Source organism: Marinobacter sediminum, from assembly GCF_023657445.1.
GTDB lineage: Bacteria > Pseudomonadota > Gammaproteobacteria > Pseudomonadales > Oleiphilaceae > Marinobacter > Marinobacter sediminum_A.
Genome location: NZ_JAGTWY010000001.1, coordinates 1,666,514 through 1,779,366, shown reverse-complemented (window position 1 = coordinate 1,779,366; position 112,853 = coordinate 1,666,514). Strand labels below are relative to the sequence as shown.

The window sequence follows — 112,853 nt, the reverse complement described above, 5'->3', positions numbered from 1 at the left end:
ATGCGGGTGAGTTCGGTGATGGACGTTGGCACCGCGCGACAGCAGTTCAGCCGTGGGCTGAAGCTGTCGCTGCGGGAGGATCAGCTTCAGAACGGACTTCTGGAAAAACTGGACACTACCCTGCGGCCGTTCCGGTGCGAGGGCAGTCCCGTCTGGATTGAGTACAGCAGCCCGGAGGCTCAGACCCGGATAGAGCTGGGAGAGTCCTGGCGTGTTCAGCCTGACGACAATCTTCTAATGGAACTAAGGTATCTCGTAGGAGACCAGTCTGTGGAACTGGTCTATGATTAAGTGAGTCCGGCAAGGTTCTGGGCGCAGGTATGTCTGACATCTTGAAAAATTACAGTTTTGTCAGAAAGCGGACTCATACCAATGTCCGCTTTAGCCATTTTACCGGCGCTGCTATCTTTGTCCCAAATTCTGGTTTGGCGGAGCGTTTCCCCGCCTGGCAATCAAATGATGGAACATCATGAACCCTAATTATCTGGATTTTGAACAGCCCATTGCCGACCTCGAAGCCAAGATCGAAGAGCTTCGCATGGTGGGTAACGACACCGACATCAACATCACCGATGAAATCACACGCCTGAAAAAAAAGAGCGTTAGCCTGACCGAGAGCATTTTCTCGGATCTCAAGCCGTGGGATGTTGCCCGTTTGGCAAGGCATCCGCGCAGACCCTATACCCTCGATTATATTGAAACGATCTTCGAGGACTTTGATGAGCTGCACGGCGATCGTCGTTACGCTGATGATCAGGCAATCGTGGGTGGCACTGCGCGCCTGGACGACAAACCGGTGATGGTGATTGGCCACCAAAAGGGCCGGGAAGTGCGCGACAAGGTCAAGCGCAATTTCGGTATGCCCCGCCCTGAAGGTTATCGCAAGGCGCTGCGCCTGATGGAAATGGCGGAGCGTTTCCGAATGCCCATTCTTACCTTTATCGATACGCCGGGCGCCTACCCCGGGATCGGAGCCGAGGAGCGTGGACAGAGTGAGGCCATTGCGTTCAACCTCGCCGTGATGTCCAGGTTAAAAACCCCGATTATCTCCACAGTGATTGGTGAAGGCGGGTCTGGTGGCGCGCTGGCGATCGGTGTCTGCGATCAGCTGAATATGCTTCAGTATTCCACCTATGCGGTTATTTCGCCCGAGGGCTGTGCTTCAATCCTCTGGAAAAGCGCGGAATTCGCGGCCCAGGCCGCCGAGGCCATGGGTGTTACCGCAGACCGACTGAAAGATCTCGGGCTGGCGGACAATGTGATCAATGAGCCTCTTGGCGGTGCCCATCGCAACCCGGAGGAAATGTCCGTTTCCCTGAAGGAAATCCTGGCCAAGGGTGTGGCTGAACTGAGCCGCCTGCCGGAAGATGAGCTGGTATCCCGCCGCTATGAGCGGCTGACCCGCTATGACACCGGGCGCTAAGCCCGATTCCGGATTTGCCTGGCCGGACACACTCTGTGAGCCGGTCAGGTCGCTTCCCGATCATTCCCGCCTCTGGGTTGCCCTCAGTGGCGGTCTTGATTCCGTACTCCTCCTCCATCTTGCTGCTTACTGTCATCGCTCCCGCGTGCCGTTAGGCGCTATCCACGTGAATCATCAGCTCCAGCCTAATGCCGGTGAAGCCGAGGCCTTCTGTCGGGAGCAATGCGATGCGCTGGACATTCCCCTTGTCACTCGCAGGGTAACTGTCACTGCCGGACCAAAGGTTTCAGGCCCCGGCGGCATTGAGGAAGCTGCCCGTGAGGCCCGTTACACCGTCTTTGAGCAGATACTGGAGCCTGGCGACCTGCTGCTCATGGCCCATCATGCCGACGATCAGACAGAAACCGTCCTGTTTCGGTTGCTCCGGGGTAGCGGGGTAGCTGGTTTGGCCGGCATGCCGCGCTACCGTCAGCTGGGTGCCGGTCACTTGTCCCGCCCATTGCTCGACCTTGGGCGTGATGACCTTGTCTGGTGGGCAAGACAGGCTGGTCTGTCGTGGGTAGAGGACCCCAGTAATGCCGATCAGGGTTATGATCGCAACTATCTGCGTCACGCTATTCTGCCGAGGCTAAGGGCACGCTGGCCGGGCCTTGCCCGAAGAGTGCGGCACAGCGCCAGGGCCTGTGCTGACAGTGAGTTTCTGAGTGCGCGCCTGGCTGAAATCCAGTGGAAAGAGTGTTCAGATCACGCGGGCCGCCTGTCGGTTAATGGCCTGCAGCAACTGGCGCTGGCGGAACAGAAGAATTTGCTGCGCTGGTGGATCAGGGAGCGCGGTTTCCACCCTCCCGGGATTTCTGACTGGCGTCAGGTTGTGCATGACCTGCTCAAGGCGGGTGAAGATCGTGAGCCAGAGTTACTGGGCGAGGGGTACAGTCTGCGCCGCTTTCAAGGTTGGCTTTACCTGGTGCCGGATCCGGATGACATGCCTGGAGGCTCAGTTACCCTCGTGCCCGGAGAAAGATGCCAGTGGGGGTGTTGGTTGCTATGCCTGGAGCAGGGGGGTAACCCGGAACAGACACTTCCGCCAATAAGGGTATCTACGAGGCAGGGCGGAGAGCGCCTGCGTTTTTTACCCCAGGGGCCCTCGAAATCCCTGAAAAAATGGCTCCAGGAAAAGTCGGTTCCACCATGGGAAAGAGCCCGTCTCCCTTTGGTTTTTGCGGGTTCCGGCGATGCTGAAGAGTTGATTGCAATTGGCGATTTGTGGTGTTCTGAACAATACTCGGGACGCGCTCCCGCCGCCGGCTGGCGGCTGATTGTGGAGAGGGATTGTGATTGAGTAGGTAGGGGCTTTCTGGTAGTCTGGCGTCCCATCTTGAGATGACAATCTCCCTCCTTCACCGAACCAGACAATCATGGAATCTGCATGACGCGTTATATTTTCGTCACCGGCGGTGTCGTGTCCTCCTTGGGGAAAGGTATCGCATCAGCCTCCCTGGCTGCGATCCTCGAGGCGCGCGGCCTGAAGGTCACTATTCTCAAGCTGGACCCGTACATCAACGTGGACCCCGGCACCATGAGCCCGTTTCAGCACGGTGAGGTTTTTGTCACCGAAGACGGCGCGGAAACCGATCTCGACCTGGGCCATTATGAGCGGTTCATCCGTACGCCGATGAGCCGTCGTAACAACTTCACCACCGGTCGTGTATATGAAGAAGTGATCCGCAAGGAGCGCCGTGGTGATTATCTGGGGGGCACCGTACAGGTGATCCCCCACATTACCGATGAGATCAAGCGTCGAGTGGTAGAAGGTGCAGCGGGCGCGGACGTCGCGCTTATTGAAATTGGCGGCACCGTGGGCGATATCGAATCCCTGCCTTTCCTTGAAGCCTGTCGTCAGCTTAAGGTTGAAGTCGGTCCCCAGCGTGCCCTGTTCATGCACCTGACCCTGGTTCCGTACATCGCCACGGCAGGTGAGATCAAGACCAAGCCGACCCAGCACTCCGTTAAGGAAATGCGCTCCATCGGCCTTCAGCCTGACATCCTGCTGTGTCGCTCCGAGCACGAAGTGGATGCCAGTTCCCGACGCAAGATTTCCCTGTTTACCAACGTGGAAGAGCGGGCGGTTATCCCCTTGCAGGATGCCAAGTCCATTTATGCCATTCCCCGCATGCTCTACGAGCATGGTCTGGACCAGTTGGTCATTGAACGCTTCAATCTGGACGCCCGCCCGGCGGATCTCAGCGAGTGGGACAACGTGGTTGAATCCCAGATGAATCCCGAAGGTGAAATCACCATTGCCATGGTCGGCAAATACATGGAGCTGCTCGACGCCTACAAGTCGCTGATTGAGTCCCTTCTCCATGCCGGTATCAAGACCCGCACCAAGATCAATATCAATTATATTGACTCCGAAGATATCGAGCGCGATGGCACCGTTGCCCTGGAGAAAGCGGACGCAATTCTGGTCCCCGGTGGTTTCGGTGAGCGTGGCGTGGAGGGCAAGATTCGTACCGTTCAGTACGCCCGCGAGAACAAGGTGCCTTACCTTGGTATCTGCCTCGGTATGCAAGTAGCGGTTATCGAATATGCTCGCAACATGGCTGGCCTGAAAGACGCCCACAGTACCGAATTCCGTGAACACACGCCGGAGCCGGTGGTGGGTCTGATAACGGAGTGGCTGGATTCCACCGGCGAGCGTGAAGAGCGCACCGAGGAATCGGATCTGGGCGGCACCATGCGCCTCGGGGCTCAGGATTGTGTTTTGACGGAAGGTTCAACCATTGCCAATTGCTACGGCAGGAAAACCATCCGCGAGCGTCATCGTCACCGCTATGAGGTGAACAACCACTTCCTGCCAAGGCTGGAAGAGGCCGGCCTCAAGATCTCCGGTCGCTCCTCGGATGGTCGACTTGTGGAAGTTGTGGAAGCCGGGGGCCACCCCTGGTTCGTGGCGTGTCAGTTTCACCCGGAATTTACCTCCACGCCGCGCGACGGTCACCCGCTGTTCAAGGGGTTTGTGGAAGCGGCCCTGGCACGTAAAAAGGAATCCTGATCATGGCACGGAGCACCGTTAGCGTTTCGGATATCGAGGTCGCCAACGACAAGCCATTTGTGCTGTTCGGCGGGATGAATGTGCTGGAATCCCGTGAGCTGGCATTCGAGGTTGCAGAAGCCTACGTCGAAGTATGTCAGAAACTGGGCATTCCCTATGTCTTCAAGGCGTCCTTCGACAAGGCCAACCGCTCATCCGTACATTCCTTCCGGGGACCGGGGCTGGATGAAGGCCTGCAGATCCTTGCCGATATCAAAAGTAAATTCGGTGTGCCGATTATTTCCGATGTTCACGAACCGGCGCAGGCCGCTCCGGCCGCAGAAGTCTGCGACATTATTCAGCTTCCGGCCTTCCTGAGCCGCCAAACCGATCTGGTAGTGGCAATGGCCGAAACCGGTGCGGTTATCAACATCAAGAAGGCTCAGTTCCTGGCACCGCAGGAGATGAAGCACATTATCAAGAAGTTTGAAGAGGCCGGAAACGACAAGGTGATCCTGTGTGAGCGGGGCAGCAGCTTCGGTTACAACAACCTGGTCGTCGATATGCTGGGCTTTGGCATCATGAAGTCCATGAATGTGCCGGTCATGTTCGATGTGACGCATTCTCTGCAGATGCCGGGCGGTCGCGCGGACTCTGCAGGCGGTCGTCGGGCCCAGGTCACCGATCTGGCGTTAGCCGGCATGTCCCAGGGTCTGGCAGGTCTGTTCCTCGAGGCGCATCCCGATCCCGATAAGGCCAAGTGCGATGGTCCCTGTGCTCTTCGCCTGAGCCAGCTGGAGCCTTTCCTCGAGCGAGTCAAGGCCGTGGATGATCTGGTAAAGAGTTTTAAACCTATCGACACCGCCTGATTGGCGGTGTTTGTTTTATCTGGGAGTACGGGCAGGTAGGGGATGGCTTTCCGAAACACGCTCCTTGCGGCACATCCCTGTGACGCTTGGGCTCCGCCATCCCTGGCTCCGCACAGTTTCGGAAAGCCATCCCCTACCTGCTCTCTAGACCCGACAACAAATGACAACCGTTTAGACATAGAAAATCTGGAGAATCATTAGAATGACCAAGATTGCCAACATCAAAGGCCGCGAAGTTCTGGATTCCCGCGGTAACCCCACCGTGGAAGCAGACGTTATTCTCGAAGATGGCACCATGGGCAGTGCCTGTGCACCTTCTGGCGCCTCAACCGGATCTCGGGAAGCCCTGGAGCTGCGTGACGGAGACGCCTCCCGTTACCTTGGCAAAGGTGTTCTCAAGGCCGTTGAAGCGGTGAACACCAAGATCCGTGACGCGCTGATTGGAACAGATTCGGCGGACCAGCGTGGTCTGGATGACATCATGCTGAAGCTGGATGGTACCGAGAACAAGGCCAACCTGGGCGCCAACGCGATTCTGGCAGTTTCCCTGGCGGCGGCGAAGGCGGCTGCGCATTCTCTGGGCAAGCCGCTTTATGCCCACATTGCCGACATCAATGGGACCTCTGGCAAGTTCTCCATGCCAGTTCCGATGATGAACATTCTGAACGGCGGCGAGCACGCGGATAACAACGTCGATATCCAGGAGTTCATGGTTCAGCCGGTAGCGGCGAAGAGCTTTGCAGAAGCGCTGCGCATTGGTGCCGAGATTTTCCACAGTCTCAAGAAGGTTCTCAGCGCTCAGGGTCTGAGTACAGCGGTTGGCGATGAAGGTGGGTTCGCACCGAATCTGCCGTCCAATGAGGCGGCGTTGGCGGTCATCAAGGAAGCCGTAGAGAAAGCGGGTTACAAGCTGGGTACCGACGTGACCCTGGCTCTGGACTGCGCTTCTTCCGAGTTTTACAAGGATGGCCAGTACCAGCTCTCCGGTGAAGGCAAGAGCTTCGATTCTGAAGGCTTTGCCGACTATCTGGCCGGGTTGTCTGAGCGTTTCCCCATTGTCTCCATCGAAGACGGCATGGACGAGAGCGACTGGGACGGCTGGAAAGTGTTGACCGATAAGCTGGGCAGCAAAATTCAGCTGGTAGGTGACGATCTGTTTGTTACCAACACCAAAATTCTGCAACAGGGTATCGATAAGGGTGTTGCTAACTCGATCCTGATCAAGTTCAATCAGATCGGCAGCCTGAGTGAAACCCTGGACGCGATCAAGATGGCCCAGGACGCCGGTTATACCGCGGTTATTTCACACCGCTCCGGTGAAACGGAAGATACCACCATCGCTGATCTTTCCGTTGCCACTTGTGCCGGCCAGATCAAGACCGGTTCCCTGTGTCGTTCCGATCGTGTCGCCAAGTACAATCAGTTGCTGCGTATTGAGGAAGCTCTGGACGGCAAAGCACCTTACCGTGGCCTGAGCGAAATCAAGGGTCAGGGCTGAGTCTGGACCCGTATTTTGAAACACGGTCGCTAGATCGTGGCTGAAAAATATTAAGGCCATCGTGTTCTGGATGAATATTCAGTCACGATGGCCTTTTTACACAAGCGGTTAGAAGAAGTTGTTGCTAATCTACTCTAAGGTCTATACTCAGCATCCAACGTTGAATTTTTAATCGGTGAACACTTAACGGAAGCGGCAATGAAATTGCTTTGGGCCATCATGGTAGTGCTGATACTCCTGCTACAGGTTCGCCTGTGGGTCGGGGAGGGCAGCTTTGCACAAGTCTGGGCCCTGGATAAGTCTATCGCCGAGCAACGGGAAGAAAACGCCGAGCTGTCTGCCCGCAATGAACGCCTTTATGCGGAGGTTCGGAATCTGCGCAATGAGCAGGGCGCGGTGGAGGAAAGGGCCAGAATGAATCTTGGATTGATTCGAGAGGATGAAACTTTCTTTCTCGTTGTAGAGAACTGATCTTCTGGTCTGGAGTTCGCCACTCTCCAGACGTTATGCGGAAACCCTATGACCAAACCCAAACTCTGGTTAATCGTTCCTGCGGCCGGTCTTGGCCAACGCATGCGGGCGGAACGCCCGAAGCAGTACCTCCGTATCAACAACCGCTTTATCCTGGATCTCACGCTCTCTCGGCTGCTGGATTCAGCGCCCTTCACCGGTTGCATGGTTCCTCTCAATGATGCCGACCACTGGTGGCCCGATACCCATGCCAGCAAGGATAGCCGTATTCAAACCTGCACCGGCGGCGCCGCACGGGCTGATTCGGTTCTTTCTGCATTACATGCCCTTGCAGAACAGGTTGAGGATAATGACTGGGTGTTGGTTCACGATGCCGCTCGCCCCTGTATCCATGCCGATGACCTGGCCAATCTCGTGCAAACGGTTTTGGATCACCCGGTTGGCGGGCTCCTGGCTACGCCTGTTGCGGATACCATAAAAAAGGCGCGGGCAGGGGTGCCCAATGAGGTGATCGAAACCGTTGACAGAAGCCAGCTTTGGCGGGCGCTGACACCCCAGATGTTCCGCTATTCCATGCTCGTTGGTGCACTGGAGCAGGCCCTGAATAATGGACAGTCGGTGACCGATGAGTCCTCCGCCGTGGAGTTTTCCGGTAATATGCCGGTTCTGGTGGAAGGTCGGCCGGATAATATCAAGGTCACCGTCCCGGCTGACCTGGACCTTGCGGGATTTATTCTCAGTCGATTCTGAATTTTCTGGCTTTCCGGAGTAGGACGTTATGCGAATTGGTCAGGGCTTCGATGTCCACGCCTTCGGTGAAGGCGATGTTGTAATCCTTGGCGGTGTTTCAATACCTCACACCCGGGGTCTGAAAGCCCACTCTGATGGTGATGTATTGCTGCACGCTCTGGCGGATGCGCTTTTGGGGGCAGTGGCCCTTGGCGATATCGGGCATTTTTTTCCGGATACCAGTGATGAGTGGGCCGGTGCCGACAGCCGCGACCTGCTGCGTAGGGTCATGGCTCGGGTGCGGGATGAGGGCTACAGCGTGGTCAATGTCGACAGCACCATTATTGCCCAGGCGCCGAAAATGGCCCCGCATATCGAATCCATGCGGCTGAACATTGCCGAAGACCTGGGAGTTCCGGCGAGCCGTGTCAGTATCAAGGCAACGACCACCGAAAAGCTTGGATTTACCGGGCGCGGTGAGGGCATTGCCTGTCAGGCTATTTGTCTTATGGAGCCCATTGCCTCGTGAGTGACACGACTTCACCTTCAGGCCGATGGCGACTGGACTGGCCTACATCGCGGGGTGGAAGGGTTGCCCGTGCCCGGTTGAAATCCAAACCGGAAGACTTCCGGGTGGATGAAGACCTGGGTCTGGAAGGCTTTTCCGGAGAATCGGACTTGACCGCAATTTCCGGTGACGGGGAGCACCTTTGTCTTCGGCTGGAGAAGTCCGGAGACAACACCGAATATGTGGCTCGCGAGCTGGCGGCATTGTCGGGGTGCCGATCCTTTGATGTTGGCTTTTGTGGCCTGAAAGATCGCCATGCGGTGACAAGGCAATGGTTCAGTCTCTACCGACCGGGATTGGCGGAAGAAGATGTTGCCTTTATTGATAAAGTGGCGGAACGCTGGCCGGTTTTGTCGGCGTGTCGACACAATCGAAAACTCCGTCGGGGGGATCATCGGGGTAACCGCTTCGCCATTACCCTCCGGCAGATTAGGGGTGACAAAACCGGTATTGAGACCGCTCTGGCCGGACTGAAAACACAGGGCGCTCCCAATTATTTCGGTCCCCAGCGGTTTGGTATCGCTGGTGCAAACCTTGACCGGGCTGCAGCAATGGGTCCCGATGCCATGAATCAGGGGCGCCGCTCAGGTGGTCGCGGTCGCAAAGGGAAAGGCCGTGCTGGCAGAGATGCCTCTAAAAACGTATTGTACTTTTCGGCGGCACGTTCCTGGTTATTTAACGAAGTTCTTGCCCTCAGGGTGGAAAAGGGAAACTGGTTTACGCCTCTCGACGGTGAGCCGGGTCTTCCAGGCAACGAATCGTTGGTAACAGGCCCACTCTGGGGTGATGGTGGCACCAGTGCGGGCGGCGTTCAGGCAGAACTGGAGTCGGGTGTTGTCGACGGGGCGCCAGAGCTCCTTCAACTGTTTTCGACAACGCGCATGAAGCCGGAACGGCGACCACTGGTAGTCAGGCCCGGCGAACTGGTTTGGGACTGGCATAATGATGGCAGCCTGACATTGGAATTTTTCCTGGCGCCGGGCCAGTACGCCACCACTATTCTGAGTGATATTTTTGAGCTTGAGGACATGAGCCTCGGCCAACATAACAATCGATAAGGTTAGCGGAGAGCATTGTGCGTATTCTGTTGTCCAATGATGACGGTGTCCATTCGCCGGGGTTGATAGCCCTTTACGAAGGACTTGAGGGGTTGGGCGATCTGGAAGTGGTCGCCCCGGATCGTGACCACAGCGGGGCAAGCAATTCCCTGACACTGAATCGTCCCTTAACGGTGGAACGGCATCCTAACGGATTTCGCTCCATAGACGGGACACCGACAGACTGCGTGCATCTTGCCGTCAATGGCCTGTTCGAAGAGCCTTTCGATCGGGTGGTCTCCGGAATCAACACGCACGCTAACCTTGGCGACGACATCATATATTCCGGAACGGTCGCTGCCGCGACTGAGGGCCGTCATCTTGGCCTTCCCGCTATTGCGGTATCTCTCGTCAACGATGGCCATTTCCATTATGAAACCGCGGCCCGCGTCGTTCGAATGCTCCTTGAGAACGAACGGCCGCTGGTACTTGGCCCCCGTTCCATTCTCAATGTGAACGTACCGGATGTTCCCTGGGAAAAGCTGGCAGGTTTTCGTGTCACTCGCCTGGGTCACCGGGAGCGGGCAGAGGGTGCTGTGCCCATGACCTGCCCCCGGGGTAAGGAGCGGTACTGGATCGGTGCGGCCGGTGAGGGCGGCGATGCCGGCCCCGGAACCGACTTTCATGCAGTGCGCGAAGGTTATGTTTCGATAACGCCGGTTCACATCGACATGACCCGTCACGAGGCTCTTGTCCCCCTGCGTGCATGGGCGGATGCCCTGCCGGATAACGGCGAGGCGACTTCATGAGCGCAGAGCTCCAGGGTATCGGTATGACCTCCAGGCGTACCAGAATGCGCCTGGTTCAGCGCCTCAAGGAAGCCGGAATCGAATCCGAACGGGTACTGGAGGTCGTTGGCGAGGTTCCCAGACACATTTTTCTCGACGAGGCGCTTTCCCATCGGGCCTATGAAGATACCTCGTTGCCCATCGGTTACGGTCAGACCTTGTCACAGCCCTATATCGTTGCCCGCATGACGGAGCTCATGCTAGCTCATGGGCCTTCCCGTGTGCTTGAGCTTGGCACCGGGTCCGGTTATCAGACAGCGGTCCTGTCACGCCTTTTTGACCAGATATACAGTGTTGAGCGGATCAGGCCCCTGCAGGATCGGGCCAGGGACCGCCTGCGCCAGCTTAATGCCCGCAATGTCTTGCTGAAACATGCGGATGGCGGAATGGGTTGGCCTGACCGTGGCCCTTTCGATGGAATCATCGTCACTGCGGCGCCTGTTGAAGTGCCCAGGGAACTGCTGGCGCAGTTGCGGGATGGTGGCGTTCTGATTGCTCCGGTCGGAGAAGAAAACCAGACCCTGGTGGAAGTCATTCGCAGAGGGGACCGGTTCGATCACAAAGAGTTGGAACCTGTGCATTTTGTGCCCTTGCTGGGCGGAGTGATCCGTTGATTACTGAGGAGAACCGCTTGCCGGAAGGCCGTGCAGAAGTCAGTCGTCCGCATCATCCTGCGGCAGTTTTTGTCCGTGGCATGGCCATGGGCGCTGCGGATATTGTTCCCGGAGTTTCCGGTGGCACCATAGCCTTTATTACCGGCATCTATTTCCGTTTGCTTGAGGCAATCAATGAGGTTCCTGTCGCTTTCTTCCGTGAACTGGTCCGGGGGCGGGTGAAAGAGTTCTGGCAGGCCACGGATGGTACGTTTCTGGTTTGCCTTCTGGCAGGGGTCCTGACCAGTGTTGCTACGCTGGCATCGGCCATCAGTTATGCGCTGGTGCAACACCCTATCCTTATCTGGAGTTTTTTCTTCGGTCTTATTGTGGCATCTGTCTGGCACGTTGGCCGGCAGGTTAAGCATTACCGTGTTTCTCTGGCGGTTCCACTGATCGCGGGCATTGTATTGGCGTGGTGGATCACAACACTGCCTGCCGGAGAGATTGCGCCCACCAGCGCGACTTTTTTCGGCGCAGGTGCCCTGGCAATCTGCGCCATGATCCTGCCCGGAATTTCGGGCAGTTTTATCCTTGTCATCATTGGCATGTATGCCCCTGTACTCACCGCCATCAAGTCCGTGGACGTGGGCATCCTACTGGTTTTCATGGCAGGGTGCATCGTTGGTCTGCTGTCCATCGCACGATTGATCACCTGGGCGTTTCACCATTTTCATGATCTGGTGCTGGCCGTTCTCACAGGGTTCATGATCGGGGCCCTCAACAAGGTTTGGCCCTGGAAAGAGGTCCTGAGCTGGCGGATAAACAGGTCCGGCGAACAGGTGCCGTTAAACGAAATGAGTATCAGCCCATACACCTTTGCGGATTTAACCGGTCAGGATCCCCGGATCATCGTTGCCATTGTCATGGCGATGGTTGGTTTTGGCGTGGTGTTGCTGGTTGAGTGGATCGGCAGTCGGTATCAGAAAGGTGCGATGAACACCGCTGGCGAATCGTAAGATGTAAAAGTGTTACCTGGCGCACAAAAAAAGTGTTTCTACAGGTAACAGGGGGCGCGAGGAAGTAACTTGGAATACAAAAGAAATTATGCAATATATTAAGAAGTTACTTTTAAAAGCTTAGAAAGTGCTTCGGCATGCACTACGCTTTATACAGATTATTCATAACTGGGTCGTTTTTATTCCTGTGATATTTTTGCGTGGGTCATTCAATGCCGCCCTGGCGGCCTTCCCGCGGTTCCCCTCCGGTGCCCACGCTTCACCTCGTGCGGTGAAAGCCTTGTGCGCCAGGTTTTCCCTGGCTGCAGTACTGTTGGGCACCTTGCTGTTAACAGGTTGCAACACCCCCGCCCTTTATCAGGACGACCTTTACAATCCGCCAGTGTACTGGGGGCGTCACGTTGTTCAGTCCGGGGAAACCCTCTATAGCATCGCCTGGCGTTATGGTCGGGACTATCGCGAACTTGGCAGCGCCAATGGTATTGGTCCTCCCTGGACCCTGAAGGTCGGACAGGTGCTGCGTCTGGATCGTCGTGGCACCGTCACATCCAGCCGTCAGACCCGTGCGTCGGGAGGCAGTGCTTCTGCGCCTACCCGCTCGACCAGGGTCGATCCGCCAGTACCAACCCCGACATCCGCCTCAAGGCCGTCTGTCACCCGGACCCCGAAAAAAGATACGCCACTGGTATCCCAGACCCAGACGGTGGCCCGGGTTAACTGGCGCTGGCCTCACGTTGGCACCGTAATTGCTGGATATTCAACATCCGGAAAAGTCAATAAAGGTGTTGATATTGCCGGAAAAGCCGGGGATGCTGTGAGAGCAGCCGCCAGCGGGAATGTGGTGTACGCCGGCAATGGGTTGTTAGGCTATGGCAACCTGGTTATCGTGAATCATAACGAGCACTATTTGAGTGCTTATGCCCACAACCGGAAGATTCTGGTGCAGGAAGGGGAGGACGTGAAAGCCGGTCAGGTGATTGCAGAGCTCGGTAGCAGTGGCGCTGAACGACCCGTGTTGCATTTTGAGATTCGAAAAAACGGCAACCCGGTTAATCCCGCCCATTACCTGCCACCGCGCTAGCGAAGAAGCAGCCTGGATGCTGTTACCCCTCACAAACCGGCACTGACAGACACACCGCGTTAAAAAAACAAAAACGGTTACGGGAGTAACCGGCCAAACAGCAAATGTCCTGAAGAAAAAAAGTACGAGTACGAAGAATGTCCGAAATAACAAGAAGTAACGGACAAAATCCAGGATTATTGAGAGGCGGGGCAAGACAGATGTCAGCAGAGCAAGAAGAGATCATTATCGATCGTGTCGAGGATGTGGAAGAGTCTGAGACTCAAATACTGGCTGAAGACAAGGTTGAAAAGACTTCAACCGGTGAAGCAGCCGAATCGGAAGAAGGTATTCCTACCCAGGGGCGTTATTTTACAAGCCAGAAACAGCTGGACGCCACACAGCTTTATCTCAACGAAATCGGTTTTTCGCCGCTTCTGACACCGGAAGAAGAGGTTTATTTCGCTCGTCTGGCTCGTAAGGGCGAGGAATCCGGACGCAAGCGCATGATTGAAAGTAATCTGCGTCTGGTGGTCAAGATTGCAAGACGCTATGTCAATCGGGGGCTGACCCTTCTGGACCTGATTGAGGAAGGCAACCTGGGCCTTATTCGTGCAGTTGAGAAGTTTGATCCCGAGCGTGGGTTCCGTTTTTCAACCTACGCGACCTGGTGGATTCGTCAGACCATTGAACGCGCGATCATGAATCAAACGCGGACTATCCGGCTACCGATTCATGTAGTGAAGGAACTGAACCTGTATCTTCGCGCCGCCCGAGAGCTGACCCAGAAGCTGGATCATGAGCCCTCGGCCGAAGAAATCGCGCGTATGGTGGACAAGCCTGTTGCGGATGTAAAACGCATGCTTGGCCTCAATGAACGTGTTGCCTCCATGGATACCCCGATCGGTACCGGTGGTGAGAAATCTCTGCTGGACACGGTGGCGGATGAAGGAGCGTCAGATCCTGCCGATCTGTTGCAGGACAACAACATGTGTTCCTGCCTTGAAAAGTGGATTGACCAACTCAGCGAAAAGCAGCAAGAGGTGTTGTCCCGTCGCTTTGGCCTGAGGGGTTATCCGGTCAGTACGCTGGAAGAGGTAGGCCAGGAAATCGGCCTGACCCGTGAGCGTGTCCGTCAGATCCAGGTAGAGGCCCTGCGTCGCCTGCGGGAAATTCTGGAGAAAGAAGGGCTGTCCGGAAACCTGCTGTTCAAGTAACGCTTTTATTACCTTTCCGATCGAAAAGCCGGCGAAGCAACTTCGCCGGCTTTTCTGTTTCAGTATCTCTGCAAATGAGAACCAGGTTGCGCCGGCCACTCCCTCGTCGTTGTTAGAATGCCTCGACCGGGCGGGGATAAGGGTGTCGAAGCCCGGTGACGAATGAAACACATAAATAATAATGATCGAAAAGGAAAGGACTATGAAGAAGGCTCTCTCAACCTGTTTTGCCTCTCTGGCTATGGCGGCGGCACTGTCTGCGCCGGTCTCTGCGCTGACTGTAGAAGGCGTGAATGTTCCCGAATCCTATTCTGCGATGGACACCGAGCTCAAGCTCAATGGCGCTGGTACTCGGTCAAAATGGTTTATGGATCTGTACGTGGGTGGCCTCTATGTGCCAGAAACGATTGATGACGGGGAGGCAGTAATCAATGCGGATGAACCACAGGCCATTACTCTGCATATCATCTCCGGCATGATCACCAGTGACCGCATGAGCGAAGCCACCCTGGAGGGTTTTGAGGCGTCCACCAACGGTAACATGGCTGCGATTCAGGACGATGTTGATCAGTTCATGAATGTTTTCAAGGCCGAGATCAAGGAAGGCGACGTTTTTGATCTTGTGTATCTGCCAGGCGTAGGTGTGAAGGTGCTGAAGAACGGTGACCTCAAGGACACCGTTGGTGACCTGGCATTCAAGAAGGCTTTGTTCGGCATCTGGCTCTCCGACAAGCCAGCCCAGGAGGACCTGAAAGAGAAGATGCTGGGCCAGAGATAGTTCTCGGGCTCCGCAGCCAGAAAAGCCGGCGTTTTATCGCCGGCTTTTCTGCATTGGAAGTCAGAGAGTGCTGCCCTTTCAGCAACGAAGACTACAGATAATCCCGCTTTTGTTTGAATTCACACAGGTCCTCAATGATGCACGCACCGCATTTCGGTTTGCGGGCGGTGCAGGTATATCGACCGTGGAGGATCAGCCAGTGATGGGCGTCCAGCAGGAATTCTTTGGGTACCAGTCGCATCAGTCGGTCTTCCACTTCCAGAACGTTCTTTCCAGGCGCTATTCCGGTCCTGTTTGAAACACGGAAAATGTGGGTGTCAACGGCCATCGCCATATGGCCAAAAGCAGTGTTCAGGACCACATTTGCTGTTTTCCGCCCGACACCGGGCAGTGCCTCAAGTTCTTCCCGTTTTTCGGGTATCTGGCTGCCATGTTTCTCAATGAGAATACGGCAGGTCTTGATCACGTTCTCTGCCTTGCTGTTAAACAGGCCGATGGTTTTGATGTATTCCTTCAGCCCGTCTACACCGAGTGCCAGAATGGCATCTGGTGTATTGGCCACGGGAAAGAGTTTGTCCGTAGCCTTGTTGACGCCTACGTCCGTGGCCTGGGCGGAAAGTATGACCGCGATGAGCAACTCGAACGCTGTGGAGTAGTTCAGCTCGGTTGTGGGGTTAGGGTTTGCATCCCGCAGCCGGCTGAAGATTTCGATTCGTTTTAGCTTGTTCATTGGCTTTTAAAGCTACCTTGCCTGCGAGTCAGGAAACGTGACCAGTCACGCGCACCCGCTTGTTGCCAGGTGTAACGGGCGACTGTTCGACGGCTTTTTTCCGTTCTGCCAGGTGATTGTCGATACTGTTCTTGAGCGCAATGAGCAAGCCAAGCCCAATAAAGGCGCCGGGTGGCAGAACCATGAACAGCATGTCCGGATAGTTTTCGAAGGGGCTGACAACCCAGTCAGCGGCCATGGGGCCAAGCAGAAGGTTCATGTCCACGAACAGGGTGCCCTGGCCGATGAGCTCACGCATGCCACCCAGCACGATGAGAACCAACAGGAAGCCCAGTCCCATCATGGCACCGTCAAGCAACGCGGGCCCTGGTGCATTTCGTGAGGCAAATGCATCGGCACGTCCGAGGATGGCGCAGTTGGTCACGATGAGCGGGATAAAAATGCCGAGAATCTGGTACAGCTCATAGGTGAAAGCCTGCATCAGTAATTCGGCGCAGGTGACGAACGACGCGATGATCATCACGAAAGCGGGCAGCCGAACGGATTCGCTGACGAAATTCCGGATCAGCGACACGGCAAGATTCGAGCCCATGAGAACCATCAGTGTCGCCAGGCCAAGACCAACAGCGTTAACGACGGTGCTGGTAACTGCGAGGAGAGGGCAAAGCCCGAGTACCTGAACCAGGGCCGGGTTATTGCTCCACAACCCGTCACGTATTATTTCTTTTGAGGTTTTGGTGGCCATGATTATGAATGCTCCGAACTGGTCGATTCACCGGCAATGGATTCCGGAGAAAGTGCCTTGTCTCTAGGTTGTGGGGCTTCGTTGAGACGCTCGCGGATAGCCTGTCGGTTCTTGCGGAAGTAAATCAGGGCCTTGTGCACTGCTTTGACAACCGCCCGGGGCGTGATTGTGGCTCCGGTAAACTGGTCGAACTCCCCTCCGTTTTTCTTGACGTTCCACTCCCGATTCGGAGGATTGCCCAGTGAACGCCCGACAAAGCTCAGGATCCAGTCTGACTTCTTGGTTTCGATGCGATCTCCCAGTCCCGGGGTTTCCTTGTGACTGGTTACCCGTACTCCCAGAATTTTACCCTGCATGTCTACCCCGACGAGTAGCCGGATACTCCCGGAATAGCCGTCGGGAGCAATAACGGGGATGATCATACCGGTCGGCTGGCCACTGCGGCGGGCAACCCAGACGGTCAGCGGCCCCTCGGTTGCAAGTCGGTCGCTGTCAGGAAGCTGAACCGTGTCCTTCAGCAGATCGTTGTCGTGGGCACTTTCGGGAATGATCTCGAACAGAGCCTTGGCCTCGGCCCGGGCTGCCTGTTCCTGGATCCGCTGCTCGGTGAAGGCCTGGGTAACGGCAATGGTACCCCCGGTGATCACGGCAAACAGACCAAGACCAATGGCGCTGCGACGGATTGACTGTGCAAGTGCTGCCATAGTTTACCCTTGATTCCTGCCCGTTATACCCCGGCGTGCCTTGTGATGGCCATAGGTTCTGGGTGGTGTGTAGTGATCAATGAATGGCACTGCAAAGTTCATTAGCAGAACACTGAAAGCGACTGCGTCCGGATAGTTGCCCCAGGTCCGGATCAGATAGATGAGGATTCCGATGCCCGCACCGTAGATCAGTTTGCCCTGGTGACTGGTCGCAGCGGAAACCGGATCGGTGGCAATAAAGAAGGCTCCGAGCATGGTGCCACCGGCCAGGAGGTGAAGCGATACCGGCGCATATTGATCTGCATTGTTACCGAAAGCCAGACTCATGATGGTGAGCCCGGCCAGAAAACCTGCCGGAATGTGCCATGTGATGATCCTGAGGAATAACAGGAGCAGTCCTCCGGCGAGAAATGCCGCACTGACCCATTCCCAACCCCGGGCAATGCCATTGCCGAAGGTGGGATGCCTGAGCACTTCCTCGGCCGTGTGTCTGGCAATTTTGTGCTTATACTCATCCAGTGGAGTGGCCATGGTCCAGGCATCCACCGCGGTTTGCTTGGCGGAAGCAATGGTCGTGAGGGTTTCGCCAAATCCCGGTGCGTTCTTCCAGAGCAGGGCCGGCTCAGCCCAGTTGGTGGTCATGGCAACCGGGAAGGAAATGAGCACCAGGGCATAGCCTACCATCGCCGGATTAAACGGGTTGGAGCCGAGACCGCCGTAGAGTTGCTTGGCAACGACAATGGCAGAAATCACGGCGATGGCGGATACCCATAGAGGCGCGAATTGGGGCAGGGAAAGGCCGAGCAGGAGGCCGGTAACCGCAGCCGTGTTGTCCTTGAGAAAGAACGCCACCGGTTTTTTTCGCAGCCCCAGGATGGCCGCTTCCGAGGCCAGCGCCACCGCAATGCACCAGACCACATTGATCAGGTTGCCCCAGCCGAAGAACAGTGTCTGAGCCAGCAGACCCGGTAATGCGGCAATGACCACCCAGAGCATGACCCGCGAGGTGGGGCGGGCATTGTGGGCATGGGGTGACGACTGTTGAACAAATGCCATGAATGTCGGGCCTGAATTGGGTTATTCGGTTGACTGGGATTCGGTCTGGTTTGCCTGCTGGTTACGGGCATCCGTCAAGGCATCTTCCGCTCGCTTTACTCTGTCATGGTTCTTGGCGACCGCCCGTTCCAGTTTGTCCACATTATCGGCCTGCTGCGTTTTGGCGTCGTCCAGCATCCCTTGCATGGTTTCGAGTTTGGACTGCGCCTGCTGGAGCTGCTTTTCCAGAGTCTCGATGTCGGGTTTTTCGCGGACCGGTTCTGCGGTTTCTGCCTTCGTAGCGTCCACTTTGGACTTTTTGCGGGCAAGGGCCTGCTCAACCAGCGCGGCCTTGCTCGCTCGCTCGTCAGTCGCATCGCCCTCTGTGGCGGCTTTCTCGGCTTCCGCCTTCTTCTTCGACTGGGCCTCAGCCGCGGCTTTAGCCCTGTCCTTGCGGCGCTGTTCTTTTTCTTGCTGCTCCCGTTCAAGGCGAGCCTGGCGGGCTTCAAAGCGTTCCCTGGCCCGGTCAGATTTCAGCTGCTCGGCTTTCTGAACCTGAATTTCACCTTTGGCGTAGCGGTAGTATTGCACCAGTGGAATCGAACTGGGGCAGACGTAAGAACAGGCGCCGCATTCGATGCAATCAAACAGGTTCAGGTGTTCCGCTTTTTCAAACTCCGAGGCTTTGGAATGCCAGAAAAGCTGCTGGGGCAGCAGTTCCATGGGGCAAACCTCAGCGCACTCGCCACAGCGAATGCAGGGCTGCTCAGGTGGTGGTGCGGGCAGCTCGCTGGCCGTGGCAGCGATCAAGCAGTTGCTGGTCTTGATGACAGGAACTGCAGTCGTCTTGAGGGTATAGCCCATCATGGGGCCGCCCAGTACCAGTCGATTTGCCTTGTCAGCCTGAAGCCCGGCCTTCTCCAGCAGGTACTCGATCGGGGTACCGATCAGGACCTCGAAATTCCCGGGCTCCCTAACGGCTTCACCTGTAACTGTGACAATCCGGGAAATCAGCGGCTTGCCCTCAAAGACAGCCTGGGAGACGGCAACGGCCGTCCCGATGTTCTGGCACATCACGCCAATGTCCGCAGGAATACCACCGCTGGGCACTTCCATCCCGGTAAGGATCTGAATGAGCTGTTTTTCACCCCCGGAAGGGTATTTGGTTGGAATAATCGCCAGCTGGATCTGTGTGCCTTCGGTGGCCACGCGCATGGCTTCTGCGGCTTCAGGCTTGTTGTCTTCAATAGCTATTACGCAGCGCTCGGGGCGCAGAATCCAGGCCATTACCTTGAGGCCGGCCACAACTTCCTCTGCCTTCTCCCGCATGGTCATGTCATCGGCAGTGATGTAGGGCTCGCACTCGGCACCATTGAGGATCAGGGTGCTGACCTTGCGATCCCGGGGCGGGCGCAACTTGATGTTGGTTGGAAAGCCGGCGCCGCCCATCCCGGATAAACCCGAATCCCGGATGATGGCCAGCACCTCGTCCCGATCCAGTTTGCGGTAGTCGCTGACGGGGTTGAGTGGTAGCCACTGGTCCTCGCCATCCGGCCTCAGGGTAATACACCGGTCATTCATGCCTGACGGGTGTGGGACCGGTAAGTCGGTAATGTTTTCGATGATGCCGGAGGTGGGGGCGTGGACAGGCACACCCATGCCATTGGTTACGTCGGCTATCTTCTGGCCTTTGAGCACCCGGTCACCGGCGGTGACAATTGCTTCGGCCGGTTCACCGATGTGCTGCTGCAATGGCAGCACCAGATGATCCGGGATGCCGGCAGTGCGAATCGGGCGGGCTGTAGATTGATGCTTGTTCTCGGCCGGATGGACACCGCCGGCAAAATCCCACAATTGACTCATCAGGCGCTGGCTCCCTGACGGTCGGTGGCGATAATGCCGGGTTCTGGTGGCGTCCAGGTCCAGGTACGGATGTCGGGCTCAACCGTTACCATGTCAATGCAGTCGACGGGGCAGGGCTCAACGCAGAGGTCACATCCGGTGCACTCGCTTTCAATAACTGTGTGCATGTGCTTGGCCGCGCCAAGGATTGCGTCAACCGGGCATGCCTGAATACATTTGGTGCAGCCGATGCACTCATCCTCCCGGATCACCGCGACCCGCTTGGCCTGCTCGACGCCATGCTCTGCATCCAGCGGCTGGGGTTCGATATCAAGCAGATCCGCCAGCGCCTTGATAGTGGACTCACCACCCGGTGGGCACTTATTGATAGGGCCGCCCTCGGCGATAGATTCGGCGTAGGGCCGACAGCCGGGAAAACCACACTGGCCGCACTGGGTTTGCGGCAGCAACGCGTCAATCTGGTCCGCCAGCGGGTTGCCTTCGACTTTGAACCGTTCCGACGCAAAGCCCAGCAATCCGCCGAAGACCAGGGCAAGGGCCAGCATGACCAGAACGGCGATAATAATGCCTGTCCACATAAAAGCGCGCCTCCGTTAAACGCTGACCAGGCCGGTAAAGCCCAGAAACGCCAGTGACATCAACCCTGCGGTTACCATACCAATGGCTGCGCCGCGGAAAGAGACCGGGACGTCGGCCACGGCAATGCGTTCGCGCATCGCAGCGAACAGCACCAGTACCAGCGAGAAGCCGGCAGCGGCACCGAAACCGTAGAGTACAGATTCAACGAAGTTATTGTTTTTGTTCAGGTTAAGAAGTGCGACGCCAAGCACAGCGCAGTTCGTTGTGATCAGGGGCAGGAATATTCCCAGCACCCGATAGAGCAGGGGGCTTGTTTTGCGGACCACCATTTCCGTGAACTGGACGACCACGGCAATGACCAGAATGAATGTGATGGTCTTCAGGAATGCCAGATCCAGGGGGGCCAGCAGATAGGTGTAAGCCAGATAACTGCAGACCGAAGACAGCGTCAGCACAAAGGTGGTCGCCAGGGACATGCCCATGGCGGTTTCCAGCTTCCCGGACACGCCCATAAAGGGGCACAGGCCCAGGAACTGAACCAACACGAAGTTGTTGACCAGGATCGTACTGACCAGTATCAGCAAATACTCTGTCATCGGAGCTGCTCTGCCTCGCTCACGGGTTACATGATTCGCATGCCGGGCGTGGCGCCGGAGTCTGGAGACAGGATAAAGATCTCTTTGCCCCCCGGGCCTGCCGCCAGAACCATGCCTTCCGACATACCGAATTTCATCTTCCGGGGTTTCAGGTTGGCGACCATCACGGTGAGGCGACCTTCCAGATCTTCCGGCTTGTAGGCTGACTTGATACCAGCAAACACGTTACGTTCGCCATGCCCTATATCAAGTGTAAGGCGAAGAAGCTTGTCGGCGCCTTCGACATGTTCCGCTTTGATAATTTTAGCGACCCGGAGGTCTGTTTTCGCGAAATCGCTGAATTCTATCTCATCAGCCACCGGTTCCAGGTTGGCCGCCTCTGCCGGCTGGCCAGTCGCTGCGGGTAGCTCCTCCTCTTTGGAGGCGTCCAGCATCTTCTCGATCTGGGCCATGTCTACCCGGCTCATCAGCGGCTTGAACTTGTTGATGCCGTGGTTCTCGAGGCGCTGGGCACGATTGTTCCAGTCCAGGCTGGCATTCAGGAATGCCTCAGATGCCTCAGCGGTCTTTGGCAATACCGGTGTCAGGTAAGTCATCAGCAGGTGGAACATATTGATCGCGTTGGTGCAGATGGCTTGCAGATTCTCGTCCTGATCTTCCTGCTTGGCGATTACCCAGGGCTGCTCGTCATTGACGTACTGGTTGGCGATATCTGCCAGCTCCATGATCCGTCGCATCGCGCGGCCGAATTCGCGGGTCTCGTAGAACTCCTCGATCTCCTTGCCGGCATCAACGAATTCCTTGAGCTTGTCATGTTCAGTGACCTGTCCCAGCTGGCCGTCAAATCGCTTGGTGATAAAGCCCGCACTGCGGCTGGCGATATTGACTACCTTGCCTACCAGATCCGAGTTTACCCGGGCGGCAAAGTCGTCGAGGTTCAGGTCCATGTCGTCCACGCCGCCGGTGAGCTTGGCGGCGAAGTAGTAGCGCAGATATTCTGGGTTCAGGTGGTCCAGGTAGGTGCGGGCCATAATAAAGGTGCCGCGGGACTTGGACATTTTCTTGCCGTTCACGGTCACAAAACCGTGGGCCCAGACTGCAGTAGGCGTCCGGAAGCCGGCATCATGCAGCATGGACGGCCAGAACAGGGCGTGGAAATTGATGATGTCCTTGCCGATGAAATGATACACCTCGGCGGTGGAGTCGGCTTTCCAGAAATGTTCGAAATCGATGCCCTCGCGGTTACAGAGGTTCTTGAAGCTGGCCAGGTAGCCAATGGGTGCGTCCAGCCAGACGTAGAAGTACTTGCCGGGCGCATCCGGAATCTCAAAGCCAAAGTAGGGTGCGTCGCGGCTGATATCCCACTCCTGCAGACCGGCGTCCAGCCACTCGGCCAGCTTGTTGGCAACCTGTGGCTGCAGGGTGCCGCTGCGAGTCCAGTTGGCCAGGAAATCCGCGAAATCGGGCAGCTTGAAGAAGTAATGCTCCGATTCTTTCTCTATCGGTGTGGCGCCCGACACCGCCGAGCGCGGGTTTATCAGTTCCGCCGGGGTGTAAGTCGCACCGCAGGCTTCACAGTTATCACCGTACTGGTCCTCGGTCTTACACTTCGGGCAGGTGCCCTTGATAAAGCGGTCCGCCAGGAACATGTTCTTTTCCGGGTCGAAGGACTGGGTGATCTTGCGCGTGGCAATGTGCCCGTTTTCCTGCAACTGACGGTAGATGTACTCGGAGAACTGACGGTTTTCTTCCGAGTGGGTGGTGTAGTAATTATTGAAGCGGATATGGAAACCGGCAAAATCCTGCTGATGCTCCTCGCGGATACGATCGATAAGCTGTTCGGAAGTGATGCCTTCCCGCTCGGCACGAAGCATAATAGCGGTGCCGTGGGCATCATCGGCGCAAACGTAATAGCAGTTCTGGCCACGCATGTTCTGATAGCGCACCCAGATGTCGGTCTGAATGTATTCCAGCAAATGACCCAGATGGATGGGGCCGTTGGCATAGGGAAGGGCGCTGGTGACCAGAATATCGCGCTGTTGCTTTGAACTCGCTTGCGTCATGGTGTGTCCGAACCTTTCAGTCAATAAGGATTGGCTTGAAACAGAGTAATGGGCGTCCCGATTACAAGTCCTGGCGTATATGCTCCAGACGGAGACCCCATATGGCCAGAAACGGGCACAGATGATACCTTCCGAGCAGATAATTTTCACCCGAATCACCTGTTTTCATGCTTAAAAACAAGTATGAGCTTATTCCGGAGAAGCCGATGACACAGATTTCAGAACAGGCCCTGCAAACAGCGGTTCGTGAATATCGCGATCCTTACCTTCAGAAGGACCTTTATGAGCTGGATGCTGTGAAGTCTCTGAGCGCCGATGATGCGGGTAACGTAACCCTGATGGTCGAGTTGCCATACCCATCCAAAGGCATCGCAGGCGCGCTGAAGCAACTGGTTTCCGTTGCTCTGGAGAATGTCGACGGCGTCGAGAGTGCCCAGGTGCACGTTGGTCAGAAGATTCACTCGTATAAAGTACAGAAAGATCTGCCTTCCGTTCCCGGTGTGAAAAACATCATCGCGGTGGCCTCTGGCAAGGGTGGCGTTGGCAAATCCACTACCGCCGTCAACCTTGCCCTCGCTCTCCAGGCTGAGGGTGCCCGCGTCGGCATTCTCGATGCCGACATCTATGGCCCGAGCATCGGCATGATGCTGGGCGTACCCGAAGGTAAGCGGCCTGACACTCGTGAGAACAAATACTTCGTGCCCATGGATGCCCATGGCCTGCAGGCCAACTCCATGGCCTTCGTGGTCACTGATAAAACTCCCATGGTCTGGCGCGGCCCGATGGTCAGTGGTGCCGTTATGCAGCTGCTCCAGCAGACCCTCTGGAACGAGCTCGACTATCTGATCGTCGACATGCCGCCGGGCACCGGCGATATCCAGCTCACACTGGCCCAGAAAGTCCCCGTCACCGGGGCCGTCATTGTCACCACGCCGCAGGACATCGCGCTTCTGGATGGCAAAAAGGGCATCGAAATGTTCCGTAAGGTTGATATCCCGGTTCTGGGCGTGGTCGAAAACATGAGCGTCCATATCTGCAGCAACTGCGGCCACGAAGAACCGTTGTTTGGCCATGGCGGCGGCGAGCGAATTGCCGAAGAATACGATACGACCCTGCTGGGTCAGCTGCCCCTGCACATGACCATTCGCGAACAGACCGACGGAGGCAAGCCTTCGGTGGTGGCGGAGCCGGATTCGGAAGTGGCGCGTCGTTATCGCGATATTGCCCGCAGGGTGGGGGCTGAACTCTCGACGCGCGAGCGTAACCTGACTGGTTCCATCTCAAGTGTGTCAGTAACTGAGCACTGATTCGTAAGTTTTTGAGGCTGAGTGTTCAGGGGTCTGATCGCGGACGCAGGGACAGTTGCCCGAAAATCTCGGAGGCCAGGGAGGGCCGGAGAGAAGCGCACATGGATGTGCTTGTAGCGGTTTTCGGGCAACTCTCCCTTGTGACCGCAGCCCCCGATATATGGGAGGTCAGGGCCTTCGACAGACCCACGGGGAAAAGGTAAACTACGCCTCAATTTTTCCAGTGGAAACGAGACTTCACCCATGAGCATCAAGTCCGATAAGTGGATTCGCCGGATGGCCGAGCAGCACGGCATGATCGAACCGTTCGAGAGCGGTCAGGTTCGTGAAACCGAAAAGGGTCGTGTCATCTCCTACGGCACCTCAAGCTACGGCTACGACGTGCGCTGCAGCAACGAGTTCAAGATTTTCACCAACGTGCATTCCGCCACGGTGGATCCGAAGAATTTCGACGAAAACAGTTTCGTCAACTACACCGGTGATGTCTGCATTATTCCGCCGAACTCATTTGCTCTGGCCCGTACCGTCGAGTATTTCCGGATCCCCCGCAGTACGCTGACCATCTGTCTCGGCAAATCCACCTACGCTCGTTGTGGCATCATCGTCAACGTGACTCCACTGGAGCCGGAGTGGGAAGGTCAGGTAACGTTGGAATTTTCCAACACCACCAACCTGCCGGCCAAGATCTACGCCAACGAAGGTGTGGCGCAGATGCTGTTCTTCGAGTCCGACGAGGTATGTGAAACCAGCTATAAGGATCGCGGCGGCAAGTATCTCGGCCAGACCGGCGTGACCCTGCCCCGGACATGAACGCCAACCAGTTTCTGAAAGCCGTTTCGCAACTGCAGGGATGGCGCGAATGCGCCTTCCTGCTGGCGCTTGCCGAGCGCTCGTTCCCGAATTACGCACTGTTTGCTGATGCGGTCGGGCTTAAAACCGGTGCCAAAATGCGCCAGATGCTGGATCTGGGCTGGGATATGCTGCAAAAGGATGTCGCCGAATCGACGATTCCACAGTTACTGGCGAAGCTGGAAGCCCTGTCACCGGATGTGAATGCCTATGATGCTTACGGCGTCTATCCGGCCTTTGACTTCTGCGAGCTGCTTGAGCAGGCAATGCTGAACCGTCTTAACCCGACCAAGCACCGGGCAACCGATGCCTCCCAGATGGCCACTGCCACCGTCATGAATTTTATCGAGTTGTCCGAAGGCGAAGACCTTGATGAAGACGGGCTGGTGCGATTGCTGGATCAACATCCGCTAATGAAAGAAGACAAGGCCTTTCAGCGTGACGTCCTGCTGGCACTCAAGCGCCAGCGTACCCCGACAGAGCAGTTTGTTGAAAAACTGCAGGCTGATGCCGCCAATGACGGTTTCAGCAATCTGGGGATCTCGCTGGCGGAGTAACGCCTGCTATCAGGGGCAGGCTACACTGTCCCCAATGCCCCGGCTTTATCGTTTCTAGTACAAGATGGATTTAACACCATGAAGCTCTCTGCCTTTGGTCGCAAATTTACTGCCGATTCCGGTATTACCTCCTTGATGGATGATTTGGGTAATGCCATGGCGTCTGGCGACGATATGATCATGATGGGTGGTGGAAACCCCGGACACATACCGGAAATCCAGCAGCGCGTTCAGGAAATTCTGGCAGAGATGAGTCGCAGTGAAAGCGACGTGCGCCGGCTGGTAGGAATCTATGATCCTCCCCAGGGTGAAAAGCAGTTTATCGGGTCACTGGTTGAGCTTCTGAACCGGGAATATGACTGGAACCTTAAGCCGGAGAACATTGCCCTGACCAATGGCAGTCAGGCAGCATTTTTCATGCTTTTCAACATGTTTGGTGGTGATTACGGGAATGGGCAGCGCAAGCACATCCTGTTGCCACTGGCGCCAGAGTATATCGGATACGCGGATGCAGGTATTGAGCCCGGGCTGTTCCATGCCGTGCAGCCGGATATTTCCTTCACCGATGCCCACGAGTTCAAGTACCGCGTGGACTTCGATGCCGTTGAGGTGACTGGCGAGACCGGTGCCATTTGCGTATCCCGGCCTACCAACCCGACAGGCAATGTGGTCACTGATGAGGAACTGGCCCGCCTTGAGGGGCTGGCCCGAGAGCATGATGTTCCGCTGATTGTGGACGGTGCCTATGGCACGCCCTTTCCCAGCCTGCTGTTCGCCGATGCGACGCCCACCTGGAATGAGCAGATTATTCTTTGTCTGAGTCTGTCCAAGCTGGGCTTGCCGGCGGCCCGAACAGGCATCGTGATTGCGGCGGAGCCCATCATCAAGGCGCTGTCCGGCATCAACGCCATTATGAACCTGGCCACAGGCAGCTTTGGTGCGATGCTGGCGGAACCAATGGTTCGCTCTGGTGAAATTCTTTCCCTGAGCAGGGATGTTGTTTGCCCCTTCTACAAGGCGAAAATGGAGAAGGCCGTAGCGACCTTCCGGAAGGCCATGGGTGAGGACAGCTGTCGGTGGTACATCCACAAGCCGGAAGGTGCCATGTTTCTGTGGCTGTGGTTCCCGGATCTGCCAATTACCAGTCTTGAGCTGTATCAGCGTCTGAAGGCGCGTGGAGTGCTGGTGGTTTCCGGCCATTACTTCTTCCCCGGCCTTCCCGAAGATGGCTGGAAGCACCGGCATGAATGCCTGAGGGTAACCTATTCCCAGGATGACGACCGGGTGGCCGAAGGTTTGCGGATAATCGCTGATGAAGTAAAGGCAGTCTGGGCCGAGTCGGGGCAGGCGGTCTAATCGCCCCGGGCCGCCTGTTTCAGCTTCAGTTCATATTTGCTGCCGTCGGGCTCTACCTGCAGCAGCCGGACCAGCAGGAAGTCCTCATCCGGGGCAAACCACATAAGTGTTTGACGCTTTGCCCCTTCGCCTCGCACTTTTTCTGCCTTTACGGTTGTTGTGGTGCCCCTGGATGTTTTCAGTGGTTCCTCATCAATAACAGCGAAACGATCATTGTCGTAGCTGCCGCGGTCGATAATCTGGTAGGACATATCCCGTTTGCCGGCACTGATGTCGTGGCGTAGCTGCAGCTGGAAGCCGAGCGGGTCCAGGGCGCCTTCCTGCAGTTCCAGCCTGAAGGGCTTGCCACGGTATTTGCCCGTAGCAACTCCGGCGTCCCAGTCAAAATCAATCGACTGCTCACGGTTCTTTACCAGGAAACCCGATAGTCGGTAACGATACCGCAAAGGAACGACTCGGTTGTTTTCCCACTTAAGCTCAAGGGATTCGTCGATATTGGCGATGAACGAACTCACATCTGTCCGGTAAAGCCAGACATCGTTATCCTGGGGTGTGAGTGTGCGCTTCGCGCTGCCGTTCAGGGAGATACCCTTTTCCATCGATGCCGTGTAGCTGGCTTCGAATGGAGTGAGTGTGGTCTCTGTTTCCGCGAAAGTTGTGGCGGGGGCCGCCAGAGCTCCGAGGCACAACAGCAGTGCCACGCCCCGGGCCAGAGTCTTCGCAGTGTGTTGGATCGCTTGCATCGCCGGTAACCCACAAAGCCGTCGTTTAGGGCGACAGTTTAGCGGGTTAACGAAGGCCGGGGGATGACAATCCATTCAGACTGGGGATCAGTTATCAGGAAGCCGCGAGGGATTTGCCAAAGGCTCGCCATCAAACATCACGCAATCATTGCCGAGTTGAATGCGGCCTTCGCAGAACCAGCGAACGACGATAGGGTAGAGAATGTGCTCCTTCTCCTGAACCCTCTCCGCCAGGGTTTCCGGGGTGTCATCCTGCGCAACATTGACCTCGGCCTGGGCAATGACTGGTCCGCCATCCAGTTCTTCTGTGACAAAGTGTATGGACACACCGTGCAGTGTGTCGCCGGCGTCCAGAACCCTCTGGTGGGTATTGAGCCCCGTGTATTTTGGCAGCAGTGATGGATGAACATTGAGCATTTTGCCGCGGAACGCACGAACAAAATCGGTCGTAAGGATGCGCATAAAGCCCGCAAGTACCAGCAGGTCCGGATTTTGCCGGCGAATCTCCGCCATCAGTGCACCCTCAAACTCCTCCCGGGAGCCGTATTTGGTGTGGTCGACGACGAAGGTTTCGATATTGGCCTGTTTTGCCCGTTCCAATGCAAAGGCATTTGGCCGGTTGCAGCCAACCGCAATAATTTCGCCCGGGAAATCCCGCTCCCGGCCGGCATCAATCAGCGCCTGCAGATTGGTGCCACTGCCGGAAGCGAGTACGAGAATACGGGGCAGGGGGGTCTGGTCTGCCTTCATGCCGAGAGCAGTCCCGGCGCGTAGCGCACCACTGGATCATTGTCGGTATTTTCGGCGCTCTCGATAATGCCTACCTGCCAGGCGTTTTCACCCAGGGCGTTCAGGGTATCCAGGGCCAGCTCTTTCTGATTCGCAGGAACACAGACAATCATGCCAATGCCACAGTTGAAGGTTCGGTACATTTCCTCGTTGGCTACGCCGCCAGCCTCCTTCAGCCACTGGAAGACCGGAGGCAATTCCCAGCTTGAGGTGTCGATTGCGGCGACCGAGCCATTTGGCAGGACCCGGGGGATATTCTCCGGCAGACCGCCACCAGTAATATGGGACATGGCTCGCACGTCCACTTCGCGAATCAGCTGCAGCAGGTTCTTGACGTAAATACGGGTCGGAGCCATCAGCGCGTTTGCGAGATTGGTGTTACCCATGGGTTGGTCCAGATCCGCATTGCTGACGTCCAGAATCTTGCGGATCAGCGAATAACCGTTGGAATGTGGGCCCGAGGAGCCCAGCGCCAGCAATACATCACCAGATTGAACACGATTACCGTCAATGATTTCGCTGCGTTCGGCAACGCCGACGCAGAACCCTGCGAGATCATAGTCGTCGCCTTCATACATGCCGGGCATTTCTGCTGTCTCACCGCCAACCAGGGCGCAGCCGGCCTGTTCACAGCCCTCGCCGATACCAGACACAACCTGCGCTGCGATCTCCACGTTCAGCTTGCCGGTGGCGTAGTAGTCAAGGAAGAACAGCGGCTCGGCACCACCAACGATGAGATCGTTCACGCACATGGCGACCAGGTCGATGCCGATGCTGTCATGCTTCTGTAGCTGCATGGCCAGACGTAACTTGGTACCCACGCCATCGGTGCCGGAAACCAGGATGGGCTCGTTGTAACCGGCAGGAATTGAGACCATGGCGCCAAACCCGCCCAGGCCACCGAGAACTTCCGGGCGGCGAGTGCGCGAGGCAGTATTCTTGATGCGGCTTACGAGTTCATTGCCGGCGTCGATATCAACGCCCGCATCGCGGTAGGTCAGGGAGGGCTTCTGTTCGCTCATGGTTTACTTAACCGTTGGCCAGTGGGTCAGGCGGCGGATTTTAACAGGTGCTGTGTGGGGCTCCAACTGTAATTCCCCGTATCGTTTTTACGCCTGGCAACAAAAAAGGCCGGGAGTGGTCAATATTGCTTTTCCGAAACCTGCACCTGCTACTCACACCTTGGGGCATGGTGTATCCTATGCGCCATTCATGCGAACTGCAGGGTGTTTCATGTCAGTATCAGGATCAAAGTCAGCGTTCACGTCAGGATCGGCCGCACGGATTGTTCTGTTAGGGCTGTTTCTGGCGGCCCTGTGCGCCCCAGCCTCTGCCGTAACCGTTTCCGGGCTCTATGCTGTCGAGGTTCCCATTGCGGGGGCTTCTCAGGGGCAGCTGGCGAAAGGTTACGCTGACGGCCTCGCGAAAGTGTTTGTCCGCGTTTCAGGTACCCGCGATGTTTTGGCGCAGGACGGCGTCGAAGCCGTGCTGACGGACGCCGAATCGCTGCTGTTGTCCTACCAGGTTCTGCGCGGCGATTCAGGGGAGAGCCGGTTGCGAATGGCCTTTGGCGCCGTTGGTGTAAACCGTGCTCTGGCCAGCATTGACGCGCCGGTCTGGGGCGCCAATCGTCCTTTGACCCTGGCGTGGGTGGCTGTCGAGGATCGCGGTTCCCGTTCTCTCATTACGGAACGTCAAGGTTCTGGGGCTTCTGGCGGCAACTCCGCAACTGATGCCTGGCAGCGGGCATTTAATCAGGCGGCCGGAGACAGGGGGCTCCCTGTCGCTCTGCCTCCTGCTGGCTTCAGCGGGGATCGGGAATTGCTCTCTGATATCTGGGGACAGTTCATCAACCGGGTTCGCGACGTGTCCGAGGACATTAACCACGATGCTTTGGCGCTGGTTCGGGTCAACCGCAGTGGCGGACAGTGGCGAGCCGGCTGGGTGTTTGATGGCACGGTGATGGATTCGGGTGAGGAATCGGTAACCGCTGCCACCCCGCAAGCACTGGCCCAGGCAGTTGTAAACCGCTGGGCCGAGTTGTACGCGAATCGTTTCGCGGTGGCGGCCGGTGAGGTTGGTGAGTCGCCCCAGGTGGATATCGTGCTTCGTGGTGTCACATCCCTGGCGGATTACGGCAGAATCAACAAGATCCTTGAAGGACTGACCCCTGTTGTCAACGTTGGTGCTTCAAGGGTCAGAGGCGAACAGCTGACACTGAGAGTTGCTTTTTCCGGTGAACTGGACCAGCTCAAGGAGTACATCGCGCTGGACCCGCGTTTCGTCGTCATGGAGTCACAGCAAAGTCCAGGCGTTGCGCTCTCGGCTCCTGACGATACGCCATCCCCGGACGACGCACCCGTGCCGGTGGCATCTGAGGAGGCAACCCCGGAGTCAGGCAGCCCTGAACCGGCTTCGGATTCCGCTACCGATACCGATACGGAAAGCGGTGGCCAGCCCATGTTTTCTTACCAGCCTTTGCCTGTGGATGAACAGGAAGCCGAGCAGGCGTTCGAATCCCTGTATCAGGTTCTGTATTATCGCTGGCAGCCCGCCTCCGTCATCGGGAGTGGTGACGGACAGTAAGCCATTACCGGAGGGAGCCTTGTGAGTTTGGAACGCTGGCGCTGGATTCCCAACGCCCTGACGCTTTTGCGGATCCTGCTGATAGCTCCCTTTGCAACCACTTTGCTTGCTAAAGACTATCGGCTATCACTGCTGATCTTTCTTGTGGCTTCGGTGACTGATGCCTTCGACGGGTTTCTGGCCCGGCATTTCAACTGGCGTTCGAGATTTGGTGCGGTTGCGGACCCTCTGGCAGACAAGGCGTTGCTGGTTACAGCCTATCTGATGTTGACGATCACGGCTGTACTTCCGGTATGGTTGTTCCTGCTGGTCCTCGGCCGGGATCTGCTGATTGTCGGAGGAGCCCTGGCATACCATTACGGCGTCGGGCGGTTTGATATGCAGCCCAGCCTCCCGGGCAAATTCAATACTTTTATCCAGATTTTGGTGGTGCTTGCCATCATCGTTCTGCTGGCCGGCTTACCCATGCAGGCCTGGGTACTTGAGGTGGGTATCCTGCTGGTAGCAACGTCGGCGGTGTTCAGTGGTGGTCACTATATCGTGGTCTGGGGTATACGTGCATGGAGGGCCAAGCGCTCGTGAGTGCTTCGCAACTGGTTCTCGGAGTCAAACTTCGTGACGATGCCCGCTTTGACAACTTCCACGGTGACCGCAACACTGGCGCGGCTTCGCGCCTGAGGGCGATATGTGATCAGCCTGAAGGCATCCCCGTGGTGGTGATTTGCGGCGATTCGGACACAGGCAAAAGTCACTTGCTTCAGGCCGCCTGCCACTATGCCGAGAGCCAGGGCAAGTCGGCGGTCTGTATCAGCATCTCCGAACTGGAGCCTTTTGGCCCCGAGGCCTTGGCAGGGCTGGAGGAACAGGACATTATCTGTCTGGACGATCTTGATCGCGTTGCGGGTCGGGATGCCTGGGAGGAGGCTGTTTTCCATCTGTATAACCGTGTTCAGGATCGCGGCAATTTACTGATGGTGAGCCTTTCCGAGGTGCCTGGCGCACTGCCTTTCCATCTGCCAGACCTGGTGTCGCGGCTCAGTCATGGCCTGACACTGCAATTGGGTATATATCGTGACGACGATCGTTTGATAATCCTTATGGCTCGCGCCGAACAGCGTGGCCTGGTGATGGGTGACGATGTTGCCGGTTTTATCATGCGTCGAGCGCCTAGACGTCTCGGGGATTTGCTGGCAATTCTGGATACACTGGATGAGAATTCGCTCCAGGCTCAGCGAAGGCTGACAATTCCGTTTGTTAAAACCGTAATGGCTTGGTGAGCGGAAGTTCGGCCCCAAAATTATAAAGTGTGCAATGGAGAGACGATATGCGACGGGTTGTATTCAATCAGAAAGGTGGTGTAGGAAAATCCAGTATTACCTGTAACCTGGCGGCGATCAGCGCAGCGAGGGGAAAGCGTACGCTGGTCGTGGATCTGGACCCCCAGGGCAACTCCACCCATTATTTGCTGGGCAAGCCAGCCAGTGAGCTCCGGGATACGGTGGCGGATATGCTGGAGCAGACCGTGGCCTTCACCGTGTTTAACCGTCGTCCCGATGAGTTTGTGCATGCTTCTCCCTTCGATAACCTGTTTGTGATGCCGTCCAGCCCGGAGCTCGACTTTCTTGAGCGCAAACTGGAGGCCAAACACAAGATCTATAAGCTGCGTGAGGCTCTGAAAAAGCTCGGTGAATCTTTCGATGCCATTTACATTGATACCGCGCCGGCGCTGAATTTTTATACCCGTTCCGCTCTGATTGCGGCGCAGCGTTGCCTGATCCCGTTTGATTGTGATGATTTTTCCCGGCAGGCTCTGTACAGCATCCTTAATGAAATTCGCGATCTTCAGGAAGACCACAATGAAGACCTGGTGGTGGAAGGTATTGTCGCCAACCAGTTTCAGCCGCGAGCCAGCTTGCCCAGACAATTGGTGAAAGAGCTGACCGAAGAGGGACTTCCGGTATTGCCAGTGCGGCTTTCAAGTTCCGTGAAGATGAAGGAGTCCCATCAGAGCCGTCAGCCGTTGATTCATATGGCGCCCAAGCACAACCTGACTCGCCAGTACGAGGACCTGTTCAGGGTGCTGCACGGTGAGGCGGTAGAGCTCGAGCCACTGATCGACTAGAGAAAGCGTTTTATGACAGATTCCCGTATGCAGACAGGGCAGGTAGCCGACAGTCTGCTAAGAATTGAAATCGAGCTTCGCCAGCTTGGCGTGTGGGAAACGGAGCCTCCTCCGGAGGAGGCTTTTCAGAGCACCAAACCTTTTTGCATCGATACGCTGGCATTCACTCAGTGGCTCCAGTTTGTCTTCTTGGAGCGTTTGAAGGTGATGATTGAGAATGATCACCCTCTGCCTTCGGTCTCAGGCATTGCCCCGATGGCTGAGGAGCACTTCCGGGGCCGTGAGCAGTCGGTCGGCAGACTGATTCGGGAGTTGCAGGAAATCGACCAGTTGCTGTCCGGGGACTGATTAATCCAGACGCATGGACAGGTCGATCGCTTTAATGTCCTTGGTCAGTGCACCGATGGATATGTAATCAACTCCGGTTTCCGCCACCGGCACCAGGGTATCTGCGTTGATGCCGCCAGAGGCTTCCAGTTTTGCCCTGCCGTTGGTCAGCGTCACTGCGGTACGCATGTCCTCCAGTGAAAATTCGTCCAGCATGATAATGTCTGCGCCGGCGTTCAGGGCCTGATCCAGTTCATCCAGATTTTCCGTCTCCACTTCGATGGGTCTGCCCGGAGCAATCCGGCGCGCCTCTTTGACGGCCTCTGCAATGGAGCCGCAGGCGGAAATGTGATTTTCCTTGATCAGGAACGCGTCCCAGAGGCCAATTCTGTGGTTATAGCAGCCACCACAGGTTACGGCGTATTTAAGCGCAAGGCGCAGCCCGGGCAGGGTCTTTCGGGTGTCCAGCAAACGAACCCCGGTATGGGCAACTTTTCCGGCGTAATCGGCGCAGGTTGTCGCCACGCCCGAAAGTGACTGCAGCCAGTTCAACGCTGCGCGCTCTGAGGTCAGCAAGCTTCGGGCAGACCCTTGCATGCGGAACAGTACCTGGCCCTCTGACACCTTGTCGCCATCCTGGACCTGCCAGTCGAGCTCCGCAGCTGGATCGACCTGACGGAATACCTCGTTGACCCATTCACAGCCGGCGATGGTCGCTCGCTCTCTGGTAATAACCGACCCCGTCGCGGCCTTGTCTGCGGGAATCAATTTTGCCGTTATATCGCCGTCGCCAATGTCTTCGCGCAGGCTCTGGGCAACATTTTCAACTCGGGACTGGCGTAGAAGTTCTGCAGGGATCATGGTGATGGGTCCGGTGGTGTCAGGTTGAAACGTGGATACCGAGAGGATTCTATAGGCCAGGCCCCGATTCGCCAAACACTTAGAGGGAACTGCTAAACTGTGACGGGCGTCTGATCTACACAAAAGGTGACAATTTCTGACACATGGTGACGCAGGTAGCTCGTATCATGTGGAATCAGGAAAGTATCATGCTTTCGCGCGAGTCAGATCCGGAGCAGCTTAATGGCGCACGATAACAACGTTGTCAGTTTTTCGGGCCAACAGGCCTTGAAGCGGTTTTCCCTGCCGCCGGCAATGGTTCGTCTACGTGACGCATCGGGGCACTCCCTGAAAAGTGTGCTGGCCAACTTCTTTGATCGTGCGGACGATGCCCTGTTTGAGCTGGCAGATCGCGCTGGTTCAAATATCGATCAGACCGCCTATTTTGATGCCATGCGGGAGCTGCGCCTTCGTCGAAAGGCAATGGTTGTTTCTGTGCTGCAATATGTCAGCCAGGCATTCAATGACATTGGCAAATTCAAACCCCGCTACTCTTCCGGCGCACTTGATGAGATTGATCAGGACTCCCTGAGTCTTGTTGATCATTCTCAACTGGAACAGCAGGTGGCTATCGATAATCTGATCAATAAGCTCCGCACCCGCTATTCCGACCAGGTTCGCCTCCTGACTATCCGGGTCAGCCATCTTGTTCCGCGGATCGAACTTGTGGACAGTCAGATGCCCCTTAGCCCGGAGGTCATTTGTGGCGGGCTGGCAGAAGCCTGCGCAGACCTCGACATTGATATCCGCGCCAAGCTCGTGGTACTCAAGTTATTTGACCGTTTGTTGGTCGATGTCCTCGGTGATTTTTACCAGGAAGCCAACCAGACGTTGATTGCCGAGGGTGTCATGCCGGACATGAAGCGCCCTCCTGCAGGTAAGAGCCGGTCTGGTCAGGGCTCTGCCAGTAAAGGCGTGCCGCCTTTGAATACCAGCGCTCCAAAAGCTACTGTTGCCGGTGATCAGAGCGGAGTTGGTGGTTCCCATGCGACGTTCTCGGAACTGAGCGCACTGCTCCATCAGGGTGGTGATAGTGGCAGCAGTCCTGTCCCGTCCGGTGGGGCTTACATGGATACGGATCGTCTGATCGCTCGCTTGAGCGAGGTCCAGGCAGCTTCCGGTCAGTGGGGCCCGGAACAGGTAGTCGCGCTCAGTGACCAGCTGAAGCCGGTGATGCAGCCGGAAAGCGGCAAGGCCCTGAATTTGGGTCAGGTAGACAGCGATGTCATCAATCTTGTGGCTATGCTGTTTGACTTTATTCTTGAAGACCGCCAGCTGCATCCGGTTATGAAATCTCTGATTGGTCGGCTGCAAATCCCCGTTCTCAAAGTCGCCCTGAGTGACAAAAACTTTTTCAATCGGGGAGGGCATCCCGTACGAAAACTTCTCAATGAACTGGCGCTCTCAGCCATTGGCTGGGGTGAAAAACGTGCCGGTCAGCGGGATCTGCTGCGCGAAAAAATCGAAGAAGTGGTGGACAGGGTTCTGAATGAGTTCACCGACAATGTTCATTTATTCGAGGAGCTCCTGGACGACTTCCGGCACTTCATGGACCTTGACCGGCGTCGCCGGGAACTGGTTGAGCAGAGGCTGCGGGACGCGGAGGAAGGCCGAGCCAAACAGGAACAGGCGTCCGAGGCGGCTAACCAGCTTGTTCGGGATCAGCTTTCTGACCGGGACGTTCCGGAACCGGTCAGTGAGCTCTTGAACGAGGCCTGGTCCAAGTATCTGCAGTGGGTTGTCTTACGGGAAGGTGAGGGCAGCGAGCGCTGGAGCGAGGCGCGAAGCCTGACAGAGCGCCTGGTTTGGAGCGTAGATCCAAGGCCATTAACCGATTCCACCCGGAGTGACTTGCTTCGCGCGATCCCCTCAATCGTTGATGACTTGCGCAAGGCACTACAGGATATTTCCTGGGATCCGTTTGCCACCGACTCGATTATTCGGGATCTGGAGCTTGTTCACGTTGATGTATTCCAGCGGCTGGTCACCGCACCGTCCCGCTCTGAGTCGTCTGCTGATGAGCCTGCCTCCAGGACCTATAGCCCGGACACCAAACCGAATGGCGGCGAATCGCCGGTCGAGCCCCTGAACGAACCGGCTTACGCCGTTGAAGCCCCAGACGTGGCAGCGTCAGCTGATGCTCCAGCCGCAAGCGCGGAAGCGGTTCCCCCTCAATGGCTTGATCGTGCTGATAGCCTCCGGGTTGGTTCATGGATCGAGTTATCCAAAGAAGGCGGCAAAGTGCGATGCAAACTGGCAGCCTTCATAAAGGCGACTGGTAAGTACATTTTCGTCAACCGGAGCGGCGCCAAAGTTGCGGAATATCATCGCCACGAACTTGGCCTGGCTCTGGCCGAGGGTGACATCAGCATGCTGGATGATGGCCTGATTTTCGACAGGGCGCTGGAATCCATCATTGATAACCTTCGTAGCAGTCGCAAGGACTAAAGGCGTAGTAACTCCGTTCACTTTGTGCTTCAATCAGGGCATGCTCTAACGCCCTGATACCTTTGGATTTACCTTGCCCGATTCAGACGTCGTCCCAGTCCGTCAGGCCGTCTCTGCTGACGACATCAAAACGCTTCGCTCAACCGGCAGAGTGCCCGGCTCGCACTGGTGTCCTTCCCCCAATTTCGGTCCCCGGCCAGAAGGCGCTTCTATCAGTTTGCTGGTGGTTCATAACATCAGCTTGCCGCCGGGGCAGTTTGGTGGCCCCGAGATTGAGGAGTTCTTCTGTAACCGCCTCGACTGCTCTGCCCATCCCTATTTTGAAACCCTCGCAGACATCCAGGTTTCAGCGCACATACTCATAAGGCGTGACGGCTCCCTGATACAGTTTGTCAGTTTGCTGGAGCGTGCCTGGCATGCCGGCCGCTCCTGTTTCCAGGGCGAGGAGGAGTGCAATGACTTCTCAATTGGTATTGAACTGGAAGGAACCGATGAGATTCCCTATACCGACGCCCAATACCGCTCGCTGGCGAAGGTATCGCATCTTGCGATGGCGGCCTGGCCTGAGATTACTCCCGAACGCCTGACCGGACATTGTGATATCGCCCCCGGGCGGAAAACGGATCCCGGGCCTGCTTTTGACTGGAAGCACTTCCAGGCGTTGCTAGCCAATTCATCTCCCACAGAGGAGGGTGCCTGAATGGTTCTGATCGTTTTTTTGCTGGCCTATATGCTGCGGCGAAGGCTCGATACTCTCGACAAGCTCTCCGGCGATAAACTCTGGCGGCATTGGTTTCGCCAGGCCGCGAAAGTAGAGGCAGGTCATGAGACCGGAATGACCGCCGGCCTGGCTCTGGTTACCCTGCCGGCGCTGCTTTTGGGGTTGGCTGTATATATTCTTGATGCCTCGGGTTGGAGGTTGGCCGGGTATCCGCTTGAGTTCCTGGTTCTGACCCTGATGATGGGCGTGCCCGGCTGGCGGCATGCTTTGCGTGTCTACGCAGATTCCTGGCATCGCGGAGATATGCAGGCGGCATGGCACTACATCCAGGACCGCTTGCCGGCGGAAGAAAGAGGGGCAGCTGTGTCTCCCGAGGCCATGCATTTGTCCTTTTCGAAGGCGATGATGCTGGCTGTTTTTCAGCGTTTCTTCCTGGTTGGCTTCTGGTATGTGGTCGGCGGTATCGGGTTTGCAGTTCTGGCTCGCGGGCTGGTCGCGTTGGCCGAACAATGGCCTCATGCGGCGGCCAGACCCCGGTTTGCGCGCCTGGCAGAACTGATGGCGTGGATACCGTCCCGGCTGCTTTCACTGACCTTTGGTGTTGCCGGGGATCTTGCGGGCTGGCTTCGGGAAACCCGCTCAACCTTCACCGGAATAAGGAAAAACGCAGGGGACGTCCTAATGATTTCCGCCAATGGGTCGTTAACCGGTTATGCGCTGGATCCCGCCAAATTTTCGCGGATTCATCCTGAGGAATGGACTGACTTTGGAGGGCGTAGCCTGAGTGCGATAAGGGATTTGCTCAACCGGAGCATGCTGGTATGGATATGTTTGCTCGCGTTGCTTGTGATTTCGGGAATTGTCTGAACTCACAAAGTTAATAGCGATTACATTTCAATAACAAATAATACTTTAGTATTTAGGGCGTTAGGCGACAATAGAAAAAAAGAACAACAATTCAGTTGTTAAGGTTCCAGCGAGAGGGCAAACGTGAAGCGACTCATTAATCCCGCCATAGCTTTGATGAACCGGCTGCCCATGGTCTACAAGTTCAGCCTCATCAGTATACTTTTCCTGTTACCCATTGGCGGATTGTCCTGGCTGGTGATGACCGAGCTCAATCAATCGGTGCGAACCATGACCCGTGGCGTGGAGGGGCTTGAGCAATTGCAGAGTGCAGAGCAGTTGTTGGCGGCATCCATTGACTATCGTGACTATCAGGCACCGGGAGTTCTCAAGAATCAGGACCAATTGCTGGCCGAATCGAGAAAGGCGGCTGAGCGGATCGATGCTGCTTTTGAGACTCTGGCTTCGGAGCCGCGATCTTTCGATACATCGGGGGCATGGGCGGAACAGGTCGCGTCGCTCAGGCAGGACTGGGATGCGCTGAAATCGGATGACAGTTACCAGGGCAGTATCGATCCCCAGTTCAAGTACTATCAGGAATTCGTGCAAAAGGTGCTTGCCCTGTTGCCCGCAACGATCGAAATTTCCGGGTTGAGTCAGGGCGCATCCCGGGAAAACCTTCTCCTTCTGGGGCTGCTTCAGGAATCTCTTCCAGAGACCCGGGCCGTTATAGGGCGTGCCCGTGCCTATGGCATATTCGCGCTTGTTGAAGGGCAGGTTGGTTATGCGCTTAGCGAGACACTTAACGGTATTTACGATCAGCTTACTAACCGGGCTTCTCTGTTGTTGCCGGCACTTTCAGTATCGACGGATGCCTCGCAGCGCCTGGCCGAAGAGGCTTCCGGCACCATCGAACGGGTGAACGACAGTTTGATGGCGGTTCGCGATGCCCTGGACCTGAACGTTATTACCCCGATGCGTCTTGAGATGCCCTGGAAAGAATATGATGCGCTGATTAACACGCAACTGGAGCATTATGATGCGCTTAGCACAGTGATTTTCGATACGGTGAGCGACAACCTGTCTTCGCGGCTGGAGCGGGAGGTGAACCAGCGTCGCTTGATCGTGGTTGCATTGTTAGCGATTCTGCTTGTTGTGGTTTACCTGTATGTCGGCTTCTTCATGTCTGTTCGTACAGCCATTAATCGCTTTACCGAGGCGGCCCGCAACGTGGCAGCAGGCGATATGACCACCCATATTCAATTGCGTAACCGGGATGAGCTGGGAGAGCTGACCAGCGAGTTCAATAACATGACCGACCGTATTGCCGAACTGGTTCGCTCGGTCAGTCGGACGACGTCAGATGTTGATCAGCAGGCAGCCAGGGTAAAGGATACCGCTTCGGCGAACAGCGAAGCGGTTGCCCGCCAGATGGAGGAGAGTGGCCAGATCAATGAGGCCATGAACCAGATGGTAGAGGCAGTTCACGAAGTGACGGAGAGTGCTCACAGAGTGGCCGACAGCGCCGGCACCGCTGAGAGTGACACGGAGACTGGCCGGGAAGTGGTGGCAGATACTGTGGAGACTATTAACCGCCTGGCCACGGAGATTTCCGGGGCGGTCGATGTGATCAACCGGGTCAGTAAGGATAGCGATAACATCAGCCAGGTGCTGATTGAGATCAAAGCCATTGCCGGACAGACCAACCTGCTGGCCCTGAATGCGGCTATCGAAGCAGCGCGCGCCGGTGAGCAGGGGCGGGGATTTGCGGTTGTTGCAGATGAAGTGCGCTCATTGTCTCAGCGTACTCACAAATCCACCGAAGAGATCGAGGGTATGATTTCACGGTTGCAGAGCGGTGTTAAGGACGCTGTATCTGCAATGACCAACAGCCGTGATGTGACTGAAACGACGGTTCAGAAGTCCGGTCAGGTTACCGAGGCGCTTGATCGTATTGCCCGTGGTATCGCCATTATTGTTGATATGAGTCACCAGATTGCCCAGGCGGCGGAAGAGCAATCGGCTGTGGCCAAGGATGTGAACGTCAACGTTGAGAAGATTGGTGAACTGGGCCATAAGACCGCTGCCAACGCAGAGGAAACGCTGGGCTCTTCCCGGGAAATGTCCGAACTGACCGCTTCTCTTCAGCGTCTGGTTGAAGCTTTCAAAGTTTAAGGCGTTGTTTTGAAGAAAAATCCGGCCTTAGAGGCCGGATTTTTTTTGTTCCCACAAGATCTCTTCTCCGCCATCCCGGCGTGCCAGTGCCCTTGCAATCACAAATAACAGATCTGAAAGCCGGTTAAGGTAATGTCTGGAAGCGGTATTGATTGAATCCTCGTGTCCCAGAGCCACCACAATGCGCTCAGCCCTCCGGCATACGGCGCGAGCCAGATGACACTGGGCAGCGGCAGGCGATCCGCCGGGAAGAACAAAGTTCTTGAGGGGAGGAAGGTGCTCATTGTGTTGGTCGAGGGTCTGTTCCAGCCATTCTATATGGTCATCCCCGATCACCCGGCTGCCGGGAATCGCAAACTCGCCGCCGAGGTCGAACAGGTGGTGCTGGATTCTCCGTAAGCTCTCGATCAGTTCGTCGTCGCTGTCGAGTGTCTCGATCAGCAAACCGATATGGCAATTCAGTTCATCGGCGGTGCCCATGGCCTCAACACGCTGGGCATTCTTGGCAATCCGGTTGCCATCTGCAAGTCCGGTTGAGCCATCATCTCCGGTGCGGGTGTAAATCTTGGAAAGTCGATTGCCCATCGGTGTGCTCCTGTTAATTTGGCGACAGTAGTTTTACCTGCTCAGTCAGCATTTGGTTCACTGGTGTCGGGATTTCGAGGGTGTTGCCCAGGCGGACCAGGTAGCCGTTGATGAAATCGATCTCGGTCTTGCGGCCTGCCAGCATATCACTACGCATGGAAGACGTATTCCTGGCGGTATTGCACGCCACTGTCTCGATCTGTTGCCGAAGCGTTTCTGCGCCTTCATTCCTTTGACCGTTCGCTGTCATGAGGCGGGCGATCTCGTTGCACAGGGAATCGATATTCTGCTGGTAAAGTTCTGAACTCAGGATCTCACCGTTGGCGCAATTGAGGATGGCGGTGAAAGGGTTGATGCCAGCATTGATCACCAGTTTTTGCCATAGCCGGTTTAGAATGTCGCGTTCAGGGTGAATCGTAAGGCCGCTTGCGGCAAGCCGCTTTACTGTGGGGCTGACGTGGTGCCCGGCTTCCTCGTTCAAGGCTCCGATCCAGGTTTGTCCCGAGCCGGCATGAATGACCCGATCGACATCTGGGCGGTTTGCCCCTTCTGTGGTACTGGCGGCCAGCACCGGGCGATCTGGCCAGTGTTCGGCTACCGCCTGCTGGCTGCCGAGCCCGTTCTGGAACAATACGAGAGGAAGGTTGTCCGGGAAGAGGTCAATAAAGTCCGAGATGGCTTTCAGGGTGTCGCCGGCCTTGGTCGTTACAAGCAGGAGGTCAACCGGGTCCCCTGGCACCAGCCAGGGGACGGAAATGTCGCTGACCGAGCCGTCGAGCTGCTGCAAGCGAAACGCCACTGGACCCTCGCTTGAGGCGCCTGGTCGGGGCACAAAGGCCACGTCACCCGCAGGCAGAGAGGCGGCCCAGAGCCGCCCCAATGAGCCTGCGCCCAGAATGGCAATCATGCCGTCACATGGCCTCTATGTCGGCTCGCTGTTCGCTGAGGCGGGACAGGCTGCCCTGGGCATCCCGGAGCTTTTCCTGTTCCTTCTCCACCACCTCGGCTGGCGCCTTGGCGGTGAATTTCTCGTTGCCCAGCTTGCCTTCCAGGCGGCCAATTTCCTTCTGCAGGCGTTCAAGCTCCTTGTCCAGTCGCTTGAGCTCCGCGTCCTTGTCGATCAGGCCGGCCATGGGTACCAGTACTTCCATCTCGCCCACGAGCTGGGTCGCTGACATCGGCGCTTTGTCGCCTTCAAACCATTCCAGGCTTTCGAGCTTCGCCAGAGATGCCAGGAACTGTCGGTTGTCGTCCATGCGGCGCTTGTCTTCCGCGTCTTTGCCGCGCAGCAGGACCGGAATTTTCTTCGCCGGGGAAATGTTCATCTCGCCGCGAATGTTCCGAACGGCAACGATCACACCCTTGAGCCAGTCAATATCGGCGGCAACGGCCGGATCCTGCTTGCTGCTGTCAGGCTGCGGGTAGGGCTGCAACATGATGCTGTCGCCAGACTTGCCGGCCAGTGGTGAAATGCGCTGCCAGATCTCCTCGGTAATGAACGGCATGATCGGGTGAGCAACCCGCAGCACCGCTTCCAATACACGGACCAGTGTGCGGCGGGTGCCGCGTTTGGCCTCGGCGCTGGCGCTCTCGTCGTTCAGGGCCGGCTTTGACAGCTCCAGGTACCAGTCGCAGTACTCGTTCCAGATAAACTCGTAGAGTGCGTAAGCCGCCAGGTCGAAACGGTACTGGTCCAGGTAGCGTACGACATCCTGCTCGCACTTCTGGAGTTCACTGATGATCCAGCGGTCGGCCAGCGAGAGTTCCACCGGCTCATCGTTCACGCCGCAGTCTTCACCTTCGGTGTTCATCAGCACGTAACGGGCGGCGTTCCACAGCTTGTTACAGAAGTTGCGGTAGCCTTCCAGGCGCTTCATGTCCCAGTTGATGTCACGACCGGTGGTGGCCATGGCTGCCAGGGTAAAGCGCAGGGCGTCGGTGCCATGGGCAGCGATGCCTTCCGGGAACTCCTTCTGCGTGCGCTTGCCGATCTTCTCGGCCAGCTTCGGCTGCATCAGGTTACCGGTGCGTTTTTCCAGCAGATCGTCCAGGCCGATGCCGTCGATCATGTCCAGGGGATCGATGACGTTGCCCTTGGACTTGGACATCTTGTCCCCGTGCTCGTCCCGGATCAGGCCGGTCACATACACGGTATGGAAAGGTACCTGCGGCGTGCCGTCTTCATTCTTCATGAAGTGCATGGTCATCATGATCATCCGGGCGACCCAGAAGAAGATGATGTCAAAGCCGGTGACCAGCACATCGGTCGGGTGGAAATTCTTCAGGCGCTCTGTGATTTCCGGCCAGCCCAGGGTGCCAAAGGTCCAGAGTGCGGAGCTGAACCAGGTGTCCAGGACGTCCTCGTCCTGTGCCAGTTCGAGATCGCCGGACAGGTTGTGCTTCTGGCGCACTTCCTCTTCGCTGCGGCCTACGTAGATGTTGCCCTCCGCGTCGTACCAGGCCGGAATGCGATGGCCCCACCAGAGCTGGCGGGAAATGCACCAGTCCTGGATGTCACGCATCCAGGAGAAGTACATGTTCTCGTACTGCTTGGGCACGAACTGGATGCGACCGTCTTCGACCGCCTCGATCGCGGGTTTGGCCAGGGTCTTGGCATCAGCGAACCACTGATCGGTAAGCATCGGTTCGATAATCAGTCCGGAGCGGTCGCCCCGGGGTACGCTCAGTACGTGATCTTCTTCCTGTTCCAGCAGGCCGGTCTCTTTCAGGTCTGCAACGATAGCCTTGCGAGCCTCCTCGCGGGTCAGGCCAGCGTAGGCAGTCGGCATCTGGCCGTCGATGTCAGTGTTTTCGGTGCCATCGGAATTGAAGACTTCAGCGACGTCCCGGATGTTGGCGTCCTGGGTCATCACGTTGATCATGGGCAGGTTGTTGCGTTTGCCCACGGCGTAGTCATTGAAATCGTGGGCTGGCGTGATCTTCACGCAACCGCTGCCTTTTTCCGGATCGGCGTGATGGTCGGCCACGATGGCAATCTTGCGATTTACCAGCGGCAGCATGACGTGCTTGCCAATCAGGTGCTGATAGCGTTCGTCATCCGGGTGAACGGCGACGGCAGTATCGCCCAGCATGGTTTCCGGGCGGGTAGTGGCGACCACCACGTAGTCCTTACCGTCCTGGGTGGTTGCACCGTCTGCCAGCGGGTAACGCAGGTGCCAGAAGAAACCTTTTTCTTCCTTGTTCTCTACTTCAAGGTCAGAAATGGCGGTGTGCAGTTTCGGGTCCCAGTTCACCAGGCGCTTGCCACGGTACACCAGGCCGTCGTCGTACAGGCGGACGAAAACTTCCTGAACGGCCTTGTAGAAGCCATCGTCCATGGTGAAGCGCTCGTGGTCCCAGTCCACTGAGTTGCCCAGGCGGCGCATCTGGCGAGTTATGGTGCCGCCGGAATGCTCTTTCCAGTCCCAGATGCGTTTGATGAACTCTTCACGGCCGAGGTCGTGGCGGGTTTTACTTTCTTCAGCGGCCAGTTTGCGTTCAACCACCATCTGGGTAGCGATACCGGCGTGGTCCGTACCTACCTGCCAGAGGGTGTTATGCCCCTGCATGCGCTTGTAGCGGGTGAGCGTGTCCATGATGGTGTGCTGGAACGCATGGCCCATGTGCAGGCTGCCGGTGACGTTGGGCGGCGGGATGGCGAGGCTGTAGGACTGGCCTTCACCGGAGGGGCGGAAGTACCCTTTGGATTCCCAGTTCTCGTACCACTGGCGCTCGATGTTTTCTGGCTGGTAGGTTTTTTCCATGGATTTCTGCTGGTGACCGTTGGTTGATTCACAAGGGAAAATTGAGACGCATGATTATACATGGTCGCCATCTTTGCGGCGAACCTCTCAGAGCATAAGACTGCAAGTTACGGTGCCAGCGCAGCAGGAAATGCCTTTCCAAAACACACCCACGAGTACGCCCCGGTAGGCTCGTTTCGGGCCGTCCATGGCCCTCAACGGTTTTGGAAAGGCATTTCCTGCTGCGCGTTTCAGCTCAGGTGCAGGTCGCCTGTTGCTTATCGCTTTCTCTGATCGTGGACTTTCGGTTCGATGCCCAGGGCCCGCAACTGCTTGAAATGCGATCGGGCCTGGTTCAGTACTGACGGGTCGTTGTGGGCGACCAGTGCAAGCCGTTTGAAGCGGTCGGCATCGGCCGGAAGGGTGTCGGACAGAATAATGACAGTGTCCCAGTCTTCGGCAACCGGCGGGCATAACAGAATGCCGACGGGGTCGGTGCAGGTGGTGGCGGAATCAGGCACCACGCTGTGTGGGATGAACGCATCGGGACTGAAATTCCACAGCAGGTCATCCAGTTCCTGGGCATGTTGCATGGTGTCACAGACGATGCAGACGCGGTCGCCCTGTTGCCGGGCCTTGTCCACCAGTTTGGCGGCGTGGAGGTTGCGCGCGGCGGGAGCGTTTTGCGTCAGAATGTGGAACCAGTAACGCTGGTTCTGGTCGGCTTGCCCGGAGGAGCCGGCGGCAGGGCCGCCGGTTTCCGGGCGAGTATCTGAATTACTTGCCTGCATGAGACATCAGATAGTCGACCAGCAATGGCACCGGGCGACCGGAGGCGCCTTTGGCCTTACCTGACTGCCATGCGGTGCCGGCTATGTCGAGGTGGGCCCAGCGATACTCTTTGGCGAAGCGGGACAGGAAACAGGCTGCAGTGATGGTGCCGGCAGAGCGGTCGCCAATGTTCTGCATGTCTGCGAAGTTGCTGTCCAGCTGGCTCTGGTAGTCGTCCCACAGTGGCAGGCGCCACGCGCGGTCGCAGGCGCGCTCGCCGGATGCCAGCAGCTCGTTGGCCAGCTCATCATTGTTGGCGAGCAGGCCGGTAGCGTGATGGCCCAGGGCGACGATACAGGCACCAGTCAGGGTCGCCATATCGATAACAGCTTCCGGATCGAACTTCTTTACATAGGTGAGCGCGTCGCACAGCACCAGGCGGCCTTCAGCATCGGTGTTGAGGATTTCCACGGTCTGTCCAGACAGGGTGGTAATTATGTCGCCTGGCCGGCAGGCTCCGCCATCCGGCATGTTTTCGGCGGCGGCAATAACCGCAACAACGTTGATCTTGGGCTTGGTTTCCGCCAGTACCTGCATGGCGCCGAAGACGCTGGCAGAGCCACCCATGTCGTATTTCATTTCATCCATGCCGGCACCCGGCTTCAGGCTGATGCCGCCGGTGTCGAAAGTGATGCCCTTGCCGACCAGGACATGGGGCTTGTCTTTCGGTTTGCCACCACGGTATTCCATCACGATCAGGCGTGGCGGCTGAGTGCTGCCTTTGCCCACGGCCAGGATGGTGTTCATGCCCATCTTTTCCATCTGTTTCTCATCAAGCACTTCGGTCTTGATGCAGTCGTGGTCCTTGGCAAGCGTTTTTGCTTGCTGGGCGAGCCATTCCGGGTGACAAATGTTGGGCGGAGTGTTGCCCAGGTCGCGAGTGAAGTTCATGCCCCGACCGGTGGCGAGGCCGAGATTAAAGGCATCTTTCAGGGCCTTTCCGGCACTGGATGCGGTAATCAGAACCTTGTTCAGCTTGCGCGCGGAGGGCTTTTCACTCTTGAATTCGTTGAAGGTGTAGAGCTGGTCTTCCAGGATACGCCCCACAAGGCTGAGTCGCGCGGCTTCGGAGCTGACTGTTTCGTTACCGGTCACCTCCGTGTCTGCCAGGGTGATCAGGGCAGATTTTGAAGGCCCCCCTTTCAGGGCGCTCATCATGGCGATCAGGGCCTTGCGGTAGTTGGCTGGTGTCCGCGCAGCATCATCCCCGGTACCAACCACGACCAGCCGGCCCCAGGGCTGATCAGTCAGGGGGATGACTGAGGTGCTGGCGTTTTTACCGCTGATATCACCAGCTTTCTGGAGTTTCTTGATCAGCCCGCCAAGCGCTTCGTCTGCCTGGGAGGTGGATTCCGGCCAGGTGCCTTTTTCGGGCAGGCCGATAACGAGGCAGTCTGCTTTCGTGTTTGCGATGGCTTTACTGCTCAGGCTGAAATTCATGGCAACTCCTGTTGATTATTCTGAAGAAGCGTCCGCAGATCGCGGAGGCTGATTCCGGTCTACTCTAGCATTGGGGCAGGCAGGGAATTTATCAAGCGGCGGCGTTTCGACCGATCGATGTCCCGCACCCCGTTCCCTTTGCTCTGTCAATCAATGGAAAGGTTACATAGAATACGCGCAGTTCCCTGTTTCCTCCATGTTTCAACGGGCACTGTCAGAGAGACCGTTTTGGGCATAATTTTCCGTTATCTTATCCGTCAGGTCATGATCAGCATGGTCGCCGTTTCCGGCATACTGCTGCTGGTCTTTATGAGTGGCCGTTTTATCCGGTACCTCGATAGCGCGGCAGAGGGTTCCATCTCTGCGGATGTTCTTCTGAGTATCATGGCCTACCGTTTTCCGGGCTTCCTGGAACTCATTCTTCCTTTGGGCCTGTTTATCGGCATTCTGCTGGCATACGGACGCATGTACCTTGAAAGCGAAATGACGGTGCTTTCTGCCTGCGGCATCAGTAATGGCCAGTTACTGCAAAAGACTCTGTTAGGCAGTATCCCCGTGATGGTCATTGTAGCTGCCATGAGCCTTTACATCTCACCCTGGGGCATGAAACAGGTCGAGCAAATTCTGAATGAGCAACGTCAGGCAACGGAGTTTGAAATGCTGGTGCCCGGGCGGTTCCAGAGCTTTGGTTCCGGCAACCGGGTCACTTACACGGAAGCATTAAGCGACGACAAACGGGAGCTCAGGGGTGTCTTCATTGCGGAATATGGCAAGAGTGGCGAAGGGGTGACCATCATGAACGCCCGGTCCGGTTCCCAGTTTGTCGATGAGGAAACCGGCAGTCGTTTTCTGGTTCTCAAGGACGGTGGACGTTTTGACGGAATTGCCGGAGAGCTCGATTACGACACAACGGCCTTTGAAGCGTATGGCCTGAAAATCAGGAGTGGCGAAGAGAGAGAAAAGGAGTTGGAAAAAGGTGTCAGCACCGGCTACCTCTGGCAGTCCGATAACCTTGAAGATCGGGCACTGCTGCATTGGCGATTATCCCTGCCGTTGATTGTTCCGATCGTTACCTTGCTTGCGGTCCGGCTAAGCCGGGTTAATCCGAGGCAGGGGCGGTTTTTTCACCTGTTGCCTGCCATGCTCGTCTATATCACCTATCTGGGTTTGTTGATTGTCGCCAGGGATGCGATGGCAGACGGCAAAGTACCGGAGTGGATCGGTATGCTCTGGGTCCATGGTCTCTTCCTGATGTTAGGGGGCTGGTTGCAGTTTGGGCCGCCCTGGCTCCATCGGCGCCGACTGATGCGTGAGGAGTCGGCTCATGCGTAGAATTGACGGCTATGTGATGCGAACCGTTGGCAGCGCCATCTTTCTGGTGATGGTGGTGGTGCTTTCTCTGGACCTGATTTTTGGCTTCATTGGCGAGCTTGAAGACACCCGCAATGATTATCAGACACTGGAGGTGCTCTGGTATGTGTTCCTGACGCTGCCTCGCAGGATCTATGATTACTTGCCGCTGGGCGCCTTCATGGGATGCCTGGTAGGGCTGGGGTCACTGGCCAGCTCCTCTGAGCTGACCGTGGTCCGCGCCGCAGGTGTATCTCTCAAACGCATCGTCTGGTCGGCCATGAAGCCTGCGTTGGTTGTGGTCATCCTCGGCGTGTTCATCGGTGAATACGTGGCGCCGCCCGCCGAGCGTTACGCCCAGAGTGACAAGGCCGTGGCGCTGGGGGCAGGGAGTAATGTGGCATCGGCCCGGGGGGTCTGGCACCGGGAGGGGGATGTATTCATGCACCTGAACGCCGTCCAGCCAAACGGTGTTTTACATGGTGTCTCCCTGTTCCGTTTTAATGATGAGCGTGAGCTGGAATCAGCGAGTTTTGCCGAGCGGGCAATCTTTCAAGGTGATTACTGGTTGCTGGAAAAAGTCAGCGTAACGGACATTTCGGAAACCGGCACAACCCTGACAACGCATCCGACCCGGCGATGGGAAACAGGGTTGTCACCCGGCGTTCTGAGTGTGCTGATTGTCAAGCCGGAAAATCTCTCCATGACGGGGCTGTATACCTACGCGCGCTACCTTAATGCCCAGGATCTCAACGCCAAAATATACTGGCTGGCGTTCTGGAAAAAGGCTCTTATGCCCCTGGGTACCGCGGTAATGGTATTGGTGGCGATTTCATTCGTTTTCGGACCATTGCGCTCTGTGACAATGGGCTTCCGGGTCTTTACCGGGCTGCTGGTCGGTCTGGTATTCAAATACATGCAGGATATTCTGGGCCCGATGAGCATGGTTTACGGGTTCAATCCCCTGATTGCGGTACTTGCGCCCATTGCGGTGAACGCTGTGGTGGGTGCAGTGCTGATGCGCCGGGCCGGCTAGCGGCCCGGGGCTTATTTCTTCAGAGCCTTTTTCGCATCCTTCGGAACCTGAACGACAACGCTGTTCGACATGCGGTCGGTCAAAGACAGGCCATTAATGGGAAAGAATAAAGCGATCATGGCGGGTATCGTCAGGAACAGGGTGGCAGCACCGAGGTAGTGGCCGGCCAGCAAGGCCAGGAAAAAGACGGCCGCGGCTGTCACGTAGCGGAGCAGCGCCTGGGTCCAGCTCACGGACACGCCATCCAGGTTTTCGATCCGGATTCGCCAGACTTGCATGCCCAGGGTTTGCCCGAGGCGGGTCCAGAAGTAGGCGAAGAACACGTAAAGCAGCAGGAAAAGTACGAAGGTCAGGCCGGGGTCTCCGGACAGCTGGCCCGCCTCTGCCATTTGCTCGAAGCGGTCCCAGCCGGTAATCCAGCCGCCAATCATGGTGTAGACCCAGGTGACGACAAGCAGCACGGCAATGCTGATCAGGCCGTCATAGGTAATGGCCAGGGCCCTTTTCAAAAAGGTGGCTGGCGGGAAAAGTTCCTCGGCGTCATGGAAGCGTCGGGGCATGGAATCTCCTGTGATGTTTCACGTTTTTCCTGTTCTCGGCGTGTGCTAGAGTAGCGGATTTGCAAACGCATGTAAGTATTCGTATTCAATCGCGGACCCGCCGGTTTCACGGCGCGTTTCTGGAAAGGTATCAAAGGGCTATGAAAACCGCAGAGTTGCGACAGGCATTTCTCGATTATTTCAAACAGCAAGGCCATGCCATTGTTTCAAGCAGTTCGCTGGTTCCGGCAGACGACCCCACGTTGCTGTTTACCAATGCGGGAATGAATCAGTTCAAGGATGTGTTCCTTGGCCGCGAAGAGCGCGACTACACCCGGGCGACGACTTCCCAGAAGTGCGTACGTGCCGGCGGCAAGCATAACGACCTGGAAAACGTTGGTTATACGGCTCGTCACCACACCTTCTTCGAGATGCTGGGCAACTTCAGCTTCGGCGACTATTTCAAGCGTGAAGCCATTAACTTTGCCTGGAACTTCCTGGCCGGCGAACAATGGCTCAACCTGCCTTCTGAAAAGCTGTGGGTAACGGTCTACGCGGATGATGACGAGGCCTTTGACATCTGGAACAAGGAAATCGGCGTCCCTGCGGACCGGATCGTTCGTATCGGCGATAACAAAGGCGCCCGTTACGCGTCGGATAACTTCTGGCAGATGGGCGACACCGGTCCCTGTGGTCCCTGTACCGAAATCTTCTACGATCATGGCCCGGATGTGGCTGGCGGTCCTCCCGGAAGTCCCGAGGAAGACGGTGACCGCTACATCGAGATCTGGAACGTCGTCTTCATGCAATACAACCGTATGGCCGACGGCGAGATGCTGAAACTGCCGAAGCCATCGGTCGACACGGGTATGGGCCTGGAGCGTATTACCGCCGTGCTTCAGGGCGTGCACAGCAACTATGAGATCGACCTGTTCCAGAATCTGCTGAAGGCCGCCTCGGATGTTCTGGGCGGGGTCGAAACCACCGAAGCGAGTCTCCGGGTGGTTGCGGATCACATCCGTTCCTGTGCCTTCCTGATTTCCGACGGTGTCATGCCCTCCAATGAGGGCCGCGGCTTTGTGCTGCGCCGTATCATTCGTCGGGCAGCCCGTCATGGCAACAAGCTGGGCGCAACCCAGCCGTTCTTTTATAAGCTGACCGGTGCACTGGTCGACCTGATGGGCGAGGCCTACCCGCAGCTGGTAAGCAGCCAGAAGCAGGTTGAGAAAGTACTGCTGCAGGAAGAAGAGCAGTTTGCCAAGACTCTGGACAAGGGGCTGCGTCTGCTGGAGCAGGATATTGCCGAGCTCAAGGGCGATGTGATCCCGGGCGAGACCATCTTTACCCTGTATGACACTTTCGGCTTCCCGGTGGACCTGACCAACGACATTGCCCGTGAACGTGGCCTGACTCTCGATTACGACGGTTATGAAAAAGCGATGGAGAGCCAGCGGGAGCGCGCCCGTGCCGCCAGCAAGTTTGGTATCGATTACAACGCTGAGGCGCTCCAGATTGAGGGCAAGACCGAATTTACCGGTTATGAGCACATTGACGGGCATGAGCATATTCGCGCCGTGATCGTCAACGGCGAAGAGAAAACCGCCGAAGCGGGAGACGAGGCCGTTGTCGTACTCGATCGCACGCCTTTCTATGCAGAATCCGGTGGCCAGGTAGGTGACACCGGTCTTCTGACCTGGAGTGGCGGTCGATTCAAGGTCCTTGATACCCGCAAAGAAGGTGAAAATCACCTGCACGTTGGCACCCTCATTGAAGGTGAACTGTTCCCGGGGCTCGAAGTCGATGCCCGGATTGACCACGCTCGCCGTGAGCGCACGAAACGCAACCACTCTGCGACACATTTGTTGCATGCGGCGCTGCGAAAGGTTCTCGGTGAACACGTTGGCCAGAAGGGCTCCCTGGTGGATCCCGAAAAGCTGCGTTTTGACTTCTCGCACTTCGAGGCGGTGACGCCTGATCAATTGAAAGAAATTGAGCGACAGGTGAACGAACAGGTCCTCGAGAACACGCCGGTACAGACCGAAGTGACGGATATGGAAAAGGCCCAGGAAAAGGGCGCCATGGCTCTGTTTGGCGAGAAATACGGCGATGTGGTTCGGGTGCTGAGCATGGGTACCGACAGCTACTCTGTTGAGTTGTGTGGTGGCACCCACGTTGGGCGTACGGGTGATATTGGTCTGTTCCGTATCACGTCTGAAAGCGGTATTTCTTCCGGTGTTCGTCGTATTGAGGCGGTGACCGGCTTCGGTGCCCTGGAGTGGGTCGATGAGACCGAGCGCACCCTGCGAGATGCCGCCCGTCTGGTGAAGGGCGCCCGCGAGTCTGTGGTTGAGAAGGTTCAGCAGACGGTCGATCGCAATCGTCAGCTAGAAAAGGAAGTGGATGCTCTCAAGGCGAAGCTGGCCAGCTCTGCCGGCACTGACCTTGCCGGTTCAGCGGTTGAGGTTGCCGGTCTGAAGGTTGTGGCGTCTGAGCTTGAAGGCGCAGATCGCAAGGCACTGATGGAGACTGCCGACCAGCTGAAGAACAAGCTGGGAGAAGGCGTGGTTGTCCTGGCCAGCGTCGACGATGGCAAGGTGACGCTGGTGGCCGGTGTTACCAAGTCAGCAACCGCCAGGATCAGAGCGGGTGACCTGATGAAGCACCTGGCATCACAGGTTGACGGCAAGGGCGGTGGCCGACCTGATATGGCTCAGGGCGGTGGTAATGATCCTTCCAAGTTGGCAGATGCCCTGGCGGGCGTTCCGGCCTGGATCGAGAAAAATATCGCTTAAGCAACTTTTTCGAGGGCGGGCCGAGGCTTATAATCCCGCCCGTTTTCTTTTACTGGCGGGGAATGACTTCGCTTTGGGTCCCCGTTTCGGAGTTTGGGAAAAAAATGGCTCTGTTGGTTCAGAAATTTGGTGGCACCTCGGTTGGAACGACCGAGCGTATCGAAGCGGTTGCCGAAAAGGTTTGCCGTTTCCGCAAGGAAGGTCATGAAGTCGTGGTTGTGGTCTCCGCCATGAGCGGCGAAACCAACCGGTTGATCGCTCTGGCCAATAACATTATGGAAGAGCCCACGCCAAGGGAGATGGATGTGCTCGTCTCGACAGGCGAGCAGGTCACGATTGCCCTGTTGTCCATGGCGCTTCAGAAACGTGGCTGCGAAGCACGTTCCTATACCGGTTCCCAGGTTCGGATCGTTACCGATAGCACCCATACCAAGGCGCGCATCAAGCAGATTGATGAGCAGCGCATGCGGGAAGATCTCGATGCCGGTCGAGTTGTGGTGGTTGCCGGGTTTCAGGGCATTGATGAGAACGGCAACATAACAACGCTTGGCCGGGGCGGTTCTGATACGACTGCGGTTGCCCTGGCAGCGGCCCTGAAAGCCGACGAATGTCAGATCTATACCGATGTTGATGGCGTCTACACCACCGACCCCCGAGTCGTGGACAGTGCCCGGCGTCTTAAGCAGATCACTTTTGAAGAAATGATCGAAATGGCGAGCCTCGGCTCCAAGGTTCTCCAGATTCGGTCGGTAGAATTTGCAGGTAAATACAACGTTCCATTACGGGTTCTTTCCAGCTTCCAGGAAGGGGAAGGTACCCTGATTACTCTTGAGGATGAAAACGCCATGGAACAACCGGTTGTCTCCGGCATCGCTTTTAACCGTGACGAAGCAAAACTGACTATTTCCGGCGTACCCGATACTCCGGGCAGCGCTTTGCGTATACTTAAGCCTGTGAGTGACGCCAATATCGAAGTGGACATGATTGTTCAGAACGTTGGCGAGGATAACAGGACTGCGTTCACGTTCACCGTCCACCGCAACGATTTCAAGCGTGCGCAGGAAGTGCTGCAACGGGTTGCAGATGAGCTTGGTGCAAGAGAGGTTGCTGGTGACAGCAAGATTGCCAAGGTGAGTATCGTGGGTGTGGGTATGCGGTCCCATGCCGGGGTTGCGACCCAGATGTTCGAGGCGCTCTCCAATGAAGGTATCAATATTCAGATGATCTCCACATCGGAAATCAAGATTTCCGTGGTGATCGATGAGAAATATCTCGAGCTGGCGGTTCGGGCACTGCATAGTGCATTCGAGCTGGACAAGCTCGCGATAGAAGAAGAGGCTATCAAGCGCAGCTGACAGGTCGAGCTGCGAGGCCTTGAAAAAAGGGAGTCATTTGCTGAGCCTACGGCGCTGCGAAACCCTGTAAGGGTATATGCGCCTTTCGAGCGGTCAGTGATCCCATTATAAAAATGATAATTAATGAATAAACCATTTGTCGGAACAGGTAGCTCTGGATAGGGAGTATGGGATATGTTGATTTTGACTCGCCGCGTAGGCGAAACTCTGATGGTGGGTGACGATATCACCGTCACCGTGCTCGGAGTGAAGGGGAATCAGGTGCGCATTGGCGTGAATGCCCCGAAAGAAGTGGCGGTACACCGTGAAGAAATCTACCAGCGTATTCAGTCGGAAAAGGGCTCTGAAGAGCCGGAACCCGGCAACAGCTGATAGATAAAAAAACCGTTCAAGGGAAACCTGAACGGTTTTTTCTTTTCTGGGAAAATCGGGTTGGAAAAATCTCGTGTCAACCCTATGAAAACAGAAATATTATGGTAGTATACGCCCCGTTCTCAAGGAGAGGTGGGTGAGTGGCTGAAACCAGTTCCCTGCTAAGGAACCGTACGAGCAATCGTACCGAGGGTTCGAATCCCTCCCTCTCCGCCATTTTCTTTTCGGAGAAAACGAGACGGGTTGAGGTAGCACTCGACCAAAGCAAGTAATGAATGCGCGGCTGTAGCTCAGCTGGATAGAGTACCTGGCTACGAACCAGGCGGTCGGAGGTTCGAATCCTCCCAGCCGCGCCACTTCACAAATACGCTTGCCACCAGTTTTAAGCGGCTGTAGCTCAGCTGGATAGAGTACCTGGCTACGAACCAGGCGGTCGGAGGTTCGAATCCTCCCAGCCGCGCCATATTAAATAAAGAACCCCGCCCTGTGCGGGGTTTTTTATTGCTTCCGCATTCCCTTTCTGAAACTTCTGCAACCTGCTCCGATATTTCGACAGTCCCTCATTGAGTGCGGCGGCAAGGAGATCTGATCCGCATGGTGTTTGCCCCAGGTCAATCTCTGGCGGTTAAAAATTGCACAACCATGGAGCTTCTGCCTATTCTTGAAAGTGTAGTGCACTCTTTTTCAAGGAGAGAAATCATGAATACAACCATCAATGGTGCCTATGATAATCACGACCAGGCCAAGAATACCTGGGACGATTTGATTGCCTCCGGCATTCCCAGAGACAACATCTTCATCGACGAGGAAGCCAAAGTCTTGAAAGTGAGCGTCCCCAAGGAGGCGGAGAGGGAAATTCGCGAGATCTTTGAACGTCACAAGCTCCATTAAATCGGCTGTCACGGAGCGTATGTAGCCACCCGGTACACGGGTAATTCTGGGGGAGGAGCAGGTTCATGAGTGGTAAAGATGGAGATGTGGCGGGGCGTGGTCGGCTGGATCGCCTGATCAAGGAAGAGATTCACGATCCTTACATGGCGCGAAGCAAGCCCGCGGAGCCAACGGTTTGTCCGGGCTGCAGTGCGATATTCAGCAAGGGGCGTTGGCAATGGTCAGCCGAGTCTGCCCAGGGTGCCCATGAAATGTTGTGCCCGGCCTGTGAGCGAATCCGGGATGATATGCCAGCAGGTATCCTGACCTTGAGTGGCGGTTTTCTTGGTAAGCACAGGAGTGAGATCCTCAAGCTGATCCAGAACAAGGTGGAAGAGGAGAAAGCCCAGCACCCTCTGAAGCGCCTGATGGGCATTGAAGATGGGCCGGATGGGGAGCTTGTTGCGAAGTTCACGGATCTCCACCTGCCGCGTGGGACCGGTGAGGCCGTTGAGCGGGCCTACGATGGTGTGCTTGATATCCAGTACACCAAAGAGTCAAATCTGGTTCGCGTTTACTGGTGCAGAGACTAGGCAAGGTCCGTAAAGACTGGGGTGAATCCTGTCTTTACGGACCTGCTCTGAACTGGCGGCGCAAGCCGCCCACTGATTCAAAGCCTGAAACGGGAAACGAGCGTCTGGAGTTCGCTGCCGAGCCTTGCCAGTTCAGAGCTGGAGCTGGCCGTCTGGTTTGAGGAAGCAGCAGACTGGTCGGTGACGTCCCGAATACTGGTGACGTTCACATTAATCTCCTCGGCGACAGACGTTTGTTGCTCCGACGCTGTGGCAATCTGACTGTTGTATTGCTTGATCTCTTCTACTGCGCGCGTGATCCGTTCAATGGTCTTGCCCGTTGCGGTGGCGCGTTCCAGAGTATCGGAAGCAAGCGAAGCACTGGACTCCATCGCGGATACAGAATCTCCGGCGCTGTTTTGAAGCGAGGTCACGAGGGTTTCGATTTCTTGTGCTGAGGTCTGGGTTCGTTGCGCGAGGGAGCGCACCTCGTCGGCAACCACTGCAAATCCGCGGCCTTGCTCACCGGCCCGTGCGGCTTCAATGGCGGCGTTCAGTGCCAGCAGGTTAGTTTGTTCGGCAACTGACTTGATGACATCCAGGACCGTGCCGATATTGTTGGTTTCCTTCTGCAGGCCCTGGATGGTTTCCCTGCTCTGGTTCACTTCCCGGGTCAGATTGTTTACCTGGTCCACGGTGTTTGAGACTTCCTGTTCACCTTCAGTCGCCTGGTTGGCCGCATCTGTTGCAACGCTGAAGGCCTGCTCGGCGCTTCGGGCAATTTCCGCAACGGTTGCCGTCATTTCATTCATCGCCGTAGCGACCTGGTCGGTTTCCTGCTTCTGGCGATTAATACCATCGCTGGCCTGATTGGAAACCGTTGAAAGCTCCTCCGCGGAGGCGGCAATATTGGTGGCGCCGGATTCAATGCTCCTGACCAGCTCTCGCAGGCCGGTGACCATGGTTGCCAGGGCTGCCATAAGGCGCCCCACCTCGTCCGTTCGTTTGTTGTCGATGTTTACCGAAAGATTGCCGGAAGCGACTTCGGACGCTATGGCCACGGCCTCGTTGATTGGTCTGGTAATGGCTCGGGTAATGAGGAAGGCCATCAGGATACCCAGTAGCACCGCGACGCCGGTAGCGCCAAAAATCAGCAGTGTCGCCTGGTGGCGATCCGATTCCATCATCTCGGCCTGTTGAGCGCGCAGACCGTTTGCAGATTCGATGACGCTTCTGGCTGTTGAGACCATGTCGTCGGAGAGCTGGCTGCCGGACCGGGTAAGAGCGGCTACGGCTTTGAATTCGTCGACGTAGGCATTAAGCGCCTTTGTGATTTTTTCCTTTTCTTCGGCGCTGATGGCTGCAGATTTCAAAGGACCCTGCACCCGTTTTGCATCGCCGAGGTACGACTCAATACTTGCATCGTCATGCTGGATCAGGAACTTTCGTTCTGAACGGCGCATATCCTCAAAAATTGCAGACGCAAAAAACAGAGAGCTGTGCGCCTTCAGTGAGGAACCGAAGATTCTGGCTTTGGTTTCCAGTCGGTTGAGGGCATCTTCCTTCTCGCTGATATTGACTTCCACCTTTCCCATCAACGACTGATATTGCCTGATACCGGACTGGATGTTGCCAAGTGTCTCAATGTCTGCAGAGTCGGCGAGTAATAGCTGGATATTTTTGGTGAGCTCAAGGACTTTGTCGCCGTGGGCCTGTGACTTCTGGACCTTGTCGGCTTCACCGGTCAACAAGAAGTTCTTTTCTTCCACGCGGGCCTCGGTCAGGCCTGTGTTAACCTCACCGAGCATGGCCACGATATTTGAGCGCTGGCTGTAGGTTTCCAGTGCGCGATTCCCGGCGACTCCCACCACTATGGTGAGTAGAAGCAAAAGGGCGAATCCGCTTGCCAGTTTCGTTCGGATGGTCATGTCGCCGAAGAAGTTCGGAAGTCTCATACGGTGTCCTTAGAGCAGGTTGGCAATGCCTGTTATGGCATCCGGGTCTATCTGATGGATAACGGAGAAGGTGTCTCGATACGCAAAGAAGGTTTCTTCACTTTTTATTGTGCCTCTATTAAGTATGTTTTAGAGGCATTATTCAATGTATTTGCGTAACAGATGATTGCGCAGCGCATATCATATGATACAAAAAATAGTGCCGGTGTAAGTCCAGAAAGGTCAGGATTTCCGGGTATTTGGCTCCAGCGCCTCAAATCCGGAAACAAGGTCGAGGAGCTCCGAGGTTATCACCGTCTGCCTGGCTCTCCGGTAACTCATGGTGACATCGCCCAGGCGTTCATCCAGATTGCGCTCGGCCGACTGCATGGCAGCCAGTCGACTTGCGTGTTCACTGGCCTGTGATTCAGCGCATGCACGGAACACCGACACAAACAGATACTGGTCCAACAGGCGGTGGAGCAGAGCTTGTCGTTCCATGGTGAACGTCGGCAGGCTATGGGAAGGCCAGGGTTCTTCTTCAAGCCGTTTAAAACGCTTCAGATTCATTGGCAGTAACTGCAGGCCAGTGGGCTGATAGCTCCGCTTTCGGGAATGGCGATTATAGAAAAGATAGACATAGTGCAGGCCGGCCTCTTCCTGCCATTGGTCTATCTTCAGCAGGATTTGCTGAACGGTCGCTGTGATCTGAGTTGCCGATCCAGGTGTCAGGAAATTTTCTTCTACCTGTACCCCGGCGTTTTCCATGCTGCCGGCGACCCGGGCGCCAACGGCAAGGATAAGGCGATTCTCCCTGTCTGCGGGAATCGAATCCATGCGCATCAACGCATGCTCGGCGATTTCCTCATTAAAGCGACCACATAGTCCATGATCCGATCCGAACACAACGGCGCCCATCCTATGGGGGCCAGGAACTTTCCTGCGATCAAAGCTTGAGGCTTTAACGTCCTTGAGGGCAACGTGAAGCCCAAGCTCCACTGTTCGGTAATAGCCCGAGAGCGCCCCGACGGCCTGTTCAAACTGATGGATGTTAGCGGCCGAAAGTGCCTTCATCGTTTTCACGATACTGCGTAACTGGTCAAGGCTGTCCAGTTGCTTGTGAAGTTGTTCCAGTGATTCCATCGATTTAGCCCCTTATTGCAGGGTCGTCGTCGGTAAGTGCAGACCGAAGTTCTGAGAGCACCTGCTGCCATTGCGCATCGTCCAGCGTTTCGCCGCTTTCCATGCGTGCACAGAGCTCCGGGAGCGCGTGCAGCAGATGTTTCTGAATTCGTTGCTCCGCTTCCGGAATCTGTTCCAGGGGCAGGGCATCCAGTAGTCCTGCATTGACCGCCTTGAGCACGGCCACCTGCTCACTTGCGCGCAACGGGTGCCGCTCGTTCTGCTTCAGGACTTCCCGTACCCTTCGTCCACGCTCAATGGTTGCGCGGGTGTCCTTGTCCAGGCGGGTAGAGAAGCGGGCAAAGGTCTCCAGTTCTTCAAACTGTGAATAGGACAGGCGGAGGTCGCTGGCGACACTACGAAGAGCGGGGTGCTGGGTTTTACCGCCAACCCGTGAAACCGATTTGCCCACATGGATCGCGGGTAGAAGCCCCTTCTGAAACAGGGTTGGGGACAGATAGATCTGGCCATCGGTAATGGAAATCAGGTTGGTTGGAATGTAGGCGGAAATATCCTGTGCCTGGGTTTCGATCACCGGAAGAGCCGTCAGGGAGCCACCGCCAAATTCCTTGCGCAGATGGGTGCTGCGCTCAAGCAGGCGGGAATGAATATAAAATATATCGCCCGGATAGGCCTCGCGCCCGGGAGGCCTTCGCAGCAGCAGTGAGAGTTCGCGATAGGCACGGGCATGACGGGTGAGATCATCATAAACAATCAGCGCATCAAAGCCCTTTTCCATAAAATACTCGGCCATGGTAGTGGCCGCGTAAGGTGTAATGTATCGCAGGCCGGGAGGATCATCGTCAGGGGCGACAACCACCACGGTATGATCCAGGGCATCGTGTTTGCGCAAGGTTTCCACCGCCTTGGCAACGGCTGTGGCACGCTGGCCCACCGCGCAATAGATGCACTTAACGCCTTTATCGCGCTGGTTGATGATGGTATCGATTGCCAGGGATGTCTTGCCAGTCTGGCGGTCACCAAGAATCAGCTCCCTTTGCCCGCGACCGATCGGGATCAGTGCATCAATCGCCTTAATACCGGTCTCCATGGGCACGGTCACCGGGGACCGTTCAATAATTTCCGGAGCAGGGCGCTCAATTGGCCGACGTTCATGAAACTCCAGCGGTTTGCCCCCGTCCAGGACCTTGCCGGTAGCATCAATCACCCGCCCGAGAAGGCCCTCGCCCACGGGCGTATCTGCCTCTCGGCCAGTGGCGATAACACGGATGCCTGCGCCCAGCTTCTCGCTGTCACCCAGGAGCATGATACCCACTTCGTCCGGTTCCAGATTGATAGCCACTCCGAGTATGCCATCGGGAAACTGCACAAGCTCCTCGGAGGTGACGCTCGCCAGCCCCCGAACTCGGGCAATGCCGCCGCCAACCTGTATAACCGTGCCCGTTTCGTGGCTGCGTAGTGTCGGCTCGGTGTCCTCAACCACCTTGTGGAGTGTGGCCATGGTGTCGTCAAGGAGTTGCTGCAACACGGCATCAGGCCTCTTGCTGTTCGGTGATGACAGGTTTGAACGCTTTTTCCATGCGGGTCGTCAGCTCCTCAAGGTAGTCCGACAGGTTCCAGCTGACTCGCTCGCCATTGCACATCAGTTCGATGCCGCACCCGAGTTCGGGGTTTGTGGTGTAGGTAACTGCAATTTCGCCGCCTATCTGGTCGTGCACAGCTCCTGTTAACTGCTTCTGCAGAGCCGGATCAAGTTCAGAATGGCTGGAAATACAGGCCGGCTCCGAAGCGCTTCTCAAGGATTCCCGCGCTTCCTGGTCGAGAGTCGGCAGTTTTTGAATAAAGGTATGGACCATACGGGCTTCCAGATCCGAATCTGCCAGATCCTGAAGTGCTTTTCCGGCAATGGACTCAATGGCCTCCAGGGTTTGGCGTCTCAGGCTGCCGATAAACTCCGCCTTCTCCTCGTTGACTTCCCGCATCCAGCTGGCCCGGACCCGGGCGGTTTCTTCCCGCGCGACATCAAGCATATGACTCCGCTCCTGCCTGGCTTCCTCCCGGGTCTTCTCCAGAATGTCGTCCTGCTGTTGCTTCAATGCGTCGGCTTGCGCCTTATACTTTTGCGCCTCCTCCCGGGCAACCTCTTCACGGGCGTCGGCATCTTCCATCCTGCTACGTATTTTGTGCTCACGCTTGTCCATTGCCTTGATAACCGGCTGGTAAAGAAAGCGTTTCAGTAGCCAGACCAGGATAAGGAAGTTGATAGCCTGGGCAGATACGGTGATCCAGTCTATATCCATGGGTCAGCCTCCGGCAGCAGCGGTGGCATGGTCCCAGAAAGGATTGGCAAATATCAGAATCATGGTAACCACGAAGCAGTAAATGGCCGTGGATTCGATCATTGCCAGACCCACAAACAGGGTACGGGTGATGGTGGCGGACTCATCCGGTTGCTGGGCGATAGCGCTCAGTGCCTGGGCAACGGCGCGCCCCTCAGCCAGGGCCGGCCCTATTGAACCGATGGCAATGGTCAGGCCTGCTGTGATGACGGAAATCATGCCAATGATTGAAACGCTGTCCATAGGGGGCTCCTTTACTGGTCAGAAGAAGGTGTATCCGGTTGATCCGGGTCCTCAGTCTTTTCATAGACTGAGGTAGCCGAGGCAATGTAAACCATGGCAAGTACAGCAAAAATGTAGGCCTGGATCATGCCGGTGAGCAAACCAAGAAGTTGCATGACAACCGGGAAGAAATAGGGCGTCAGGCTCAGAAGAATGCCAACGATCACCGTGCCACTCATGATGTTTCCGTATAGTCGCACCGCAAGTGCCACGGTGCGCGAGATCTCACCGATAATGTTGAACGGAAGCATAAACCAGGTGGGCTGAAGGTAACGCCCCAAGTAGCTGCCGGCACCCTTGCTGGCAATCCCGAACACCGGAACCGCGATGAACACACAGATAGCAAGCGCCGTGGTGGTAGAGAGTGATCCCGTGGGTGCGAGATAGCCCGGAACCACATTCAGAAGGTTGGCCATGGCAATGAACAGGAACAGGGTGCCAACAAAGGGCAGGTAATTGCCCGGTTGCTGGTGGCTTACCTGTGCGATCTGATCACGAATGCCGGTAACCAGTACCTCCAGCAGGTTCTGCCACCGGGAGATGTCAGGGTTATCCGAGATGCGGCGGGTAACCAGCCAGGAGGTTAGTGTCAGTATAGCCATAACCAGCCAGGTAAATACGAGTGTGGCATTCAGGGAAAAAATACCCCACTGGAAATAGACGACGCTATCAGGCGAGATGGTCATGGGCGTGGCTCCCCGCTGATTCCGGGCGCCCGAATACGGTGTGCGATCAGTAGCCTGGGCAGGGTGAATCCGACAACGGCTGCCAGCAGATGCTGCCAGTCACCATATTGGGATATAAAATAAAAGCCCGTCAGAGTGATGCCCAGGCGCAGAAACAGGCTACCCATCATCAGAAAACCGGGGTGACGGGTCACTTCTAAACGGCGAACCGTAAGCCAGAGACCCCACAGAAAAGCCAGCCCAAGAGCCACTCCGAGCCCGAAAGAAACCCCATACGCAAACAGGGAGGCAGGGAGGGTTGTTCCATCAGTCACGCTCGCTCTCCTGTTTGATCCAGTACCAGGCGTTGAAGCAGCCCAGTGCTATGCCAATGATCAGCAGGGTGAGGGTCCAGGACACCTTGCCCGGCCAGCGATCATCCATCCAGAGTCCAACGGCTATGCCGATCAGTGTCGGAATGGCCACAGACCAGCCCACCAGGCCAAACATGCCAAGGCCGAACCAGGCTGCGTGCCTGCCTTTTTCCCGTGCCTTCTGTTTGCGCCTCGCGCGGTGGCCTACTTGCTTGCCAAGGTCTGGCGGTTGGCCGTCAGGCCCGGGACGATGAGGATGTTCAGCCATGGAATTTCTCCTTGAGATCAAGGAAGCCCCGGAGCGTACCGGCCTCAAGCCGGGCAAGCGCTGTGCGAGCCTTGCGCTCGTGCTCGTCCAGGGCAAGGAAGCGTTCCTCGATCATCGTCTGTAGCTCGGACATATTGGTTCCGGTTACACCCTTGTATGTGGAGACGGTTACATCCTGCCCGCACTTCACCAGTACGCCGCGATCAATCGCAGCGAAGCTCTCGCTGCCATCATCGTTGTAAAAGCTCAACACGCCCGGAACCAGTGCAGCAACGAAATCAATGTGTCGGGGCAGGAGGCAGAATTCACCGTTTTCCGCCTCGGCGATAATCTTGCTGACCGGTTTGTCCACAAGGATTTCTGTCGGGAGCAGCACCTTCAGGTTCATGGAGCCCGCGCGGGCGGCATCGTTAGGGCTCATCACTGATCTCCGTCATATCCACCTGATCAATGGCGCCAATCATGTACAGCGCTTTCTCACTGATCTTTTCAAACTCGCCGGCAAGGATGCGCTCACAACCCTCAATCGTCTTCTTGAGTGGGACCAGTTTGCCACCATGGCCGGTGAACTGGCCTGTGGTAAAAAACGGTTGGGTTAAAAACCGTTCCAGCCGCCGGGCCTTGCTCACGGTGGCGCGATCCTCACTGGACAACTCTTCCATGCCCAGCATGGAGATGATGTCCTTGAGCTCATCGTACTCCGCAAGCGTGCTGCGTACGGCCTGTGCCACCTCGTAATGACGACTGCCCACGATGGCCGGTGTCAGCATCTTTGAGTCGGTCTGCAGCGGGTCCACCGCCGGGTAGAGCCCCTGGCTCGCGCGCTTCCGGGACAGCACGATGGAGGCGGTAAGGTGCGAGAAGATATGGGTTGCCGAGGGGTCGGTCAGGTCGTCGGCGGGAACATAGACGGCCTGTACCGAAGTGATGCTGCCGTTGCGGGAACTGCAGATTCGTTCTTCCAGTTCCGCCAGCTCGGTCGCGAGTGTGGGTTGATAGCCCACTCGCGAGGGAATCCTCCCCATCAGACCGGACACTTCCATGCCGGACTGGACAAAACGGAACACGTTGTCGATAAGAAGCAGCACATCCCGTTTAACCACGTCACGGAAGTATTCGGCGACCGTCAAGGCGGAATGGCCCACCCGGAAGCGCGCCCCGGGCGGTTCGTTCATCTGGCCATACACCAGGATCGCCTTGTCGATAACCCCGGATTCCTGCATGGCGCTATACATTTCTTCTGCTTCACGCATACGTTCGCCGATTCCGCAGAAAAGACTGATGCCTTCGTACTGTTCCGCCATGTTGTTGATCAGTTCATTGATCAACACGGTCTTGCCAACACCGGCGCCACCAAACATGCCGGATTTGCCACCTCGTTCCATCGGGGCAAGAAGATCTATTGCCTTGATGCCGGTTTCGAAGATTTCAGTGCTGGTGGTTCGGTCGGAAAGCGGCAGGATAGGGCGGTGGATGGGCCAGTGTTCCCGGGTTTCGATCGGGGCGCCACCATCGACCGGCGTGCCAAAAACATTGATCATGCGCCCGAGCAGGGACTCCCCGACCGGGACCTGTAAACCGCTGCCGGTTTGCTGAACGGGCATACCTCTGGCCAGGCGCCGGGTGGAGTTCAGGGCAATGCAGCGGGCCGTGGTGGTGTCCAGGTGTGTCTGGATCTCCAGGATGACCTGGTTTGCGTGGCCCGTACGCAGCTCGCGGTTGCGGGGCGGAAGGGGTGGGGTAAAGCGCACGTCAACCACGTTGCCCCGTATGGCAACGATTTCACCAGGCTGTGCGCTTTGCGCGTCCATTTGACTCCTTTCCATTCAACTTAAGGTCACACGGCGAAGCTGCGGCATTTTGTCGCAGAGAGCGTAGCTGAGTGAGGCGCTCTCCAGAGAGGCCATGTCTCACTATCCATGTTTTCGTATTCAGGCCTCATCGCTAAGTAACTGAATAATGCCACCTCTTTAAGCCTAGCATCCCGGACAAGAATCACCCGTTACCTCAGGCTCTAAAGTTGACATGGATTAATTTATGGCGGCTTATGCAAACGGGGAATTTGAATATAGTCATCTTTAATGTAGCCTGTCTACAAAGGAAACCGTAGCGAATCTGAGGAAGAGGAAGCTCAATGAGAAGTGCAATGGAATTTTCAAGAAAGCCGCTTGCGAGCGCGATAATGTTTTCTATGTTGGGGCTGTCGCAGGCAGCTTCGGCAGCGACGATTGATAGTGTCAATGAAGACAACCTGGCGGTTCCGCCGGTTGACGGGAAAACGGTGGTTTATACCGATACCGAGGGAACCGGGAGTTTTGGCTGGATTGATCCGGTCAATGACTTTGGTAATGTAGGTTTGGGGATCAAGGTCTATAACGAGCCGTTTACGGCAAAGAATACGTATGATTTTGCCGGGTGCATTATGGCCCAGCCGGATCGACAGCTGGTGGATCCGGACTTTAAAAACTGCACAGCCCCGCCCGATTCCGGAAAACGCTTCAAGCTGAAATCAACCCAAGCCAATGGCCCGACTGATCTTGTATTCAATGTGTCTCCCGGGGCTGAGCCGAAGCTGTACCGGGTTATTGGTAAGCTGTCGAACCTGACGGATGGTGCCAATACTGCTGGCGGTGATCTGAACGGCTTCCGGTTTGAGACCGGCTTTGGTGTCGGTAGCTCGTTCACCCCGTCTCCGGCGAATGATGGCCTGTCGTTCGGTTTTATTGACGAGAGCAATAAACTGACCATAGGCAATCTGGGCAAATTCCCGGGCGGCCTGTTTGGTGGTAGTAAGGCGGAAGGCCTGCCATTTTTTAGTACGAGTGTCAGAGGGTTTTCAGAATCCAACGAAACGCTGGTTAATGAGGATGAAACGGAGACCACCGGCACCGCTCCGGTAGCGCTGGTGGATGGAACCTCGGACGTTCTTTTCGACGACTGGGCGACCAAGAGTCTGGTACCGACCGGTTGGTTTATTGATCACGACGGTAACCCGGCAAACGACTCTATCCTTTTGGCCTGGAATGCCGGCACGGAGGCCACCCCGGATTGGCAGACGTTTGAAAAAGTTTTCGAGGGCGCGACGGCCGAGTGGGACGGTAACGTTGAATATGATAATGACGGTGATAAGGAGACCGCTCCCCTTCAGATCCCGGCCATCAACTGGGATCCGAACGGCTCCTCATTTGCTGACCCTGTTACGGCAGAAGACAATACTACTACGATCACAAATTACGTGAAAGATGTTCTGCCGATCGTGGAAACCCTGGGTGAGGGTGATGCAGAAGGAGTTGTTACCGATGCGCTTTCGCTTAGTCAGATAGCCGCTGCTGACCTGTATGACGGAATGTTCAAGGTTCTGATCGATGGCGAGGCTGTAACCATTGCTGACTTCGGCCAATGGGCCAATACGCCGGTGACCGTCGAGGACGGTGGTTCGCTTTACGCTACCTGGTTCCCGAATGAAGGCGAGGACGGCCTTTATCAGCTGGAATCGGACTCGTCCTGGGTCACGCTGGACGAGATGAACACTCTGATTGACGGCAATGCCAATCTGGAGCGTGTTGCTGGTTATGTTAAGGGCCCCATTGAGGACCTGGCGAACGTCAACATCAACACCACGATCAATGTGGCCGACACGTTTAGTTTGAACTGGCCAACCTGCACAAGTGATGGTGTCGACACAAACTGCACCTTCACTCTGCGTGTGACCGCTCTGAATGATGCGGTGTCGGTTCCGGATATTCCGGTCACTCCGGTTGAACCTGAAGAACCAACTGAGCCCGAAGCGACTCCTTCGTCCGGTGGCGGCACCATCTTCGGCTGCACCGCCGGCAAGCCGGGTGCTCCCTTCGATCCGGTTCTGCCTGGCCTGGTTCTGATGGCTCTGGGTGGTCTGTGGGCGCGCAAGCGTCTCAGCAACGCCTGAACCATCTGCCATTAAAAGGCGCAAATAAAAAGCGGGGCTGATGTTCAGCCCCGCTTTTTTTGTGACCTGGAAAAGTGAATCCAGGTTACTGGTTGCCCGACCCTTCGATCTTATACTCCTGGTTTTTGCCGTTACCCCCTGAGCCTTTACCCATGCCTTGACCAGACCCCTTGCCTTGTCCGGAACCCATGCCTTGTCCGGAACCCATGCCTTGTCCGGCACCCATGCCTTTGCCTTGCCCCATGCCTTTATTCAGTTCAACGCCACGCTCATGGGCGCGTTGCATCATGCGTTCATGGTGCAGTTTGCGATACTGGGCCCGCTCGGCATCGGTGTTCAGGTTGCGCATGGTTGTGCGGTGTTCCTGCAACTCCTGCTGGGTCATCAGTTCCCGGCCAAAAACCTGTTCGTTGGACTGGGCGGCTACCGGTAAGCTGGCCAGGGACGTAAGCAAGGTGGCACCTGCTATCGAGATCAGCGATTTTTTCATTCTCATGGTTAATCCCCTTTCGTTATATGGATATAACTTGAGTTTAGTACAGCGTCATCAGATTGGGAGTGATGAGTAGTACCTATGTCCGCTGACCGGACAGATTGATCGAAAAGGAATCTTCTGGTCCGAAGGCGTTCGGAGGTCTACCACATCAGATCGTCCGGGATCTCGTAGCCGGCATAAGGATCATCGTCACCTGCGTCGTCTTTTGTGCGGTCGTGAAGAACGATAACGGCACTTTCATCCCGCTCCATGATCTTTCTGGCAACACCCTCTGCCACAATCTCATAGGCATCATTCACAAAAACGATAGCGAGGCGGCCTCGTGACAACTGATCCACCATGGTGTCGTCCACAAAGATCTTCTTGATCTTCTTATCGTGGACGAACTGATACGAGGTTTCGCCCCGGCTGCGGTCCAGACGGTTGGTTTCCACCAGCTGGCGGATCTGCGCCCGAATGGCTTTTTTCTCTGCTTCCTGCTCGCGTTGCCGGTTCAGCTGGCGGTCTCGCTCGGCTTTTTCTTCCCGGGCCTGGCGGGCACGAACCTCGGCTTCGTTAACCTGCTCGGCTCCTTTGGGTTGCTGTTTTCTCTGTTTACGTTTCTCGTTGCGAACGGCCTTGGCTTTCTTTTCATCGGCAAGGCCGGCTTTCAGTAGCTGATCCTGTAGGGATGCCATTAGTAACTCCGTTAATTATTGGCAAATTCTGGTATCCTGTCGGCACATTATACGCCCTCATTTATGCCTTCATAACCAGCATCCGCTGATTCCGGGATTTTCTTGTATGCCGTCCTTTAAAGAGTTTGGTCTTTCTCCTGCCATGGTCTCCAATCTGGAGCAGCTGGGATTCGAACAACCCACTGAAATTCAGGCAAAGGCCCTGCCGCAATGTCTGGCACGCCGTGACGTCATTGCCATGGCCCAGACGGGCAGTGGTAAAACGGCTGCCTTCGGGATTGGTCTGGTTGAGCATCTCAAGACCAGGTTGTTTGCGGCCCAGGCCCTGGTTCTCTGTCCGACCCGCGAGCTGGCGGACCAGGTGGCCAAGGCACTGCGGGAAATCGCCCGTGCCCGGGACAATGTCAAAGTGCTGACCTTATGCGGTGGCGTGTCGATTGGTCCCCAGATAGGTTCCCTGAGCCATGGTGCTCATATTGTGGTGGGCACGCCTGGCCGGATTCAGGATCACCTGCGCAAAGGCACGCTCACGCTGGATCGTGTCGGCACCGTGGTGCTGGATGAAGCCGACAGAATGCTGGATATGGGGTTTCAGGACGCCATGGAAGATATTCTGGGGCAGACCCCGGAAACCCGACAAACCCTGATGTTCTCGGCCACCTGGCCCGAAACTATCCGAAAACTCAGTGCCCGTTACCAGCAGGACCCGGTCGATGTACGTGCCGAAGCCGGGCAGGGAAACCCGGATATCCATGAGCTTTTCTATGAAGTGGCGCCGGGAGCCAGCACCGATGCGATCATGGCACTGCTTTCCAAGCACCAGCCCTCATCCTGCATCGTGTTCTGCACCACCAAACAGCAGTGTGATGAGATGGCTGATGGGCTCAGCCAGCAAGGTTTTTCGGCTCTGCCCCTGCATGGAGACCTGGAGCAACGGGAACGGGATAGCGTGCTGGTTCGTTTTGGCAACCAGAGCTGCTCAGTCCTGGTGGCAACGGACGTTGCGGCAAGGGGGCTGGATATCAAATCCCTGCCGCTGGTTATTAATGCCGAGCCGGCAAGAGATTCCGAGGTGCATACCCACCGGGTTGGCAGAACGGGGCGCGCAGGAGAGCAGGGGCTTGCGATAACCCTGTGTACTCCTTCAAAAGGCCATAAGATCAGCCGGCTTGAATCGGATCGTGGCAGTACCGTGGAGTGGGGCGACACCGAGTCGTTGATGGCGGCGCCGTTGCAGCCGGTTTCCCCGGCGATGAAAACGCTCTGTATTGCCGGTGGCCGAAAAGAGAAGATTCGCCCGGGTGATGTACTGGGTGCGCTGACGGGTGAGGCCGGGATTCCGGGCGCGGCTGTCGGGAAAATCGACCTTTTTGATTTTCAGTGCTTCGTGGCAATTGACAAAGATCATGCCGCAAAGGCGCTGAAGCGTCTCGAGAACGGCCGGATCAAAGGCCGGAAAATACGGGTTCGATATGCGTGAATGCCGTGTGTGGCCGTTTTGGGCGGGTTTGTCATATCAGGCCCTGAACCTCGGAAACCCCGTATAGTAATTCGCATTTAGGTTGCCCGAAGCTTTCTAAAACGGTAAATTACGCAGGATTTTGCCTCCTGAATTGCTGTGGCAAGGGTTGAGACTTTAGTCTAAGTGGTCCGGCCAGGCAACTCGGGGAAATCAACAAACCAATACAGGTAGCTATTCGATATGAATGACCTGATGTCACAAGCCGTAGATCTGATGATTGCCGGTATGGGATTTGTGTTTGCGTTCCTGGTGGTACTGGTGTTCGCAACACTGCTCATGTCCAAACTGATCTCCCGGTTTGCGCCCCCAGAGCCGGCAACCCCGGCCACAACGCCACGTGCCAAGCCAAAGGCCCCTGCGTCGGTTGACCCTGACACCGCCGAGGCCATCAAGAAGGCGATTGCACAATTCCGGTCGCGCCACAAGAAGTGAACCGGTAAAGACTAGAACCTTTAAACAGAAGGCTGACACGATGACTGACACAAAGAAACCGCTGGGGATTACGGACGTTATCCTGCGTGACGCCCACCAGTCCCTGCTTGCCACTCGTATGCGGCTTGATGACATGCTGCCCATTGCCGAGAAACTCGACAAGGTCGGTTTCTGGTCTCTGGAATCCTGGGGTGGGGCTACCTTCGACTCCTGCATCCGTTATCTGGGCGAAGACCCATGGGAGCGCATCCGCGAACTGAAAAAAGCGATGCCCAACACTCCGCAGCAAATGCTGCTGCGTGGCCAGAACCTGTTGGGTTACCGTCATTACGCGGATGATGTGGTGGATCGTTTCTGTGAGCGTGCCGCCGAGAATGGCGTCGACGTGTTCCGTATTTTTGATGCGATGAACGATCCTCGTAACCTGGATCGCGCCATCAAGGCCGTTCGTAAGACCGGCAAGCATGCCCAGGGCACGATTGCGTATACCACCAGCCCGGTCCACACCATCGAAATGTGGGTAGAGCTGGCGAAGGAAGTCGCCGATATGGGTGCGGACTCCATCGCCATCAAGGACATGGCGGGTATTCTCAAGCCTTATGTGGCTTTTGATCTGGTCAGCCGTCTGAAGAAAGAGCTGGACATCCCGATCCACATGCAGTGTCACGCAACCACTGGCATGTCGACTGCCACCGCCATCAAGGCAGCGGAAGCCGGTATTGATAATGTGGACACCGCTATCTCCTCCATGAGCATGACTTACGGTCACTCGCCCACCGAAGCCGTGGTCGCGATTCTGGAAGGTACTGACCGTGATACCGGTCTTGACCTGAACCTGCTCGAAGAAATTGCCAGTTACTTCCGTGAAGTCCGCAAGAAGTACGCAAAATTTGAAGGCAGCCTCCGCGGTACCGATTCCCGTATCCTGATTGCTCAGGTGCCTGGTGGCATGCTGACCAACATGGAAAACCAGCTGCGTGAACAGAACGCGAGCGACAAGTTCGACCAGGTTCTGGACGAGATTCCCAAGGTTCGTGAAGACCTGGGCTTCATCCCCCTGGTAACTCCGACTTCCCAGATCGTAGGTACCCAGGCGGTACTGAACGTTCTGACTGGCGAACGCTACAAGTCCATCTCCAAAGAAACGTCTGCAATCCTGAAAGGCGAGTACGGTGCTGCACCGGCGCCGATGAACAAGGAACTGCAGGAGCGTGTTCTGGATGGTAAAGAGCCTGTTACCTGTCGTCCGGCTGATCTGATCGAGCCGGAAATGGATAAGCTGAGCGACGAGCTGAAGAAACTGGCAGACGAGAAGGGCATCAAGCTGGCGGACAACACCGTTGATGATGTGCTGACCTACGCTCTGTTCCCGCAGATTGGTCTGAAATTCCTCGAAAATCGCGATAATCCGGATGCCTTTGAGCCGGTTCCGAGCGCTGCAGACGCAGCACCTGCCAAGAAGACCGACGGCCCAGAGACTTACACCGTTGACGTTAACGGTCAAAAGTACGTTGTCGCGGTTTCCGAAGGCGGTGAGATCACCCAGATTCAGGGTGAAGGCGGCGCTGCTTCCGCACCGGCAGCTTCTGCGGCGCCTGCGCCTGCAGCCGGCGAAGGCGAGCCCGTAGTTGCGCCTCTGGGTGGTAACATCTTCAAGATTCAGGTTTCTCCGGGCGATGCCGTGGAAGAAGGCGACGTGCTCATTATTCTGGAAGCCATGAAGATGGAAACCGAAATTCGCGCACCGAAGGCCGGTACTATCGGTGAAATCTTCATCAAGGTCGGTGATGCCGTCTCCCCTGATGATGAAATGCTGACAATCGCATAAAGGGCCAGCATTCCATGGAAAAATTAATGACTCTCTGGACAGGTAGTGGCCTGTTCAACATCGAGATCGGCCAGGTGATCATGATCGCCATCGGCCTTTTGCTACTCTATCTTGCGATCAACAAGAAATTTGAGCCGTTGCTTCTGGTACCCATCGGGTTCGGCGGCATTCTGGCGAATATTCCGGAGGCAGGCCTGGCCCTGACTGCGGCGGAAAATGCCATCCATTTCGCTCTGAAGAATGAGGCAACGCAGATTCTGGCTGCGCTGGCTGCGCCGCTGGATGTGGCCTACCAGGCCGGGCAGGCGGTAACGCCCGAACTGAAGGAAGTCTTCAAGGAAGCCGTGAAAGAGGCCAGCTACTCTGAAATGGCGATGGCCAACTCTGTTGCCCAGGACTTCGGTTACGGTAACGGAATGCTGTATAACTTCTATTCCGTCATTATCGGCAGTACGGTTGGTCCGCTACTGATCTTTATGGGTGTAGGGGCGATGACAGACTTCGGGCCGCTGCTTGCCAACCCGAAGACCCTGCTGCTGGGTGCTGCTGCACAGTTCGGTATCTTCGGTACGGTCATTGGTGCCGCGCTGTTGGATTGGACCGGGGTTCTGGATTTCACGATCCTGGAAGCGGCGGCTATCGGTATCATTGGTGGTGCAGATGGTCCGACGTCCATTTACGTGTCCAGTGTGCTGGCGCCTCACCTGATTGGTGCGATTGCGGTCTCTGCTTACGCCTACATGGCGCTGGTACCGATGATTCAGCCGCCCATTATGAAGGCGTTGACCTCGGCCGAGGAGCGCAAGATCAAGATGAGCCAGCTGCGCCCGGTCAGCAAGCAGGAAAAAATCATTTTTCCGCTGGTAGTGTTGATTGCAGTCGTTTTGTTCCTGCCGGATGCAGCGCCGCTGCTGGGTATGTTCACTTTCGGCAACCTGATGCGTGAGTGTGGCGTGGTTGAGCGTCTGAACGATACCGCCCAGAACGCGCTGATCAACATCGTGACGATCTTCCTCGGGTTGTCGGTTGGTTCCAAGCTGATGGCAGACAAGTTCCTGGATGGCCAGACTCTTGGCATCCTGGGCCTTGGCATTGTGGCATTTGGTGTTGGCACAGCGACCGGTATTCTGATGGCGAAGCTGATGAACAAGGTGAGCAAGGAGCAGATCAACCCGCTGATTGGCTCGGCTGGTGTATCTGCGGTGCCGATGGCAGCGCGGGTATCCAACAAGGTTGGTCTGGAAGCGAACCCGCAGAACTTCCTGCTGATGCACGCCATGGGCCCGAACGTGGCTGGTGTTATCGGCTCTGCGGTAGCTGCCGGTGTGATGATCAAACTGCTTAGCTGATCGTCTCTCTGCTGTACTGAAACCCCGCCCGGTGTAAGCCTGGCGGGGTTTTTTAATGGAAATTCCGGGAGCTGACCGGGAGCATTTTTATGAGATGGCTCAGGTCCGAAAGTTTGCCTGCCATGATATGAACAATATCTCCCTCTCTTTCCAGTACGCCTTTCACATGTAATAACCGGGCGGTTAGCAACGGTTTCCGCTGCCGCCGGGCGGTTTCGAGCCAGACTACGACATTCACATTTCCGGTCTCGTCTTCCAGAGTCACAAAGGTGACGCCGGAGGCGGAGCCCGGGCGTTGGCGCCCGGTGACCAGGCCGGCGACCTGAACCGGAATGCCGGCCTTGGTGGTTTTGAGTTGTTCGGCGCTCAGGCAGAACTGGAGGTGGCCCTGTTCCCGGAGCAGTGCCAGGGGATGGCGTTGCAGGGTCAGGCCCTGGCTGCTGTAGTCAGCCAATACATTTTGGCCTTCGGTGGGCTCTGGTAACTGCTCGCAGGTTTCCGGGGTGTAGTCTTCGTGCTCTTCTCCTGCGAACAGCTCGGCGGATTGTTCGTGCCCCAACAGTTGCCAATAGGCCTGGTGGCGATTGGCGGCGAACGCGGGCATGGCATTGGCGCCGGCCAGAAGTTCCATGTCCCGCTGGTTCAGGCCGGCCAGGCGGCGCAGTTCGCTGGCGGAGCGGTAGCCTTGTTGTGGGCGTTGTTGCTCGAGCCGTTCAGCGCCTTTGGCGGACAACCCCTGTATGAGTCTCAGCCCCAGTCGCAAATGGCGGTCGGGGCCTTCGAGGGTATGGTCCCACTGGCTGTGATTGACGTCTGGCGGCAGTACGCTAACGCTGTGACGGCGTGCATCCTGGACCAGTTGGGATGGCGAGTAGAACCCCATGGGCTGGCTATTGAGCAGGGCGCAGTAGAAGGCGGCCGGATGATGGTATTTGATCCAGGCGGAAACATAGACCAGCAGTGCAAAGCTGGCGGCGTGGGATTCCGGAAAGCCATAGCCGCCAAAACCACAAATCTGCTGGTAAAGCCGCTCGGCAAAGTCAGCGTCGTGGCCGCGTTCAAGCATGCCGGTGACCAGCTTTTCCCGGAACGGGGTCAGATCGCCGTGGGATTTCCAGGCGGCCATGGCCCGGCGGAGCTGGTCTGCCTCTCCGGCGGAGAAGCCAGCCGCAACCATGGCGAGTTTGATCACCTGCTCCTGGAAGATGGGTACGCCCAGGGTGCGCTCCAGCACCTTGCGGATGGCATCGTTGGGGTAATCCACCGGCTCCAGACCGTGTTTGCGCCGCAGGTAAGGGTGCACCATGTCGCCCTGTATGGGGCCGGGCCGCACGATGGCGACTTCGATCACCAGATCGTAATAGGTTTCCGGTTTCAGCCGGGGCAGCATGTTGATCTGGGCCCGGGATTCCACCTGGAATACCCCGATGCTGTCGCCTTTCTGCAACATGGCGTAGGTGGCGCGGTCTTCCTGGGGAATGTCCTGCATCCGGAACGTCTGGCCCTTTTCTTCGCTGATCAGGTCCAGGGCTTTGCGGATGGCGGACAGCATGCCCAGGGCCAGGACGTCGACCTTCATCAACCCCAGGCTTTCCAGATCGTCTTTATCCCACTGAATAACAGTACGGTCCGCCATGGCGGCATTTTCCACCGGCACCAGTTCGGCCAGCGGACCAGAGCTGATGACGAAACCGCCCACATGCTGGGAAAGGTGGCGAGGGAAACCAAGCAGGGTATTCACCAGAGTAAAGAACTGGTCGGCGACGTTCGGGTTCCGGGTCAGGCGCTTGTCGAGCACTTGCTGGCGCCAACCGGTGGCTTTGTCCCGCCAGTCGATGCCCTCCAGCAACTGCTCCACCAGCGCCGGATCGAACCCCAGTGCCTTGCCGACATCACGGATGGCGCTTCGGGGGCGGTAGCGAATAACCGTTGCGGCCAGCGCGGCCCGCTCCCGACTGTAGCGCTGGTAGATGTACTGGATGACTTCTTCCCTGCGCTCGTGCTCAAAATCCACGTCGATATCGGGCGGTTCATTGCGATCTTTGGAGATGAACCGTTCGAACAGGAGTTCCACCCGCGCCGGATTTACCTCGGTGATACCCAGGCAGTAACACACGGCGGAGTTGGCGGCTGAACCCCGGCCCTGGCAGAGGATGCCCTGGCTGCGGGCAAAGGCAACGATGTCGTGAATGGTGAGGAAGTAGTGCTCGTACTTCATCTCCGAGATCAGTCCCAGCTCCTTGCGGATCAGGGCCTGAACAGTCAGCGGGGTGCCATCCGGAAAACGTCGACGCTCGCCTTCGCGAGTCAGTCGCTTCAGGTAGGCGGCCGGGGTTTCGGTCTCCGGTACCAGATCCGGAGGGTATTCATAACGCAGGCTGCCGGGCTCAAAAGTGCACTGCTCAGCAATCCGAAGGGACTCCTGCAGCCAGGCTCCCGGAAACAGGCGTTGCAGTACCGGCAGAGGCCTGAGGTAGCGTTCACCATTCTGGAACAGGCAATGGCCGGCGTTTTCCAGGCTGGTGTGATTGCGCAGGGCAGTGAGTACGTCCTGCAGGGGCTGGCGCTCCCGGCTGTGCATGTGCACTTCACCGGTGGCTGTAATCGGGCAGCGCAACTGGCCGGCCAGCCAGCGGGCGCGGGCCAGTTGTTGTTCCTCGCCGGACTCCAGCGTGCGTGCGGCGGCAATCCAGAGGCGGTGCTCAAATAACCGGAGCAGCCACTCGCCGCAGGCCAGGGCCTGATCGGCGTTGGCCTGCGCGGGTGAGGGGGGCAACCAGAGGCACAGGCAATCCTCCAGGGCATGGGTTTCTGCGTCCTGGTAGAACAACTGGTACTGGCCCTTTTCTGCCCGGCGGCGGCCGGTGGTAATCAGCTGGCAAAGCTGGCCATAGCCTTTTCGGGTACGGGCCAGAAGGATAAACCGGGGAGTACTGGCGCCGGGCGGCGTATCGTGCAGCTCGAACCAGCTGCCGGTAATCAGTTTCACCGGGCTTTCCTTCAATGCCGCCCAGGCGCGGGGGATGCCAGCCACGGAACAGGCATCGGTGATGGCCAGGGCGGCATACCCCAGCTCCGCAGCCCGCTCCGCCAGTTCCTGGGGGTGGGATGCGCCGGTCAGGAAGGTGAAGTTGCTGAAGCAGAACAGCTCGGCGTAGGTAGGCTCACTCATCAGCCAAACCAGCCATGCACGAACCAGCCATCCCGCACATCCCGAAACACCCAGGCCAGCTGACCATTGTTCAGTTGGGCTATGTAATAGTCCCGGTGTACCCGCTGGCCGTCCCACCAGCCACCGCTGATCCGTTCCGGGCCGGAAAACCAGACCCTCGGGGCCTCTGTGAGCGGTTGGGCCCCTTGCAGCAGCCAAAGGGGGCGGCGTGGCAGAAGATGGTTATCCGTGGCCGCTGGCCGGGTATTGCGCTGGATTTCAGAGGCGCTCCAGGCCTGTTCCGGACGGTGATCCGCCTGGGGTGTCAGCTGCTTCAGGGCGTTCTCGCCAAGCCGGGCCTGCAGCCGGCTCATCAGGGTATGCCAGGCCTCGTTCAGATCCTGTGTTTCACCCAGCAGATCCTGCCCGGCCGCAGCTTCCCGCCCCAGAAAGCGTTTTACGGACAGCAGAAGCGATATGACCGGTGCCCGCAGAGGCTGCTGCTCAAACCGCAGGCGGATCAGGTTCAGAAAAGCTTCCGCCCGATGCTCCGGGCCCGAGGTGCGGATGCGCAGGCGGGTAGGTTCTTCATGCCGGTGATGAAGGACCAGCAACAGGCTGTCGGTATCCTGCTGACGCCAGCACAGATCCTCTTCCAGCTCTGACAGGATGCGCTGCAGCGGAAACAGCAACCCCTGCGACTGTTCAATTTCCTGGACAAAGTCGGCCTCTTGCCGGAAGTGGTGCGGGGGCTGCCAGGGGGATTGGGGGTCTGGCCGGGCGCCCTGAATTTTCTGCACATGAGCCAGGGTTTCCGGAGACAGCCGGCGGGCGAGCTCTGCCGCCGGCAAATCAAAAACCTCCCCCAGGGTGTTCAGCCCCAGCCGTTGCAAACGGGTACAGGTACGGGAATCAAACTCCGCAGCTGGCAGGGGCATCCTGCCAAGGGTTCGAAGAATATGCCCCTGGTCAGACGTGCACTCACCCTTACCGGCCCGGGCGATCAGGCGGGCCGCCAGTGGTGTTTGGCCAATGCCTGGCCAGGCTGTCAGCTGGCGCTCATCCAGTGCCTGCTCCACCGTCTGCCAGACGGCCGGAAGGCCACCGTACAACCGTTGCAAACTCCCGATTTCAGCCAGCAGGCCATCCGGTGGTGCCAGCACAATGTGAGCCGCGTAGCGGTAGAGCCAGCGGGCCTGATCTTCCAGAATCCGGGCTTCCTGCTGGTGATCCGCCCGCACCATACCAAGCTCCGGTGCCAGGCTGATGGCGGTTTTCAGGCGCATACCGGCATGCACGCCCAGGTCCCGGGCTTCCGGGCAGGCCTGAATGACCTTCTGGCCGGAACCCTCCACGATGACGAGCGCGTCTGTACCCTCGCGTGAGCGACGGATATGGTCCAGTAACAGGTGAGGGAAGTGCAGGTACAACCAGAGCATGGCGGAACTACCGGGCTGAGTCAGGCCAGGGGCCCTGGACCACACGGGGCGCCTCACGGAAGGACAGGTCCGCCCGGTGGGCCATGGCCAGCGAACAACGCTGACCGGGCCAACTGCCGCGGCGCTTCACCACATTCACTTTCAGGTCCTGCTGGTCTCCGGGTTCCAGTTCAAGGCGAAGGGCGGCCGGGGAATTCTGCCCGGCGTAGCGGCGCTCACGGAACAACACGCACACATTGCTGCCGGCCTCTGCGGCCAGCTGCAAACGCCGGACTTCCCGGGAGGCCAGCTTTCCTGGCCAGGCCATCACCAGTCCTGTTACCGGTGAACGAAGGCAGTTTTCCAGCGTCCACAGGAAATCGCCTTCGTCTTCGGTGTGGACCATGACCACCTGATCAAGATTCACGCCTTCCCGTGCCAGGGCAGGGGCGTAGGGAGTGTGTGGCGGGTTCAGCCAGAACACGGTTTTGCCGTTATGGGACAGCCGTTGCATCAATGGCAGCAGCAGATGCAGTTCGCCAATGCCGGGTGTGTCCAGCAGGCATTCACTCAGGGCACCCCGGGGCCAGCCAAGGCCGCCGAGCTGGTTATCCAGGACCTGGTAGCCGGTTGGTTCTGCCGGCTGAGTAGTTTGTACGTGCCGGTGCCCCTGCCAGACGCGGGCATCCTGCATCAGCGTGTTCAGAAGCTCGCTCATGGGAAGACTCTCAAAGTACTGTTTAAATATACAGTATTCTGAAAGCGGCCGGATTTCAAGGGAAGGGTTGATAAAGCGAAGGGCACAACCCACGCTTGTAGTACAGCCATCAACCATGGAGGTTGAAATGAGTGACCTGAAAGCACACAGCTGTGAAGCCTGCAGCCCAAACGCCCCCAAAGCGACCGAGGAAGAAAAACAGCAGCTGCACAAAGACGTTCCGGACTGGGAAATTCTCGACATTGACGGAGAAGAGCGGCTTCATAAGGTCTACAAACTCAAAAACTTTGTTAAGGCTCTGGAATTAACCAACAAGATTGGCGACCTGGCTGAAGCCGAAGACCATCATCCCGTGGTTGTCCTGGAGTACGGAAGAGTCGCGGTAAGCTGGTGGAGCCACGAAATTGGTGGCCTGCACAAAAATGATTTCATCCTGGCAGCAAGAACAGACGCTGCCTTCAACGATATGCAATAACCCTGATTGTGGCGGAACCCTGCTTCCGCCGCGTTCCCTCCGGAGGCCTAGAACCCCTCATCGACAGGACTGCGTACGCCGGCCGCCTGATGCCGGAGGCTATGGAAGCGGATAAACCGTTTGATCCAGAACAGATAGGTTTTCTCCGTTTTATACGCCATGCCTCGCAGACGTAAAAAACTCCGAACCTTGTCCAAAAACGGGTTGTTGCGCAGGTATCGGGGTGGTAAATCCATATCCAGTCATCCTTAAACACTATTTTCATATACAGCATATTAGTGTGAGCCAACGTCAAGGAGCTGATGTTTGGCGGAGTTATACGAACGCGTTCGCAAAACTCCAAGGCATCACATGAGAAATGAAGGTAACTATCTGATAGGGTTGAAAGTTGGAATACGAAGGGCGAAGTTATACGCCCATGGCTAGGAGCAGGAGTGGCTCAGGAACGGGCGATAACTCCGGCGGTAGCCGTGGTAACGGGTGCTCAAGATGCTCTTTTTACTGAAGAATTTGGCCCCTGTTCGCGGAAGTTTGACCGGACTTTTACGAACGGATGATATACGAACGCGTTCGTATAATTAGCTGTTAGGAACACGTTTTACTGAATGGAATTAGAATGAAAATTCATCACTTTATGGCCGCCACGCTTTTTCTTTCCGGTTGTGCATCGGGGCCAAGGTCATACGATGGTGTGCTTGGTTATCACACCGAGCCTCTACCAGCTGGAATTCAGGTCACTTATGTGGATGAAGCAGATATTAGTACAGAGAAAATACTCTCTCACATTTCTGAAGTTTGTAATGACGCACTCGGTCCGACCGCGACGGCACCATCTGTTAAGGTGAAATCGGTGACCGAATACGAGCGTCAAGTTGGAATGAGTGTACTAATACCTGTTGGCGTTCAGACTATCGGGACATCTTCAAACGGTGGGAGCAGTCTTCCAGGCGCTACAATACAGAGTTCGGTCACCCAAACGGATACTGTTTTTCGCAATATTAAACTCAAAAAAGTGGTGGCACTTTGTTCAACCGCGCCCTAACCAGTGCAGGCACGGCGACGCCCATTACATTGCGCCTTTGGCTCCATTCCATGGGCGCGCATGCTGCAAGCGTTAGCTGCCAAGTAGGAAGCGCATATCGATAATTTGACTTGGATTGTCATCGGTGGATTTCTCATGAGCGCCATCGCCTTGGTGGGCAGTGTCACCGTAGTGCTCAAGCCGGCTACCCTTGATCGTTTGCTGCTTCCCTTTGTCTCCCTTGCAGCGGGAACACTGATTGGTGGTGCCTTGTTTCACATGATTCCGGAGGGTTCTGCCGCCCTCGACCCGTTGGCCGCCAGCATGTGGCTCGCCGCTGGCTTTGTCACCTTTCTGGGTTTGGAGCTGTTTCTTAACTGGCACCACTCACACAGTTCCCAACGTACAGGACGCGAACCAGTAACCTATCTGATCCTTGTTGGTGATGCTGTTCACAATTTTCTCGGCGGCCTGGGGATTGCTAGCACCTTCCTGATCAATCCTGCTGCCGGCATTACCGCTTGGGTGGCGGCGGCAGCCCACGAGGTTCCACAGGAGTTGGGCGACTTTGGTATTCTGGTGCGCGGTGGCTTTCCTCGACGAAATGCTTTGCTGTGGAATTTCCTCTCGGCACTGACTTTTCCTCTGGGAGCCCTCGTCGCTTATTTTGCAGCCCAACAGTTTGAAGTGTCCGGTTTGGTGCTTTTTGGCGCAGGCAATTTCATTTACATTGCCGCTTCCGACTTGGTACCGGAGATCAAGGCAAATAAAAGCTTCCGCGCCGCAGCCACGCATTTCGGTTTCTTTTCAGTCGGGATAGCACTGACGCTATTCCTCGCAATGTGGAATACATGAACGAGTCAGCTAACAAGGCGCTGCTGTCGGACAAATTCTCCGCTGCGCTACAAATTTGCCGCAGAGCGCAGCGTTTTAGCTGCACAAGAATAAAGACATGGACATAACAATACCCACAGCACTTAAAGCTCTTTCTTCTGGTGGCTCCGCTGCGAAGTCGATTACTTCATGGTGGAATAAATCAAAAGGTGATTCACGCGCACTAGTTGGGGAGCTCAAAGATAACCTATCGTATCTCGATATGGTCGCTTCTGATGGTGTACCGCTAGGCGATGTTGCAGAGAAACTATCAGTGACTGAATACAAGCGCCTAGCTAATGAAGGTTTCAACTTTAACAAGCTCAAGAAATCTAAAATAACGAAATATCCGTCACTTCAAGGGACGGACTTGGAGAAATGGGGAGGGAAAGAAACCGAAGAATTGGTTGTTTCTATTTACGACAAGATAAACGAAATCAAAATACGTTTCCCTCATGTTGGTAATAGTACGAATTATCGTTGGGGAGTGAGGGTAATCAATATTCGTAAAAGAATATGGCTGCTGTTGAAGCATGTCAGCAGCTAACAAGGCGCTGCTGTCGGACAAATTTTCCGCAGAGCGCGGCGTTAGGCATCAAAACTAGGATTGGCAATGGCGAGACTAGATACACGGTTGGAGGCAGAAGGAGCTGAGTTTTTGGTTCTGGGACAGCTTTTGCTCCACAAAATTGCCTCCTACAAGACTTATACAAATATGCCTGGTTACGATCTTGTCGCGACAAACCCCGAGTCGAATAGATCCGCAATGGTTCAAGTAAAAAGTCGTTGGCGAACCGGCGCTGGTGGGTTTCCAATCAAAAACTTCAACTGCGATTTCGTTGTTGTGGTGCTGCTTAACCGGGGCTCGAAGGACGGTAAAAAAGAGGTCATGCCGCCGAATTATTTCGTCTTCCCGGTAGCCATTGTGGAGTCAGCTCCACGAAGCGAAAACTGGGGCAAAGTAAACCTTAAAGATATTCCCGATTACGAGGAATACGAAGAAAAATGGCACCTCATCGCTGATTTTCTGCGAGGTAAAAATGCCTAACAAATCAATTAAGTTCGTTCCGGCCGTTGGCCTCCACCGGACGCCCTTGTCAGGGCGCCGCTTATTTCAGCGTTAGCACTTTATGAATCATCTCGAACAGCTCGTTGCTGAGTGGTATGAATACAGAGGGTATTTCGTCCGCCGGAATATTCAGGTTGGGCCTCGTGCGAATGGTGGCTACGAGTGCGAGCTAGATGTGGTGGCGTTTCATCCTGGGCATCAACACCTGGTTCACATCGAACCATCTATGGATGCGCACTCATGGGCAAAACGTGAGCAGCGTTACGGCAAAAAGTTTGAAGCCGGGCGGCAACATATCCCAGCGCTGTTTGAGGGCATAAGCTTACCCAAAGAGATTGAGCAAATCGCACTCCTTGGGTTTGCCAGCAATGCGAACGTAAAGACGCTGGCAGGTGGTCGAGTAATGACAACCTCCGAGCTATTTGGAGAAATCGTTGCCGGGATTGGAGACAAGAGAATTGCCACGGCGGCTATACCAGAGCAGTTTCCGCTGCTGCGAACTATTCAGTTCGCCAGCGAGCACCGTCATGCCGCTGGCTGGTGCTAACAAGGTGGTTAACGGGACGCCAACTACGCTGCGCTCCGTTGCCGACCGTTACCACCGGCGTTAAGTGTTTTCATGGAGGAAACTGTGAGTAAGTATCAAATTGCCCAGCTAAACATTGCCACGCTGATGGCTCCAACCGATTTGCCTCAGCTTTCAGGTTTCGTCGAGAATTTGGACAGGATCAACGCGTTGGCTGAGGATTCCCCTGGTTTCGTCTGGCGCTTGCAAACCGAAGAAGGTGATGCCACCGGCATTGATTATTTCGGCTCCGATAAGATCGTGAATCTTTCTCTCTGGGATTCGGTCGAGGCTTTGCATAATTACGTTTATCGGTCTGCCCACGTTGAGATCATGCATCGCAAGAAAGAGTGGTTCCACAAAATGGGTGAGGCATACATGGTTCTTTGGTGGGTGCCTGCCGGTCACATTCCGTCAGTCGAAGAAGCAGCGCGAAAACTAAACATCCTGAGAGAGCACGGACCAACCGCCGAGGCTTTCACGTTCAAAAAAGCCTTCCCGGCTCCCAGTGAATTGGCCAGCGTGCCGGCCGATACTTTGGGTGGTGAATGTCCAGCCACTTAACAAATCAATTAAGTTCGTTCCGGCCTTCGGCCTCCACCGGACGGCCCTGTCGGGCCGCCGCTTATTTTCGGCGTTAGGCAAAAATATGCAAGACCAATTTGAAACCCGGATAGAGCAAATAACTGATCGGTATCTGCAGGCAAGTTTTGGTTTGTGGAATGCTCTCCTTACAATTAATGGTCTTATTCTCGCTGCAGCAACACTGGTCTCAGGTGAGGATGTTTCATTGGTACAACTCGCTGTAGTGGCTCTTGCTTTGGTCGCAATCACGCTACTCACTTGCAACTATTTAGTGGTGAAGAGCACGTACTTCCGGATCGGCAGAGTTTTGGCTGAAGATCCAGAAAATCTTACCGATAAGCAGATGGAAAAAGACCTCAAAAAATCCCAACTGAAGTTTCAACTATCCAAATGGTCAGAAAACGGCTGCTTGTTTATTTTGTTGATCCAGGCTGGCCTTCTGGTATTCGGCTTAAGCTATGAGATTGCCTAACCAGTTGTTTCAGTTTGTTCCGGGCCTGTAGGCCCTCCACCGGACGCCCTTGTCAGGGCGCCGCTGAACAAAAGCGTTAAGGCAATCTGAGATGACCTCAATATCAATGGACGAGATCAAAGCTAATTATATTGCTTCGATGGGGTCGGAACTGGGCTCTTGTTTTTATGAGCTCTACTATAAGGTCACAGAACTTCATATTTTTTGGCAACAATATAGACAACTTTTTGGTACGGACTCGGAGACGGTAGAGTTACTGAACAGAACTGCGAGCCTGTTTTTTAAAGTCGTGCAAGATCAGCTTTGGGATAGTGTTTTACTAGGTATCTCTCGACTCACTGACCCACCGAAAACCGGCAAGAATAAAAATCTGACTCTCCGTTCTCTACCAGGATTGATTCCAGAAGAGTCGCTACGCACTGAGGTGGAAGCCCTCTGTGAGAAAGCCGTCGCAGAGGCGGAATTTGCAAGGCAGCACAGAAATAAGCGTATTGCTCATCAGGACCATGAGTACCTGTTGAACAGAGAGGCAAGTACGTTGGCCGGTATCAGCAGGCAAAGGATTGAAGCGATTCTTAAAGCTTGCTCAGCTGTGATGAACCACATAGACGGTCGTTATCGTGATACTACCGTCATGTATCACAAGTTTGTTGACGGAAGCGGTGCGCGGTTGCTGGCACACAAGCTCAGAGTTTTTGAAAAACTCAAGAGTGAGAGCAAAAAGCCTTAACAAGGTGGTCAGCGGGACGCCAACTACGCTGCGCTCCGTTGCCACCCGTTACCACTGGCGTTATGTGCCCGAGTTACGTACTGGGCTTTCCTCCTTGGCGATTTGAGGCGATAAATGAAGGTTATCGATTACGACAGGATTGAAGAATGGGAGCCCTGGATAGATGAGATTATATTGGGAGCTGCCCCAAATGGATTGGTAGAAGCTATTTCTGAAGCCGAGCCCGAATATATCGAAGATGCCGCTGATGTTTTGTATCAATTTATGGATAGGGATTGTTTAGTAGATCTTTTGGTAAGCAGTCTCAAAAAATTTCGCGTCAGGGTGTATCACGGAACGCGACTTTCACCACGCGAGCTAGCTGATATAAAAGATAATGGACTCCGCCCTCTAACTTTAGAGAGAAGAAAGCACACGCTAACAGAGGTATTTAAGGAGCACCCCGAGTGGGAAGCAGTAAAACACAATCTTGACAGTGTGCTAAAACAACTAGGGCCCGGAAATAGAGCTGGTCGAAGAGAAGATGGAAATATTCATGTTTGCTTTTCCAAAAAGGGACTTCTGGAAGGTTGTAGCCATTATTTAACCCACGGGGCGGAAGTTGATGGTCATGTAGCCTATATGATTTTTGAGGACTTTACAGCGGCGGAACAGCTATTAAGAATGAACCGAGCTCCATATTTGATTTCATTTTTAGCTGATTTTGAGTCAGCGCTGTCAGCTGCCAACCCCCTCGGCTTCAATGGTAAAGAAGTACCCTCACTCATAAAACTAATCGTTGAGTCTTGGGCGTACCGAAAATACCGAGCAATGTTTAGTCCTGAAAATCTCCGTGATTGTACGGCAGCAATGTTTCATGGTGCTAAGCCCTACAATGGGTTAGAAAACATTGAGGCGGTGAGTGAAAATTCAATCATTTCTTATTAAAGCACATAACCAGGGGCTGCAGCGGATCGGTTTTCCGGCGCGGTGCGCCTCCAAATCGGCCGCTGAGCCCAAGCGTTAGAGTTTTCCAAAAGGAGTTACCTGAGCATGTCCGATAGTGAAAATAGATCGGGTGGTAATAGGTGGTGGGAATTCTATTTTGTACGTTACTTCGTAGGCACAGTCGTTGGGGGGGCGATCATTCTATTTCTGAATGCGTCAGAAACCTCAAGCCTTCAAAACCTCATCATCCCCGGTGTCACTGACGTCTCAAAGCTCGATGTGCAACACCTATTCCTTCTCGCAGCAATGGGGTTAGCGTATTGCTACATTTCAAGTGCCCCTATTCTTGTGCTCCATGCATCACGGGGAGCGTTTTTAACTCACAACACCAAGGTATTCAATAGGGTATTTTATGGTGCGCTCTTTGTTGTGGGGGTAGTTGCAGTTGCTTTTTATTTCCTTTGTTCAAAGCTAAATATGCCGGTTTTTATGGCGACAGTCCTATTTGCTCTCCTTATGTCTCTACAGATCGTGCCATTTGGATTTTCTCTCTTAAAAAACGGAGAACGGGCCCATACTTATTATAGGCAACTAACTAAGGCTAGAAGCGGTGACACAGAGGAAGCACGACAATATATTGAGTCTTACAAACACCTTCGCGAACATGGGAATGCTTTTTTCATTCTTCTGTTCGAATTGGCCCTGGGTATCATATTGGTGGCAGCCCCTAAACCGTCGATAGCTTTCAATGTGCTGCTTTTTTGGATCATCCCTGCTGCACTGGTTTGGCTGATCGGAACTGTTCTGGAGGCAAGGTTTTCGAATGAGCCGCCCCAACCCTAAAAAAATGTTAGAGCTATGGGGGAAGGTTGTGAGTCTAAGTCTAATCCCGTTGTTCAATAAGGATTGCGAGCTCGTGGGGTGGTTAGAACCCGACGAACACGTCTTCGATACATCTATGCAATGGGCTGCCTACGTTCGAAATGACCATGCATGGTCAGCAGACAACGGCAGCTGGCTCGGTGCTATTGAGGGGTTCGTGTGCCGGGATACTAGTGGCAAGCCGGTGGCTTGGAATCCGGATCAGGTTGTTTCAGGCACCCCAAACCACCAAGGCCTCCAAAAGCTCCGAGAAGCCCAAAACCACCGAGGCCGCCGAAGCCTCCAAGGCCACCGAAACCGGCCAAACCACCAACTCCACCGGGTGGTTGGTCAACCTTGAGTTTTGTGGCATGGCTGACTCAGTAAGCTCTAACAAGGCGCTTAAGTTTGTTCCGGCCTACGGCCTCCACCGGACGCCCTTGTCAGGGGGCCGCTTAGCTTCGCGTTAAAGGGAAAGGAAATGCCACAGATACCGATAGAAGGGCAGGCTTTAACGTATAACCGAGACCCTGATAAGTGCCCTCTATGTCACCACGGCATACGTGCACTGAACATCGGAAGTAACCTGATTTCAAGGTCTGACCTAGACGGGGGCAGTACTGTCCAGATTCTTTATCGCTGCCCACCTAATGAATGCCAAAGAGCGTTTATAGCCTCTTACACACAGGATAGAGACCATAGAACCCATTACCCTAGAGGGAGCTACTACCTCAGGAATTGCGCTCCGTTCAGGCCCGTTGAACCAGATACGGCTGATGAGCTAAAGGATCTTTCTCCCAATTATCACAAAGTGTTAGCTCAAAGCTCTGCTGCAGAGGGGTTGCAGCTTGATCAAATTGCCGGTTGTGGCTACCGAAAGGCACTAGAGTTTTTGATCAAAGACTATGCTATTCACAAGCATCCAGATGATGCGCCATCTATAAAGAGAAAGTTGCTCGGTGCCTGCATCAACGAATACTGCACCGATGCCAACGTAAAGGCATGCGCTTCGCGGGCTGCTTGGATAGGGAATGATGAAACCCATTATGTTCGAAAATGGGAAGAAAAGGATCTCAGTGACCTTAAAGTTCTCCTTCGTTTGACGGCAGCGTGGATACTAAATGAGTTGCTTACTGAGAAATACTTAAGGGAAATGGAGTAGCTCGTCTGAAAACACTTTAACAAGTGCAGGCACGGCGACGCCCATTACATTGCGCCTTCGGCTCCATTCCATGGGCGCGCATGCTGCAAGCGTTATACCGTTTAAGGAGGTTTTATGGGTTGGCTTGAAGATGTCGCAAAAGTCCTCCCTGTGGAGAAGGCTTATGACGATATTGCTTCTCCTGCCTTCAAGGAAATAGGTGAGGCTGCTAGAAACACCGTGAAGGCATCACGGTTTCTTTTGGCTCCAATAGATTATTTGGCAGCACAGCATGAAAGGTGGCTGAATTTTTTAAAGCGAGTGAATGAGAAAGTTCCTGAGGAAAATCTCATTCCCGCCCATCCCCAACTTGCGGGGCCCGTTTTTGAAGGTCTCAAGTACCAAGAGCAAAACAGCCTACTTGCAGAGCTATTTCTAAATCTTCTGGCACGCGCCATAGATAAAGAAAGAGCAAATGAGGCACATCCGGCCTTCGCAACGATCATCTCTCAACTTTCACCAGATGAAGCCCAGATAATTTTCTATCTAAGCAAGGGGGAGCGTCCGCTTAAGCAATATTCTCCGTTTAACCTGGAAACCAAGTTGTTTGAAAAAAAAGAGGTTCGGGAGAACCATTTTCCCTTAGAACACCTTGTCTTTCCGCAAAACTATTTTTTGTACTTAGATCATCTGAATAGCCTTAACCTAGCAGGTGCTTGGCAGCATGGGCATCAAGAGCCAATTTATGAGAATGGTTCACAAGTAGGTGTGAATATAACTAGTTATGCCCGTTTAACTTCTTTCGGTCAGCTCTTTGCTGAAGCATGTATGCCTGAGGAAATTGAGAGCTTTAGCGCGGTATAACAAGTCACTGTTGCGGGACAATTATTCCACCGCTTCGCGGCTCCAAAATTGCCGCAAAGTTTCAGCGTTAGGTTCACAGGGAGGAGAGAGTAATGAAGCATAAAGTTGAACAGCTAAAGTGGCTGTATGGCGCATTTACAGGGGCGTGCGTAACCTACTTTTTGGCTTTGCTAAGTTCGAACCAGCCTGTATCCGGTTCGCTTTTCCTGTTCCTCGCAACTTGTCTGTTCGCTGGTCTTCTTCCGGTTTTTGCTGGTTTCACATTTGTGCACGCCTACCTGATCGAGGACCAAACTCCGGCAAAGAAAGTCGAAGCTGCACTTGGTTCTGAAAGGGTAAAGACCTTGACTCGATATGCTCTTTGGGCTTTTTTCGCAGCATTCGTTTTACTTGTATCCCATTTCTCGTTAGTAGCGGGAGTCATAATGCTGGGCGGATCTTGGTGTATCCGAGAAGAGCTCAAAGCGTTCATTGGGAGTGTTCGGGATGGTACCTAACAATGCCATTAAGGTTGTTCCGGGCCGACGGCCCTCCACCGGAGGCCCTTGCCAGGGCGCCGCTTATGGCTGGCGTTAGGCTTATAGGGGGAACATTGTTGTTCGTGGGAAAATGTCGACCGTGAAGTATTTCCTGATCTTGCTCGCTATTTTTGCGACCTTTGGCCTCTTCTCAGGAGCTTCTGAGCCCGTCATTTCTCCACTTCAGGGAACGTGGATAGAGCCAATACTGCATTCATTGCACATCGGAAATTCAATTCTATTCAGCTTGTCCGTCGCTTACTTGGGAAGCTTCTTTTTCTGGGCCCTCGTAGTTCAATACCCAGAGGTAAAGCGCCGAAAATTGCTACGGGATAACTTGAGTCAGCATTATCAACAGTTTAAGGAATCAGTGATTCAGGTGTTACTTTGGAGTTCTGTTGGCACCCACGATTCAAAGTTGCCCAGAAAACTGTGTGACCACGTTGAGTTCAAAGCGTATTTTGACGCGAATAACAAGCAGCGCTGGTACGAGGCGCTTAATGGTCTTGATGATCGAAATGACTTCCTCCAGGATCTTCTTTTCGAAATGGAATTGCTGGCTTCTGAAGTCAATTATGTACTGAACAATGTTGCCATTCAGGACGAGAGAGTCCACAGGTCCTTCAAGCTATTAAACCAAAATATCAACAGGTTAAAGAATTCTAGTGCATACACGGATGATCCTGTGAAGTACGTGGGCAATTTCTTGTGGGGGATTCTTGCTCGGTGGAGCTTTATCGATGGCCAGCAACAGGATGACTTTCTCGAACTAATGATCAAAAGAGTGTGACCCGGTGCCTTGGCTGATGGACCAGAAACCTAACTAGGCCATCCACCGGACGCCAAAAACTCCGCTTCGCTCCGGTTTTGCCGCCGGTGATGGCAAGCGTTAGCCGTCAAATGCGACCGGCTTGCTAAGGTTGGATCTTATGAAGATCAAGAAACTGAAGCTTTACCACTTTCCGGCCACTCGAAGCGCTCGAGTTCGCTGGGCCTTGCATGAAACAGTTGGCGATGATTTTGAGGTTCAGACTGTGCAGCTTTATAGCGGGGAGCAATACAGCGAAGAATATCTGCTGAAGAATCCGAACCACAACGTACCGTTGCTTGAAATTGTTTTGGAAGATGGTTCGGTCCATCGAATGCTGGAGAGCGTGGCTATGGTGGAATGGCTTGTAGACGCTTTTCCTGAAAAGCGGCTTTCGCCACCGGTTGGCCAATCGCTTGAACGAGCCGATTTTCTTCAAATGCTGCATTTCGGTGGCACATGGATGGATATGATGCTGTGGCAAGTTCGGATACACGAGCACGTTTTGCCTTCAGCGCAAGCCGACTCAAGAACGATCGAACGTTATCGGAAAAAGTTCGTTGAGGAAGTTGAGCCGCAGCTCAAGGAAAGGCTATCCCGGATGCCCTTCATCTGTGGGGAAGAATTCTCCGGTGCGGATATCGTTATTGGTCACAATGTGACGTGGGCGCGGGGCTACAAACTCTGCCAGGACGACATCTTTCGCGAGTACCTGTCTAGGATTTCAAAACGCCCAGCATTCGTGAAATCTTTTGAAGATGCCCGAGATTTCACGCCCGAAGTTCCGGACAAAGACCGAATGAAGAAATTTTCGGGTTGAGGAAACGTAGAGGAAGAAATGACTGGCCAGGGAGAGTTGACGGCTAACAAATCGTTGCAGCGGACATTTGACCCGCCACCTGCTTTTTCTGCTGCAAAATCAGGCGTCGCCTCAAATGCCGGTGACCTCAGGCGTTAGCCAGCTTCAATAGGACCCCGTATGGAAAAGTTAATCGAAACGGAACAGCATGGACGCATAGTGATCGCGAAATTCAGCAATCCGCCGTATGCGTTGCTGACAGAATCAATGTGCAATGAACTCAATGAATTGATCGTGTCGGTAGATCGCGATCAGAATGTCGGTGTTGTGGTGTTTACCGGTTACGACCCCAATAGATTCATATCTCATTACGATGTTGGTGAACTGTTGGAAGTAGCCAAAAGCTCACCGTCTATCTCAATAGGTCAGGCCAGATTTGCATTGGCCGCTGTCAGGGCGCTAAAAAGAATTCCCGGAATGCGGTGGCTGCTCCAAAAATCACCGGCTGCAGGCCTCCTACAGTTACAAAAACTCCATGAAACCTTGCAACTGATGGGGCGCAGTGGAACGATTTTTATCGCTGCAATCAACGGCCAAACAGGGGGCGGTGGCTTAGAATTCGCACTCGCATGCGATATACGCTTTATATCCGATAGTGCAGAACTTGCACAATTCGAAGTTTTGCTCGGTTTCCCGCCCGGAGCAGGTGGGACTCAAAGATTGTCACGCCTTATCGGGCGTGGTGCAGCTTTAGAGCTCATGCTTACTGGTAGGGGAATCTCACCTAAAGAATGTTTATCCCTGGGACTCGTATCTGAGGTGATTCCTCATGAAAAGCTGCTTGACCAGGTTCTCAGGAAGGCTGAACCGCTATCTCATCGCAGCAAAGCTGCTGTAGCGGTGATTAAGCAGTCGGTTATCGAAGGCGGGTCGTTGGCGCTCGAGAAGGGTTTGCAACTGGAACAAAGCGTATTTCTATCATTGTTAGGGTCAAGTGGCGCGAAAAGGGCTTCTAAAGCATACGTTGAGTTCATTGATTCAAAGAAAGTTCTTCCCGTAAATGACCCAATCGCGAGAACAAAACTAGAGGCTGGTAGTTTTGTAGATCTAACCGATGGCTAACAAGTACATTAAATTCGCTCCCTATGGTCGCCGGACGTCGCTGACACTCCGCCGTTTATGTCGGCGTTAGGCAGTTCTGGCTGATGCAGCCATTTTTTACTAAGTTCGCAACCGGAAGCTCAAAATCATGTTGGATCTGCTGTTCGTCGCTATCGGAGTTTTGCTTCTAACGGCTGGTGGTGAAGCGCTTATCAGAGGATCTCTGGCAGCAGCAAATCGGCTAGGAATTTCTCCTTTGCTCAGCGGCTTGTTAATTGTCGGTTTCGGAACGTCTGCGCCAGAGCTGGTAGTCTCAGTTGAGGCTGCCCTTAGTGAGCGGCCCGACATCGCAATTGGTAATGTCGTGGGGAGTAATATTGGCAACATCCTGCTGATTCTGGGCTTATGCGCACTGATAACGCCTCTTGCTGTCAAACCGCTTGCATTACGGCGGGATGGTGTCACGGTTGTCGCGGCTAGCATTTTGTTTCTTGTTCTTGTTGGTGGGGATGCGCTGGTAAGGTCTGATGCTGCCATATTCATTTTGGCGCTCGCCGCTTATCTAATCTGGGCTTATTCGACCGAGCGCTCTGGAGAAGCGCCTTCTGCTGGGTTGCACATAGCCGAAGGAGAGGAAGTCACATCTCTGCCAAAAACAACGCTATGGATAGTCATGGCGGTTATGTTGGGTTTGGTCCTTTTGATCGCCGGCTCACAAGTACTGTTAAAGGGAGCCATCGGGATCGCCGAGTCGTTCGGGGTCTCAGAAGCTGTGATAGGTTTGACCCTTGTGGCGGTTGGCACCTCTCTGCCCGAGCTTTCGATATCAGTAATTGCGGCGTTCCGCCGACATGCCGATGTTGCTATTGGGAATATCCTGGGCAGTAATATTTTCAATCTCTTGGGTATACTCGGCATTTCCGCGTTGTTACAGCCGCTTCCAGTCCATGAGCGAATCCTGCAGTTTGATCAATGGGTCATGTTGGGAACGTCGCTGATTCTTTTGTTCTTTTTATATACAGGTAGTCGTCTTAGCAGACTCGAAGGAGGATTGCTGCTGTTGGGCTACGGTGTATATGTAAGTCTGAGTTTCACGGTATTCGGTACATAAACGGTGGAAACGAGAATGTCTAACCAGGCCAAGCACGACGACAGCTTTTTCGTTGCGGCTACGTCTCCACTACAAAGCTGCGCGTGTTGGTGGCGTTAGCTTTAATCAGCATGAACGAAAGAACATGAGTTTTAGCTATTCTGTATAGGCAGCTTAGATGTAAGAAAACAAGAAGGATTCAAGTACCGCTATGAATAAAAAATCTACCTTCGACCAAGTTCGCGCCGAACAGCTGAAATACAACGCCAAGCGAGATACTGGCTATCGAGAGCAGGCGCTGAAGCTATTTCCCCATATTTGTGGTCGCTGTGCGCGGGAGTTTTCTGGTAAGAATCTACCAGAGTTAACCGTTCATCATGTCGATCACAACCATGATAACAATCCGCCGGATGGCAGTAATTGGGAACTCTTGTGCCTGTATTGCCACGATGAGGAGCACTCCAAATTCGAAAATCTCGTGCGTTATGGCAGTAGTAAAAAAAGCGAGCAAGCTCCAGCAACCTATAATCCCTTTGCAGGATTAAAGGAACAAATGGATAAGAAGAACTAGCTCCCTGGTACATTCTTATCAACAAAGTGGACTTACCCCGGTGCAGTGGACACTCCTAGCCGATGATTCAAGCGCTAGATGCCCGATCGGGAATTGGATCTGCTCCGGGATCGCTAACCGTTTGCACCAATATGTCGGCGAAGATTCTGAAATTTCCGCCGATACTGGGTTGGTGTTGTCCCGACACGTTGCAAAAACTTCCGGCCGAAAAAGCCTGCGTCCTGGTAGCCGACGGCCTCGGCCACGGCTTCAATAGGCATGTCTGAGGTTTCCAGTATCTGTTTCGCTTCCTCCAGTCGCAACGTCAGTACATATTCAATGGGCGTCATACCGGTCGCCTGTTTGAAACGGCGCTTGAATGAGCGCTCGCTCAGGCCGCTCAGTGCCATCATGTTGGCGACAGGCGAGGATTGATCATAGTGCTCAGCCACCCAGACCTGGCACTTGGCAATAATCGCATCCTCAGCCTTGCGCCCACACGAGAGAACGGCATAGGGTTGTTGCCCCACTTCATGCCAATCGATCAAATGCACCTTGGCGACACGAACTGCTTCTTCCACACCACAGAACCGGGCGATCAGGTACAGGCCCAGATCCATCCAGGAAGTACCACCGCCTGCCATGATTAGACGCTGCTCTTCTCCCGATGTCACCAGCGCGCGATTGGGATGAAGCCTGACCTTCGGATAACGGCGGCTCACGAAATCGCAGAATCCCCAGTGGGTGGTCGCGTCCTGATCATCTAGCAGACCGGCTTCTGCCAGCAGCAGCGCGCCGGTGCAGGCCGCCGCGATTATCCCGCCCTTATGCCAATAGTGCTTCAGCCAATCTATCTCCTCCGACATGCCAATCGCGAAATCGCTGTGTGGCGCAATCGCGATTTCCAGTACGCAGACCGCATCGGGATGGTAATCGGCATCGAGAGAACGGTGCGGCATGATCCAGCCGTTGTTGGCCACTTGCATCGGTTCTCCGCTGGTCGAAACAATCGTGGGTCTGATCAGGGGAGTGCCTGGTTGCCCTTGGGTGATCAATCCCCAGTCACGCCCTGCTGAACACAGCAGGTCGTTCATCCCGTAGACGGTGGATGACGTGGTTTCCGCGACAGTGAGAATGGCTATTTCCATTGGCCGGTTGGTCAGGGGTGAAGCCATAAGCGTGCTCTTACCTCGCAATGTATTCATCTGGGCCAATCCACGTTTCTGAGTTGTCAGCTTCAGGACAGCCCTCTCCACAGAAAGATTAGCCGCAAACCCATCCCCACGTCCTCCCGCGCCACATGCTTTTTGGCAGATTTGGCAGATTTGGCTGTTTTTGGGTGTTTTTCACTTAAGGCGACCGGGCTGGTCCGCCATAGCATGGATCGTGAACCCAACAACTGGATTGACCGATGAACGCTATAGAACCAACCGACACACAGACTCTTGCTTCGGAACAGGAAACCTTCGTCGAGACGCTCGTAACCATGCTGAACCACGGGGCAACAGTCACCATGATCTCGCTGGGCCACCGGCTGGGACTCTTCGATATTCTGGCGGAGCTGCCTCCGGCCAGCAGCGAGAACATTGCAAAGCTGGCTGGGCTGGATGAGCGCTATGTCCGGGAATGGCTGGCTGTCATGACCACGGCGAGGATTGTGATCTACAACGCCGTCGACGGCCATTACCAACTTCCAGAGGCCCACGCCGCTTGCCTGACCCGAAAAGCGACCCCCGGCAATGTGGCCGTGAATGCCCAGTTTGTGCCGTTGATCGCCAAGATGGAGGACGCCCTGATTGACTGTTTCCGCCAGGGCGGCGGTCTGCCTTATCACGTTTATCCCTGTTTCCATCAGGTGATGAGTGAAGACAGCGGGCAAACCGTTGTGGCGGCGCTGCATGATCATTTACTGCCGCTGGTGCCTGGTCTGTCGCGTCGCCTGGACGACGGCATTGATGTGCTGGATGTGGGCTGCGGAGCGGGGCGGGCATTGCTGACTCTGGCTGAAAGCTTTCCCAGCAGCCGTTTCACGGGCTACGACCTGTGTTCCGATGCATTCGAGATTACCGCGAGGGAGGCAGCAGAGCGAGGTCTGACCAACTTGACATTCGAAGCGCGGGATCTTCGGGATTTCCATGAGCCCGGGCGTTATGACCTGGTCATGTCCTTCGATGCCGTGCATGACCAGGCCGATCCGCAGGCCCTGTTGGCAGGGATTGCCACGGCACTGCGGGCGGGCGGTGTTTACCTGATGCAGGACATCGCCGGTTCCAGCTTTCTGCAAAACAATCTGGATCATCCGCTGGGGCCGTTGCTCTACAGCATTTCCTGCGCCCACTGTACGCCGGTTTCGCTCTATCAGGGCGGTCCGGGGCTGGGCACCATGTGGGGTGAGGAATTGGCCACCGTCATGCTGAAGCGGGCCGGCTTTGAAGATATAGACACCCAACGGCTGGAACATGATCCCTTCAACGTCTACTTCGTTGCCCGCCGGGAGGACGCTGGCCGGACACCTGAAGAGAACCGAAAGACAGGGCAATAAAGCCCCGACCCGGGAGGAATACCACCATGAAACGCCTGTTCTTTTCTACCTATGCGCTGATCTGCTATGCCGTCGGACTCGGTTCTCTGCTCTATTTTATGCTGTTTCTGCAGAACCTGTGGGTACCCAAAACTGTCGACGTGGGGACGGCTTTCTCCACCAACTACGGATTCGAGGTTAATCTAGCCGGGCTGATCCTCTATCTGACGGTGCATTCCGTGATGGCCCGGCCAGGTTTCAAGCGCTGGTGGGCCGGCATTGTTCCCCCGGTACTGGAGCGGAGCACGTACATCCTGATTTCCGGCGGCACCCTGTTGTTGTTCCTGCTGGCCTGGCAGCCCATAACCACACCGATCTGGACCATTGAAAACGTCTACGCCGCTGTCGCTCTGTATGCACTGTATGCGGTGGGTTGGGGCACGATGGTGTTGGCGACTTTCAATATTGACCATTTTGCCTTTTTTGGCGTGCGTCAGGTCTGGACCTGGGCGCTGCGTCGGGCCCCCCGACCTGCGGCGTTCACCGCGCGTTACCTCTATGGAGTGACCCGGCATCCCATCAGTCTGGGTTGGCTGATTGTCCTCTACGCGACACCCCAGATGACGGCCGGACACCTGACCATGGCGTTGATCTGCACGCTCTATATCGCCGTCGTGACCCCGATAGAAGAGGCCGATCTGCTGCGTGAACTGGGCGAGCCGTATCGAGCCTATCGGAAGCGGGTACGGGCGTTCATGCCGGTGCCGCGCCGGCCGGAGTGACACAACGCCACCGTTGCAATGGAGCAGAGGTGGCATCAGCCAACCCATGCCAGAGAGGTGACTTATGAAAGCGCCTGTTTTTAAAACCATCATGAATGTCTATCCCCCGTACCTCGGGACGGGTATCCGCGTGGCTCACGTTTCACCTGACTACCGCCGGGTTGACGTGGAAATGAAGCTGCGCTGGTACAACCGCAACTACGTGGGTACGCACTTCGGGGGCAATCTCGCCAGCATGACGGATCCCTTCTTCGTGTTGATGCTCGTTAACATTCTGGGGCCTGATTATCGGGTTCTGGACATGAGCGGCACCATCGATTTCCTGCAACCGGCAAGAGGCCGGGTTCGGGCCCGTTTCCAGTTATCCCGGGAACAGATTGATGAAATCGTCGCGGCAACGGCTAACGGGGACAAATACCAACCAGTCCTGAAAGTGAACATTGTCGATGAGCAGAACGAGACTGTGGCCCGGGTTCGCAAAACCCTTTATGTCCGGCGCAAAAAAGCGCGCCTGGTCGAAGCGACCTGCTAGTCGGGGGAGGATTCCATGCAAGCCAATCAAAGCAACGATCTATCCCGACAACAGGTGACCATTATCGGTGCCGGCACGTCGGGGCTCTCACTGGCTTACTTCCTGAAGCGGCGCGGTATCTCGCCTGTGATTCTGGAAGCTGCTGAGACGGCGGGAAGCTCATGGAGCCGCCGGCATAAGCAATTGCGGTTGAACACCCATCGCCGTCGGTCCTCGCTCCCCGGCCAGTCACTGCCAAGACGGCTCGGGACGTTTGTTCACCGGGACGATTATGTGGAGTACGTGAAGCATTACGCCGATTGGTTGGCGCACAGACACTGCATCGAAATTCGTCACGGCGTCGCTGTCCAGCGCATTGATCAGACGCCGAATGGCTGGACCCTGGGAACCAGCGAGGGGACAGTGAATACCCGGCAGTTGGTTGTGGCCACGGGGCCGGAGCGTATTACCTATATTCCGGCCTGGCCCGGTCTGGATAGTTGCAGCATGGAGAAGCGACACGCCGCTGATTTTGGGGATATCAACGACTACAGCTGGAAACGTGTGCTGATCGTCGGGGGCGCCAACTCCGGGATCGATATCGCGAACTGGCTGGCACGGCATGGGCGATGCAATTCATTGGCCATTTCCATGCGTCAGGGGACGCACCTGTTGCCAACCCGCCTGTTCGGGATTTCGACCCAGCTGACCGCGCCTTTATTGGGGGGCCTGCCACTTCATGTTCAGGACTGGATTGGCGCCCTGATGTCAAAACTGTCGTTCGGGGATTTGACGCGATGGGGAATTCGCACGCCGGATATGGGGGTCTGCACGCGTCTGGCAAGGGAGGGAACCGCCCCGGGGTTTGATGACGGGTTCGTCGCCGCAGTCAAAAGAGGCGAGGTCCAGGTACTGCCTGATGTCCGGCGTTTTACGGCGCACCGGGTCGAGTTCACAGATGGTTCGAATCTGGTCTGCGATACCGTGATCTTCGCAACCGGATACCGCACGGGGCTGCCGGCATTACTGAACGTCACGTCCGTTCTGGATGAGCGCGGTCGACCCAAAGTGGATGCGCCGGATGCTGACGAGCGATATCCGGGCCTTTGGTTCTTCGGCATGCGTCCCAGGCTTGAAGGCAATATCTACGCAAGAGTTAAAGAAGCCCGGCAGTTGGCCAGAGTACTGGCAAAACAGCATGCTTAACCGGAGGACTCCATGAAACTGACCATGTATCAAATCGACGCATTTGCCGACCGCCGTTTTGAGGGTAATCCGGCGGCAGTCTGCCTGCTTCCGCACTGGCTGGACGACGAGATTATGCAGGCCATTGCGCAGGAAAATAACCTTTCCGAAACAGCGTTTGTCGTCGAGTCTAAGAGAGGCTATGAGATCCGATGGTTCACGCCAGCCCGTGAAGTGGATCTGTGCGGCCACGCGACCCTGGCCAGCGCCCATGTTGTGTTCAACAGTCTGAACCGTGGCGTTGAGGAGGTGGTTTTTCAGTCCCGAAGCGGCCCCCTCAAGGTAGGCAGGGACGGCGACTTGCTGGAAATGGATTTTCCGGCACAGCCACCACAACCCTGTGCACTGCCGGCAGCCGTTCGAAACGCCTTTGATGAAGCGCCTTCCCATTGCCTTCGGGGCGACGACTTTATCGTGGTATTTGACAGTGAAAACGCCATTGCCTCCGCACGGCCGGATCTTCAGGAAATTCAGAAATTGCCCCTAAGAGGTCTGGCTATTACTGCGAAATCAGAAGCCTATGACTTTGTGATGCGATTCTTTGCCCCCAGGTTCGGCATCGATGAGGACCCGGTTACCGGTTCGGCATTTACTCAACTCATTCCCTATTGGTCCGGTGTGCTTGGCAAGCGCTCAATGGTGGCCCGGCAGGTTTCCAGTCGTGGTGGAGATGTCCGGTGTGAGATGCAGGGTGACAGGGTAAAGATGGCCGGCAGGGCCGCCACTTATTTTGAAGGTAAGATCAGAATCTGACGGACGAGTTCTGGCTGAGCCTTTACTCAAGAGCGTGCTCGCACGATCACCGCCATCAATCACCGGATGATCGGTGCCTCTCAGAAAATGAAGGTAATATACATAGAGTGAAGAATGACATGGCAAAGCAGGAAGTCAGGCTTGTCGTATCGTACAAGATCAACGACTTAAAGTTATTTGAGACTGTAGCCGCGGAGTGTTGCGAGTTTGTTTCGCGTCATGAAGAGGGCACGTTGGCCTATGATTGGTATGTTGCCGAGGACAAGGCCAGCGGCAAGCTGTTTGAAGTCTACCGGGATAAGGATGCCTTTGAGGCCCATTTGTTGGGACCGGTCTTCACGGAAATCGGCCCTAAATTCAAAAATGCTATTACGTGGCTCTCCATCGATTCTTTTGGCCCCCTCCCGGAGGTTTTTTATGACATTCTGGGGGCCCTGCCCAATCGGAACTGGGCGGCTCCAATTTCGTCCGGGAGCGAGCGTTGGGAAGCTGTGAGGGAGCTCTGACCGTGATGGTGGCATTGTCAGTTGAACGCAGGCGCCGGGGCGCGCCAAACAAAGAAGCGAGGAAACCATGTCCGACTGTACCTCCGGATCAAAGATCAGTTGCGAGATTCGTTGCATGGACCCCGCGGTGGTCGAGACGGCGTTGGCGAATGGAAGCACCTTAATTCTTCATTGTGGTTAGGCGTTTTTTCATGCTTTATCGTTCATTATTTGTCCATTATGGATGATTCAAACTATGCTGGCGGCCTTATATTTAATCATTTCGGTAAGTTGGCCGACACCGCATTTGCGGTAATAACTTACGGCTTAGCTTCAACAACAGCAGTTGCAATGCTAAAAGGAGTTTATGTACAACAATTCTTTGACGAAAAAGTGTATTTTCGGAACTTTGACCAAATTGATATTTATTCTACGCTTGTTGTCTGTATTTTCCTCTTCGGCTACTCAATGTATGCAGCCATTACAGCTCTTAAAAACGCTGTAATTCTTTCAAAATCAGAAACAGCTATTCCGGTTAATGAGTGAACCCTATAACAAATCAATTAACCACGCGCCTCCGGCGCCGGACGCAGCAAAGCTTCGTCGGTTATTGAGGCGTTATGTGTCCAAGTTACCCACGAAAAGTAGACACCCTGTATGCTCATACTAACCCTTTAATTTACTATTAATTTAAGCCTTAGGAGGCTCTCAACATGACACTACATCTAGAACTTGCTCCCCTGATCTCACTCGCAGCAGGAATCGGTATCCTTGTGTTCCCCAAGCTTCTCAACTATATCGTTGCGGGCTACTTGATCATTCAGGGTGTGTTGGCGCTGACTGGAAATGGTTTTTAAGTGTATTTCAACACTACGCTATCAATGTGCTAAGCAAGGCTAGCAAGACACGGCTTGGCACTTGTTCCTTCCACGGCTTCAATGAAATCAACGATTAAGCTATATCCGCTGGTATATCTATTAGGTTATACACCGTTCTGACCCCGTTGATCTGGGGTTCAACACAACCGTAATTTCGGCAAATGCATAACAATCGCAGGCACAGCGACGGCTTTTTCGTTATGGCTTCGCCTTCACTGCAAAGCCGCGCGTGCTGCGGGCGTTATGTGGGTAAGACCAGTGGTAAATCCCAAGCACACCACGGAGATAGGTCTACATGGGTGAAGGACAATAGTAAAGGTCCGGGCGATGCTTGCAGTGTTTTTGACTTACGGTCCGCGGTAGGATCGGGGGGGTGATTGCCCCAAAACCAAACAGCAAAAAAGAAGGGAAGAGTGTAATGAAGCTGCTCGATCTGACTCAGGATTTCCGCGGGCTGGCCGGAGACTTACTCCCCGATAACGTGCGCTTTGGGGAAATATTTGGAAAAGGCGCTCTCAAACAGGTGCCGCCCGGCCAGGTTAAGCACATCCCTCTCAATCCCCGTATAGAAACCTATGAGAACCTGGATGCCCGCTCCCGGACTCTGGTCAAGAAGACCATTGATTTCTTCGAGAAGCGCGGGAAGCAGCAACTCAAGGAAGACGATCACAATCGCACCTGGTATCAGGACTTCCTGGATTTCCAGGCCAAGGAAAAACTCTTTGCCACCTTCCTGACCCCCTCTGGATACGGCGCAAAGGATGCGCGCTGGGATACCTATCGCAATTGCGCCCTTAATGAGGTTCTCGGCTTTTATGGCCTTGCCTACTGGTACACCTGGCAGGTTTCGATCCTGGGTCTGGGGCCGATCTGGATCAGCGATAACGAAGCTGTGAAAAAGCGTGCGGCGAAGATGCTCAAGGAAGGCGGTATTTTTGCCTTCGGCCTCTCGGAAAAAGAGCATGGCGCCGATATCTACGCCACCGATATGATCCTTTCGCCCCAGGAGGACGGCAGCTTCCGCGCCAATGGCGGCAAGTACTACATCGGCAACGGCAATCAGGCGGCACTGGTTTCCGTGTTCGGCCGGCGGGAGGACACCAACGAATACGTGTTCTTCGTGGTTGAGTCCCAGCACAAGAATTACGAGCTGGTGAAGAACGTGGTCAGCTCACAGAATTACGTTGCTGAGTTCCGGCTCAATGATTACCCCGTCCGCGAGGAGGATATCCTTGCCACGGGTCAGGACGCCTGGGACATGGCGCTCAACACCATAAATATCGGCAAGTTCAACCTCGGCTGGGCGTCCATCGGCATCGCTACCCATGCCTATTACGAGGCCATCAACCACGCCTCGCATCGCTGGTTGTTCGATCATTACGTCACGGATTTTGTCCACATCAAGCAGCTGTTCACGGAGGCCTATACAAGGCTCACCGCCATGAAGCTGTTCGCCCAGCGTGCGACCGATTATGTGCGCGTGGCCAGCCCGGAGGATCGCCGTTATCTGCTTTTCACCCCCATGGTGAAGATGAAGGTAACAACGCAGGGCGAAGAGGTGATCAACGAACTCTGGGACGTTATTGCCGCCAAGGGCTTCGAGAAGAACATGTACTTCGAGACCGCGGTCAAGGACATCCGCGCTCTGCCCAAGCTGGAGGGGACGGTGCACGTCAACATGGCGCTGATTCTCAAGTTCATGCCCAATTACTTCTTCAAACCGGGCGAGTTCGAGGAGGTGGCGCCACAAACGGAACCGCGTAACGACGATTTCCTCTTTAATCAGGGGGCCACCAGGGGACTGGGTAAAACCCGGTTCCACGACTATCAGAGGATCTACGACCAGTTTGATCTGCCCAACGTGAATCGCTTAAAGAAGCAGATCCGGTTGCTCAAACTGTTGCTGATGACGGCCAAACCCAACGAAGAGCAGCAGAAGGACTTCGACTTCCTGCTTAACCTGGGTGAGCTGTTTACGCTGGTGGTCTATGGTCAGCTGATTCTGGAGAATGCCCATATCCAGCAGCTGGATAATGCATTGGTCGATCAGATCTTTGATGTGTTCGTCCGCGACTTCTCGAAGTACGCCCTGGAGCTGGCCCAGAAGCCGAGTGCGACGGTGCTTCAGCAGAAGATCACCCGCCGGATGATCCAGCGCCCGGCCGTGGACCATGATCGTCAGCAGCATGTATGGGAAAACTACGCCTATGCGCAGCGGGATCAGTACGAGATGAAGGACTGAAAAGGGCGGTTTTTATATGGACAATTCCATCATCAAGGTGGCCGACACATTCTGGAATATTCGCGGGTCGTTCAAGCTCGGGGGGCGTATTGATATTGGAACGCAGGCCTCCCTGGTAAAGCTCGCCAGCGGCAACTTCGTGTTCCTGGACGCCTACGATTTCGATGCTGATCAGCAGGAGACGCTCAACTCGATTATTGGCGGTGCCAGGGTAGAGGCCATTCTCAATGTACACCCCTTCCACACCGTTAATGTTGAGAGAATGCACGAGCTTTACCCCCATGCGAAACTCTACGGCACGGCCCGGCATTGTAACCGGTTCCCGAATTTACCCTGGGAATCCGAATGCACCGAGCACGATGCCCTTCATGAAAAGTACCGAGATGACCTGCAGTTTTCAGTGCCCCGGGGCGTTGAGTTCATTTCCGACAACGAAAACGTGCACTTCTCATCCGTGCTGGTGTTCCATCCCGAATCGGGTGCGATCCACGTGGACGATACCTTTGGGTACGCAGAGCTGCCCGGTTGGCTCCCGGGACTGGGCGCGAAAGGCCTTGTGAGTCTACATCCCACGCTGCCGCTTGCGCTGGAAAAACGTGCGGGAGCGGCGAGGGAATTCCGGGAATGGGCACAGACCCTGTTTTCCGACTGGGGTGCGGCAACAACGCTGTGTGCCGCGCATTCGGCACTGCTGCAGGTGGAGGCTGGTGCGCCATCCCTTCAAACACGACTCAAACGGGCGCTAATGCTCAATGAACCCATCCTGCGGGCCCATCAAATGCTGTATGGCAAATAAGCGCCCGCTTTGCTCAGCGTTAGGACTCCGAGTTACCCACGAACAGAGAGTGACAATCTATGGAGAATTGCACCGCCGGTTCAAAGATCACATGTCAGATCCGTTGCATGGATCCCGCCGCTGTCGAAGCCGCGGTAAGACGGCTGGACCCAATGGGCGTGGAATGGGTTACGTATACGTGCCAGTTGTCCGGCGAGAAAGAGGCGATCCTTATAGTTGGCGATCAACTGGCTACCCGGCTGGCGAACTCCCTACCGGCAGCTGAGGATGCCGGAGGCACTAAGATATTGGCTGCTCTATACTCTGCGGAACTGTGTGAGTGCGACGTGGCTACCCTGACACGCATTGCCGAAGACGATGTCGTATCTCAGTTGCAGAAATTTGCAGCGCTTGGCGTAATTGAACATCGTAAGATTCACGGAATGAACTACTATCGCCTGACATCTGGAGATACCCGGCGGATATTTCAAGAGTCAATCGAGGCGTTGATCTGAATGCTTTGCTTACGCACCAGCACATGTCCTAACTCGAACAAGTGTACAAAAAACGTAACAAACGCCTCTCGGTAGTTAACGTATGAACGCATTGCAAAAATCGCTGCACTCCCAGAAAATTTTCCTTACCTTCACAGGCGATTAGTGCGTCTTTTCGTTTTTCGCGCGCATCGTGCCAACGTTTAGACAATAGAGCACTATTCTCCGTGGTATCACGAGCTTCAAGCAGCTTGAGACTGGATTCTTGTATTAATTGCTCATTGATACCAGGGGGGCTAAAAAAATACATACCGTCTGGGCATCGATTCTCAAGCTCGTCATTTGAAATCAGTCCCCCAATAACTAAAGCGTCACTAAAAACGAATCTCCCACCAGGCTTGAGCAACCTTTGTGTGTTGGAGAGAACTTCTCTCCGAAGAGGGACATGACACAGGACATCAGTGGAATAAATGGCGTCAAACGAATTATCTTCATAGGGTAATTTTTTAGATGCATCGTGTTGTTCAAATTTTACGATGTCGGTGACCTTTTCATCTTCAGCCAGAGCAGTAGCTGTTTTCACGCCCGACGCATTTATCTCAAACCCTACAACTCGACACCCGATACGTTTTGCCAAGCCTACAGCGTACCCCCCAGATCCACACCCAATGTCCAGGACCGTTGAATCAGAGGTCAACTGAAGTAACTCAGGTATCTCGTGAGATTCTGCAGTCGAAGCCCAACTGGTTTGCCCATAGTCTTCCCCATAGGTCTCGAGCCGGATCTCGCTGTAGGTTTCAAGCGAATAATTGCTGTAAGAGCTATTATAAAGATCGACATTTTCGGTCATGGATTATTCCAGTAAAAAACATAACAAGTGGCAAGCCCCCGATGCCCTAGACACCTGACACCTGCTTAAAATACTGCCTTTCGAATGAACATAGACCATAAGGCCAGCCTTGTCCTCCGAGTCCAGATGAGGTCACCGCATCACATTCAGCAAGGGTCAGGGTATTGTAAGTGAAAAAACCGGGGGAAAGCCGGAATCTCGATCAACGCATTATTCGTTGTGTCGCTTGGCCGAGGCCTTAACCGTATTACGTATTGGAGCAACAACTAATGCCAGTTGATGAATTTGGTTTCCATGGAAAATAAAGAGTTTACGCTTCAGCGTATTTGCATTTATGCAGGGACAGAGTTTGATCCCAATGTTGATCAACAAGTGGTGGAGGCTTTGCGGTCGAGATTGAATATTCACCTGCCACAAAGAGCTTCAATAAATGAATCTTTGGCATCAGCGCGAAGCGATCATGAAATCATAGGGCTGATATTACGGTATCGAAATATGAGTTAGTGGTTGCGAGTCATAAGGCTAACCATTGCCGTTCGGGCCGAACGCCTAACCAATAGCTGCAGCCGACGGCTACGCCGCGGATGCTACAATCCCCGCATGCATTGGCCATCACTGGAGAAAAAGGCGATATGAACACGGCTACCGCGCCCTATCCAATCGGCACGCCCGGCGCTCCCTGGGGCGACGTGGAACGTGCCGAGTGGTTGTCACGACAGACCCGCAAACGCAGCTACGAGTCCGAGGTGTTGAGTGTGACCGAGCGCCTGCGCCCGCGCTTTGATGTGGAAGGGTATGGTCGTCTGGACTATGGCCCTGACAGTTATACGCTGATGGCGATCCGGAGCCGAGACTGGCGTGACGATCTGCCGGTCGTGCTGGTAACGGGCGGGGTACACGGCTATGAAACCAGCGGTGTACACGGCGCTCTGCAGTTCCTCGATCAGCATGCTGCGGATTACGCGGGCCGCGTCAACTTGCTGGTCGCGCCCTGTGTCAGCCCCTGGGCTTACGAGCGCATCCATCGCTGGAATGCGAACGCGGTCGACCCGAACCGCTCGTTCCGCGATGGCAGTCCGGCTGAGGAGTCGGCGGCACTCATGCGACTGGTGGCGCCCGTCCGCGATCGTGCACTGGTGCATATCGACCTGCACGAGACCACCGATACCGACGAAACCGAGTTTCGCCCCGCGCTGGCTGCCCGCGACGGCAAGCCCTTCGAGCCGGGCGGGATTCCAGACGGCTTCTATCTGGTCGATGACAGCGAGAACCCGCAGCCTGAATTCCAGCAGGCGGTGATTGAGGCGGTGGAGAAGGTCACTCATATCGCTCCGGCCGATGACAGCGGCGAGATTTTCGGCTCACCGGTGGTCGCTCGGGGCGTCATCCGGTACCCGCTCAAGCAGCTGGGCCTTTGCGCCAGTATCACCAGCGGCACCTACAAGACCACCACTGAGGTGTATCCTGACAGCACCCGTGCGACCCCCGAGCAATGCAATGCCGCGCAGGCTGCCGCGGTGTGTGCGGCGATCGACTACGCTCTGGCGCACCAGTAATGACGATTCGAGTTGCCAGCTCGCTCAGTAGACTGTTCTGATTATCGACCTAGACCGGAGAACGCCATGCCTTCCCCCCTCGTGACCACCGACTGGCTGCAGGACAACCTGGATAACGAGCATTTGGTACTGATCGACGCCAGTATGGCCAATGTCATTGGCAAGGAGCCGATCGTTTATGACCGTCCGATGTTCATCCCGGGTAGTTACCGGATCGACCTGGAAGGAACGCTTTGCGATACCGGAGCTTCCCAGGTTCACGCCTTCCCGACGGAAGAGCAGTTCACGGCGGAGGTCCGCAGGCTGGGCATTACGCCCGAAAGCCTGGTGGTGCTGTACGACAACCAGGGTATCTACTCGGCACCCCGGGCCTGGTGGATTCTGCGGGCTATGGGCCTCAAACAGGTGTTTGTTCTGGATGGCGGCCTGCCGCAGTGGTTGGCCGAAGGGCGGGCCATCGATCCTGCTCCGGTTGCAGATGCGGCCACGCATGGCAGCGTGGTTGGCAAGTTCGACCGCTCCCTGGTTCGAGATTCAGCCTACGTTTTCCAGAATCTGGAGGACAAGCGAGTAATGGTCATCGATGCGCGATCACAGGCCCGTTTCCTGGCGCAGGCGCCAGAACCCCGGCCTGGTGTGCGCGGTGGTCACATACCCCATTCCCTCAACCTGCCGTTTACGGAGGTGCTGGAGGGTTATCGGTTCAAGTCTGCGAGCCAGCTGGCGTCAACGTTCGCCCAACTCGCTCCCTCCCTTCAGCCCGGCAACGGGCACCAACTGGTGTTTTCCTGTGGTTCCGGCATCACCGCCTGTATCATCCTGCTGGCGGCCGAGCTGGCCGGGTATACTCAGCTGTCACTGTACGACGGCTCCTGGGCCGACTGGGGCAGCAATGAGTCGTTGCCGGTGGCGTAGCGGACGTCATCTTCTCTTGTGGGTGGCAGATTACCCGTGACGGTCAGGACCGGCTCAGATGAATGTCCAGGCCAATACCCTCGTAATCTTGTTTCCCTGCTTCATCTCTATTTCCCGTATATCAACTGCACCGAGCTTACGAATCAACTTCTTTACAGGCTTAACATTGTCGGCTTTTGAAACCAGGCTGGTAAACCAGCGGCATTGAGTTGAATACACCTGGCTTTCTCTTACCAGCTTTTTAAGAAACAGCCGTTCGCCCCCCTTACACCAGAGCTCCGCTTCCAGCCCGCCAAAATTGAGAGTGGGGGATTTGGTTTTTGCTTTTCGCTCACCGCGGCTACGAGCAAGGTTATTGAGTTTAAGCTGGCTACCTTTAAGGGCTTCATCGAGCGAGGCATGGAAGGGTGGGTTGCATACGCTGACGTCAAAGAACTCACCAGCTTGAATGATCCCTTCAAAAATGTGGTTTTTATCGTGCTGCGTGCGCAGCGTGAAGCGGTCTTTGAGTGTGGGGTTGTTGGCGATAATCGTGGCTACGTTCGCAAGCGACTGAGCGTTAATGTCACTACCGACACACTGCCAGCCGTAGATTTGGCAGGCCAGTAACGGGTAGATTCCATTTGCTCCAGTCCCTATATCGAGCAGCTTGATGCTGTGCTGTTCAAGCCCAGGCAAGTCAGCCATGTAATGGATATAGTCGGCTCTGCCCGGGATTGGAGGGCAGAGCGCGCCTTCTGGAATATCCCAGTCGACAATGTTGTAGTATCGGTTTAATAACGCGGCGTTGAGCGTTTTTACTGCCAACGGGTCTGCGAAATCGATGGAAAGGTCGCCGTGAGCGTTCGGTTTCACATGGGGGGCTAGTGCCGGGTGGCTTTTTACGAGAGCCGGGAAGTCATAGCCCTGGTTGTGTAGATTCCTCGGGTGCAGACCTTTGCGAACTGGCCTGGCCTGGCTTTTTTTACTTCGATGGAGGGTGCTCACAGTAATAGGCCTGGGGCTCGGAGTTGAAAAGTAGAGTGGGTCTGGCTCAGTCCGTGATTATAATCTTTATGTATGTGTTGGGCATAACCTTGATCAGGATGGAGGCGCATTCAAAAGGTGCGGGATGAAGGCCTCGTCTTGCAGTCCGATCCTTATCTGTAACATGGAAGCCAACAATGCGCTGGTTGATAGACACTGAACAATGGAAATCGGCGTGCTAAGCAGGAGAGAACTTATGGGACCTGAACATTTTGGCTGGGGTGGTTGGTGGGTGTTCCCCATAGTCATGACGCTCGTTATGGTCATGATTCTTTTCCTTGTGTTTGGACGAGGTGGGTCAAGGGGGCCGTGGCGGGATAACACGGAAGGACCGTCGAACCATAATAAGGGTTCCGAAACGGCGGTGGAAATACTCAAGAAACGCTACGCAAAGGGTGAGATAACACGGGAAGAGTTTGAGCAGATCAAAAAAGACCTTGAGAGTTAACTGGGGGAAACCGTCCGCAAATGCGAGCGTTAGGCACACACTCAAATTCGTTTTAATTTGGAGAATGACTTGTCAGAGGAGAAGGGTATTAAAGAGGTAGCTCAACCAGGATCTCCTCGCCAATGGATCAGGTTAATTGTGGCGTATCTCCTTATCCCAATGATTTTATTGATATGCGGAGGGGACATCGGTTGGTGGCAGGCATGGGTCTATTCCCTGTTGATCTTAGCCGCTGGTATAGGGGGGCGCATGTGGGCAGAGCAGCGACACCCTGGAATAATGGCTGAAAGACAAAGTAAAGAAGGTTTTCATAACGCAAAGGCCTGGGACAAAGTGCTTGCTCCTCTGATGGCGGTGAGTTTTGTGTTTCCTATGGTCATAGTGGCCGGGCTGGACCATCGCTATAATTGGACTACCGAATTTCCTCTATGGATCAGCGCAGTAGGATTCATTTTTATCGCGTTCGGTTACGGCTTCGCCGCATGGGCATTGGCGGAGAACCGCTTCTTCTTCAGTGTCGTACGCATTCAGACGGATCGAGGTCATGTGGTGTGTGACAGTGGTCCTTATAGGTTTGTGCGGCATCCGGGTTATGCTGGTAATATTCTCCCACTATTCGGTATTGTTCTTGCCTTGAGCTCGGTATGGGCACTTATTCCTTCGGCGGTGGCATTACTCATCACGGTAATTAGAACCGTACTTGAGGACCAGACTTTACAGGAAGAGTTGCCGGGCTATCGCGATTATGCGCGACGCGTGCGCTATCGTTTGATTCCTGGGATTTACTGAGAGGCGCCACCACTTACTGCTCCTTGTGTTTGAGACTGATCAGCTGACTAACGCTCTCAGGGTCGAGTTTCAGGGGACGCTCCAAGGCTTTGGCTTTCAGCGACCAGTTGGGCTTGGAATTCTGGCGTGTATTAACGGCGTTTACGATACGGCGAATTACGCTTACGTTGCTAATGATGGGATTACCAGAAGCTTTCAATCATGAAACCGAAAATCAGCATTATCACGCTTGGCGTGGAGGATCTGGAGCGGGCCACTCGTTTCTATGGCGAAGGTCTCGGGCTGCCAAAGCACGACTTTGAAGGCGGCAACATATCCTTTTTCAGTCTGGAAGGAACATGGTTAGCGCTCTATCCCCGGGAAGAGCTGGCTAAGGATATCGGATTACCCGTTCCCACTCAGGTCGGTTTTTCTGGCATTACGCTGGCTCACAATGTTGCAAGCAAGTCAGAAGTTGACGCTGTCCTTAATCAGGCGATATCCGCAGGTGCGAAACTTATCAAACCGGCGGTAGAGGTTTTCTGGGGCGGTTACTCTGGTTACTTTCAAGATCCGGAAGGTCATTACTGGGAAGTAGCCTACAACCCTTATCAGGACCTGACGTAATGGCGGTCCCCTCGGCGGTCCCTGACAATAATTGACAAAGAAGCCTGAGAGTTTCAGATGAAAGACTTACTGGAAGAACATAATTTTATTCTCGCTGAGGCTGCGGTCATAGAAAGGCTCCGTCGCAACGAAAGGATAGATTTGGACGCAAATCTAGTTCACACCCCCTTGGTTCATAGTGAAGAAGGTAGAACTGCGTTACGGAGCTTGTATCAGGAGTATTTAGGCATCGCCGCGGCTACTGATCGACCGATACTACTTTGTACACCTACTTGGCGGGCAAACCGGGAAAGAGTCGAAGCCTCAACGCAGCGACAGGACATTAATGTTGAAGCCGCAAAGTTCCTGCAAGGACTGGTTGCTGACGAATCCAGGAAAGTAACCGCTAAAATTGGTGGCCTGATTGGCTGTAAGAACGACTGCTATTTACCCGAGGAAGGGTTGTCACTTAATGAGGCGAGGGACTTCCACAAATGGCAGATCAATGAACTCGCAAGCGCAGCGGTTGATTTTCTGATTGCCGTCACGCTGCCTTCTGTAGAGGAGGCCGCTGGAATTGCTCTGGCAATGGAAGCAACGGGTTTGCCTTACATCATAAGCTTTGTGATCGGCTCCGATGGGCGGGTATTGGATGGAACGGAGATTCCGGCGGCAATTGAATACGTGGACGCCAAGACCACGAACAATCCGCTCGGCTATTTTATTAATTGTTCTTACCCATCATTTTTGAATCCAGAAACACTGACTGAAGAGTCATCTGGCCGGCTAATTGGCCTGCAGGCAAACGCCTCTTCTCTTAGCCATGCTGAGCTGGAGGGTTCCAAAGAGCTTAAATCCGAATCCGTTTCGGAGTGGGGCAGGCTCATGGTCCAATTGAATAGAGATTTCGGACTAAAAATACTTGGCGGTTGTTGTGGTACTGATGGCAAGCACCTTGAGTATTTAACAGAGAGTATTACCTAATACTTACGCGCCGCTACCTTCGGCGTTGTGCCTAAGGAAACGCAGTCTGGAGATCAGGGATCTACCCTTTGGGGTTACTGACTGGTCTGTTTCGGGCCGACACATCAATGCCTGCAAAGGCTTTGGGGCTTGTCCACGCCGAGCGTATCCAGCGTGTTAAGGCTGTGTTCAAAGCCTGACAGGGGCGCGATGGCAATAACCGCATTGTGTGTTGCCAGCAGCATGGGCTGACGGAGTTGGCCATTCCACGTTCGAAAACTGCCTCGAACGCCTTTGTAGATGTCCATGGCAAACGCTTCCGAACGAACATGGTCTGCGACGGCCGTTGGCTCGGCGGCACGCAGTTCTGTGACCGCAGTGACAACCGCACGCACCGCGGCCCAGGCGGCAAAATCTTCGGAGGTCATGTCCCGCCCGTGTTCGCGTCGGAAACGCTGATTGAGCTGAGGCGCACCGTAGCGTTCAAGCGTCCAGTGCCATGCGTGGGCCGATAGACCTTCCGAACCCACGACCGGGCGCGGTGATTGGGTCGCATAAGGCACGTATCGGCCGAACTCACCCTCACTATCGATAAGCCAGACAACATCATGGCTCACGCCGCCGGTCAGCAGCGCAACATTGCTCAAGTCCCGTTGGCGCGGATCGTTGGTGAGTTTGAATTCGCGCTGAGCCACAATCTTAAGCCCGAACTTGACCGCTGACTGACGGGCAGCCTCTGCCTTTAAACGGTTTTCATCGCCGCTGCCACTGAGCAGTAAAATTTTCGACCACCCATGGAATTTCAGGTGTTGAGCCAGGGCATCGCTGAGCATGGCGTGGGAGGGCAGGGTGTGCAAAAGCGCCGGCGCACAATCTTCGGCCCGCCACCGCGCGTCGCGGTGTCGTATATTGAACAACAGGCCTTCGGCGCCTTCAGACTCTGCGACAGCAGCCATTGCCTCTGCCGGAAGGTCCAGGAGTACCGCCAGGGCTCCGCGTTCACGTGCTTCCCGCACGGCCGTTACCGGGGACTGATCCGGGGTCATCAGTTCGACGTCCAGGGTAAAGGACAAGCCCAGTGCGCGTTCAAGAATGCGGGTACCTCGAAGCGCCACCTGTGCCGCGTCTAAGGGTCTTTTTCGGTCACGCAGGGACAAACCGGTATAGACGGTTTGCGGTTCATAAAAGCCATCGTTAGCAATGCCGATATAAACAATACGGGCCGGCTCGCTGGTAAACGCGAAAGGAACGTGCAGGAGCACGACAGCCAGAAGCAGTCTACTGATCATCGACCAGAACCCCATAGGGAACGCGCCCTACCGGCACCGTTTTCAGGGGCTTGAGCCTGTCAGTGTCGATGACCGTGACGTCGTCCGATAGGCCGTTTGCCAC

The 112,853-nt window shown here is 55.3% G+C and carries 118 protein-coding genes and 3 tRNA genes (2 of these 121 running past the window's edge); 81 read left to right on the top strand and 40 right to left on the bottom strand.

The window, feature by feature from the left end:
* From dnaE to KFJ24_RS08420, 16 genes are all read left to right on the top strand, one after another.
* Window positions 1-291 carry the end of a DNA polymerase III subunit alpha gene (gene dnaE, locus KFJ24_RS08495; protein ID WP_250830635.1) on the top strand. It extends 3,192 nt beyond the left edge of the window, so only the last 291 of its 3,483 coding nucleotides appear in the window; the start codon falls outside the window, past its left edge; it ends in the stop codon at window positions 289-291.
* 178 nt (window positions 292-469) lie between these two features.
* Complete coding sequence (gene accA, locus KFJ24_RS08490) at window positions 470-1,423, top strand: acetyl-CoA carboxylase carboxyl transferase subunit alpha (RefSeq protein WP_250830634.1); 954 nt, start codon at window positions 470-472, stop codon at window positions 1,421-1,423.
* Entirely contained in the window at window positions 1,407-2,762 is a 1,356-nt protein-coding gene (gene tilS, locus KFJ24_RS08485; protein WP_250830633.1) for a tRNA lysidine(34) synthetase TilS, read from the top strand. The genes accA and tilS overlap by 17 nt, the downstream gene beginning before the upstream one ends.
* Window positions 2,763-2,849: 87 nt before the next feature.
* A complete protein-coding gene (locus tag KFJ24_RS08480; protein ID WP_250830632.1) occupies window positions 2,850-4,478 on the top strand; it encodes a CTP synthase in 1,629 nt (542 codons plus the stop codon).
* Window positions 4,479-4,480: 2 nt separating this feature from the next.
* Window positions 4,481-5,326: a 3-deoxy-8-phosphooctulonate synthase gene (gene kdsA / locus KFJ24_RS08475; RefSeq protein ID WP_250830631.1), complete on the top strand. Its 846-nt coding sequence runs from the start codon at window positions 4,481-4,483 to the stop codon at window positions 5,324-5,326.
* Between the two features lie 202 nt (window positions 5,327-5,528).
* Window positions 5,529-6,824: a phosphopyruvate hydratase gene (gene eno / locus KFJ24_RS08470; RefSeq protein ID WP_250830630.1), complete on the top strand. Its 1,296-nt coding sequence runs from the start codon at window positions 5,529-5,531 to the stop codon at window positions 6,822-6,824.
* Window positions 6,825-7,022: 198 nt separating this feature from the next.
* Complete coding sequence (locus KFJ24_RS08465; RefSeq protein WP_250830629.1) at window positions 7,023-7,295, top strand: septum formation initiator family protein; 273 nt, start codon at window positions 7,023-7,025, stop codon at window positions 7,293-7,295.
* 48 nt (window positions 7,296-7,343) lie between these two features.
* Window positions 7,344-8,045, top strand: coding sequence for a 2-C-methyl-D-erythritol 4-phosphate cytidylyltransferase (gene ispD, locus KFJ24_RS08460; protein ID WP_250830628.1), 702 nt, complete (start codon window positions 7,344-7,346; stop codon window positions 8,043-8,045).
* A gap of 28 nt (window positions 8,046-8,073) precedes the next feature.
* Window positions 8,074-8,553 (top strand): 2-C-methyl-D-erythritol 2,4-cyclodiphosphate synthase, encoded by a 480-nt coding sequence (ispF, locus tag KFJ24_RS08455; RefSeq protein WP_250830627.1) that lies wholly within the window; start codon window positions 8,074-8,076, stop codon window positions 8,551-8,553.
* On the top strand, window positions 8,550-9,650 hold the full coding sequence (gene truD, locus KFJ24_RS08450) for a tRNA pseudouridine(13) synthase TruD (RefSeq protein WP_250830626.1): 1,101 nt from the start codon (window positions 8,550-8,552) through the stop codon (window positions 9,648-9,650). The genes ispF and truD overlap by 4 nt, the downstream gene beginning before the upstream one ends.
* Window positions 9,651-9,667: 17 nt before the next feature.
* On the top strand, window positions 9,668-10,438 hold the full coding sequence (gene surE, locus KFJ24_RS08445; RefSeq protein ID WP_250830625.1) for a 5'/3'-nucleotidase SurE: 771 nt from the start codon (window positions 9,668-9,670) through the stop codon (window positions 10,436-10,438).
* Window positions 10,435-11,091 carry a protein-L-isoaspartate(D-aspartate) O-methyltransferase gene (locus tag KFJ24_RS08440; RefSeq protein ID WP_250830624.1) on the top strand — a complete coding sequence of 219 codons (657 nt, stop codon included), beginning with the start codon at window positions 10,435-10,437 and terminating at the stop codon, window positions 11,089-11,091. The genes surE and KFJ24_RS08440 overlap by 4 nt, the downstream gene beginning before the upstream one ends.
* 80 nt (window positions 11,092-11,171) lie before the next feature.
* Window positions 11,172-12,089, top strand: a complete 918-nt coding sequence (locus tag KFJ24_RS08435; protein ID WP_250832595.1) for a DUF368 domain-containing protein — start codon at window positions 11,172-11,174, stop codon at window positions 12,087-12,089.
* A gap of 280 nt (window positions 12,090-12,369) precedes the next feature.
* Complete coding sequence (locus KFJ24_RS08430) at window positions 12,370-13,170, top strand: peptidoglycan DD-metalloendopeptidase family protein (RefSeq protein WP_434968035.1); 801 nt, start codon at window positions 12,370-12,372, stop codon at window positions 13,168-13,170.
* Window positions 13,171-13,370: 200 nt separating this feature from the next.
* Window positions 13,371-14,366 (top strand): RNA polymerase sigma factor RpoS, encoded by a 996-nt coding sequence (rpoS, locus tag KFJ24_RS08425; RefSeq protein WP_250830622.1) that lies wholly within the window; start codon window positions 13,371-13,373, stop codon window positions 14,364-14,366.
* A 202-nt stretch (window positions 14,367-14,568) separates the two neighbouring features.
* Window positions 14,569-15,144 (top strand): chalcone isomerase family protein, encoded by a 576-nt coding sequence (locus KFJ24_RS08420; protein ID WP_250830621.1) that lies wholly within the window; start codon window positions 14,569-14,571, stop codon window positions 15,142-15,144.
* Window positions 15,145-15,235: 91 nt separating this feature from the next.
* Here the strand turns inward: KFJ24_RS08420 and nth are convergent, their stop codons facing one another.
* Genes nth through metG form a run of 8 tightly spaced genes read right to left on the bottom strand, consistent with a single transcriptional unit; the run spans window position 15,236 to window position 23,459 of the window.
* Entirely contained in the window at window positions 15,236-15,874 is a 639-nt protein-coding gene (gene nth / locus KFJ24_RS08415; protein ID WP_250830620.1) for an endonuclease III, read from the bottom strand.
* 28 nt (window positions 15,875-15,902) lie between these two features.
* Entirely contained in the window at window positions 15,903-16,619 is a 717-nt protein-coding gene (locus KFJ24_RS08410) for an electron transport complex subunit E (protein ID WP_250830619.1), read from the bottom strand.
* A 2-nt stretch (window positions 16,620-16,621) separates the two neighbouring features.
* A complete protein-coding gene (gene rsxG, locus KFJ24_RS08405) occupies window positions 16,622-17,323 on the bottom strand; it encodes an electron transport complex subunit RsxG (RefSeq protein ID WP_250830618.1) in 702 nt (233 codons plus the stop codon).
* A 3-nt stretch (window positions 17,324-17,326) separates the two neighbouring features.
* A complete protein-coding gene (rsxD, locus tag KFJ24_RS08400; protein WP_250830617.1) occupies window positions 17,327-18,379 on the bottom strand; it encodes an electron transport complex subunit RsxD in 1,053 nt (350 codons plus the stop codon).
* Window positions 18,380-18,400: 21 nt separating this feature from the next.
* Window positions 18,401-20,221 (bottom strand): electron transport complex subunit RsxC, encoded by a 1,821-nt coding sequence (gene rsxC, locus KFJ24_RS08395; protein WP_250830616.1) that lies wholly within the window; start codon window positions 20,219-20,221, stop codon window positions 18,401-18,403.
* The gene (gene rsxB, locus KFJ24_RS08390) at window positions 20,221-20,799 is read right to left on the bottom strand and encodes an electron transport complex subunit RsxB (RefSeq protein ID WP_250830615.1); all 579 of its coding nucleotides are present in this window, start codon (window positions 20,797-20,799) and stop codon (window positions 20,221-20,223) included. The genes rsxC and rsxB overlap by 1 nt, the downstream gene beginning before the upstream one ends.
* Before the next feature lie 15 nt (window positions 20,800-20,814).
* Window positions 20,815-21,396: an electron transport complex subunit RsxA gene (gene rsxA / locus KFJ24_RS08385; RefSeq protein ID WP_250830614.1), complete on the bottom strand. Its 582-nt coding sequence runs from the start codon at window positions 21,394-21,396 to the stop codon at window positions 20,815-20,817.
* Between the two features lie 26 nt (window positions 21,397-21,422).
* The gene (gene metG, locus KFJ24_RS08380) at window positions 21,423-23,459 is read right to left on the bottom strand and encodes a methionine--tRNA ligase (protein WP_250830613.1); all 2,037 of its coding nucleotides are present in this window, start codon (window positions 23,457-23,459) and stop codon (window positions 21,423-21,425) included.
* A gap of 206 nt (window positions 23,460-23,665) precedes the next feature.
* Between metG and apbC the strand changes: the two genes are divergently transcribed.
* From apbC to KFJ24_RS08360, 4 genes are all read left to right on the top strand, one after another.
* Window positions 23,666-24,766, top strand: coding sequence for an iron-sulfur cluster carrier protein ApbC (apbC, locus tag KFJ24_RS08375; RefSeq protein ID WP_250830612.1), 1,101 nt, complete (start codon window positions 23,666-23,668; stop codon window positions 24,764-24,766).
* 243 nt (window positions 24,767-25,009) lie between these two features.
* On the top strand, window positions 25,010-25,576 hold the full coding sequence (gene dcd / locus KFJ24_RS08370) for a dCTP deaminase (RefSeq protein WP_250830611.1): 567 nt from the start codon (window positions 25,010-25,012) through the stop codon (window positions 25,574-25,576).
* Entirely contained in the window at window positions 25,573-26,172 is a 600-nt protein-coding gene (locus tag KFJ24_RS08365; protein WP_250830610.1) for a YjaG family protein, read from the top strand. Before dcd ends, KFJ24_RS08365 begins: the two co-directional genes overlap by 4 nt.
* A 78-nt stretch (window positions 26,173-26,250) precedes the next feature.
* Complete coding sequence (locus KFJ24_RS08360) at window positions 26,251-27,528, top strand: valine--pyruvate transaminase (RefSeq protein WP_250830609.1); 1,278 nt, start codon at window positions 26,251-26,253, stop codon at window positions 27,526-27,528.
* Here the strand turns inward: KFJ24_RS08360 and KFJ24_RS08355 are convergent.
* The 3 genes from KFJ24_RS08355 to purM form a co-directional block, all read right to left on the bottom strand.
* Complete coding sequence (locus tag KFJ24_RS08355; protein WP_250830608.1) at window positions 27,525-28,271, bottom strand: DUF3108 domain-containing protein; 747 nt, start codon at window positions 28,269-28,271, stop codon at window positions 27,525-27,527. The genes KFJ24_RS08360 and KFJ24_RS08355 overlap by 4 nt on opposite strands.
* An 87-nt stretch (window positions 28,272-28,358) precedes the next feature.
* Window positions 28,359-29,021, bottom strand: coding sequence for a phosphoribosylglycinamide formyltransferase (purN, locus tag KFJ24_RS08350; RefSeq protein WP_250830607.1), 663 nt, complete (start codon window positions 29,019-29,021; stop codon window positions 28,359-28,361).
* Complete coding sequence (gene purM / locus KFJ24_RS08345) at window positions 29,018-30,082, bottom strand: phosphoribosylformylglycinamidine cyclo-ligase (protein ID WP_250830606.1); 1,065 nt, start codon at window positions 30,080-30,082, stop codon at window positions 29,018-29,020. The genes purN and purM overlap by 4 nt, the downstream gene beginning before the upstream one ends.
* Window positions 30,083-30,293: 211 nt before the next feature.
* Here purM and KFJ24_RS08340 point away from each other — a divergent pair, with 211 nt between their 5' ends.
* Genes KFJ24_RS08340 through KFJ24_RS08320 form a run of 5 tightly spaced genes read left to right on the top strand, consistent with a single transcriptional unit; the run spans window position 30,294 to window position 34,116 of the window.
* Window positions 30,294-31,646: a DUF2066 domain-containing protein gene (locus tag KFJ24_RS08340; RefSeq protein WP_250830605.1), complete on the top strand. Its 1,353-nt coding sequence runs from the start codon at window positions 30,294-30,296 to the stop codon at window positions 31,644-31,646.
* A gap of 21 nt (window positions 31,647-31,667) precedes the next feature.
* On the top strand, window positions 31,668-32,228 hold the full coding sequence (locus tag KFJ24_RS08335) for a CDP-alcohol phosphatidyltransferase family protein (RefSeq protein WP_250830604.1): 561 nt from the start codon (window positions 31,668-31,670) through the stop codon (window positions 32,226-32,228).
* The gene (gene hda / locus KFJ24_RS08330) at window positions 32,207-32,923 is read left to right on the top strand and encodes a DnaA regulatory inactivator Hda (RefSeq protein ID WP_250830603.1); all 717 of its coding nucleotides are present in this window, start codon (window positions 32,207-32,209) and stop codon (window positions 32,921-32,923) included. Before KFJ24_RS08335 ends, hda begins: the two co-directional genes overlap by 22 nt.
* Window positions 32,924-32,970: 47 nt before the next feature.
* The gene (locus tag KFJ24_RS08325; protein ID WP_250830602.1) at window positions 32,971-33,768 is read left to right on the top strand and encodes a ParA family protein; all 798 of its coding nucleotides are present in this window, start codon (window positions 32,971-32,973) and stop codon (window positions 33,766-33,768) included.
* A gap of 12 nt (window positions 33,769-33,780) precedes the next feature.
* Window positions 33,781-34,116 carry a YqcC family protein gene (locus tag KFJ24_RS08320; protein WP_250830601.1) on the top strand — a complete coding sequence of 112 codons (336 nt, stop codon included), beginning with the start codon at window positions 33,781-33,783 and terminating at the stop codon, window positions 34,114-34,116.
* Here KFJ24_RS08320 and nadC read toward each other — a convergent pair whose 3' ends face one another.
* The gene (gene nadC, locus KFJ24_RS08315; RefSeq protein ID WP_250830600.1) at window positions 34,117-34,956 is read right to left on the bottom strand and encodes a carboxylating nicotinate-nucleotide diphosphorylase; all 840 of its coding nucleotides are present in this window, start codon (window positions 34,954-34,956) and stop codon (window positions 34,117-34,119) included.
* 222 nt (window positions 34,957-35,178) lie between these two features.
* On the opposite strand from nadC, the gene KFJ24_RS08310 reads away from it, so the two are divergent.
* The 4 genes from KFJ24_RS08310 (at window position 35,179) to KFJ24_RS08295 (ending at window position 41,185) form a co-directional block, all read left to right on the top strand.
* Window positions 35,179-37,443: a DUF1631 domain-containing protein gene (locus KFJ24_RS08310; protein WP_250830599.1), complete on the top strand. Its 2,265-nt coding sequence runs from the start codon at window positions 35,179-35,181 to the stop codon at window positions 37,441-37,443.
* A 124-nt stretch (window positions 37,444-37,567) separates the two neighbouring features.
* On the top strand, window positions 37,568-38,143 hold the full coding sequence (ampD, locus tag KFJ24_RS08305; RefSeq protein WP_250832593.1) for a 1,6-anhydro-N-acetylmuramyl-L-alanine amidase AmpD: 576 nt from the start codon (window positions 37,568-37,570) through the stop codon (window positions 38,141-38,143).
* Window positions 38,144-39,031, top strand: coding sequence for a histidine kinase (locus KFJ24_RS08300; RefSeq protein ID WP_250830598.1), 888 nt, complete (start codon window positions 38,144-38,146; stop codon window positions 39,029-39,031).
* A gap of 123 nt (window positions 39,032-39,154) precedes the next feature.
* Complete coding sequence (locus tag KFJ24_RS08295) at window positions 39,155-41,185, top strand: methyl-accepting chemotaxis protein (protein WP_250830597.1); 2,031 nt, start codon at window positions 39,155-39,157, stop codon at window positions 41,183-41,185.
* Between the two features lie 27 nt (window positions 41,186-41,212).
* Here the strand turns inward: KFJ24_RS08295 and KFJ24_RS08290 are convergent, their stop codons facing one another.
* The 5 genes from KFJ24_RS08290 to KFJ24_RS08270 form a co-directional block, all read right to left on the bottom strand.
* On the bottom strand, window positions 41,213-41,770 hold the full coding sequence (locus KFJ24_RS08290; protein WP_250830596.1) for a cob(I)yrinic acid a,c-diamide adenosyltransferase: 558 nt from the start codon (window positions 41,768-41,770) through the stop codon (window positions 41,213-41,215).
* Window positions 41,771-41,783: 13 nt separating this feature from the next.
* Entirely contained in the window at window positions 41,784-42,677 is an 894-nt protein-coding gene (locus KFJ24_RS08285; RefSeq protein WP_250830595.1) for a ketopantoate reductase family protein, read from the bottom strand.
* A gap of 4 nt (window positions 42,678-42,681) precedes the next feature.
* On the bottom strand, window positions 42,682-45,534 hold the full coding sequence (locus KFJ24_RS08280; RefSeq protein WP_250830594.1) for a valine--tRNA ligase: 2,853 nt from the start codon (window positions 45,532-45,534) through the stop codon (window positions 42,682-42,684).
* 257 nt (window positions 45,535-45,791) lie between these two features.
* Window positions 45,792-46,304: a DNA polymerase III subunit chi gene (locus tag KFJ24_RS08275; protein WP_250830593.1), complete on the bottom strand. Its 513-nt coding sequence runs from the start codon at window positions 46,302-46,304 to the stop codon at window positions 45,792-45,794.
* Window positions 46,291-47,784, bottom strand: coding sequence for a leucyl aminopeptidase (locus tag KFJ24_RS08270; RefSeq protein WP_250830592.1), 1,494 nt, complete (start codon window positions 47,782-47,784; stop codon window positions 46,291-46,293). Before KFJ24_RS08270 ends, KFJ24_RS08275 begins: the two co-directional genes overlap by 14 nt.
* 228 nt (window positions 47,785-48,012) lie before the next feature.
* On the opposite strand from KFJ24_RS08270, the gene lptF reads away from it, so the two are divergent.
* On the top strand, window positions 48,013-49,116 hold the full coding sequence (gene lptF, locus KFJ24_RS08265; protein WP_250830591.1) for an LPS export ABC transporter permease LptF: 1,104 nt from the start codon (window positions 48,013-48,015) through the stop codon (window positions 49,114-49,116).
* Entirely contained in the window at window positions 49,109-50,170 is a 1,062-nt protein-coding gene (gene lptG / locus KFJ24_RS08260) for an LPS export ABC transporter permease LptG (protein ID WP_250830590.1), read from the top strand. The genes lptF and lptG overlap by 8 nt, the downstream gene beginning before the upstream one ends.
* 11 nt (window positions 50,171-50,181) lie before the next feature.
* Here lptG and KFJ24_RS08255 read toward each other — a convergent pair whose 3' ends face one another.
* Window positions 50,182-50,730: an RDD family protein gene (locus KFJ24_RS08255; protein ID WP_250830589.1), complete on the bottom strand. Its 549-nt coding sequence runs from the start codon at window positions 50,728-50,730 to the stop codon at window positions 50,182-50,184.
* A 140-nt stretch (window positions 50,731-50,870) separates the two neighbouring features.
* On the opposite strand from KFJ24_RS08255, the gene alaS reads away from it, so the two are divergent.
* The 8 genes from alaS to KFJ24_RS08215 all read left to right on the top strand — a co-directional run bounded on the left by alaS (window position 50,871) and on the right by KFJ24_RS08215 (window position 56,691).
* The gene (alaS, locus tag KFJ24_RS08250) at window positions 50,871-53,501 is read left to right on the top strand and encodes an alanine--tRNA ligase (RefSeq protein WP_250830588.1); all 2,631 of its coding nucleotides are present in this window, start codon (window positions 50,871-50,873) and stop codon (window positions 53,499-53,501) included.
* 104 nt (window positions 53,502-53,605) lie between these two features.
* Window positions 53,606-54,856, top strand: coding sequence for an aspartate kinase (locus tag KFJ24_RS08245; RefSeq protein ID WP_250830587.1), 1,251 nt, complete (start codon window positions 53,606-53,608; stop codon window positions 54,854-54,856).
* Window positions 54,857-55,030: 174 nt separating this feature from the next.
* Window positions 55,031-55,228, top strand: a complete 198-nt coding sequence (csrA, locus tag KFJ24_RS08240; protein ID WP_008172808.1) for a carbon storage regulator CsrA — start codon at window positions 55,031-55,033, stop codon at window positions 55,226-55,228.
* A 126-nt stretch (window positions 55,229-55,354) separates the two neighbouring features.
* A tRNA-Ser gene (locus tag KFJ24_RS08235) sits at window positions 55,355-55,444 on the top strand.
* A 63-nt stretch (window positions 55,445-55,507) separates the two neighbouring features.
* Window positions 55,508-55,584: transfer RNA gene (locus KFJ24_RS08230), tRNA-Arg, on the top strand.
* 30 nt (window positions 55,585-55,614) lie between these two features.
* Window positions 55,615-55,691: transfer RNA gene (locus tag KFJ24_RS08225), tRNA-Arg, on the top strand.
* Window positions 55,692-55,927: 236 nt separating this feature from the next.
* A complete protein-coding gene (locus KFJ24_RS08220; protein ID WP_250830586.1) occupies window positions 55,928-56,119 on the top strand; it encodes a hypothetical protein in 192 nt (63 codons plus the stop codon).
* Window positions 56,120-56,184: 65 nt separating this feature from the next.
* Window positions 56,185-56,691, top strand: a complete 507-nt coding sequence (locus KFJ24_RS08215; protein ID WP_250830585.1) for a BCAM0308 family protein — start codon at window positions 56,185-56,187, stop codon at window positions 56,689-56,691.
* Window positions 56,692-56,768: 77 nt separating this feature from the next.
* Here the strand turns inward: KFJ24_RS08215 and KFJ24_RS08210 are convergent, their stop codons facing one another.
* The 10 genes from KFJ24_RS08210 to atpD form a co-directional block, all read right to left on the bottom strand.
* The gene (locus KFJ24_RS08210; protein ID WP_250830584.1) at window positions 56,769-58,625 is read right to left on the bottom strand and encodes a HAMP domain-containing methyl-accepting chemotaxis protein; all 1,857 of its coding nucleotides are present in this window, start codon (window positions 58,623-58,625) and stop codon (window positions 56,769-56,771) included.
* A gap of 222 nt (window positions 58,626-58,847) precedes the next feature.
* Complete coding sequence (locus KFJ24_RS08205) at window positions 58,848-59,747, bottom strand: F0F1 ATP synthase subunit gamma (RefSeq protein WP_250830583.1); 900 nt, start codon at window positions 59,745-59,747, stop codon at window positions 58,848-58,850.
* Window positions 59,748-59,751: 4 nt separating this feature from the next.
* On the bottom strand, window positions 59,752-61,275 hold the full coding sequence (locus tag KFJ24_RS08200; protein ID WP_350455572.1) for an alternate F1F0 ATPase, F1 subunit alpha: 1,524 nt from the start codon (window positions 61,273-61,275) through the stop codon (window positions 59,752-59,754).
* A 4-nt stretch (window positions 61,276-61,279) separates the two neighbouring features.
* Window positions 61,280-62,047 (bottom strand): F0F1 ATP synthase subunit B family protein, encoded by a 768-nt coding sequence (locus KFJ24_RS08195; protein WP_250830582.1) that lies wholly within the window; start codon window positions 62,045-62,047, stop codon window positions 61,280-61,282.
* Window positions 62,048-62,050: 3 nt separating this feature from the next.
* Entirely contained in the window at window positions 62,051-62,329 is a 279-nt protein-coding gene (locus KFJ24_RS08190) for a F0F1 ATP synthase subunit C (RefSeq protein ID WP_250830581.1), read from the bottom strand.
* Window positions 62,330-62,340: 11 nt separating this feature from the next.
* Window positions 62,341-63,054 (bottom strand): F0F1 ATP synthase subunit A, encoded by a 714-nt coding sequence (locus KFJ24_RS08185; protein ID WP_250830580.1) that lies wholly within the window; start codon window positions 63,052-63,054, stop codon window positions 62,341-62,343.
* On the bottom strand, window positions 63,051-63,368 hold the full coding sequence (locus KFJ24_RS08180; RefSeq protein ID WP_250830579.1) for an ATP synthase subunit I: 318 nt from the start codon (window positions 63,366-63,368) through the stop codon (window positions 63,051-63,053). The genes KFJ24_RS08185 and KFJ24_RS08180 overlap by 4 nt, the downstream gene beginning before the upstream one ends.
* The gene (locus tag KFJ24_RS08175; RefSeq protein WP_250830578.1) at window positions 63,361-63,675 is read right to left on the bottom strand and encodes an AtpZ/AtpI family protein; all 315 of its coding nucleotides are present in this window, start codon (window positions 63,673-63,675) and stop codon (window positions 63,361-63,363) included. The genes KFJ24_RS08180 and KFJ24_RS08175 overlap by 8 nt, the downstream gene beginning before the upstream one ends.
* Window positions 63,668-64,096 (bottom strand): F0F1 ATP synthase subunit epsilon, encoded by a 429-nt coding sequence (locus KFJ24_RS08170; protein ID WP_250830577.1) that lies wholly within the window; start codon window positions 64,094-64,096, stop codon window positions 63,668-63,670. Before KFJ24_RS08170 ends, KFJ24_RS08175 begins: the two co-directional genes overlap by 8 nt.
* A complete protein-coding gene (atpD, locus tag KFJ24_RS08165) occupies window positions 64,086-65,486 on the bottom strand; it encodes a F0F1 ATP synthase subunit beta (protein ID WP_250830576.1) in 1,401 nt (466 codons plus the stop codon). Before atpD ends, KFJ24_RS08170 begins: the two co-directional genes overlap by 11 nt.
* Window positions 65,487-65,821: 335 nt before the next feature.
* Here atpD and KFJ24_RS08160 point away from each other — a divergent pair, with 335 nt between their 5' ends.
* A complete protein-coding gene (locus tag KFJ24_RS08160) occupies window positions 65,822-67,603 on the top strand; it encodes a choice-of-anchor F family protein (RefSeq protein ID WP_250830575.1) in 1,782 nt (593 codons plus the stop codon).
* A gap of 85 nt (window positions 67,604-67,688) precedes the next feature.
* Here KFJ24_RS08160 and KFJ24_RS08155 read toward each other — a convergent pair whose 3' ends face one another.
* Together KFJ24_RS08155 and KFJ24_RS08150 are read right to left on the bottom strand one after the other, a co-directional pair.
* On the bottom strand, window positions 67,689-68,099 hold the full coding sequence (locus KFJ24_RS08155) for a hypothetical protein (RefSeq protein ID WP_250830574.1): 411 nt from the start codon (window positions 68,097-68,099) through the stop codon (window positions 67,689-67,691).
* Window positions 68,100-68,239: 140 nt separating this feature from the next.
* Window positions 68,240-68,776 carry a DUF2058 domain-containing protein gene (locus KFJ24_RS08150; RefSeq protein WP_250830573.1) on the bottom strand — a complete coding sequence of 179 codons (537 nt, stop codon included), beginning with the start codon at window positions 68,774-68,776 and terminating at the stop codon, window positions 68,240-68,242.
* Between the two features lie 106 nt (window positions 68,777-68,882).
* Between KFJ24_RS08150 and dbpA the strand changes: the two genes are divergently transcribed.
* From dbpA to KFJ24_RS08130, 4 genes are all read left to right on the top strand, one after another.
* The gene (gene dbpA, locus KFJ24_RS08145; RefSeq protein WP_250830572.1) at window positions 68,883-70,256 is read left to right on the top strand and encodes an ATP-dependent RNA helicase DbpA; all 1,374 of its coding nucleotides are present in this window, start codon (window positions 68,883-68,885) and stop codon (window positions 70,254-70,256) included.
* Between the two features lie 222 nt (window positions 70,257-70,478).
* Window positions 70,479-70,730: an OadG family protein gene (locus KFJ24_RS08140; RefSeq protein ID WP_250830571.1), complete on the top strand. Its 252-nt coding sequence runs from the start codon at window positions 70,479-70,481 to the stop codon at window positions 70,728-70,730.
* Window positions 70,731-70,770: 40 nt separating this feature from the next.
* Window positions 70,771-72,558, top strand: coding sequence for a sodium-extruding oxaloacetate decarboxylase subunit alpha (gene oadA / locus KFJ24_RS08135; RefSeq protein WP_250830570.1), 1,788 nt, complete (start codon window positions 70,771-70,773; stop codon window positions 72,556-72,558).
* Window positions 72,559-72,572: 14 nt separating this feature from the next.
* Complete coding sequence (locus KFJ24_RS08130) at window positions 72,573-73,907, top strand: sodium ion-translocating decarboxylase subunit beta (protein ID WP_434968005.1); 1,335 nt, start codon at window positions 72,573-72,575, stop codon at window positions 73,905-73,907.
* Window positions 73,908-73,959: 52 nt separating this feature from the next.
* Here KFJ24_RS08130 and KFJ24_RS08125 read toward each other — a convergent pair whose 3' ends face one another.
* Genes KFJ24_RS08125 through imuA form a run of 3 tightly spaced genes read right to left on the bottom strand, consistent with a single transcriptional unit; the run spans window position 73,960 to window position 79,194 of the window.
* Window positions 73,960-77,079, bottom strand: a complete 3,120-nt coding sequence (locus KFJ24_RS08125; RefSeq protein ID WP_250830568.1) for an error-prone DNA polymerase — start codon at window positions 77,077-77,079, stop codon at window positions 73,960-73,962.
* A complete protein-coding gene (locus KFJ24_RS08120) occupies window positions 77,079-78,497 on the bottom strand; it encodes a Y-family DNA polymerase (protein WP_250830567.1) in 1,419 nt (472 codons plus the stop codon). Before KFJ24_RS08120 ends, KFJ24_RS08125 begins: the two co-directional genes overlap by 1 nt.
* Before the next feature lie 7 nt (window positions 78,498-78,504).
* Entirely contained in the window at window positions 78,505-79,194 is a 690-nt protein-coding gene (gene imuA / locus KFJ24_RS08115) for a translesion DNA synthesis-associated protein ImuA (RefSeq protein ID WP_250830566.1), read from the bottom strand.
* Between the two features lie 127 nt (window positions 79,195-79,321).
* Between imuA and KFJ24_RS08110 the strand changes: the two genes are divergently transcribed.
* Window positions 79,322-79,669, top strand: a complete 348-nt coding sequence (locus KFJ24_RS08110; RefSeq protein ID WP_250830565.1) for a 4a-hydroxytetrahydrobiopterin dehydratase — start codon at window positions 79,322-79,324, stop codon at window positions 79,667-79,669.
* A 47-nt stretch (window positions 79,670-79,716) separates the two neighbouring features.
* Here KFJ24_RS08110 and KFJ24_RS08105 read toward each other — a convergent pair whose 3' ends face one another.
* Window positions 79,717-79,905, bottom strand: a complete 189-nt coding sequence (locus tag KFJ24_RS08105) for a phage integrase N-terminal SAM-like domain-containing protein (RefSeq protein WP_284709169.1) — start codon at window positions 79,903-79,905, stop codon at window positions 79,717-79,719.
* A 380-nt stretch (window positions 79,906-80,285) separates the two neighbouring features.
* Between KFJ24_RS08105 and KFJ24_RS08100 the strand changes: the two genes are divergently transcribed.
* The 19 genes from KFJ24_RS08100 (at window position 80,286) to KFJ24_RS08015 (ending at window position 93,664) form a co-directional block, all read left to right on the top strand.
* Entirely contained in the window at window positions 80,286-80,711 is a 426-nt protein-coding gene (locus tag KFJ24_RS08100) for a hypothetical protein (protein WP_250830564.1), read from the top strand.
* Window positions 80,712-80,846: 135 nt separating this feature from the next.
* Entirely contained in the window at window positions 80,847-81,545 is a 699-nt protein-coding gene (locus tag KFJ24_RS08095) for a ZIP family metal transporter (RefSeq protein ID WP_250830563.1), read from the top strand.
* Window positions 81,546-81,642: 97 nt separating this feature from the next.
* On the top strand, window positions 81,643-82,110 hold the full coding sequence (locus KFJ24_RS08090; protein ID WP_250830562.1) for a hypothetical protein: 468 nt from the start codon (window positions 81,643-81,645) through the stop codon (window positions 82,108-82,110).
* Between the two features lie 66 nt (window positions 82,111-82,176).
* Window positions 82,177-82,611: a hypothetical protein gene (locus KFJ24_RS08085; protein WP_250830561.1), complete on the top strand. Its 435-nt coding sequence runs from the start codon at window positions 82,177-82,179 to the stop codon at window positions 82,609-82,611.
* An 82-nt stretch (window positions 82,612-82,693) separates the two neighbouring features.
* Entirely contained in the window at window positions 82,694-83,179 is a 486-nt protein-coding gene (locus KFJ24_RS08080; RefSeq protein ID WP_250830560.1) for a hypothetical protein, read from the top strand.
* Between the two features lie 84 nt (window positions 83,180-83,263).
* Complete coding sequence (locus tag KFJ24_RS08075) at window positions 83,264-83,761, top strand: DUF3291 domain-containing protein (protein WP_250832589.1); 498 nt, start codon at window positions 83,264-83,266, stop codon at window positions 83,759-83,761.
* 85 nt (window positions 83,762-83,846) lie between these two features.
* A complete protein-coding gene (locus KFJ24_RS08070) occupies window positions 83,847-84,254 on the top strand; it encodes a hypothetical protein (RefSeq protein WP_250830559.1) in 408 nt (135 codons plus the stop codon).
* Window positions 84,255-84,345: 91 nt separating this feature from the next.
* The gene (locus KFJ24_RS08065; RefSeq protein WP_250830558.1) at window positions 84,346-84,984 is read left to right on the top strand and encodes a hypothetical protein; all 639 of its coding nucleotides are present in this window, start codon (window positions 84,346-84,348) and stop codon (window positions 84,982-84,984) included.
* Between the two features lie 114 nt (window positions 84,985-85,098).
* Window positions 85,099-85,911, top strand: coding sequence for a hypothetical protein (locus tag KFJ24_RS08060; protein WP_250830557.1), 813 nt, complete (start codon window positions 85,099-85,101; stop codon window positions 85,909-85,911).
* Between the two features lie 105 nt (window positions 85,912-86,016).
* Window positions 86,017-86,754: a hypothetical protein gene (locus KFJ24_RS08055; protein ID WP_250830556.1), complete on the top strand. Its 738-nt coding sequence runs from the start codon at window positions 86,017-86,019 to the stop codon at window positions 86,752-86,754.
* Complete coding sequence (locus KFJ24_RS18285) at window positions 86,735-87,133, top strand: 4-fold beta flower protein (RefSeq protein ID WP_434968004.1); 399 nt, start codon at window positions 86,735-86,737, stop codon at window positions 87,131-87,133. Before KFJ24_RS08055 ends, KFJ24_RS18285 begins: the two co-directional genes overlap by 20 nt.
* A 480-nt stretch (window positions 87,134-87,613) precedes the next feature.
* Window positions 87,614-87,934, top strand: coding sequence for a hypothetical protein (locus tag KFJ24_RS08050; protein ID WP_250830555.1), 321 nt, complete (start codon window positions 87,614-87,616; stop codon window positions 87,932-87,934).
* A 114-nt stretch (window positions 87,935-88,048) separates the two neighbouring features.
* On the top strand, window positions 88,049-88,777 hold the full coding sequence (locus tag KFJ24_RS08045) for an Abi-alpha family protein (protein WP_250830554.1): 729 nt from the start codon (window positions 88,049-88,051) through the stop codon (window positions 88,775-88,777).
* 92 nt (window positions 88,778-88,869) lie between these two features.
* Complete coding sequence (locus tag KFJ24_RS08040; RefSeq protein ID WP_250830553.1) at window positions 88,870-89,274, top strand: hypothetical protein; 405 nt, start codon at window positions 88,870-88,872, stop codon at window positions 89,272-89,274.
* Between the two features lie 121 nt (window positions 89,275-89,395).
* Window positions 89,396-90,085 (top strand): hypothetical protein, encoded by a 690-nt coding sequence (locus KFJ24_RS08035; protein ID WP_250830552.1) that lies wholly within the window; start codon window positions 89,396-89,398, stop codon window positions 90,083-90,085.
* 139 nt (window positions 90,086-90,224) lie between these two features.
* Window positions 90,225-90,923 (top strand): glutathione S-transferase family protein, encoded by a 699-nt coding sequence (locus KFJ24_RS08030; protein ID WP_250830551.1) that lies wholly within the window; start codon window positions 90,225-90,227, stop codon window positions 90,921-90,923.
* Between the two features lie 159 nt (window positions 90,924-91,082).
* On the top strand, window positions 91,083-92,024 hold the full coding sequence (locus KFJ24_RS08025; protein ID WP_250830550.1) for an enoyl-CoA hydratase/isomerase family protein: 942 nt from the start codon (window positions 91,083-91,085) through the stop codon (window positions 92,022-92,024).
* Window positions 92,025-92,151: 127 nt separating this feature from the next.
* The gene (locus tag KFJ24_RS08020; protein WP_250830549.1) at window positions 92,152-93,114 is read left to right on the top strand and encodes a calcium/sodium antiporter; all 963 of its coding nucleotides are present in this window, start codon (window positions 92,152-92,154) and stop codon (window positions 93,112-93,114) included.
* A 190-nt stretch (window positions 93,115-93,304) separates the two neighbouring features.
* Window positions 93,305-93,664 carry a YajD family HNH nuclease gene (locus KFJ24_RS08015; RefSeq protein ID WP_250830548.1) on the top strand — a complete coding sequence of 120 codons (360 nt, stop codon included), beginning with the start codon at window positions 93,305-93,307 and terminating at the stop codon, window positions 93,662-93,664.
* A gap of 113 nt (window positions 93,665-93,777) precedes the next feature.
* On the opposite strand, the gene KFJ24_RS08010 is transcribed toward KFJ24_RS08015, so the two are convergent.
* Complete coding sequence (locus KFJ24_RS08010; RefSeq protein WP_250830547.1) at window positions 93,778-94,848, bottom strand: GlxA family transcriptional regulator; 1,071 nt, start codon at window positions 94,846-94,848, stop codon at window positions 93,778-93,780.
* Between the two features lie 206 nt (window positions 94,849-95,054).
* On the opposite strand from KFJ24_RS08010, the gene KFJ24_RS08005 reads away from it, so the two are divergent.
* The 11 genes from KFJ24_RS08005 (at window position 95,055) to KFJ24_RS07955 (ending at window position 104,350) form a co-directional block, all read left to right on the top strand.
* A complete protein-coding gene (locus tag KFJ24_RS08005; protein WP_250830546.1) occupies window positions 95,055-96,185 on the top strand; it encodes a class I SAM-dependent methyltransferase in 1,131 nt (376 codons plus the stop codon).
* 26 nt (window positions 96,186-96,211) lie between these two features.
* Window positions 96,212-96,946, top strand: coding sequence for a methyltransferase family protein (locus KFJ24_RS08000; RefSeq protein WP_250830545.1), 735 nt, complete (start codon window positions 96,212-96,214; stop codon window positions 96,944-96,946).
* A gap of 64 nt (window positions 96,947-97,010) precedes the next feature.
* Complete coding sequence (locus KFJ24_RS07995; protein ID WP_250830544.1) at window positions 97,011-97,478, top strand: DUF4442 domain-containing protein; 468 nt, start codon at window positions 97,011-97,013, stop codon at window positions 97,476-97,478.
* Between the two features lie 15 nt (window positions 97,479-97,493).
* Entirely contained in the window at window positions 97,494-98,663 is a 1,170-nt protein-coding gene (locus KFJ24_RS07990; protein WP_250830543.1) for a flavin-containing monooxygenase, read from the top strand.
* A gap of 12 nt (window positions 98,664-98,675) precedes the next feature.
* The gene (locus KFJ24_RS07985) at window positions 98,676-99,455 is read left to right on the top strand and encodes a PhzF family phenazine biosynthesis protein (protein WP_250830542.1); all 780 of its coding nucleotides are present in this window, start codon (window positions 98,676-98,678) and stop codon (window positions 99,453-99,455) included.
* Between the two features lie 119 nt (window positions 99,456-99,574).
* The gene (locus tag KFJ24_RS07980) at window positions 99,575-99,961 is read left to right on the top strand and encodes a putative quinol monooxygenase (RefSeq protein ID WP_250830541.1); all 387 of its coding nucleotides are present in this window, start codon (window positions 99,575-99,577) and stop codon (window positions 99,959-99,961) included.
* Window positions 99,962-99,982: 21 nt separating this feature from the next.
* Window positions 99,983-100,486 carry a hypothetical protein gene (locus tag KFJ24_RS07975; protein WP_250830540.1) on the top strand — a complete coding sequence of 168 codons (504 nt, stop codon included), beginning with the start codon at window positions 99,983-99,985 and terminating at the stop codon, window positions 100,484-100,486.
* Between the two features lie 167 nt (window positions 100,487-100,653).
* On the top strand, window positions 100,654-100,797 hold the full coding sequence (locus KFJ24_RS07970) for a DUF3096 domain-containing protein (RefSeq protein ID WP_250830539.1): 144 nt from the start codon (window positions 100,654-100,656) through the stop codon (window positions 100,795-100,797).
* Between the two features lie 439 nt (window positions 100,798-101,236).
* A complete protein-coding gene (locus tag KFJ24_RS07965; RefSeq protein WP_250830538.1) occupies window positions 101,237-103,060 on the top strand; it encodes an acyl-CoA dehydrogenase family protein in 1,824 nt (607 codons plus the stop codon).
* A 16-nt stretch (window positions 103,061-103,076) separates the two neighbouring features.
* On the top strand, window positions 103,077-103,856 hold the full coding sequence (locus KFJ24_RS07960) for a hypothetical protein (RefSeq protein WP_250830537.1): 780 nt from the start codon (window positions 103,077-103,079) through the stop codon (window positions 103,854-103,856).
* 107 nt (window positions 103,857-103,963) lie between these two features.
* Window positions 103,964-104,350 (top strand): winged helix-turn-helix domain-containing protein, encoded by a 387-nt coding sequence (locus KFJ24_RS07955; protein ID WP_250830536.1) that lies wholly within the window; start codon window positions 103,964-103,966, stop codon window positions 104,348-104,350.
* A 28-nt stretch (window positions 104,351-104,378) separates the two neighbouring features.
* Here the strand turns inward: KFJ24_RS07955 and KFJ24_RS07950 are convergent, their stop codons facing one another.
* Window positions 104,379-105,179: a class I SAM-dependent methyltransferase gene (locus KFJ24_RS07950; RefSeq protein ID WP_250830535.1), complete on the bottom strand. Its 801-nt coding sequence runs from the start codon at window positions 105,177-105,179 to the stop codon at window positions 104,379-104,381.
* Between the two features lie 584 nt (window positions 105,180-105,763).
* Between KFJ24_RS07950 and KFJ24_RS07945 the strand changes: the two genes are divergently transcribed.
* Window positions 105,764-106,735, top strand: coding sequence for a M14 family metallopeptidase (locus KFJ24_RS07945; RefSeq protein ID WP_250830534.1), 972 nt, complete (start codon window positions 105,764-105,766; stop codon window positions 106,733-106,735).
* Window positions 106,736-106,801: 66 nt separating this feature from the next.
* Window positions 106,802-107,650 carry a sulfurtransferase gene (locus tag KFJ24_RS07940; protein ID WP_250830533.1) on the top strand — a complete coding sequence of 283 codons (849 nt, stop codon included), beginning with the start codon at window positions 106,802-106,804 and terminating at the stop codon, window positions 107,648-107,650.
* A gap of 54 nt (window positions 107,651-107,704) precedes the next feature.
* Here the strand turns inward: KFJ24_RS07940 and rlmF are convergent, their stop codons facing one another.
* Window positions 107,705-108,637, bottom strand: coding sequence for a 23S rRNA (adenine(1618)-N(6))-methyltransferase RlmF (gene rlmF, locus KFJ24_RS07935; RefSeq protein ID WP_250830532.1), 933 nt, complete (start codon window positions 108,635-108,637; stop codon window positions 107,705-107,707).
* A gap of 235 nt (window positions 108,638-108,872) precedes the next feature.
* Between rlmF and KFJ24_RS07930 the strand changes: the two genes are divergently transcribed.
* Entirely contained in the window at window positions 108,873-109,124 is a 252-nt protein-coding gene (locus tag KFJ24_RS07930; RefSeq protein ID WP_250830531.1) for an SHOCT domain-containing protein, read from the top strand.
* 69 nt (window positions 109,125-109,193) lie between these two features.
* Window positions 109,194-109,913 carry a methyltransferase family protein gene (locus KFJ24_RS07925; protein WP_250830530.1) on the top strand — a complete coding sequence of 240 codons (720 nt, stop codon included), beginning with the start codon at window positions 109,194-109,196 and terminating at the stop codon, window positions 109,911-109,913.
* Window positions 109,914-109,926: 13 nt separating this feature from the next.
* On the opposite strand, the gene KFJ24_RS07920 is transcribed toward KFJ24_RS07925, so the two are convergent.
* Window positions 109,927-110,112: a hypothetical protein gene (locus tag KFJ24_RS07920; RefSeq protein WP_250830529.1), complete on the bottom strand. Its 186-nt coding sequence runs from the start codon at window positions 110,110-110,112 to the stop codon at window positions 109,927-109,929.
* Window positions 110,113-110,114: 2 nt separating this feature from the next.
* Here KFJ24_RS07920 and KFJ24_RS07915 point away from each other — a divergent pair, with 2 nt between their 5' ends.
* A complete protein-coding gene (locus KFJ24_RS07915; protein ID WP_250830528.1) occupies window positions 110,115-110,519 on the top strand; it encodes a VOC family protein in 405 nt (134 codons plus the stop codon).
* Window positions 110,520-110,576: 57 nt separating this feature from the next.
* Window positions 110,577-111,482: a homocysteine S-methyltransferase family protein gene (locus KFJ24_RS07910; protein WP_250830527.1), complete on the top strand. Its 906-nt coding sequence runs from the start codon at window positions 110,577-110,579 to the stop codon at window positions 111,480-111,482.
* Window positions 111,483-111,586: 104 nt separating this feature from the next.
* Here KFJ24_RS07910 and KFJ24_RS07905 read toward each other — a convergent pair whose 3' ends face one another.
* Complete coding sequence (locus KFJ24_RS07905; protein ID WP_250830526.1) at window positions 111,587-112,750, bottom strand: hypothetical protein; 1,164 nt, start codon at window positions 112,748-112,750, stop codon at window positions 111,587-111,589.
* Window positions 112,740-112,853, bottom strand: partial view of a PQQ-dependent catabolism-associated beta-propeller protein gene (locus KFJ24_RS07900; RefSeq protein WP_250830525.1) — the 3' portion only. 834 nt of this gene lie beyond the right edge of the window; 114 of the gene's 948 nt are visible here — the last part of the coding sequence; its start codon lies off the right edge, out of view — the gene reads right to left on this strand; the stop codon is at window positions 112,740-112,742. The genes KFJ24_RS07905 and KFJ24_RS07900 overlap by 11 nt, the downstream gene beginning before the upstream one ends.

Bases quoted from the DNA above. Each gene is read 5' to 3' on its own strand.
- accA (WP_250830634.1), top strand. From the start codon at position 470: ATGAACCCTAATTATCTGGATTTTGAACAGCCCATTGCCGACCTCGAA.
- tilS (WP_250830633.1), top strand. From the start codon at position 1,407: ATGACACCGGGCGCTAAGCCCGATTCCGGATTTGCCTGGCCGGACACA.
- KFJ24_RS08480 (WP_250830632.1), top strand. From the start codon at position 2,850: ATGACGCGTTATATTTTCGTCACCGGCGGTGTCGTGTCCTCCTTGGGG.
- kdsA (WP_250830631.1), top strand. From the start codon at position 4,481: ATGGCACGGAGCACCGTTAGCGTTTCGGATATCGAGGTCGCCAACGAC.
- eno (WP_250830630.1), top strand. From the start codon at position 5,529: ATGACCAAGATTGCCAACATCAAAGGCCGCGAAGTTCTGGATTCCCGC.
- KFJ24_RS08465 (WP_250830629.1), top strand. From the start codon at position 7,023: ATGAAATTGCTTTGGGCCATCATGGTAGTGCTGATACTCCTGCTACAG.
- ispD (WP_250830628.1), top strand. From the start codon at position 7,344: ATGACCAAACCCAAACTCTGGTTAATCGTTCCTGCGGCCGGTCTTGGC.
- ispF (WP_250830627.1), top strand. From the start codon at position 8,074: ATGCGAATTGGTCAGGGCTTCGATGTCCACGCCTTCGGTGAAGGCGAT.
- KFJ24_RS08440 (WP_250830624.1), top strand. From the start codon at position 10,435: ATGAGCGCAGAGCTCCAGGGTATCGGTATGACCTCCAGGCGTACCAGA.
- KFJ24_RS08435 (WP_250832595.1), top strand. From the start codon at position 11,172: ATGGCCATGGGCGCTGCGGATATTGTTCCCGGAGTTTCCGGTGGCACC.
- rpoS (WP_250830622.1), top strand. From the start codon at position 13,371: ATGTCAGCAGAGCAAGAAGAGATCATTATCGATCGTGTCGAGGATGTG.
- KFJ24_RS08420 (WP_250830621.1), top strand. From the start codon at position 14,569: ATGAAGAAGGCTCTCTCAACCTGTTTTGCCTCTCTGGCTATGGCGGCG.
- nth (WP_250830620.1), bottom strand. From the start codon at position 15,874: ATGAACAAGCTAAAACGAATCGAAATCTTCAGCCGGCTGCGGGATGCA.
- KFJ24_RS08410 (WP_250830619.1), bottom strand. From the start codon at position 16,619: ATGGCCACCAAAACCTCAAAAGAAATAATACGTGACGGGTTGTGGAGC.
- rsxG (WP_250830618.1), bottom strand. From the start codon at position 17,323: ATGGCAGCACTTGCACAGTCAATCCGTCGCAGCGCCATTGGTCTTGGT.
- rsxD (WP_250830617.1), bottom strand. From the start codon at position 18,379: ATGGCATTTGTTCAACAGTCGTCACCCCATGCCCACAATGCCCGCCCC.
- rsxC (WP_250830616.1), bottom strand. From the start codon at position 20,221: ATGAGTCAATTGTGGGATTTTGCCGGCGGTGTCCATCCGGCCGAGAAC.
- rsxB (WP_250830615.1), bottom strand. From the start codon at position 20,799: ATGTGGACAGGCATTATTATCGCCGTTCTGGTCATGCTGGCCCTTGCC.
- rsxA (WP_250830614.1), bottom strand. From the start codon at position 21,396: ATGACAGAGTATTTGCTGATACTGGTCAGTACGATCCTGGTCAACAAC.
- metG (WP_250830613.1), bottom strand. From the start codon at position 23,459: ATGACGCAAGCGAGTTCAAAGCAACAGCGCGATATTCTGGTCACCAGC.
- apbC (WP_250830612.1), top strand. From the start codon at position 23,666: ATGACACAGATTTCAGAACAGGCCCTGCAAACAGCGGTTCGTGAATAT.
- dcd (WP_250830611.1), top strand. From the start codon at position 25,010: ATGAGCATCAAGTCCGATAAGTGGATTCGCCGGATGGCCGAGCAGCAC.
- KFJ24_RS08365 (WP_250830610.1), top strand. From the start codon at position 25,573: ATGAACGCCAACCAGTTTCTGAAAGCCGTTTCGCAACTGCAGGGATGG.
- KFJ24_RS08360 (WP_250830609.1), top strand. From the start codon at position 26,251: ATGAAGCTCTCTGCCTTTGGTCGCAAATTTACTGCCGATTCCGGTATT.
- KFJ24_RS08355 (WP_250830608.1), bottom strand. From the start codon at position 28,271: ATGCAAGCGATCCAACACACTGCGAAGACTCTGGCCCGGGGCGTGGCA.
- purN (WP_250830607.1), bottom strand. From the start codon at position 29,021: ATGAAGGCAGACCAGACCCCCCTGCCCCGTATTCTCGTACTCGCTTCC.
- purM (WP_250830606.1), bottom strand. From the start codon at position 30,082: ATGAGCGAACAGAAGCCCTCCCTGACCTACCGCGATGCGGGCGTTGAT.
- KFJ24_RS08340 (WP_250830605.1), top strand. From the start codon at position 30,294: ATGTCAGTATCAGGATCAAAGTCAGCGTTCACGTCAGGATCGGCCGCA.
- hda (WP_250830603.1), top strand. From the start codon at position 32,207: ATGGAGGGCCAAGCGCTCGTGAGTGCTTCGCAACTGGTTCTCGGAGTC.
- KFJ24_RS08325 (WP_250830602.1), top strand. From the start codon at position 32,971: ATGCGACGGGTTGTATTCAATCAGAAAGGTGGTGTAGGAAAATCCAGT.
- KFJ24_RS08320 (WP_250830601.1), top strand. From the start codon at position 33,781: ATGACAGATTCCCGTATGCAGACAGGGCAGGTAGCCGACAGTCTGCTA.
- nadC (WP_250830600.1), bottom strand. From the start codon at position 34,956: ATGATCCCTGCAGAACTTCTACGCCAGTCCCGAGTTGAAAATGTTGCC.
- KFJ24_RS08310 (WP_250830599.1), top strand. From the start codon at position 35,179: ATGGCGCACGATAACAACGTTGTCAGTTTTTCGGGCCAACAGGCCTTG.
- KFJ24_RS08300 (WP_250830598.1), top strand. From the start codon at position 38,144: ATGGTTCTGATCGTTTTTTTGCTGGCCTATATGCTGCGGCGAAGGCTC.
- KFJ24_RS08290 (WP_250830596.1), bottom strand. From the start codon at position 41,770: ATGGGCAATCGACTTTCCAAGATTTACACCCGCACCGGAGATGATGGC.
- KFJ24_RS08285 (WP_250830595.1), bottom strand. From the start codon at position 42,677: ATGATTGCCATTCTGGGCGCAGGCTCATTGGGGCGGCTCTGGGCCGCC.
- KFJ24_RS08280 (WP_250830594.1), bottom strand. From the start codon at position 45,534: ATGGAAAAAACCTACCAGCCAGAAAACATCGAGCGCCAGTGGTACGAG.
- KFJ24_RS08275 (WP_250830593.1), bottom strand. From the start codon at position 46,304: ATGCAGGCAAGTAATTCAGATACTCGCCCGGAAACCGGCGGCCCTGCC.
- KFJ24_RS08270 (WP_250830592.1), bottom strand. From the start codon at position 47,784: ATGAATTTCAGCCTGAGCAGTAAAGCCATCGCAAACACGAAAGCAGAC.
- lptG (WP_250830590.1), top strand. From the start codon at position 49,109: ATGCGTAGAATTGACGGCTATGTGATGCGAACCGTTGGCAGCGCCATC.
- KFJ24_RS08255 (WP_250830589.1), bottom strand. From the start codon at position 50,730: ATGCCCCGACGCTTCCATGACGCCGAGGAACTTTTCCCGCCAGCCACC.
- alaS (WP_250830588.1), top strand. From the start codon at position 50,871: ATGAAAACCGCAGAGTTGCGACAGGCATTTCTCGATTATTTCAAACAG.
- KFJ24_RS08245 (WP_250830587.1), top strand. From the start codon at position 53,606: ATGGCTCTGTTGGTTCAGAAATTTGGTGGCACCTCGGTTGGAACGACC.
- csrA (WP_008172808.1), top strand. From the start codon at position 55,031: ATGTTGATTTTGACTCGCCGCGTAGGCGAAACTCTGATGGTGGGTGAC.
- KFJ24_RS08220 (WP_250830586.1), top strand. From the start codon at position 55,928: ATGAATACAACCATCAATGGTGCCTATGATAATCACGACCAGGCCAAG.
- KFJ24_RS08215 (WP_250830585.1), top strand. From the start codon at position 56,185: ATGAGTGGTAAAGATGGAGATGTGGCGGGGCGTGGTCGGCTGGATCGC.
- KFJ24_RS08210 (WP_250830584.1), bottom strand. From the start codon at position 58,625: ATGAGACTTCCGAACTTCTTCGGCGACATGACCATCCGAACGAAACTG.
- KFJ24_RS08205 (WP_250830583.1), bottom strand. From the start codon at position 59,747: ATGGAATCACTGGAACAACTTCACAAGCAACTGGACAGCCTTGACCAG.
- KFJ24_RS08195 (WP_250830582.1), bottom strand. From the start codon at position 62,047: ATGGATATAGACTGGATCACCGTATCTGCCCAGGCTATCAACTTCCTT.
- KFJ24_RS08190 (WP_250830581.1), bottom strand. From the start codon at position 62,329: ATGGACAGCGTTTCAATCATTGGCATGATTTCCGTCATCACAGCAGGC.
- KFJ24_RS08185 (WP_250830580.1), bottom strand. From the start codon at position 63,054: ATGACCATCTCGCCTGATAGCGTCGTCTATTTCCAGTGGGGTATTTTT.
- KFJ24_RS08175 (WP_250830578.1), bottom strand. From the start codon at position 63,675: ATGGCTGAACATCCTCATCGTCCCGGGCCTGACGGCCAACCGCCAGAC.
- KFJ24_RS08170 (WP_250830577.1), bottom strand. From the start codon at position 64,096: ATGAGCCCTAACGATGCCGCCCGCGCGGGCTCCATGAACCTGAAGGTG.
- atpD (WP_250830576.1), bottom strand. From the start codon at position 65,486: ATGGACGCGCAAAGCGCACAGCCTGGTGAAATCGTTGCCATACGGGGC.
- KFJ24_RS08160 (WP_250830575.1), top strand. From the start codon at position 65,822: ATGGAATTTTCAAGAAAGCCGCTTGCGAGCGCGATAATGTTTTCTATG.
- KFJ24_RS08155 (WP_250830574.1), bottom strand. From the start codon at position 68,099: ATGAGAATGAAAAAATCGCTGATCTCGATAGCAGGTGCCACCTTGCTT.
- KFJ24_RS08150 (WP_250830573.1), bottom strand. From the start codon at position 68,776: ATGGCATCCCTACAGGATCAGCTACTGAAAGCCGGCCTTGCCGATGAA.
- dbpA (WP_250830572.1), top strand. From the start codon at position 68,883: ATGCCGTCCTTTAAAGAGTTTGGTCTTTCTCCTGCCATGGTCTCCAAT.
- KFJ24_RS08140 (WP_250830571.1), top strand. From the start codon at position 70,479: ATGAATGACCTGATGTCACAAGCCGTAGATCTGATGATTGCCGGTATG.
- oadA (WP_250830570.1), top strand. From the start codon at position 70,771: ATGACTGACACAAAGAAACCGCTGGGGATTACGGACGTTATCCTGCGT.
- KFJ24_RS08130 (WP_434968005.1), top strand. From the start codon at position 72,573: ATGGAAAAATTAATGACTCTCTGGACAGGTAGTGGCCTGTTCAACATC.
- KFJ24_RS08125 (WP_250830568.1), bottom strand. From the start codon at position 77,079: ATGAGTGAGCCTACCTACGCCGAGCTGTTCTGCTTCAGCAACTTCACC.
- KFJ24_RS08120 (WP_250830567.1), bottom strand. From the start codon at position 78,497: ATGCTCTGGTTGTACCTGCACTTCCCTCACCTGTTACTGGACCATATC.
- imuA (WP_250830566.1), bottom strand. From the start codon at position 79,194: ATGAGCGAGCTTCTGAACACGCTGATGCAGGATGCCCGCGTCTGGCAG.
- KFJ24_RS08110 (WP_250830565.1), top strand. From the start codon at position 79,322: ATGAGTGACCTGAAAGCACACAGCTGTGAAGCCTGCAGCCCAAACGCC.
- KFJ24_RS08105 (WP_284709169.1), bottom strand. From the start codon at position 79,905: ATGGATTTACCACCCCGATACCTGCGCAACAACCCGTTTTTGGACAAG.
- KFJ24_RS08100 (WP_250830564.1), top strand. From the start codon at position 80,286: ATGAAAATTCATCACTTTATGGCCGCCACGCTTTTTCTTTCCGGTTGT.
- KFJ24_RS08095 (WP_250830563.1), top strand. From the start codon at position 80,847: ATGAGCGCCATCGCCTTGGTGGGCAGTGTCACCGTAGTGCTCAAGCCG.
- KFJ24_RS08090 (WP_250830562.1), top strand. From the start codon at position 81,643: ATGGACATAACAATACCCACAGCACTTAAAGCTCTTTCTTCTGGTGGC.
- KFJ24_RS08085 (WP_250830561.1), top strand. From the start codon at position 82,177: ATGGCGAGACTAGATACACGGTTGGAGGCAGAAGGAGCTGAGTTTTTG.
- KFJ24_RS08080 (WP_250830560.1), top strand. From the start codon at position 82,694: ATGAATCATCTCGAACAGCTCGTTGCTGAGTGGTATGAATACAGAGGG.
- KFJ24_RS08070 (WP_250830559.1), top strand. From the start codon at position 83,847: ATGCAAGACCAATTTGAAACCCGGATAGAGCAAATAACTGATCGGTAT.
- KFJ24_RS08065 (WP_250830558.1), top strand. From the start codon at position 84,346: ATGACCTCAATATCAATGGACGAGATCAAAGCTAATTATATTGCTTCG.
- KFJ24_RS08060 (WP_250830557.1), top strand. From the start codon at position 85,099: ATGAAGGTTATCGATTACGACAGGATTGAAGAATGGGAGCCCTGGATA.
- KFJ24_RS08055 (WP_250830556.1), top strand. From the start codon at position 86,017: ATGTCCGATAGTGAAAATAGATCGGGTGGTAATAGGTGGTGGGAATTC.
- KFJ24_RS18285 (WP_434968004.1), top strand. From the start codon at position 86,735: ATGAGCCGCCCCAACCCTAAAAAAATGTTAGAGCTATGGGGGAAGGTT.
- KFJ24_RS08045 (WP_250830554.1), top strand. From the start codon at position 88,049: ATGGGTTGGCTTGAAGATGTCGCAAAAGTCCTCCCTGTGGAGAAGGCT.
- KFJ24_RS08040 (WP_250830553.1), top strand. From the start codon at position 88,870: ATGAAGCATAAAGTTGAACAGCTAAAGTGGCTGTATGGCGCATTTACA.
- KFJ24_RS08030 (WP_250830551.1), top strand. From the start codon at position 90,225: ATGAAGATCAAGAAACTGAAGCTTTACCACTTTCCGGCCACTCGAAGC.
- KFJ24_RS08025 (WP_250830550.1), top strand. From the start codon at position 91,083: ATGGAAAAGTTAATCGAAACGGAACAGCATGGACGCATAGTGATCGCG.
- KFJ24_RS08020 (WP_250830549.1), top strand. From the start codon at position 92,152: ATGTTGGATCTGCTGTTCGTCGCTATCGGAGTTTTGCTTCTAACGGCT.
- KFJ24_RS08015 (WP_250830548.1), top strand. From the start codon at position 93,305: ATGAATAAAAAATCTACCTTCGACCAAGTTCGCGCCGAACAGCTGAAA.
- KFJ24_RS08010 (WP_250830547.1), bottom strand. From the start codon at position 94,848: ATGAATACATTGCGAGGTAAGAGCACGCTTATGGCTTCACCCCTGACC.
- KFJ24_RS08005 (WP_250830546.1), top strand. From the start codon at position 95,055: ATGAACGCTATAGAACCAACCGACACACAGACTCTTGCTTCGGAACAG.
- KFJ24_RS08000 (WP_250830545.1), top strand. From the start codon at position 96,212: ATGAAACGCCTGTTCTTTTCTACCTATGCGCTGATCTGCTATGCCGTC.
- KFJ24_RS07995 (WP_250830544.1), top strand. From the start codon at position 97,011: ATGAAAGCGCCTGTTTTTAAAACCATCATGAATGTCTATCCCCCGTAC.
- KFJ24_RS07990 (WP_250830543.1), top strand. From the start codon at position 97,494: ATGCAAGCCAATCAAAGCAACGATCTATCCCGACAACAGGTGACCATT.
- KFJ24_RS07985 (WP_250830542.1), top strand. From the start codon at position 98,676: ATGAAACTGACCATGTATCAAATCGACGCATTTGCCGACCGCCGTTTT.
- KFJ24_RS07980 (WP_250830541.1), top strand. From the start codon at position 99,575: ATGGCAAAGCAGGAAGTCAGGCTTGTCGTATCGTACAAGATCAACGAC.
- KFJ24_RS07970 (WP_250830539.1), top strand. From the start codon at position 100,654: ATGACACTACATCTAGAACTTGCTCCCCTGATCTCACTCGCAGCAGGA.
- KFJ24_RS07965 (WP_250830538.1), top strand. From the start codon at position 101,237: ATGAAGCTGCTCGATCTGACTCAGGATTTCCGCGGGCTGGCCGGAGAC.
- KFJ24_RS07960 (WP_250830537.1), top strand. From the start codon at position 103,077: ATGGACAATTCCATCATCAAGGTGGCCGACACATTCTGGAATATTCGC.
- KFJ24_RS07955 (WP_250830536.1), top strand. From the start codon at position 103,964: ATGGATCCCGCCGCTGTCGAAGCCGCGGTAAGACGGCTGGACCCAATG.
- KFJ24_RS07950 (WP_250830535.1), bottom strand. From the start codon at position 105,179: ATGACCGAAAATGTCGATCTTTATAATAGCTCTTACAGCAATTATTCG.
- KFJ24_RS07945 (WP_250830534.1), top strand. From the start codon at position 105,764: ATGCTACAATCCCCGCATGCATTGGCCATCACTGGAGAAAAAGGCGAT.
- KFJ24_RS07940 (WP_250830533.1), top strand. From the start codon at position 106,802: ATGCCTTCCCCCCTCGTGACCACCGACTGGCTGCAGGACAACCTGGAT.
- KFJ24_RS07930 (WP_250830531.1), top strand. From the start codon at position 108,873: ATGGGACCTGAACATTTTGGCTGGGGTGGTTGGTGGGTGTTCCCCATA.
- KFJ24_RS07915 (WP_250830528.1), top strand. From the start codon at position 110,115: ATGAAACCGAAAATCAGCATTATCACGCTTGGCGTGGAGGATCTGGAG.
- KFJ24_RS07910 (WP_250830527.1), top strand. From the start codon at position 110,577: ATGAAAGACTTACTGGAAGAACATAATTTTATTCTCGCTGAGGCTGCG.
- KFJ24_RS07905 (WP_250830526.1), bottom strand. From the start codon at position 112,750: ATGATCAGTAGACTGCTTCTGGCTGTCGTGCTCCTGCACGTTCCTTTC.